112 protein-coding genes and 2 tRNA genes (2 of these 114 only partly in view) are annotated in these 111,830 nt (G+C 67.5%); 67 read left to right on the top strand and 47 right to left on the bottom strand.

Annotation, left to right across the window (positions count from 1 at the left end; all coding sequences use genetic code 11):
* Positions 1-110, top strand: partial view of a Fur family transcriptional regulator gene (locus tag C5B99_RS16010; protein WP_104243879.1) — the final stretch only. Its footprint begins 349 nt before the window's first position; 110 of the gene's 459 nt are visible here — the last part of the coding sequence; its start codon lies off the left edge, out of view; its stop codon occupies positions 108-110.
* Positions 111-153: 43 nt separating this feature from the next.
* On the opposite strand, the gene C5B99_RS16005 is transcribed toward C5B99_RS16010, so the two are convergent.
* On the bottom strand, positions 154-1,134 hold the full coding sequence (locus C5B99_RS16005; protein ID WP_104243877.1) for an aldo/keto reductase: 981 nt from the start codon (positions 1,132-1,134) through the stop codon (positions 154-156).
* Between the two features lie 114 nt (positions 1,135-1,248).
* On the opposite strand from C5B99_RS16005, the gene C5B99_RS16000 reads away from it, so the two are divergent.
* Positions 1,249-1,518 carry a hypothetical protein gene (locus C5B99_RS16000; RefSeq protein WP_146082031.1) on the top strand — a complete coding sequence of 90 codons (270 nt, stop codon included), beginning with the start codon at positions 1,249-1,251 and terminating at the stop codon, positions 1,516-1,518.
* 27 nt (positions 1,519-1,545) lie between these two features.
* Here the strand turns inward: C5B99_RS16000 and C5B99_RS15995 are convergent, their stop codons facing one another.
* A complete protein-coding gene (locus C5B99_RS15995) occupies positions 1,546-2,376 on the bottom strand; it encodes a nitrilase-related carbon-nitrogen hydrolase (protein ID WP_104243873.1) in 831 nt (276 codons plus the stop codon).
* Positions 2,377-2,529: 153 nt separating this feature from the next.
* On the opposite strand from C5B99_RS15995, the gene C5B99_RS19390 reads away from it, so the two are divergent.
* From C5B99_RS19390 to C5B99_RS15975, 5 genes are read left to right on the top strand one after another with little or no spacing between them, the layout of a single operon-like run.
* On the top strand, positions 2,530-2,703 hold the full coding sequence (locus C5B99_RS19390; protein ID WP_181058060.1) for a hypothetical protein: 174 nt from the start codon (positions 2,530-2,532) through the stop codon (positions 2,701-2,703).
* On the top strand, positions 2,700-4,187 hold the full coding sequence (locus C5B99_RS15990; RefSeq protein ID WP_258063426.1) for a cytosine permease: 1,488 nt from the start codon (positions 2,700-2,702) through the stop codon (positions 4,185-4,187). The genes C5B99_RS19390 and C5B99_RS15990 overlap by 4 nt, the downstream gene beginning before the upstream one ends.
* 2 nt (positions 4,188-4,189) lie before the next feature.
* The gene (locus C5B99_RS15985; RefSeq protein ID WP_104243869.1) at positions 4,190-5,281 is read left to right on the top strand and encodes an alcohol dehydrogenase catalytic domain-containing protein; all 1,092 of its coding nucleotides are present in this window, start codon (positions 4,190-4,192) and stop codon (positions 5,279-5,281) included.
* Positions 5,282-5,331: 50 nt separating this feature from the next.
* Positions 5,332-5,985, top strand: coding sequence for a TetR/AcrR family transcriptional regulator C-terminal domain-containing protein (locus C5B99_RS15980; protein WP_104243867.1), 654 nt, complete (start codon positions 5,332-5,334; stop codon positions 5,983-5,985).
* Positions 5,978-6,811, top strand: a complete 834-nt coding sequence (locus C5B99_RS15975; protein WP_104243865.1) for an SDR family NAD(P)-dependent oxidoreductase — start codon at positions 5,978-5,980, stop codon at positions 6,809-6,811. Before C5B99_RS15980 ends, C5B99_RS15975 begins: the two co-directional genes overlap by 8 nt.
* Before the next feature lie 68 nt (positions 6,812-6,879).
* Here the strand turns inward: C5B99_RS15975 and murQ are convergent, their stop codons facing one another.
* The gene (gene murQ / locus C5B99_RS15970; RefSeq protein WP_104244170.1) at positions 6,880-7,800 is read right to left on the bottom strand and encodes an N-acetylmuramic acid 6-phosphate etherase; all 921 of its coding nucleotides are present in this window, start codon (positions 7,798-7,800) and stop codon (positions 6,880-6,882) included.
* A gap of 138 nt (positions 7,801-7,938) precedes the next feature.
* On the opposite strand from murQ, the gene C5B99_RS15965 reads away from it, so the two are divergent.
* Positions 7,939-8,820 (top strand): MurR/RpiR family transcriptional regulator, encoded by an 882-nt coding sequence (locus C5B99_RS15965; RefSeq protein WP_104243863.1) that lies wholly within the window; start codon positions 7,939-7,941, stop codon positions 8,818-8,820.
* A gap of 154 nt (positions 8,821-8,974) precedes the next feature.
* On the top strand, positions 8,975-10,978 hold the full coding sequence (locus tag C5B99_RS15960; RefSeq protein ID WP_219819663.1) for a glucose PTS transporter subunit IIA: 2,004 nt from the start codon (positions 8,975-8,977) through the stop codon (positions 10,976-10,978).
* Between the two features lie 19 nt (positions 10,979-10,997).
* Here the strand turns inward: C5B99_RS15960 and C5B99_RS15955 are convergent, their stop codons facing one another.
* Positions 10,998-11,324, bottom strand: coding sequence for a multidrug efflux SMR transporter (locus C5B99_RS15955; protein WP_104243859.1), 327 nt, complete (start codon positions 11,322-11,324; stop codon positions 10,998-11,000).
* A complete protein-coding gene (locus C5B99_RS15950; RefSeq protein ID WP_104243857.1) occupies positions 11,321-11,701 on the bottom strand; it encodes a multidrug efflux SMR transporter in 381 nt (126 codons plus the stop codon). The genes C5B99_RS15955 and C5B99_RS15950 overlap by 4 nt, the downstream gene beginning before the upstream one ends.
* Positions 11,702-11,826: 125 nt before the next feature.
* Between C5B99_RS15950 and C5B99_RS15945 the strand changes: the two genes are divergently transcribed.
* Positions 11,827-12,099, top strand: a complete 273-nt coding sequence (locus C5B99_RS15945; protein ID WP_104243854.1) for a hypothetical protein — start codon at positions 11,827-11,829, stop codon at positions 12,097-12,099.
* A 184-nt stretch (positions 12,100-12,283) separates the two neighbouring features.
* Here C5B99_RS15945 and C5B99_RS15940 read toward each other — a convergent pair whose 3' ends face one another.
* From C5B99_RS15940 to C5B99_RS15920, 5 genes are all read right to left on the bottom strand, one after another.
* A complete protein-coding gene (locus C5B99_RS15940; protein WP_104243852.1) occupies positions 12,284-12,979 on the bottom strand; it encodes an alpha/beta fold hydrolase in 696 nt (231 codons plus the stop codon).
* 114 nt (positions 12,980-13,093) lie between these two features.
* A complete protein-coding gene (locus C5B99_RS15935) occupies positions 13,094-14,305 on the bottom strand; it encodes an MFS transporter (RefSeq protein ID WP_104243850.1) in 1,212 nt (403 codons plus the stop codon).
* The gene (locus C5B99_RS15930) at positions 14,287-15,822 is read right to left on the bottom strand and encodes an aldehyde dehydrogenase (protein WP_104243848.1); all 1,536 of its coding nucleotides are present in this window, start codon (positions 15,820-15,822) and stop codon (positions 14,287-14,289) included. Before C5B99_RS15930 ends, C5B99_RS15935 begins: the two co-directional genes overlap by 19 nt.
* A gap of 25 nt (positions 15,823-15,847) precedes the next feature.
* Entirely contained in the window at positions 15,848-16,480 is a 633-nt protein-coding gene (locus C5B99_RS15925) for a class II aldolase/adducin family protein (protein WP_104243846.1), read from the bottom strand.
* Positions 16,481-16,514: 34 nt separating this feature from the next.
* Positions 16,515-17,819 carry an MFS transporter gene (locus C5B99_RS15920; protein WP_104243844.1) on the bottom strand — a complete coding sequence of 435 codons (1,305 nt, stop codon included), beginning with the start codon at positions 17,817-17,819 and terminating at the stop codon, positions 16,515-16,517.
* Between the two features lie 161 nt (positions 17,820-17,980).
* Between C5B99_RS15920 and C5B99_RS15915 the strand changes: the two genes are divergently transcribed.
* A complete protein-coding gene (locus C5B99_RS15915) occupies positions 17,981-18,892 on the top strand; it encodes a sugar-binding transcriptional regulator (protein WP_146080611.1) in 912 nt (303 codons plus the stop codon).
* Positions 18,893-18,945: 53 nt separating this feature from the next.
* Here the strand turns inward: C5B99_RS15915 and C5B99_RS15910 are convergent, their stop codons facing one another.
* The 3 genes from C5B99_RS15910 to C5B99_RS15900 form a co-directional block, all read right to left on the bottom strand.
* Positions 18,946-19,959, bottom strand: coding sequence for an NAD(P)-dependent oxidoreductase (locus C5B99_RS15910; protein ID WP_181059545.1), 1,014 nt, complete (start codon positions 19,957-19,959; stop codon positions 18,946-18,948).
* Entirely contained in the window at positions 19,956-21,569 is a 1,614-nt protein-coding gene (locus C5B99_RS15905) for an FGGY family carbohydrate kinase (RefSeq protein ID WP_104243838.1), read from the bottom strand. The genes C5B99_RS15910 and C5B99_RS15905 overlap by 4 nt, the downstream gene beginning before the upstream one ends.
* Before the next feature lie 109 nt (positions 21,570-21,678).
* A complete protein-coding gene (locus C5B99_RS15900) occupies positions 21,679-22,569 on the bottom strand; it encodes a helix-turn-helix transcriptional regulator (protein WP_104244168.1) in 891 nt (296 codons plus the stop codon).
* Positions 22,570-22,671: 102 nt separating this feature from the next.
* On the opposite strand from C5B99_RS15900, the gene C5B99_RS15895 reads away from it, so the two are divergent.
* Both C5B99_RS15895 and C5B99_RS15890 read left to right on the top strand, forming a co-directional pair.
* Entirely contained in the window at positions 22,672-23,649 is a 978-nt protein-coding gene (locus C5B99_RS15895) for an aldo/keto reductase (protein ID WP_104243836.1), read from the top strand.
* A 96-nt stretch (positions 23,650-23,745) separates the two neighbouring features.
* Complete coding sequence (locus C5B99_RS15890; RefSeq protein WP_104243834.1) at positions 23,746-24,774, top strand: S41 family peptidase; 1,029 nt, start codon at positions 23,746-23,748, stop codon at positions 24,772-24,774.
* Here the strand turns inward: C5B99_RS15890 and C5B99_RS15885 are convergent.
* The 3 genes from C5B99_RS15885 to C5B99_RS15875 all read right to left on the bottom strand — a co-directional run bounded on the left by C5B99_RS15885 (position 24,713) and on the right by C5B99_RS15875 (position 27,825).
* Positions 24,713-25,162, bottom strand: a complete 450-nt coding sequence (locus C5B99_RS15885) for a hypothetical protein (RefSeq protein ID WP_104243832.1) — start codon at positions 25,160-25,162, stop codon at positions 24,713-24,715. The two genes, C5B99_RS15890 and C5B99_RS15885, sit on opposite strands and share 62 nt — an antisense overlap.
* 255 nt (positions 25,163-25,417) lie before the next feature.
* Positions 25,418-25,789 carry a DUF2834 domain-containing protein gene (locus tag C5B99_RS15880; RefSeq protein WP_104243830.1) on the bottom strand — a complete coding sequence of 124 codons (372 nt, stop codon included), beginning with the start codon at positions 25,787-25,789 and terminating at the stop codon, positions 25,418-25,420.
* A gap of 521 nt (positions 25,790-26,310) precedes the next feature.
* On the bottom strand, positions 26,311-27,825 hold the full coding sequence (locus tag C5B99_RS15875; RefSeq protein WP_104243828.1) for a dicarboxylate/amino acid:cation symporter: 1,515 nt from the start codon (positions 27,823-27,825) through the stop codon (positions 26,311-26,313).
* 276 nt (positions 27,826-28,101) lie between these two features.
* Here C5B99_RS15875 and C5B99_RS15870 point away from each other — a divergent pair, with 276 nt between their 5' ends.
* The gene (locus tag C5B99_RS15870) at positions 28,102-29,718 is read left to right on the top strand and encodes a DHA2 family efflux MFS transporter permease subunit (RefSeq protein ID WP_104243826.1); all 1,617 of its coding nucleotides are present in this window, start codon (positions 28,102-28,104) and stop codon (positions 29,716-29,718) included.
* On the opposite strand, the gene trmB is transcribed toward C5B99_RS15870, so the two are convergent.
* Complete coding sequence (trmB, locus tag C5B99_RS15865) at positions 29,696-30,436, bottom strand: tRNA (guanosine(46)-N7)-methyltransferase TrmB (RefSeq protein WP_104243824.1); 741 nt, start codon at positions 30,434-30,436, stop codon at positions 29,696-29,698. The two genes, C5B99_RS15870 and trmB, sit on opposite strands and share 23 nt — an antisense overlap.
* 171 nt (positions 30,437-30,607) lie before the next feature.
* On the opposite strand from trmB, the gene C5B99_RS15860 reads away from it, so the two are divergent.
* The gene (locus C5B99_RS15860; RefSeq protein WP_104243822.1) at positions 30,608-30,991 is read left to right on the top strand and encodes a hypothetical protein; all 384 of its coding nucleotides are present in this window, start codon (positions 30,608-30,610) and stop codon (positions 30,989-30,991) included.
* Here C5B99_RS15860 and C5B99_RS15855 read toward each other — a convergent pair.
* The 4 genes from C5B99_RS15855 to C5B99_RS15840 all read right to left on the bottom strand — a co-directional run bounded on the left by C5B99_RS15855 (position 30,988) and on the right by C5B99_RS15840 (position 35,202).
* The gene (locus C5B99_RS15855) at positions 30,988-31,527 is read right to left on the bottom strand and encodes a MarR family winged helix-turn-helix transcriptional regulator (protein WP_258063421.1); all 540 of its coding nucleotides are present in this window, start codon (positions 31,525-31,527) and stop codon (positions 30,988-30,990) included. The two genes, C5B99_RS15860 and C5B99_RS15855, sit on opposite strands and share 4 nt — an antisense overlap.
* 115 nt (positions 31,528-31,642) lie before the next feature.
* Positions 31,643-32,359 carry a response regulator transcription factor gene (locus tag C5B99_RS15850; RefSeq protein WP_104243820.1) on the bottom strand — a complete coding sequence of 239 codons (717 nt, stop codon included), beginning with the start codon at positions 32,357-32,359 and terminating at the stop codon, positions 31,643-31,645.
* Positions 32,353-33,669 (bottom strand): sensor histidine kinase, encoded by a 1,317-nt coding sequence (locus C5B99_RS15845; protein ID WP_104243818.1) that lies wholly within the window; start codon positions 33,667-33,669, stop codon positions 32,353-32,355. Before C5B99_RS15845 ends, C5B99_RS15850 begins: the two co-directional genes overlap by 7 nt.
* 66 nt (positions 33,670-33,735) lie before the next feature.
* A complete protein-coding gene (locus tag C5B99_RS15840; protein ID WP_104243816.1) occupies positions 33,736-35,202 on the bottom strand; it encodes a YdiU family protein in 1,467 nt (488 codons plus the stop codon).
* Between the two features lie 235 nt (positions 35,203-35,437).
* Here C5B99_RS15840 and C5B99_RS15835 point away from each other — a divergent pair, with 235 nt between their 5' ends.
* A complete protein-coding gene (locus tag C5B99_RS15835; protein ID WP_104243814.1) occupies positions 35,438-35,674 on the top strand; it encodes an MbtH family NRPS accessory protein in 237 nt (78 codons plus the stop codon).
* On the opposite strand, the gene C5B99_RS15830 is transcribed toward C5B99_RS15835, so the two are convergent.
* Entirely contained in the window at positions 35,650-36,408 is a 759-nt protein-coding gene (locus C5B99_RS15830; protein ID WP_104243812.1) for a hypothetical protein, read from the bottom strand. The genes C5B99_RS15835 and C5B99_RS15830 overlap by 25 nt on opposite strands.
* 156 nt (positions 36,409-36,564) lie before the next feature.
* Between C5B99_RS15830 and C5B99_RS15825 the strand changes: the two genes are divergently transcribed.
* On the top strand, positions 36,565-36,897 hold the full coding sequence (locus C5B99_RS15825; RefSeq protein ID WP_104243810.1) for a hypothetical protein: 333 nt from the start codon (positions 36,565-36,567) through the stop codon (positions 36,895-36,897).
* Between the two features lie 129 nt (positions 36,898-37,026).
* Here C5B99_RS15825 and C5B99_RS15820 read toward each other — a convergent pair whose 3' ends face one another.
* Entirely contained in the window at positions 37,027-37,542 is a 516-nt protein-coding gene (locus C5B99_RS15820; RefSeq protein WP_146080610.1) for a hypothetical protein, read from the bottom strand.
* Positions 37,543-37,838: 296 nt separating this feature from the next.
* Here C5B99_RS15820 and C5B99_RS15815 point away from each other — a divergent pair, with 296 nt between their 5' ends.
* Positions 37,839-38,567 carry a DUF554 domain-containing protein gene (locus C5B99_RS15815; RefSeq protein ID WP_104243806.1) on the top strand — a complete coding sequence of 243 codons (729 nt, stop codon included), beginning with the start codon at positions 37,839-37,841 and terminating at the stop codon, positions 38,565-38,567.
* 24 nt (positions 38,568-38,591) lie between these two features.
* Here C5B99_RS15815 and C5B99_RS15810 read toward each other — a convergent pair whose 3' ends face one another.
* Entirely contained in the window at positions 38,592-39,947 is a 1,356-nt protein-coding gene (locus C5B99_RS15810; RefSeq protein ID WP_104244164.1) for a carboxylesterase family protein, read from the bottom strand.
* A 195-nt stretch (positions 39,948-40,142) separates the two neighbouring features.
* Between C5B99_RS15810 and rpmB the strand changes: the two genes are divergently transcribed.
* The 13 genes from rpmB (at position 40,143) to rbsK (ending at position 51,621) form a co-directional block, all read left to right on the top strand.
* Positions 40,143-40,379: a 50S ribosomal protein L28 gene (gene rpmB / locus C5B99_RS15805; protein ID WP_068483927.1), complete on the top strand. Its 237-nt coding sequence runs from the start codon at positions 40,143-40,145 to the stop codon at positions 40,377-40,379.
* Positions 40,379-40,549, top strand: a complete 171-nt coding sequence (rpmG, locus tag C5B99_RS15800) for a 50S ribosomal protein L33 (protein WP_068483925.1) — start codon at positions 40,379-40,381, stop codon at positions 40,547-40,549. The genes rpmB and rpmG overlap by 1 nt, the downstream gene beginning before the upstream one ends.
* A 2-nt stretch (positions 40,550-40,551) precedes the next feature.
* Positions 40,552-40,857: a 30S ribosomal protein S14 gene (rpsN, locus tag C5B99_RS15795; protein WP_068483923.1), complete on the top strand. Its 306-nt coding sequence runs from the start codon at positions 40,552-40,554 to the stop codon at positions 40,855-40,857.
* A 450-nt stretch (positions 40,858-41,307) separates the two neighbouring features.
* Positions 41,308-41,931 carry a DUF2975 domain-containing protein gene (locus C5B99_RS15790; protein ID WP_104243804.1) on the top strand — a complete coding sequence of 208 codons (624 nt, stop codon included), beginning with the start codon at positions 41,308-41,310 and terminating at the stop codon, positions 41,929-41,931.
* A complete protein-coding gene (locus C5B99_RS15785) occupies positions 41,931-42,167 on the top strand; it encodes a helix-turn-helix transcriptional regulator (RefSeq protein ID WP_104243802.1) in 237 nt (78 codons plus the stop codon). Before C5B99_RS15790 ends, C5B99_RS15785 begins: the two co-directional genes overlap by 1 nt.
* Positions 42,168-42,934: 767 nt before the next feature.
* The gene (locus C5B99_RS15780) at positions 42,935-44,653 is read left to right on the top strand and encodes an AMP-binding protein (protein WP_104244162.1); all 1,719 of its coding nucleotides are present in this window, start codon (positions 42,935-42,937) and stop codon (positions 44,651-44,653) included.
* 256 nt (positions 44,654-44,909) lie between these two features.
* Entirely contained in the window at positions 44,910-45,197 is a 288-nt protein-coding gene (locus tag C5B99_RS15775) for an HU family DNA-binding protein (RefSeq protein WP_068483913.1), read from the top strand.
* A 125-nt stretch (positions 45,198-45,322) separates the two neighbouring features.
* Positions 45,323-47,476 carry a cytochrome c oxidase assembly protein gene (locus C5B99_RS15770; protein WP_228496663.1) on the top strand — a complete coding sequence of 718 codons (2,154 nt, stop codon included), beginning with the start codon at positions 45,323-45,325 and terminating at the stop codon, positions 47,474-47,476.
* Positions 47,473-48,762, top strand: coding sequence for an ATP-dependent RecD-like DNA helicase (locus C5B99_RS15765; RefSeq protein ID WP_104243800.1), 1,290 nt, complete (start codon positions 47,473-47,475; stop codon positions 48,760-48,762). Before C5B99_RS15770 ends, C5B99_RS15765 begins: the two co-directional genes overlap by 4 nt.
* Before the next feature lie 166 nt (positions 48,763-48,928).
* Entirely contained in the window at positions 48,929-49,486 is a 558-nt protein-coding gene (locus C5B99_RS15760; RefSeq protein WP_104243798.1) for a YceI family protein, read from the top strand.
* A 190-nt stretch (positions 49,487-49,676) separates the two neighbouring features.
* Positions 49,677-50,237, top strand: a complete 561-nt coding sequence (locus C5B99_RS15755; protein WP_104243796.1) for an AAA family ATPase — start codon at positions 49,677-49,679, stop codon at positions 50,235-50,237.
* Between the two features lie 47 nt (positions 50,238-50,284).
* Positions 50,285-50,695, top strand: a complete 411-nt coding sequence (locus tag C5B99_RS15750; protein ID WP_104243794.1) for a DUF6157 family protein — start codon at positions 50,285-50,287, stop codon at positions 50,693-50,695.
* Positions 50,692-51,621, top strand: coding sequence for a ribokinase (gene rbsK / locus C5B99_RS15745; protein ID WP_104243793.1), 930 nt, complete (start codon positions 50,692-50,694; stop codon positions 51,619-51,621). The genes C5B99_RS15750 and rbsK overlap by 4 nt, the downstream gene beginning before the upstream one ends.
* Positions 51,622-51,866: 245 nt before the next feature.
* Here rbsK and C5B99_RS15740 read toward each other — a convergent pair whose 3' ends face one another.
* The 3 genes from C5B99_RS15740 to C5B99_RS15730 all read right to left on the bottom strand — a co-directional run bounded on the left by C5B99_RS15740 (position 51,867) and on the right by C5B99_RS15730 (position 55,479).
* Positions 51,867-53,105, bottom strand: coding sequence for a saccharopine dehydrogenase family protein (locus C5B99_RS15740; protein WP_104243791.1), 1,239 nt, complete (start codon positions 53,103-53,105; stop codon positions 51,867-51,869).
* 126 nt (positions 53,106-53,231) lie between these two features.
* Positions 53,232-54,755 (bottom strand): APC family permease, encoded by a 1,524-nt coding sequence (locus C5B99_RS15735; protein ID WP_104243789.1) that lies wholly within the window; start codon positions 54,753-54,755, stop codon positions 53,232-53,234.
* Positions 54,756-54,936: 181 nt separating this feature from the next.
* Positions 54,937-55,479: a TetR/AcrR family transcriptional regulator gene (locus C5B99_RS15730; RefSeq protein WP_104243787.1), complete on the bottom strand. Its 543-nt coding sequence runs from the start codon at positions 55,477-55,479 to the stop codon at positions 54,937-54,939.
* Between the two features lie 53 nt (positions 55,480-55,532).
* Here C5B99_RS15730 and C5B99_RS15725 point away from each other — a divergent pair, with 53 nt between their 5' ends.
* Positions 55,533-56,708, top strand: a complete 1,176-nt coding sequence (locus C5B99_RS15725; RefSeq protein WP_104243785.1) for an FAD-dependent oxidoreductase — start codon at positions 55,533-55,535, stop codon at positions 56,706-56,708.
* A gap of 197 nt (positions 56,709-56,905) precedes the next feature.
* Here the strand turns inward: C5B99_RS15725 and C5B99_RS15720 are convergent, their stop codons facing one another.
* Positions 56,906-57,763, bottom strand: coding sequence for an SDR family oxidoreductase (locus C5B99_RS15720; RefSeq protein WP_104243783.1), 858 nt, complete (start codon positions 57,761-57,763; stop codon positions 56,906-56,908).
* 258 nt (positions 57,764-58,021) lie between these two features.
* Between C5B99_RS15720 and fdhA the strand changes: the two genes are divergently transcribed.
* Positions 58,022-59,236 carry a formaldehyde dehydrogenase, glutathione-independent gene (fdhA, locus tag C5B99_RS15715; protein WP_104243781.1) on the top strand — a complete coding sequence of 405 codons (1,215 nt, stop codon included), beginning with the start codon at positions 58,022-58,024 and terminating at the stop codon, positions 59,234-59,236.
* Positions 59,237-59,355: 119 nt separating this feature from the next.
* Here the strand turns inward: fdhA and C5B99_RS15710 are convergent, their stop codons facing one another.
* The 5 genes from C5B99_RS15710 to C5B99_RS15690 form a co-directional block, all read right to left on the bottom strand.
* Positions 59,356-60,123, bottom strand: a complete 768-nt coding sequence (locus tag C5B99_RS15710) for an SDR family oxidoreductase (protein WP_104243779.1) — start codon at positions 60,121-60,123, stop codon at positions 59,356-59,358.
* Positions 60,120-60,854: a triose-phosphate isomerase gene (locus tag C5B99_RS15705; RefSeq protein ID WP_104243777.1), complete on the bottom strand. Its 735-nt coding sequence runs from the start codon at positions 60,852-60,854 to the stop codon at positions 60,120-60,122. Before C5B99_RS15705 ends, C5B99_RS15710 begins: the two co-directional genes overlap by 4 nt.
* Positions 60,851-61,657 (bottom strand): sugar phosphate isomerase/epimerase, encoded by an 807-nt coding sequence (locus C5B99_RS15700; RefSeq protein ID WP_104243775.1) that lies wholly within the window; start codon positions 61,655-61,657, stop codon positions 60,851-60,853. The genes C5B99_RS15705 and C5B99_RS15700 overlap by 4 nt, the downstream gene beginning before the upstream one ends.
* A gap of 69 nt (positions 61,658-61,726) precedes the next feature.
* Entirely contained in the window at positions 61,727-63,208 is a 1,482-nt protein-coding gene (locus C5B99_RS15695; protein ID WP_104243773.1) for an L-fuculokinase, read from the bottom strand.
* The gene (locus C5B99_RS15690) at positions 63,205-63,702 is read right to left on the bottom strand and encodes a YjbQ family protein (RefSeq protein WP_104243771.1); all 498 of its coding nucleotides are present in this window, start codon (positions 63,700-63,702) and stop codon (positions 63,205-63,207) included. Before C5B99_RS15690 ends, C5B99_RS15695 begins: the two co-directional genes overlap by 4 nt.
* A 121-nt stretch (positions 63,703-63,823) precedes the next feature.
* Here C5B99_RS15690 and C5B99_RS15685 point away from each other — a divergent pair, with 121 nt between their 5' ends.
* The 6 genes from C5B99_RS15685 (at position 63,824) to C5B99_RS15660 (ending at position 69,604) form a co-directional block, all read left to right on the top strand.
* Positions 63,824-64,732, top strand: a complete 909-nt coding sequence (locus C5B99_RS15685; protein ID WP_104243769.1) for a LysR family transcriptional regulator — start codon at positions 63,824-63,826, stop codon at positions 64,730-64,732.
* Positions 64,733-64,850: 118 nt separating this feature from the next.
* The gene (locus tag C5B99_RS15680) at positions 64,851-66,383 is read left to right on the top strand and encodes an APC family permease (RefSeq protein WP_219819530.1); all 1,533 of its coding nucleotides are present in this window, start codon (positions 64,851-64,853) and stop codon (positions 66,381-66,383) included.
* A gap of 109 nt (positions 66,384-66,492) precedes the next feature.
* Positions 66,493-67,314, top strand: coding sequence for an alpha/beta fold hydrolase (locus C5B99_RS15675; protein WP_104243767.1), 822 nt, complete (start codon positions 66,493-66,495; stop codon positions 67,312-67,314).
* Positions 67,311-67,571, top strand: coding sequence for a DUF3253 domain-containing protein (locus C5B99_RS15670; RefSeq protein WP_104243765.1), 261 nt, complete (start codon positions 67,311-67,313; stop codon positions 67,569-67,571). The genes C5B99_RS15675 and C5B99_RS15670 overlap by 4 nt, the downstream gene beginning before the upstream one ends.
* Before the next feature lie 156 nt (positions 67,572-67,727).
* Entirely contained in the window at positions 67,728-68,363 is a 636-nt protein-coding gene (locus C5B99_RS19075; protein ID WP_146082030.1) for a hypothetical protein, read from the top strand.
* A 269-nt stretch (positions 68,364-68,632) separates the two neighbouring features.
* Positions 68,633-69,604: a helix-turn-helix domain-containing protein gene (locus C5B99_RS15660; protein ID WP_146082029.1), complete on the top strand. Its 972-nt coding sequence runs from the start codon at positions 68,633-68,635 to the stop codon at positions 69,602-69,604.
* A 12-nt stretch (positions 69,605-69,616) separates the two neighbouring features.
* Here the strand turns inward: C5B99_RS15660 and C5B99_RS15655 are convergent, their stop codons facing one another.
* Positions 69,617-71,899: an FdhF/YdeP family oxidoreductase gene (locus tag C5B99_RS15655; RefSeq protein ID WP_104244155.1), complete on the bottom strand. Its 2,283-nt coding sequence runs from the start codon at positions 71,897-71,899 to the stop codon at positions 69,617-69,619.
* 187 nt (positions 71,900-72,086) lie between these two features.
* Between C5B99_RS15655 and C5B99_RS15650 the strand changes: the two genes are divergently transcribed.
* The 7 genes from C5B99_RS15650 to C5B99_RS15620 all read left to right on the top strand — a co-directional run bounded on the left by C5B99_RS15650 (position 72,087) and on the right by C5B99_RS15620 (position 79,970).
* Positions 72,087-72,533, top strand: a complete 447-nt coding sequence (locus tag C5B99_RS15650) for a MarR family winged helix-turn-helix transcriptional regulator (protein WP_104243759.1) — start codon at positions 72,087-72,089, stop codon at positions 72,531-72,533.
* 88 nt (positions 72,534-72,621) lie between these two features.
* A complete protein-coding gene (locus C5B99_RS15645) occupies positions 72,622-74,094 on the top strand; it encodes an MATE family efflux transporter (RefSeq protein WP_104243757.1) in 1,473 nt (490 codons plus the stop codon).
* Positions 74,095-74,210: 116 nt separating this feature from the next.
* Positions 74,211-75,080 carry a MerR family transcriptional regulator gene (locus C5B99_RS15640; protein WP_104243755.1) on the top strand — a complete coding sequence of 290 codons (870 nt, stop codon included), beginning with the start codon at positions 74,211-74,213 and terminating at the stop codon, positions 75,078-75,080.
* A 58-nt stretch (positions 75,081-75,138) separates the two neighbouring features.
* Positions 75,139-75,846 carry a FadR/GntR family transcriptional regulator gene (locus tag C5B99_RS15635; protein ID WP_104243753.1) on the top strand — a complete coding sequence of 236 codons (708 nt, stop codon included), beginning with the start codon at positions 75,139-75,141 and terminating at the stop codon, positions 75,844-75,846.
* Between the two features lie 132 nt (positions 75,847-75,978).
* The gene (locus C5B99_RS15630; protein ID WP_104244153.1) at positions 75,979-77,457 is read left to right on the top strand and encodes a four-carbon acid sugar kinase family protein; all 1,479 of its coding nucleotides are present in this window, start codon (positions 75,979-75,981) and stop codon (positions 77,455-77,457) included.
* 47 nt (positions 77,458-77,504) lie between these two features.
* Positions 77,505-78,407: an NAD(P)-dependent oxidoreductase gene (locus tag C5B99_RS15625; protein ID WP_104243750.1), complete on the top strand. Its 903-nt coding sequence runs from the start codon at positions 77,505-77,507 to the stop codon at positions 78,405-78,407.
* 87 nt (positions 78,408-78,494) lie between these two features.
* Positions 78,495-79,970: a GntP family transporter gene (locus C5B99_RS15620; protein ID WP_104243748.1), complete on the top strand. Its 1,476-nt coding sequence runs from the start codon at positions 78,495-78,497 to the stop codon at positions 79,968-79,970.
* A 113-nt stretch (positions 79,971-80,083) separates the two neighbouring features.
* Here C5B99_RS15620 and C5B99_RS15615 read toward each other — a convergent pair whose 3' ends face one another.
* The 3 genes from C5B99_RS15615 to C5B99_RS15605 form a co-directional block, all read right to left on the bottom strand.
* A complete protein-coding gene (locus C5B99_RS15615) occupies positions 80,084-80,290 on the bottom strand; it encodes a hypothetical protein (RefSeq protein ID WP_104243746.1) in 207 nt (68 codons plus the stop codon).
* 263 nt (positions 80,291-80,553) lie between these two features.
* Positions 80,554-81,750, bottom strand: coding sequence for an MFS transporter (locus C5B99_RS15610; RefSeq protein ID WP_104243744.1), 1,197 nt, complete (start codon positions 81,748-81,750; stop codon positions 80,554-80,556).
* 200 nt (positions 81,751-81,950) lie between these two features.
* Positions 81,951-82,670: a DedA family protein gene (locus C5B99_RS15605; protein WP_104243742.1), complete on the bottom strand. Its 720-nt coding sequence runs from the start codon at positions 82,668-82,670 to the stop codon at positions 81,951-81,953.
* Positions 82,671-83,042: 372 nt separating this feature from the next.
* Here C5B99_RS15605 and C5B99_RS15600 point away from each other — a divergent pair, with 372 nt between their 5' ends.
* Positions 83,043-84,590 (top strand): HNH endonuclease signature motif containing protein, encoded by a 1,548-nt coding sequence (locus C5B99_RS15600; RefSeq protein WP_181065036.1) that lies wholly within the window; start codon positions 83,043-83,045, stop codon positions 84,588-84,590.
* On the top strand, positions 84,587-85,261 hold the full coding sequence (locus tag C5B99_RS15595; protein WP_104243739.1) for a hypothetical protein: 675 nt from the start codon (positions 84,587-84,589) through the stop codon (positions 85,259-85,261). Before C5B99_RS15600 ends, C5B99_RS15595 begins: the two co-directional genes overlap by 4 nt.
* On the opposite strand, the gene C5B99_RS15590 is transcribed toward C5B99_RS15595, so the two are convergent.
* Together C5B99_RS15590 and C5B99_RS15585 are read right to left on the bottom strand one after the other, a co-directional pair.
* Entirely contained in the window at positions 85,258-86,949 is a 1,692-nt protein-coding gene (locus tag C5B99_RS15590; protein ID WP_104243737.1) for an MDR family MFS transporter, read from the bottom strand. The two genes, C5B99_RS15595 and C5B99_RS15590, sit on opposite strands and share 4 nt — an antisense overlap.
* 121 nt (positions 86,950-87,070) lie before the next feature.
* Positions 87,071-87,658 carry a TetR/AcrR family transcriptional regulator gene (locus C5B99_RS15585; RefSeq protein ID WP_104243735.1) on the bottom strand — a complete coding sequence of 196 codons (588 nt, stop codon included), beginning with the start codon at positions 87,656-87,658 and terminating at the stop codon, positions 87,071-87,073.
* A gap of 150 nt (positions 87,659-87,808) precedes the next feature.
* Here C5B99_RS15585 and cls point away from each other — a divergent pair, with 150 nt between their 5' ends.
* The 3 genes from cls to C5B99_RS15570 all read left to right on the top strand — a co-directional run bounded on the left by cls (position 87,809) and on the right by C5B99_RS15570 (position 90,665).
* Positions 87,809-89,287: a cardiolipin synthase gene (cls, locus tag C5B99_RS15580; protein WP_104243733.1), complete on the top strand. Its 1,479-nt coding sequence runs from the start codon at positions 87,809-87,811 to the stop codon at positions 89,285-89,287.
* Positions 89,288-89,412: 125 nt separating this feature from the next.
* The gene (locus C5B99_RS15575) at positions 89,413-90,330 is read left to right on the top strand and encodes a VOC family protein (RefSeq protein WP_104244151.1); all 918 of its coding nucleotides are present in this window, start codon (positions 89,413-89,415) and stop codon (positions 90,328-90,330) included.
* A 98-nt stretch (positions 90,331-90,428) separates the two neighbouring features.
* Positions 90,429-90,665, top strand: a complete 237-nt coding sequence (locus C5B99_RS15570) for a DUF3072 domain-containing protein (RefSeq protein ID WP_104243732.1) — start codon at positions 90,429-90,431, stop codon at positions 90,663-90,665.
* A 59-nt stretch (positions 90,666-90,724) separates the two neighbouring features.
* Here C5B99_RS15570 and C5B99_RS15565 read toward each other — a convergent pair.
* Positions 90,725-90,794: transfer RNA gene (locus C5B99_RS15565), tRNA-Ser, on the bottom strand.
* A gap of 144 nt (positions 90,795-90,938) precedes the next feature.
* On the opposite strand from C5B99_RS15565, the gene C5B99_RS15560 reads away from it, so the two are divergent.
* Entirely contained in the window at positions 90,939-91,193 is a 255-nt protein-coding gene (locus tag C5B99_RS15560) for a helix-turn-helix domain-containing protein (protein ID WP_219819662.1), read from the top strand.
* On the opposite strand, the gene C5B99_RS15555 is transcribed toward C5B99_RS15560, so the two are convergent.
* Positions 91,190-92,380 (bottom strand): site-specific integrase, encoded by a 1,191-nt coding sequence (locus tag C5B99_RS15555; protein WP_104243730.1) that lies wholly within the window; start codon positions 92,378-92,380, stop codon positions 91,190-91,192. The genes C5B99_RS15560 and C5B99_RS15555 overlap by 4 nt on opposite strands.
* A 487-nt stretch (positions 92,381-92,867) precedes the next feature.
* On the opposite strand from C5B99_RS15555, the gene C5B99_RS19070 reads away from it, so the two are divergent.
* The 8 genes from C5B99_RS19070 (at position 92,868) to C5B99_RS15515 (ending at position 99,133) form a co-directional block, all read left to right on the top strand.
* Complete coding sequence (locus C5B99_RS19070; RefSeq protein ID WP_219819661.1) at positions 92,868-93,743, top strand: hypothetical protein; 876 nt, start codon at positions 92,868-92,870, stop codon at positions 93,741-93,743.
* A gap of 275 nt (positions 93,744-94,018) precedes the next feature.
* The gene (locus C5B99_RS15545; protein WP_146082026.1) at positions 94,019-94,498 is read left to right on the top strand and encodes a hypothetical protein; all 480 of its coding nucleotides are present in this window, start codon (positions 94,019-94,021) and stop codon (positions 94,496-94,498) included.
* On the top strand, positions 94,495-94,980 hold the full coding sequence (locus tag C5B99_RS15540) for a hypothetical protein (RefSeq protein ID WP_146082025.1): 486 nt from the start codon (positions 94,495-94,497) through the stop codon (positions 94,978-94,980). The genes C5B99_RS15545 and C5B99_RS15540 overlap by 4 nt, the downstream gene beginning before the upstream one ends.
* Positions 94,977-95,360: a hypothetical protein gene (locus C5B99_RS15535; RefSeq protein ID WP_104243721.1), complete on the top strand. Its 384-nt coding sequence runs from the start codon at positions 94,977-94,979 to the stop codon at positions 95,358-95,360. The genes C5B99_RS15540 and C5B99_RS15535 overlap by 4 nt, the downstream gene beginning before the upstream one ends.
* On the top strand, positions 95,357-95,644 hold the full coding sequence (locus C5B99_RS15530; protein ID WP_104243720.1) for a hypothetical protein: 288 nt from the start codon (positions 95,357-95,359) through the stop codon (positions 95,642-95,644). Before C5B99_RS15535 ends, C5B99_RS15530 begins: the two co-directional genes overlap by 4 nt.
* A 563-nt stretch (positions 95,645-96,207) precedes the next feature.
* Positions 96,208-97,413: a pentapeptide repeat-containing protein gene (locus C5B99_RS15525; RefSeq protein WP_104243718.1), complete on the top strand. Its 1,206-nt coding sequence runs from the start codon at positions 96,208-96,210 to the stop codon at positions 97,411-97,413.
* A gap of 24 nt (positions 97,414-97,437) precedes the next feature.
* Positions 97,438-98,373 (top strand): toll/interleukin-1 receptor domain-containing protein, encoded by a 936-nt coding sequence (locus tag C5B99_RS15520; protein WP_104243716.1) that lies wholly within the window; start codon positions 97,438-97,440, stop codon positions 98,371-98,373.
* Between the two features lie 151 nt (positions 98,374-98,524).
* The gene (locus tag C5B99_RS15515; RefSeq protein ID WP_104243714.1) at positions 98,525-99,133 is read left to right on the top strand and encodes a recombinase family protein; all 609 of its coding nucleotides are present in this window, start codon (positions 98,525-98,527) and stop codon (positions 99,131-99,133) included.
* Between the two features lie 450 nt (positions 99,134-99,583).
* Here C5B99_RS15515 and C5B99_RS15510 read toward each other — a convergent pair.
* Positions 99,584-99,657, bottom strand: a tRNA-Gly gene (locus C5B99_RS15510).
* Positions 99,658-99,870: 213 nt separating this feature from the next.
* Between C5B99_RS15510 and C5B99_RS15505 the strand changes: the two genes are divergently transcribed.
* On the top strand, positions 99,871-100,584 hold the full coding sequence (locus C5B99_RS15505; protein WP_146081401.1) for a hypothetical protein: 714 nt from the start codon (positions 99,871-99,873) through the stop codon (positions 100,582-100,584).
* A gap of 68 nt (positions 100,585-100,652) precedes the next feature.
* On the opposite strand, the gene C5B99_RS19385 is transcribed toward C5B99_RS15505, so the two are convergent.
* Complete coding sequence (locus C5B99_RS19385) at positions 100,653-100,826, bottom strand: hypothetical protein (RefSeq protein ID WP_181058052.1); 174 nt, start codon at positions 100,824-100,826, stop codon at positions 100,653-100,655.
* A 47-nt stretch (positions 100,827-100,873) separates the two neighbouring features.
* On the opposite strand from C5B99_RS19385, the gene dcd reads away from it, so the two are divergent.
* The 3 genes from dcd (at position 100,874) to C5B99_RS15490 (ending at position 103,320) form a co-directional block, all read left to right on the top strand.
* Positions 100,874-101,479: a dCTP deaminase gene (dcd, locus tag C5B99_RS15500; protein WP_104243710.1), complete on the top strand. Its 606-nt coding sequence runs from the start codon at positions 100,874-100,876 to the stop codon at positions 101,477-101,479.
* 156 nt (positions 101,480-101,635) lie between these two features.
* Positions 101,636-102,766, top strand: a complete 1,131-nt coding sequence (locus C5B99_RS15495; RefSeq protein ID WP_104243708.1) for a VIT1/CCC1 transporter family protein — start codon at positions 101,636-101,638, stop codon at positions 102,764-102,766.
* A gap of 5 nt (positions 102,767-102,771) precedes the next feature.
* Positions 102,772-103,320, top strand: coding sequence for an NUDIX domain-containing protein (locus tag C5B99_RS15490; RefSeq protein WP_104243706.1), 549 nt, complete (start codon positions 102,772-102,774; stop codon positions 103,318-103,320).
* Between the two features lie 84 nt (positions 103,321-103,404).
* Here C5B99_RS15490 and C5B99_RS15485 read toward each other — a convergent pair whose 3' ends face one another.
* Genes C5B99_RS15485 through C5B99_RS15475 form a run of 3 tightly spaced genes read right to left on the bottom strand, consistent with a single transcriptional unit; the run spans position 103,405 to position 106,448 of the window.
* A complete protein-coding gene (locus C5B99_RS15485; RefSeq protein WP_104243704.1) occupies positions 103,405-104,412 on the bottom strand; it encodes a DUF4333 domain-containing protein in 1,008 nt (335 codons plus the stop codon).
* Between the two features lie 48 nt (positions 104,413-104,460).
* Positions 104,461-105,366 (bottom strand): hypothetical protein, encoded by a 906-nt coding sequence (locus C5B99_RS15480; protein ID WP_104243702.1) that lies wholly within the window; start codon positions 105,364-105,366, stop codon positions 104,461-104,463.
* A complete protein-coding gene (locus tag C5B99_RS15475) occupies positions 105,366-106,448 on the bottom strand; it encodes a serine protease (protein ID WP_104243700.1) in 1,083 nt (360 codons plus the stop codon). Before C5B99_RS15475 ends, C5B99_RS15480 begins: the two co-directional genes overlap by 1 nt.
* Before the next feature lie 145 nt (positions 106,449-106,593).
* On the opposite strand from C5B99_RS15475, the gene C5B99_RS15470 reads away from it, so the two are divergent.
* Together C5B99_RS15470 and C5B99_RS15465 are read left to right on the top strand one after the other, a co-directional pair.
* A complete protein-coding gene (locus C5B99_RS15470; RefSeq protein WP_258063400.1) occupies positions 106,594-107,679 on the top strand; it encodes an LLM class flavin-dependent oxidoreductase in 1,086 nt (361 codons plus the stop codon).
* A gap of 3 nt (positions 107,680-107,682) precedes the next feature.
* A complete protein-coding gene (locus tag C5B99_RS15465) occupies positions 107,683-109,362 on the top strand; it encodes a methyltransferase (RefSeq protein ID WP_104243698.1) in 1,680 nt (559 codons plus the stop codon).
* Positions 109,363-109,407: 45 nt separating this feature from the next.
* Here C5B99_RS15465 and C5B99_RS15460 read toward each other — a convergent pair whose 3' ends face one another.
* On the bottom strand, positions 109,408-110,349 hold the full coding sequence (locus tag C5B99_RS15460; RefSeq protein WP_104243696.1) for a 2-hydroxyacid dehydrogenase: 942 nt from the start codon (positions 110,347-110,349) through the stop codon (positions 109,408-109,410).
* Between the two features lie 130 nt (positions 110,350-110,479).
* Between C5B99_RS15460 and C5B99_RS15455 the strand changes: the two genes are divergently transcribed.
* Positions 110,480-111,830, top strand: partial view of a GntP family permease gene (locus C5B99_RS15455; protein ID WP_104243694.1) — the 5' portion only. The gene runs 98 nt beyond the window's last position; 1,351 of the gene's 1,449 nt are visible here — the first part of the coding sequence; its start codon is at positions 110,480-110,482; its stop codon lies off the right edge, out of view.

Raw genomic sequence — 111,830 nt, 5'->3', positions numbered from 1 at the left:
AGTGGGCGTCGAGCGTCGCCGCGAAGCACGGCTACACGCAGGCGAGGCACGTCGTCGACATCTTCGGCCTGTGCCCGAAGTGCACGGCTGCAGCTGCGGCGTCCGCCTAAACCGCGCGGGGCGACCCCGCAGTGGAGCCGCCAGCGGGGCCGCTCACCACCGGGCGTGGACCGTCTGGCGGAAGAACCGGTCGTAGATCTCGTGCACGTTCGCGTCGAGATCCGCGGGCAGCTCGAGCGAGGCGGCGGATGCGTTCGACTCCGCCTGCGCTCGGTTGCGTGCGCCGGGGATGACACTCGTCACTCCGTCTTGCGCTGCGACCCAGGCGATGGCCGCCGCGGTGGGGGAGATGCCCTCGGGAAGCGCCGCGGCGAACGCCCGGGCCGCCTCGACGCCGGTGCCGAAGTCGACGCCTGAGAAGGTCTCCCCGACGTCGAAGGCGCTGCCGTCGCGGTTGTAGGTGCGGTGGTCGTCGGCCGAGAAGGTCGTTTCCTTCGTGTACCTGCCGCTCAGGAGGCCGGAGGCGAGGGGCACTCGGGCGATGATGCCGACGCCAGCCTCGCGCGCTGCCGGCAGCACGAGGTCGAGCGGCTTCAGGCGGAACGCGTTGAAGATGATCTGCACGGACGCGGTTCCCGGCCTGGCGATCGCGGCGAGGGCCTCATCCGCGGTCTCGACGCTGACGCCGTAGGCGGCGATCGCACCTTCAGCGACGAGTGTGTCGAGAGCGTCGTAGACGGCATCGTTCGAGAACACGGGGGTGGGCGGGCAATGCAGCTGCACCAGATCCAGGGTGTCGACGCCCAGGTTGCTGCGCGAGCGGTCCGTCCAGGCCCGGAAGTTGTCGAGTGTGAACTCGGCGGGGTCCTGTGGGCCCCTGCGTCCCATCTTCGTGGCGACGAAGACGTCGGCGTTCGGGTTCTCGCGTCGGAACGTTCCGATCAGCGTCTCGCTCCGACCGTCACCGTAGACGTCGGCGGTGTCGAAGAAGGTGACGCCGCTCTCGACGGCGGCGCTGAGGACGTCGAGCGCTGCGTGCTCGTCGACGTCACCCCAATCGGCGCCGAGCTGCCAGGTGCCGAGGCCGACGATGGACACGGGGCGGCCGGTGCGGCCGAGGGTTCGCTGAAGCATCCCCGATGCTAACGCGCCGCACCTGACCTAGGCCCGTATGACCCGTGGCCGCGGACGACACCCGCGGCCGACTCGTCGACGTCGCGTCCAGTTGCCGCTCGTAGGGTTGTGGGCATGAAGCCCGAGCAGGAAGCCGCTCCCCAGCAGGTCGCCGTCTGGTACTTCGTTGCCGCCACCTTCATCTTCGCCGGCCCGGCGCTCATCGCGGATCTTCCCATCTGGGTGCGCATCGCGTCGCTGGTCGTCGGCCTCGTGCTCGTCGTCTTCGGCGGGCGGCAGCTGGGCCGCGAGACGGCGGCCCGCCGACGGTCGAGGGATGCGGCGCGGCCCGACACCCAGGACGGCTCGGCGTCCGAGCCGATCGGGCCGACGAGCGACCGGTAGGCGTGCAGCTGGCAGAACTGTGCGGGGCTAGCGGAAGTCGCGGAGGTCCTTCAGGTACGTGTTGACCTCGCGGGACTTCGCCACCTCCGAGGGCGTGACCTCAGCGCTCAGCAGCTCGGTGTCGTCGCGACCGGCGATGGCGAGAGTGTTGCCGTAGGGGCTCGCGATGCAGCTGAGCCCCGTGAATCCCGGACCCGAGTGGTTCGCGTAGGCGATGTACAGCCCATTCTCGAGGGCCCGCACGGGCACCATGTGCGTCGAGATGACCTCGGCGTTGTACGAGTGCCCTGGCAGGTCGCCCGCGACGTCGCCCGTCGACGGGACGGCCGTCGGGATGAGCAGTGCCTCCGCGCCCGCGACCGCGGCACGTCGAGCGATCTCGGGGAACTCGATGTCGTAGCAGATGGCGAGCGCGACCCTGAGGCCCGCGACCTCGACGACCTCGGCGGCGGCATCCCCGAGGTCGAAGACCCGCTGCTCCTCAGCGCCGAAGAGGTTCGACTTGCGGTAGCGGGTGAGCTCGTTGCCGTCGCTCGCGAAGAGCGAAGCCGAGATGAAGCGGCGCTCGGTCGTGGCGTTGGCGGCGAACCCGGCTGAGCGTTCGATGGTGTGCTCGACCGTGGATGCGACGATCGCGATGCCGGAGTCGGCGGCGATGCGTGCGATCTGCTCGCGGATGGCCGAGCCGTCCTCGCCGGCGACTCGCTCTGGCGCGTAGCCGGTGGCGAAGAGCTCTGGCGTGACGAGGATGTCGGTGCCAGCCTCGGCCGCTCGCCCGGCGAAGGAGCGGAGGAGGTCGAGGTTCTCCTCGACGGCGCCGACGGCGCCCTGTGCCTGCAGTACGGAAATCAGCGCCATTGCCAGCCTCACATCGTCGTCGTGGTCGCTCGGATCTCGAGCCTGCCGTGTCTCTCGAAAAGTAGTTCTTGACATGGCCGGGGGAGCAGCCTCAGGATAGCCGAAACCGAAAGTAATTCGGTTCTTCTGGATTCGACGACGAAGGCTGGACCCATGGACATGCGCGACCCGGAGATCACGGCAGATCTCGCGAGACGACTCGACTCTATCGCGACCGCCGAAGCCGGCGACATCGCGCACGAACCCCTGAGCGGCCGTGACATCGGCCTCTTCGCACTCACCTGCGTGGCCCTCGTGGCCGCTGGCGCCCTCGTGGTGATCCTGTGAGCGGCGGCGCCGGGCGAAAGGTCGAGGGTGCATCCGCCGAACTCGACCAGGCGGCGACGTTCGGCTCGCTGCCGCTCCTCAAGAAGGAGCGCATCTGGTCCGGCTGGGACTACAGCTGGGTGAACCTGAGCCTCGCGATCGCGACCTGGGCGTTCCTCGTCGGCGGTTCGACCGCGCTGCTCGTCGGCTTCCAGGACGGCATCGCCGCGATGGTCATCGGCAACGCGATCGGTCTCGGCATCATGGTGCCGGCCGCCACGGCGGCGAGCGCGCGCTTCGGCGTCGAGCAGTACACGATCCTCCGCCCCGTCTTCGGGCTCATCGGCGTGGGCGTGCTCGTCTTCACGGTCATCCTCGTCACCGAGATGGGCTGGTCGTCGCTCCTCGCCATCATGGTCGGCCGCGCCGTCACGCAGGTCGCCAACGGTGCCGCAGGCACCGACTTCGGCTCTGACAGCCTCCTCGTCACGGTCGTCGGCCTCGTCGCGATCCTCATCGCGTGGCTCATCCTGTCGCGTGGCCCCGTCACGATCGGCAAGCTCAACCGCTTCGTCGCCCCGGGCCTCGTGCTCGTCACGGTCTTCATGCTGTTCTTCCTCGTCTCAAACACGTCCTGGGAGGCGCTCTTCGCAGCCGAGCCCCTCGCGCCGTTCGAGGAATCGCAGCTGAACTTCATGCTCGCGGTCGAGTTCAACGTCGCCGTCGGCTTCTCCTGGTACCCCGTCATGGGCTCCATGGCGCGCATGACCCGCTCGCCCAAGGCCGCGCTCTGGCCGGCGTTCACCGGCCTCATCGTCGGCACGCTCGTCGCCCAGGTCGTCGGCATGGCCGCGGCGCTCACCCTCGGCGACTCCGACCCGACGGTGTGGATGCTCCCGCTCGGCGGTCCGATCCTCGGCGCGTTCATGCTGCTGTTCATCTCGTTCGCCAACATCACGAGCATGTCCTCCATCGTCTACTCGACGGTGCTCGCGATCAGGCAGGCGAGCGGCAACCTCCTCGGGCGCGTGCCCTGGCCGCTGCTCTGCGGCTCGTTCTTCGTGCTCCCAGCGATCCTCACGTTCTTCCCGGACTTCATGTACCAGCAGTTCATGGTGTTCGTCACGATCTCCGGCGCTTTCCTGGCCGCCATGTGCGGGGCGATCCTCGCCGACTACTTTGTGCTCCGACGCCAGTGGGTTCGCCTCCCCGACCTCTACCGGCTCCGAGGCGAGAGCGCTTACCACTTCACGGGCGGCGTCAACTGGGCCGGCATCATCTCGGTCGTCGTCGGTGCGGCGTTCTACCTGTGGATCTACAACCCGGTGACCCTCGAGACGCATCCGCTCTTCCTGATCCTCACCGCCTCGGCCCCAGCCACCGTGCTCTCGGGCGGCGTGTACCTGCTGCTCGCCCAGCTGCTCTACCGGCGCCGCGGCGTCGGCGAGTTCTCGGACACGGAAGCCACGACCACTCACCAGACGACCACCCGGAAAGGGGTCTGACCATGCGCGCACAAGCGGCAGTTCACTTCGAGGGAAGCAACCAGCTCGAGATCCGCGAGATCGAGGTCGCTGAGCCGGGGCCGGGCACCGTGCTCGTGAAGCTCGGCGCGTCCGGCGTCTGCGGCTCCGACCGGCACGTGCTCGACGGCGACTGGCAGCTGCCATCGCCCACCGTCATGGGCCACGAGGGTGCCGGCGAGGTCATCGCCATCGGCGAAGGCGTCGTCGACGTCGAACCGGGCGACCACGTCATCCTCAGCTGGTTCTACCCCTGCCGCCGGTGCACCGCCTGCCTCAGCGGTCGCGCCTACGTGTGCACGGGCAGCCGCAGCGAGGAGTGCCTCCTCCCCGACGGCACGACGCCCCTGTCGCTCGACGGCGAACCCGTGTACCCGTACCTGACGGCCGGCACGATGAGCGAGTACGCGGTGGTGCCGGAGTCGGCGGCCATCAAGGTTCCCCGTGAGGTGCCGTTCGACGTCGCGAGCCTCATCGGCTGCTCGATCGCCACCGGCATCGGCACGGTCGTCAACGACGCCTCCGTCGACGCGGGCGAGTCAGCGGTTGTCATCGGCGCCGGTGGCGTCGGGCAGAGCATCATCATGGGCCTGCACCTCGTGGGAGCGAACCCCATCATCGCCATCGACCTCAACGAGGACAAGCTCGCCGCGGCCCGCGAGCTCGGGGCGACCCACACGATCGTGCCTGGGTCCGATCTCGCCGCCCAGGTGGCTGAGATCACGGGTGGCGGCGCCGAATACGCGTTCGAGGCCATCGGACGCGTGCAGACCATCGAGTCCCTGCCCAGCCTCATCGCGCCGGGCGGCACCGCCGTCATCGTCGGACTCCCGCCGGTCGACGCCCCGGTCTCGATCGACGCCCTGATGCTCGCCGAGACCGGCAAGCGCCTCATCGGCACGAACTACGGCTCCACGGTGCCCGGCCGCGACTTCCCGAAGCTCGCCGCGCTCTACCTCGCCGGGCGCCTGCCCGTCGACAAGCTCATCAGCGAACGCATCCAGCTGAGCGACGTCAACGACGCGTTCGATGCCATGCGGAGAGGCGAGCGCGCGAGAAGCGTCATAGTCTTCTAGACCGATCCATCTCCACGCTCTGCCGTGGATCGAGAACTGGGAGTGTGACCATGGCGCGTCCGCGGGTACCGATTCTGTCGCCCGAGAAGATCTGTCTGGCTGCGCTCGACCAGATCGACCGAAAGGGCGACTTCTCCATCCCGGTCCTCGCGAAGGAACTCGGCGTGAGCGCCTCGTCGATGTACCACCACGTGCACGGACGGGCGGGCATCGTCAACGGCATCCGCAGCCTCATCAGCACGGAGCTGTCGCTCGCGATCGGGCTCGAGGACGCCACCGAGGAGGACCTCGAGGCGCTCGCCGCCATGAGCTGGCAGGACCAGGTTCGGCAATGGTCGAAGGACTACACCTCGGCCCTCGCGAAGCATCCGCTGGCCCTGCCGATCATGGTGCAGGAGCCCGTGAGCGACGAGGAGACGCTCGACGTCTACGAGTCCATCGCGATCACGTTCCGCTCGGTGGGGTTCACCGACGAGCAGGCGCTCGTCGCGATCGCCGTGCTCGAAGGGCTCACCTTCGGGCGGGTCGTGGATGCGGCCTCCCCGCCCATTCCGTGGCCGGCCGACCCCATCGCGCACCCCGTCCTCCACGGCGTGACGACGTCGCTCGAGCCGTCGCGTCGCCTCGAGCTGGCCTTCGACTTCGGACTCGAGGCGATCATCACGCGGCTCGAGAGCGTCTTGGAGGCGAACGCTCGTGGCTGAGGCGCGAACGGTCGTCATCACGGGCGGCTCGGACGGGATCGGAGCCGCGGCGGCGCGGGCCCTCGCAGCCAAGGGGTGGCGCGTGGTCGTCGTCGGGCGCAACGCGGAGAAGACGGCTGCCGTCGCCGAGGAGATCGGGGCGGAGCGCTTCGTCGCCGACTTCTCCCGCCTCGACGAAGTGCGGGAGCTCGCGGCAGGACTCGTCGAGCAGGTCGGCCCGATCGACGTGCTCGCGAACAACGCCGGCGGCATCTTCGGCGACCGAACGCGCACCGTCGACGGTCACGAGCTGACCCTGCAGGTCAACCACCTCGCACCGTTCCTGCTCACGAACCTCCTGCTCGACCAGGTCAGCGTTGGGGCCGTCGTGAACACGGCGAGCATCGCGGCGCGGCTCATGGGTCGCATCGATCTCGACGACCTCAACAACGACGCCCGCTTCAGCGCGAACAAGGCCTACGGCGACGCGAAGCTCGCGAACATCCTCTTCACCAAGGGGCTGCACCGAGGTCTGGCGGGACGGCCCGTCGCGAGCGTCGCCTTCCACCCCGGGGTCGTCGGCACGAATTTCTCCTCCGACTCGACGAGCCTCATGCGCCTGCTCTACCGCACGCCGCTCGCGAAGCTCTTCACGATCAGCGCGGCCAAGGGCGGCGAGACGCTCGAGTGGTTCATCGCCGGGCAACCCGGTGTGACCTGGCAGGCGGGGGAGTACTACGACGAACGGCACCACGCGACCAACGTGAATCCGCAGATCTTCGACGAGGACCTCATCGAGGGCCTGTGGAAGCGCAGCGCGGAGCTGGTGGGCCTCGACGCCCGGTGACGAGCAGGGCCGTCGACCTGTGGGCGGTGTGTCTCAGCTCAGCTCAGCTCAGCTCTCGGTCGCCGGGCTCAGCCTGCGGCGAGCTCGACCGCCTTGCGCACGCTTCCCTCGGCCTCGGTGAGCAGGGCGGCGGCCCGCTGCGCGTCGCAGTCGGCGAGCAGCATGACCACGGCGGTCTTCGCATGATCGCTCGCCGATGCGAGTGCGGCGTCGGAGTCGGCGCGTGACGCCCCCGTCGCCTCGGCGACGATGCGCTGAGCCCGGTCGACCAGCTTGGCGTTGGATGGGCGGACGTCGACCATGAGGTTGCCGTAGGCCTTGCCACCGCGGACCATGCTGGCCGTCGAGAGCATGTTGCACACGAGCTTCTGAGCGGTGCCGGCCTTGAGCCTGGTCGACCCCGTGAGGACCTCCGGCCCGGTCACGACCTCGATCGCGATATCGGCTTCCGCGCTGATGGGCGCGCCCGCGTTGCAGGCGATGGAGATGGTCGCGGCGCCGCGGCGCCTGGCGGCCTTGAGTCCGCCGATGACGTACGGCGTGCGTCCGCTCGCTGCGAGTCCCACGACGACGTCCTCTGCCCGCAGGGCGACTGCGTCGAGTTCCCGCTCAGCTAGTTCGGGGTCGTCCTCGGCGCCCTCGACGGCGCGCACGAACGCTTGCGACCCACCGGCCATGACGCCGAGGACATCCTCGGGTGAGGTGCCGAAGGTCGGAGGGCACTCGACCGCGTCGAGGAGGCCGATGCGGCCGCTGGTGCCAGCGCCGAGGTAGATGAGTCGCCCGCCGGCACGCCGCGCCTCCGCGATGCGATCGGCGGCTCGCGCGATGACGGGGAGCGCGGCGCGGACGGCGCCGGCGACGGTCGCATCCTCGTCGTTCATGAGGCGCAGGATCTGCTCGGTCTCGAGTGTGTCGAGCTCCATGCTGCGCGGATTGCGCCCCTCGGTCGAGAGCGCCGCGAGTGTCGAGATCTCTGTGTCTGGCATGCTCGTCTCCGGTCCTCGGCTCGCCACCGTGCGATCCTGAGTTATGAAAGTACACGAGATGCGGTGGGTAAGTAAATAAACTTCCGCGACGCGGTGTGGTGCTGCCTCGCTACGCTGTCCTCGGAAAGCAGGTGGATCGTGAGCACTCAAGGCACTGAGGCGAACTCTCGCACTGTACTGGTCGAGCTTCGGGCGCTGCTGCCCTCGCTCCGGCCGTCGGAGCGTCGCATCGCCGAGGCGCTCCTCGCCGACCCCGAGGGTTTCGCGTCGAAGTCGATGGCGGAGATCGCGGAGCTCGCCGACACCTCGACGACCACGGTCGTGCGGTTCACGCGACGTGCCGGATACGCGCGCTTCCGCGATCTGCGTCACGACCTCACCGAGCAGAACCTGCGAGAGCGCCTCGCCTCGAGCGGAGGGGTCGCCCCGGCGGCCGACATCTCACCGAGCGATTCGCTCGCCGACGTCGTCGCCAAGATCGCGATGAACGAGACGCTCTCGATCGCGGACACCGCCGAGGTCCTCGATATCGACTCCCTGGCGGCTGCCGTCGCGGCCATCGCAGGCGCCGCCCGTGTCGACATCCACGGGATCGGGGCGAGTTCAGTGGTCGGTGTCGACCTGCAGCGCAAGCTCTCTCGAATCGGGCGAATCGCCCTCGAGTGGCCGGAGGCCCATGCGGCATGGACGGCCGCGGCTGTGCTCGACGATCGGTCTGTCGCGATCGCCATCTCGCACTCAGGCGAGACCGCTGGGGTGGTCGAGTTCCTCCGCATCGCGAAGTCGACCGGAGCGACGACGATCGCGATCACGAACCATGAGCGGTCATCGCTTGCCGGTCTCGCCGACATCGTCCTGCGCACCGCTGCCCGGGAGACCCCGTTGCGTTCCGCGGCGCTCGGCAGTCGAATCGCGCAGCTCATGGTCGTCGACTGCGTCTTCACCGGGGTCGCGCAGGTCGACTACGAGGGTTCTGTCGCGGCCATCGAGAAGACGCATCGGGCGGTCCCGCGGGGCTGAGGTCCTGCGACGGGCGGCCTCGGTGCTGTGCGGCGCCCAGGCGCGCCTTGGTGGGCCCCGCAGTTCGAGCTGGTGGGGAACTTTTTTACCTTTTCCGCGTTCATCCTGGTACTGTTCTTCAAAATTCGAGCAACGTCGCGAGAAGAGGATGCCCATGAGCGCAAACGACGATCTCGCCAGCGAGCTGCTGAAGCTGCTCGGTGGCCCAGGCAACATCGCCGGCGTCGAGAACTGCATGACGCGGATGCGGGTCTCTCTCGTCGACCGCGACCTGGTCGACGACGGCGCGATCACATCGCTCTCCGGCGTGCTGGGCGTTGTCGATGACGACACCTACCAGGTCGTGCTCGGACCAGGCAAGGTCACCAAGGTGACCGACGGGTTCCGTCGAGCGCTCGGTGCCTCAGGTGCTGACGCCGAGGCCCTCGCCGCGCGTGGCGCGGCCATCAAGGCTGGTCAGAAGCAGCGCAACAACACCCCGTTCAAGAACTTCATCCGCAAGATCGCCAATATCTTCGTGCCGCTCATCCCGGCGCTCATCGGAGCCGGCATCGTGGCCGCCGTTCGCGGGCTCCTCGTCAACTGGGTCACGGTCGGGACGGCTCCTGAGTTCGTCGAGGCGGTGGTTCCGGCTCTCACCGTCATCGGCTCGGCGTTCTTCGCGTTCCTGCCGATCTTCGCCGGCATCAACGCCGCCAAGGAGTTCGGCGGCACACCCGCGCTCGGTGGCGCCGTCGCGGCGATCATCGTCTTCGCCGGCATCAGCGACGTGCAGTACAGCCTCCCCGTCCTCGGCGATATCGTGCTCGCACCCGGGCAGGGCGGCGTCATCGGGGCTATCTTCGCCGCCGGGCTCTGCGCCTGGATCGAGCGCAGTCTGCGCGGGAAGATCCCGGATGCCATCGACATCCTCGTCACGCCGACGCTGGCTCTCCTCATCTCCGGACTCGCCACGATCTTCGTGTTTATGTTCGTCGCGGGCAACATTGCGACTGCAATCGGCACGGGCGCGATCTGGCTGCTCGACAACTCCGGTCTCCTTGCCGGGTTCGTGCTCGGCGGGCTCTTCCTGCCGCTCGTGATGCTCGGCCTCCACCAGGCGCTCATCCCCATCCACGCGACGCTCATCGAGCAGGTGGGCTTCACGCCGCTCCTCACGATCCTCGCGATGGCGGGAGCGGGACAGGTCGGCGCCGCGCTCGCGATCTACTTCAGGCTGAACCGGAACAGGTCCCTGCGGACGACGATCAAGGGTGCCCTCCCGGTCGGCATCCTGGGCGTCGGGGAGCCGCTGATCTACGCGGTCACGCTGCCGCTGGGGCGCCCCTTCCTCACCGCCTGCCTCGGCGGTGCAGTCGGCGGTGCAGTCGCTGGGGCCTTCAACCAGTTCGCGGGTGCCTTCGGCGCGACGGCGATCGGCCCCTCTGGGTGGGCGCTGCTGCCGTTGCTGCAGAGCGACAACGGGCAGGGATACGCGATCCTCGCGTATGTCGTCGGGCTCCTCGCCGGGTACATCTCCGGTTTCCTGATCACCTACTTCTGGGGCTTCACGCCGGCGCTCCTCGCCGAGCACAACGCGGATCAGGGCGACGAGGAGAACAAGCTGCTCGGCGACGAGGCCGCGCGGGAGGGCGCTGCGGCCACGGCCGGCGTGACCGGCGGGGCTGCTGGCATTGCAGGCGTTGCGGGCCAGCGCATCGACGTCCTCGCCCCGGTCGAAGGAACGGTGATCCGCCTCTCCGACGTCGAGGACGAGGCGTTCTCCGCGGGCACGATGGGTGACGGCTTCGCGGTCGAGCCGACGTCCGGCGACTTCCGCAGTCCCGTATCCGGAACCATCACGGCGTTGTTCCCGACCGGCCACGCGTTCGGCGTGACGACCCCCGAAGGGCTCGAGGTGCTCGTGCACATCGGCCTCGGCACCGTCGACCTGCACGGCGAGGGGTTCGACCTCAAGCGAGCGGAGGGTGACGTCGTCGAGGCCGGTGACGTGATCGTCAAGGTGGATCTCGACGCCGTGCGTGCCCGGGTCCGCTCGCTCGCCACCCCCGTGGTGGTGCTGAACGGCGCAGCATTCCCGATCGTGGAGCGCCGATCCCAGGGCGGCCCGCCGCTCACCGTCGAAGCGGTTGCCGCCGCCACGTCAGCCCGAAGCTGAAACGTGAGGTGGCCGGTGCTCAGTGCTGGCCACCCACCTCGACGAGCAGCACCCCGGCGCCGATGAGGGCGATGCCGGCCGCCATCATCCACGTGAACGGCTCCTTGAAGATGAAGTGGCTGAGCACGGCGGTGAGTGCGACGCCGACGGCCGCCCAGATGCCGTAGGCGACGCCGAGCGGGACCCCCTGCGCCAAGGTCAGCGACAGCAGTGTGAAGGCGGTCACGTAGCCGACGGCGACGGGCAGGTACCAGAGGCGGCTGCCGTCGACGGTCTTCCGCAGGGAGAGCGTGCCGCCGACCTCGGTGAGGATCGCGCCGGCGAGGAAGAGCCAGCCGAGCGTCACGCGGACACCCCGTCGGCCCTCTGCGTCTGATCCTTCAGTCGTTCGGCGCGGTCGTGCGCGCGCTGCGATCCCAGCTCGACGAGCAGCACGCCGCCGATGATGAGCACGATGCCGAGGCCCATGAGTGCGGTGAGCGGTTCGGCGAAGAGCGCCGCCGACAGCAGGGCGGTCAGGGCGACCCCCAGGGCACCCCAGATGCCGTAGGCGACGCCGAGGGGCAAGCCGGCGCGCAGCACAAGTGCGAGGAACGCGAACGAAGCCAGGTACCCGGTGACGACGACCGCGTACAGAGCGGGGGCATCCAGTGCCCCCTTGAGGGAGAGGGATGCGGTGACCTCGCACGAGATCGCCGCGGCCAGGAGCAGCCATTTGCGCATGCGCGGATTCTCGCAGGTTCGGATGGCGGACAGAAGCGGCAGCTCCCGGGGCTCTCGGACCTGGGCTCGATAGCGTGGGGTGAGGGCGGCAAGTGGTGCGGGCGACGAGGGAGCGGAGGAGCGACATGGGTACTGCAGCGAACGGCAGGTTCGAGCGTCTGCCGGAGCGGGTCGACCCGAGTGACTACTCGATCGACGTTCCTGCGTCCGACCCGGCGAGTGTGACGGAGCAGCTCCCACCGGCCGGGTCACCGGAGCTGATAGCCGCGACGCAGCTCGCGCAGACATCGAGCAGCATCGGCTCGCGGCGACGTCCGCAGATGCGCATCGGTGTCGCCGTGCTCGCGGCTGTCCTGGGCGGAGTCGCGCTGCTCGCCGTCGTCCAGATCCTCTTCTAGCCCCCTGCCCCTTCTCTCCCTCATCTTCTAGCCCCTCTTTCTTTCTATCCCGCTCCTCTCTTGGCCCCTCCGTGTTCGACGCGCTGGCGTTGGTGCGGTGACGTCGGCGCGACAACATCCACCCGGTGATGTCTGCTCGGTGAGGTTGACCCGCCGGTGCTCGGGATACGGCGTCTTGTCGTTCTCAGTCCGTCACGGCGTCGACGACGGCAGCGGCGAGTTCTGCGGGCTTCGTGAGCTGCGGCCAGTGGCCCGTCGGGAGTTCGACGATGCGAACTGAGCGTGCGCGAGCGAGTTCTGCGACGTAGGGGTGGCCGCCCTCCATGAACTGCCGGAGCAGTGGTTCCGGCATGGTGCTGGTGATGACGACAGCTGGCACGTCGTAGCGGCGTTCGTCGCTCAGCTGCTGCTTCTCGGTCGCGACGCCGGCGGGTTCGGGCACGGCGATTGCCTCGAGCCGTTTCCAGACCTCCTCGCTCATGTCGACCAGCTCGGGCTCTCCGAAGGCGCTGCGGTCGGGCAGCGGGAGGGTGGCGCCGGACGCTTCCAGTTCGTCGTTGATGACGCCGCCGTCTGCGAGCGGGCCGGAGTCGACGTACACGACCTTCGCGACGCGCTCGGGTCGCGCATCCACGACGCCGTAGGCCACGGCTCCGCCGCCGCTGTGCCCGACGACCGCGACGTCGCCGTCGAGCGAGTCGACGAGCGCGATGACGGCCTCGATGTGGGTGCGAAGGCCGACGCCGGCTTGGTCCTCACCGGGGCCCTTGCCATGCAGGGTCAGCGGATGCACGGTGTGGCCAGCCGCTTCGAGCGCCTGTGTGACGGGGGCCCAGGAATCGCCCGTGAGCCAGAAGCCGGGAATGAGGATGATGTTCATGGTGCGACGCTAACGGCGACCACCGACAAAGTCGGGTGAGAGTGGATGACGTCAGTCGAGAACCCGGGAGTCAGCTTCCTCGTGCTCGCCGATCCAACCGACGCAGTCGTTCGTTCAGGACTGTGAGCGGGCCGGCTTCCGAAGCGCGACGAAGCTCGCGATCGGCCCGATCGCCAGCACAACAAACGCGTACTGCCAGCCGACGACGCTGGCCAGAGCTGCGACGAGGGCGATCGCACCGATGCTGAGGAAATACCCCAGACCCATTTGCGTGGCGATGGCGCTGCCGACCTGCTGCGGGGGAGCGGCGTCCCCGACCATGGCGGAGTAGAGGGGGGAATCGGCGATCGCGGATGCACTCCAGACGGCGAGGATGACGAGTGCGAATGCGACCGGGAGTGCGACCAGAGCCGGCGTCGCGAGGGCGCAAGTGGCCGAGATCCCAACTGACCAGCGCGCCGTGACTCGCTTGCCGTAGCGGCTCGCGACCACCCCGCCGATGACGCAGCCGACAGTGCCAGCCAGCCCGACGATGCTGAACGCCCAGAGGCCTATCTGCTGTCCGATCCACCCGGGAAGGGTGAGAAGCAGCGCCGGAAGCCAGACCCAGAGTCCGTAGACCTCCCACATGTGGCCGATGTAGGCCAAGGTGATGCGTTGCTGCTGTCGCGAACCGAGCGGCGAGGTTGTGAGGGCGCTCGCTCGCTCGGACCTCTCCGTTGGCACGTCGCCAGCGGATGAGCGCCGAGCTGCGTGGCTTCCCGTCCGCAGGGTGAGGCCGAGGAGCGCTGCAACGGTGGCTGAGGCGCTGCAGGCGACGAGCACACCTCGCCAATCCTCAACCGGCGTTGCCTCAAGCAGATGCGGCGCTGCAGTCCCCAGCGTGAGTGCGGCGACGACACCTGCGACCGCCAGGCCCCGCCAGCGCGGTGTCGACCAGGACACGGTTGCACGCATCCCTGCGGGGTAGACGCAGGAGAGTGTGACGCCGACAAGCACTCGAGAAGCCACAAGCAGCGCGAGGCTCTCGGAAGCGAGCAACGGCAAGAGCGTGACAAGCGCGGTAGCGAGCGAGCCGACAGGGATCAGGAGCTGGGGGTCGAGACGATCGGTGATGCGAGAAAGCCCTACGGCAACCGCGCCCAGCGCGAACCCCGCCTGCACCGCGGCGACCAGCAGCGTCCGCCCCGTCGCATCAAGATCGAACTCGATGGTGAGCGACGGGACGGCGGCGGCTGTAGCGAACCAGCACGAGATCGCCAGGATCTGGACGACGATACCGATCGAGATCTGCCAGAGCGCGATGATCAGTCGAGGCTGGTCCACACCGTCTTCGTTTCGAGGTAGGACTCGAGGTTCGCATGCCCCATGTCGCGGCCGTAGCCGGACATTTTGTACCCGCCGAAAGGGGCGGCCGCGTCGGTGGCGCCGTACATGTTGATGTACACGGTTCCTGCTTGAAGGCGCCGAGCGAGGCGATTCGCTCGGCCGATGTCGCGTGTCCAGATTCCAGCCGCCAATCCATAGGGGGAGTCGTTGGCGCGCCTGGCGATCTCGTCGACGTCGTCGAACGGCTGCGCGACGACGACGGGACCGAAGATCTCTTCCCGAACTGCCGTGAAGGTGTCGTCGACATCCGTCAGGATGGTCGGCCGCACGTAGTAGCCCGCCGAGTCGACGCCGTCGGGAAGCTGCGATCCGCCCGCGGCGGCTGTGGCGCCCTGCTGCAGGGCGCCGTCGATGAATCCGCGGACGCGCTCGTGTTGCGTGCGACTGATCAGCGGACCGAGTTGCGACTGCTCTGCAAGACCGTGACCGACACGCAGCGACGCGGCGATCGTTGCGAGCTCGCCGACGACCTCCTCGAAGATGCCGCGCTGGATGTACAGGCGTGAGCCTGCTGAGCAGGATTGTCCAGCGTTCGAGAAGATCGCCGATGCGGCGCCTCGCGCGGCCTCCGGTACCGGGCTGTCGTCGAAGACGATGTTCGGGCTCTTGCCGCCGAGCTCGAGTGTGACGCGTTTGACCATGGGGGCCGCCCGCTGTGCGATCCGAGTTCCGACTGCCGTTGAGCCGGTGAAAGCGACCTTGTCGACGCCGGGATGATCGACGAGGGCTTCCCCGGCTTCAGCCCCATATCCCGTCAGGATGTTGAGGACGCCCGGCGGAATGCCCGCTTCGAGCGCCAGCTGACCGAAGCGCAGGGCACTCAGCGGAGTGTTCTCGGCTGGCTTGAGGATGATGGTGCACCCGGCGGCCAATGCGGGGGCGATCTTCCACATGGCCATGAGAAGTGGGTAGTTCCACGGCACGATCTGCGCGACGACTCCGACGGGTTCTCGCTCCGTCCTCACCATCGCGTCTGGGATCGATACGGGGATGGTGTTCCCCTCGATCTTGGAGGTCCAGCCGGCGAAGTAGTCGAGATGACGGATGGCGAGCGGGAAGTCGCCGGCTTCCACGTCACGGCGAAGCTTGCCTCCGTCGATGACCTCGAGGTCGATGATCTCTTCGCGGTGTTCCTCGAGAATGCGTGCGAAGCGAGTGATCGCGAGGCCTCGATCCAGCGCGCTCATTCGGCGCCACGGTGAGGTGTCGGCAAAAGCCCGGCGAGCCGCGCGGACTGCACGATCCGCATCCACTGCATCCGCGGCAGCGGCTCGAGCGATCACGCGCCCGGTGCCCGGGTCGACGACGTCCGTCGTCCGAGCAGAGTGCGCTTCCACCATCTCGCCGTCGATCAGCAGGCGAGGGGGTGCAGCGAGGAAGACACGCGTGGCACTGCTCAGGTCGGGGCCAAGCGCGGTTTCGAGGTTCGGGGCCTGCTGGTTGAGGTGCGTCATGAAGTCCTCCAGTTGTCTTGTCCGGTCACGCGTGGTGCAATGCGGCGAATGCGTCGGCCGGCATCGTGGTTGTCGTATCCCCAAGGAGAAGCGCCCTGTACGTCGCGGTCGCTGCCTCCTCGAGGTTCAGCGCACGGCGGTAGGCCATGGAGATGGTCTCCCCTAGCGCAGAGCAGCCGTGGTTGCCCATGACGATGCAGTTGTGGGATTTCGCCTGCTCAGCAGCGGAATCGGCCAGTTCGTCGGAGCCGTTCGGGTAGTACGGCGTGGTGCCGATCGAGCGGACGTAGTACGCGTGGTCGAGTGTGATGAGCCGAATCTCGTGGCCCAGCGCGTCGAGGAGAACAGCGTGCTGGGGATGAACGTGCACGACGGAATTGATGTCCTGGCGCTCCTCGTACGTCCGCTGGTGCAACTTCCATTCGCTGGACGGAGAAGGGTTGCCGGCTACGACTTCTCCGGCGAGGTTCATCACAGTGAAGTCGTCGGGGGTGAGCCGGTCGAGCCAGGTGCCTGACGCGGTGACGACGAAGGTGGTGTCGTCGACGCGTGCCGAGAGGTTGCCTCCGGAAGCGAGGGCCAGGCCCCGCTCGACGACGCCGAGTCCCGTTTCGCTGAGTTCTGCAGTGAGCGCTTCGACGCGCTGTTGTGTGGTCATGTGTCACTCCGAGTTTTGGCGAGATGTGGATGGATCAGGTGGCGATGGGCGCAGGTGTCGATGAGGCGGACGACATCTGGTCCGCCGTGACGCCTGGCTTCGAGGGCTTGAGCATGAACGTCAGGACGAACCCGACGAGGTACAGGCTGGCGATGACCCAGATCGTTCCCTGGATCCCGATCGGGGTCACCAGTCCGGCGATCACTGGGCCGATGAACTGGCTGAGTCCAGCGCCGAGGTTGAGGATGGCGACGGCGGCTGCCTTGTGCATGGGGGCGAGGAGGGGAACGATTGCCGAAAGTGGCACGAACATGCCGAGCGCGAGTCCGTAGGCGATCGCGATGGCGATAGTGACTGCGAAGTTCGGGCCGATTGCGGTCGGCACGTAGTACAGGGCGAGGATCGTCACGAAGCAGCCGATGCCGCCGGCCCAGGCGACGACGTTGACGCGCCCGATCCAGTCAGACAGGTAGCCGGAGATGAGGTTGGCGGCGACGTTGGCGGCGAGCATCGTGCCCCAGATGACCTGCCACTCGGCGACTGCGAACCCGACGTCTCGAACCATGTACGTCGTCAGGAAGACCACGAACGCGTAGAACGAGAGGGTATTGATGAGGCGCACGATGCCGCCGATGCCGATCTTGGGGTTTGTGCCGACGATCGTGATGCTGCTCAGCACACCCCGAACGCTGTTCGCGACCGTGACCTTCTTGCTGACTGGGTTGCGGAGGAGGAGGGCGACCATGAGGCCGCCGACCGTGACGAATGCAAGCGAGAGCCAGAGCGTCGCCAGCTCTCCGATGACCGGGATGATCGCCCCGGCGAAGTAGGAGCTGAGGACGCCGAGGCCGAGGGTGGAGAAGAACCAATACCAGCCGACCGCCTTGCCCATCACGTTCTCCGGCGTTCCCATCGTGACCCACACGAGGAATCCGTACGCGAACATCGGGTAGCCAAGGCCCCTGATGCCGAAGGCCAGCAACATGATGCTGAAGTTCTCGGCCATTACTCCGAAGACGAGGAAGAGCACCTGGAAGACGACCCAGATACCGAAGCCGAGCATCATGACTCGCTTCGGACCCCAGGCTTCAGCCAGCGCACCGCTGAGCCAGGCGGCTGCGGCGACGACGATGCCGTACGTCGCCCAGAGTGCGGTGATCTGTCCGGCGTCGAAGCCCTGCTGATCAAGGTACGGCGAGAGGAAGCCCGCCTCGATGCCGTCGCCGATCATGAAGATCGTCAGCGCGACGAATCCCCACGCGATGGGGCGAGCGATGCCCTGCGTGCGCAGGAGCCGCGCGAACCGACTCTCGGTACTGGAGGGAGAACTGATTGCCATAGGGAGACTCCTCATTGAGTACGTACTGGCTAGTGGTGTACATTTGTTCACAACAGTGAACTTATGCTCCACACATAGTGGGCGTCGAATCCGGCCGTGTCAAGTACTCGATCGAGAACGAGATCGGCGACCGTGGCGGAGCTCCATGGGAGGATTGCGGCATGCTGCTGGGACGCGTTGCACGGATGTACTACGAACACGGCCTCACTCACCAGGAGATCGCGAACGCGCTCGGCCTGTCTCGAATTCGCGTCACCAGGTTGCTCGCAGAGGCGCGCGAATCCGGCCTCGTCGAGATCGTCGTGCACGTTCAGGACTCCCTCTTCGCTGACGAAGAGCGTGACCTGGCGGCACGCTACGACCTTCGCCAGGCGTGGGTCGCACCGAGTGTGGCCGATTCCGCGAAAGCCGACCGGGCCTTCGCGGCCGTCGGCGCCGAAGCGCTCGTCAGCGTCATCGAGAAGGATGCGGTCGTCGCGCTCGGGATCTCGACCGCTGTGGCGCTCGTCGCCGCCCAGGTGCCGGAGCAGGCGCTCGGTGCCAAGTTCGTGCCGATCGCCGGAAGTGGCGGCGGTCTCGTCAATGGCGCGAACCCGCATGAGCTCGCATCGACGCTCGGTCGACGAACCAGTGGACAGGCATTCCACTTGCCCGCCCCGCTCCTTGCGGCGTCAGCTGACGCGGCGAAGAGTGCGTACGCCGACCCCGGCGTGCAAGAGGTGCTGCGTCTTGCGTGCGGGGCGGGTGTGCTGGTCGCGGGTCTCGGTGGAACCGAGGCGAACCAGGGGCTCCTGCTCAAGTCGCTGGATGCTGATGCGAGGGCCGCGCTCACGGCGCAGGGTGCTGTCGGAGACTTGGCTGGTCGATTCTTCGATGCGCAGGGTGAGGCCGTCCTCGGCGCTCTCGATGAGCGCATCGTCGGGCTGACGCTCGAGCAGATGCGCACGATCCCGCGGAGGCTCGTCATGGCGCATGGCGTGACGAAGCTGCCTGCGCTCCGTGCTGCGCTCGGCAGTGGCCTGATCAACATGCTCGTGACCGACTCGGAGACTGCCGCGGCGCTTCTCCGCTGAGTCGGCGAGAAGCGCCCTCCGTTCAGCGTGCGAACGGAGGGCGCACGAGGGTGTCAGGATGCGGTTGCCGTCGTGAGAGCCTTGGCGTTCGCGACGCCGGGGAGCGGCTCTCCGGCGAGCCAGAGCTGCAGAGCGTGGGCCGCGATGCGCGAGTGCTCGGCGATGACATCGTCGGAGGCGCCGGCAATATGAGGTGTCATCGTGACGTTGTCGAGCGCGAAGAGCTCGGAGTCGTAGGGGAGTGGCTCTTGGTAGAAGACATCGAAGCCTGCGCCCGCGATGCGGTGCTCGCGGAGGACCGCCATCAGCGCCTGTTCGTCGATGATCGCCGCACGACCCGCGTTGATGAGGAACGCATCGCTCTTCATCAGCGCAAGCTCCCGCGCGCCGATGAGTCCTTCCGTCTCTGCCATGAGGGGCACGTGGACCGTCACGATGTCCGAGGTCGACATCACCTCGTCGAGGGTGGCGACTACCGCGTCTGAACCGAAGGCGTCAGCTGGGAGGAACGGATCGTAGACCTTGACCTTCATCCCGAACCCGAGTGCACGTCGGAGCATTCTGCGGCCGACTGCTCCGCCGCCGAGAATTCCGAGCGTTCGCCCGCCCAGGCCGATGCTCCTGAAGCGTTCGTAGGGTTCGAAGACATCGCTCTCTGTCCAATTCTTGGCGCGTAGCCAGCGCTCAGACGCTGACACGTGGCGCACAGTCGCCATGAGGAGGGCGAAGCTGAGGTCGGCGGTCACCTCTGCATTGCGGCCGGGTGTGGTGATCACGGGGATTCCCCGGGAAGAGCACGCGTCAAGGTCGACGTTGACGGGTTTCGCCCTGCAGGAGACCACGGCCGCGAGGTTCGGTGCAAGGGCCAGTGTCGCCTCGTCGATGAGGTCGAGCTCTGCGACGATCACCTCCGCGGCCGCGAGCTGCTCGTCGATGCCTCGATGGGCCAGAGAGGTGCCATCCATCGAAGGGGCGATGCTGGTGACCTCGAAGCTGGTCCGCAGCAGCGCCAGCTGGTGCGCGTCAAACGGTGCGGTGATCAAGACGGATGGGCGGGAGTCGGTCACAGGGATCCTCCTTGGTGGACGTGCGTGCTTCTGGTTGGGTGGCTGGGCGCGGGTCGTGGTGGCTCGGATTTCGGATACTCGGTGGACACGGCGAGAGCCGTTGATCGCTCGCGCAACGCGCGCAGCTGGGGCCAGACCGGCCTCAGCGCATCGCGCGTCTCGATGAAGGTCGTGTAGGCGTCTCGGTAGATCTCGGCTCGCTCACGGGAAGGGGTGAAGGTGCTCGAGGCGGGTGCCAACATGTGGACGGCGTCTTCCAGGCTCGATGCGTGTTCCCCCGCGAGAAGCGCCAGGGTGGCGGCGCCCCGGGCTCCGACCTCTGGGGCCTGCTGTCGGACGATGCTGCGACCGCTGACATCGGCCAGGACCGAGCAGAGCAGGTTCGATTCCGACCCACCACCGCAGACGAGAAGATCACCGTCGAGGCCGAGCATGTCGAGACACTCCGTCAGTGCATACGCCAGGCCCTCGTAGACGCTTCGGAGGAGTTGCGCGGGAGTTGTGGTGATGCTCATCCCGAGCCAGCCGGCCGAAGCCGCCGGGTCGAAGAAGGGTGCGCGTTCGCCGCTCGGGGCCCCGTATGGAAGGTAGATGACACCGCCGCTGCCCGGAGGGACGACGTCGGCCTGCAACTCCACGGCCGCCCAGTGCTCGTGGGTGAGTCCCAGCGTGTCTCTGACCCAGTCGAGGTTCGGTGTCCCGGTCATTGGGGCCATCGATTCCAGCACTTGGCCGCCGCGTCCGGTGAAGAGCACGATGCTCTCGCGGGTCCTTACTTCGGTGCGGGACGGGTGGTTCACGCCTATGAACCCGGTTGTTCCCAGGATCGCGTAGCCCTGGCCGTCGCCGATCGCACCGAGTCCGACCCCTGCGGCGGCCGTGTCGACAAGGCCTATGGCGACGGGAATTCCGGCGGGAAGGCCGAGCTGTTCCGCGACCTGGGGGAGGAGCGTCCCACCGACTGATTCTGGCGGTTGCACCGGAGGTAGGGCGTTCCGGAGCCGCTCGTGGCTCAGGGCTCTCAGGAGTTCATCCGAGTAGGCGCCAACGGCTGTGTCGAGGTAGGTGCGGGAAGCTTCGCTGGGGTCGGTGGCGACGATGCCAGTCAGGTTCCAGCGCAGCCAGTCCTTGCAGTTCAGGTGGTACCCGAGGCGGTCGTTGTCGAGTGCACCGGTTTCCTGGAGCTCGTCGACGAGGAGGGGGAGTGCACCGGCGAAGAGGGGGGAGCCGGTGATGTCGTTGACGGTCGCTGCCCGACCGTCCTCGAGCCAGTCGGCGAGGCGTGCGTTCGCCCGTCCATCGAGCCAGAGTGCTGCGGGTCGCATCGGATGGAGGTTGCTGTCTACCAGCCAAGCGCCATCGCCTTGGCCGGTGACGCCGATCGCGATGACGTCGGTGTCTCCGAGCTCGTGGACGACTTCGGTGATGGTCGCGGCCGCGGCCTGCCAGACGAGGGTCATATCGACCTCGGCGCGGCCGTCGTCGTCTCTGTGGATGCGAACACTGGATTTCGCATCGGCAAGGATCGTGCCGTCGAGGGCGAAGGCGACGGTCTTCACTGAGGTGGTTCCCGCGTCGATTCCGAGGATGGCTTGGATGCGTCCTTGCATTCGTAGCTCCGAACATTAGTGCGTCATTGCGATCAGATGTTCAGTATGGACGAAGTCGACATGTCCCGCAACCGCTGTGGCCTCCGGATAGCTCTCGGCGCCCCCCGGTTCAGAGCGCGCGGTTCGCAGCCTCCGCGCTCGCGGGATCCGGATGCGTCGACGCCCAGTTCGACAGCAACTGCAGGCGCTCGTGGGATGCGCTCCCCGGCTCTGCGGAGAACACGAGCATGAGCAGTCCGCGGTCAGAGGCGAGATCCATGCTCTGGTAGGTGAGGTCAAGGTCGCCTACGACGGGGTGGTGCACGCGCTTCAGCCCGTCGCGGTGCTCGCGCACGTCGTGAGCTCCCCAGAGCCTGCGGAAGAGCTCGCTGCGAGTGGAGAGCTCGCCAACGAGGTTGCTGAGGTTGCGGTCGTGCGGGGAGCGGCCAGCCTCGGATCGGAGGAGTGCCACGATCTGACGCGTGTTGCCCTCCCAGTCGCGGTAGAAGTCATGCGAGCGCTCGTCGAGAAAGAGGAACCGGGCCGCGTTGACAGGCGAGCGGGCATCCTCGAACATCGGGGCGAACAGCGCACGACCGAGCGTGTTGGTCGCGATCGCGTCGAGTCTGCCGTTCTGGATGAACACGGGGACCGTCGACATGGCGTCGATGGTCTGCTGCATGGCTGCGCTGAGCTGCTGCTTCTTGGTGCGGCGCTGTCGCTGCGGGCGCGTGCCCTCATTGGCCGCCCTCACCAGTTCGTGCAGTTGCGCATGCTCGGCCTCGTCGAGGTGCAGGGCACGGCTCACGCCGTCGAGCACGGCCTCGGAGACACCGCCGGCGTTGCCTCGCTCGAGTCGCTTGTAGTACTCGGCGCTCATCCCCGCGAGCAGTGCGACCTCCTCGCGGCGAAGCCCAGGAACGCGGCGTCGACCACCGAAGTCGGGCAACCCCGCCTGCGACGGCGTGAGCTTCGCGCGTCGAGAGGTGAGGAACGCGCTCAGGTCGTCATGGATGTCCATGCCAGCGACCATACGCCGCAGCTCGCTGCCCAGAGGGGCCCTGTCAGTGCACCTCACATCAGGGCCGCGCTGTCGTCGATGGATGCGGATTGACTGCTTTCCATGAAGCACATCACTCTCGGAGGCCTCGAGGTCTCCCGCATCGGACTCGGCGCCATGACCATGGCGGGTACCTACACAAGCGAGGGCGCGCTCGACCACTCCGAATCGATCGCGACCATCGACCGAGCGCTCGAACTCGGCGTGACCCACATCGACACGGCAGAGATCTACGGCCCCTTCCTCAGCGAGGAGATCGTCGGCGAGGCGATCAAGGGGCGCCGCGACGAGGTCAAGATCGCGACGAAGTTCGGTCTCTACTCCCACGCCGAGCGGCGGCCGGGTGTCGATAGCAGCCCAGAGAACATCCGTGCCGCCGTCGAAGGCTCGTTGCGCCGACTCGGCACCGACCACATCGACCTCTACTACCAGCACCGCGTCGACCGGAACACTCCCATCGAGGACACGGTGGGTGCCGTCTCCGAGCTGGTCGCCGAAGGCAAGGTCCTGCATTTCGGGCTATCGGAGGCATCCCCCGAGACGATCCGGCGGGCGCACGCCGTGCATCCCGTCACCGCGCTGCAGACCGAGTACTCGCTGTGGACGCGTGACGTGGAGGCTGAGATCCTCCCGCTGCTTCGAGAGCTCGGCATCGGATTCGTGCCGTATTCCCCGCTGGGCCACGGGCTCCTCACCGGTCAGATCCGTTCGGTCGCCGATTTCGCGGACGACGACTGGCGCAAGTCGAACCCGCGATTCACGGGCGAGAACTTCGAGCGCAACCTGCGCATCGTCGACGAGGTCCGTGCGATCGGGGAGGAGATCGGCGCGACGCCAGCCCAGACGGCGCTGGCCTGGATCCTCACGCGCGGCGACGACATCGCCCCCATCCCGGGCACACGCCGCGTGAGCCGCGTCGAGGAGAACACCGCCGCCGACGCGATTGTGCTCACCGAGTCGCAGATCACTCGCCTCGATGCGCTCGAGCCGGCCGCGGGTGCCAGGCACGACGCCGCGAACATGGCGTCCATCGACCAGTGAGTCGTACGCGGTGAGGAGCGGGGTCGTGAGAAGCCGGGCATACGTGGCTCGCCGCGGCCCCGCTGACGCGAATCGACGAGATCGTAGGGTGGAAGCATGAGCAGCGTCGCCCGCGGAGGTCAAGGCACGCGAAGTCTGCGCGCCAGCGTCTCGCTTGCCGTGGTTGCCGCACTCGCGGTGGGGCTCTCCGGGTGCTCCGCAGCTCCGGAGCCGACGCCCAGTCCGCCCTCGCCAGTGAGCCCGGCCGCGCTCGTCGAAGAGGCCGCGCACATCCTGGAAGAGAACGGCCTCTTCTCGGGCGGAGATTGGTCGTTCGAACGGGATGCCCTCATCGCGGCGGGCGCGCAGGCGGAAGACCTCGAGGAGGCGTACGAACTCATCGCGGCAGCTGCCGGCGACGCCGGAGGAAGGCACGCGAGGTTCCTCCCCGCGGACGAGCGGGATGCTCTGTACGCGGAAGCACCGAGCGCCCCGCCGACGGTCAAGGCAACTGACGGACGCACCGTCACGATCACCGTGTCGGCGATCGGACATGAGGGTCAGCTCGCCGAGGAGTATGCGCGCGCCGGTGTCGATGGGCTGGCCGCGCTCGCGGACACGGAGACGTGCGGCTTCGTTGTGGACCTGCGCGGCAACTGGGGCGGCAGCGCATTCCCGATGCTCGGCGCGGTCTCGCCGCTCTTCGACACGAACGACGTCGCGGGATTCGTGGACCGCGACGGCACACACAGCGCGATCACCGTGACCACGGAGAGCGCGACGTCAGACGTCGGTCACGAGCTGCGCTTCGATGCAGAAGTGGACATCGACACGAACGTCTTCGACGGCAAGCCGATCGCCGTCCTGCAGGATTTCTACACCGCGTCGGCCGCTGAGATGGTGCTGACCGCGTTCACCGGGCAGAGCAACGTGACGACCTTCGGGGAGAAGAGCAACGGTCTCGCGACCGGCGTCGACGGCTTCATGCTCGCCGACGGCTCAGAGATCCTCCTCACGACCTCCCGCTACACGGACCGAACCGGCGCGGTCGTGCCAGAGCCCATCCAGCCGGACGTGTCCGCGCTCACGGGTGAGGCCCCGGCGCTGGCCCACGACTGGCTTGCGGGGCAGTGCGCGGCAGTCTGACTGTGTCTCGGTCGCGCCCGGCGACCAGCAGCGCCACCAGCACGATCAGCATCAGGTGCACGACGGAGGCGGTGCCGCCTCTGGTCAGCCAGCCTTCGATCCACGGGGCCGGCCCGGTGTTGAGGTCCAGCACCTCGAAGCGCTGCGAGAGCATGACGAAAGCCGCACCGACCAGGACAGCCGTCGCTACCGCGAAGCCGAGCCGCAGCGCGAAGCGGGCGGCAGGGTCCAGGTTGCGCACGGCTCGGGTGAGGACGAGGAGCGCGCCGCCGCCGACGTGATTGTGCTCACCGAGTCGCAGATCGCCCGTCGCGACGCGCTCCAGCTCACCGCGGGTACCAGGCGCGATGCCGCGAACATGGCCTCCATCGACGAGTGCGGCCTCCATCGACACTTGCCACGACGGCCCGTCCGTGCACTGCGCACGAGAGGCGCTGGGTCCGGTGCCATGAGCCGCTTTTCCAGGGCGGAAGCACCGGTTTGACGTTGCGGAGCCCGAGGGGGAACGAGCCGTGCTCCTGTCCCGTGACGACTGGGCTGCGTCCCAGTGGGAGGTTTCACCTCGTGCTGGGTGCTCGCAACGGTGATGGGTTCTGCGGATGCGCGTGCGGGGTTTCGGCAACCGGTGATGGGTAAAAACCCATCACCGTTGCGAAAAGTCCGCACGGCCGGGCAGACCAGGTGCGCGGCGTCTCGACGCCAGGTGCCGCTCCCGCATCGCGAGGAACAGCGGCAGGGCGAACGCGAACGCCACGCCGAAGCACAGGATGTATACCCACAGGCGCCGCATGCCCTGGCGGCGGCCCTCGACGATGATGAACACGACGCCAACCGTGGCGGCGACGAGCACGTCGATCACGATCGACGTGACGGCGGGACCGCTGCCGAAGTAGTCGCCGATGAAGGCGCTGCCCTCCATGCCGGCGATGACGTTGAAGGTCCACGTCACGGCACCGCCGACGATGGCGAGCAGGAGGTAGACGATCGCGAGGGGAGTCCAGGTGGATGCGCGCATGCGGCAAGAATCGCACGCCCGGCCCCGCGCATCCCGAACCTGTCCCGACCTCATCCCGGGCCTCGATGCGAGTCCCGCGGACGAGGGCTGAGTTGTGGTCGTCAAGACTTGCTGGAAACGACCACAAGTCGGCGCTGGGCGGCGGGTGATGGCCCGGCCTCGCGCATCCCGCGTCCCGTCCCGGCCGCGTATCCCGAACGTGTCCCGAGCCCGCGCACCCCGAACGTGTCCCGACCTCATCTCGGCCCTCGATGCGAGCGCGGCGGCCGAGGGCTGAGTTGTGGTCGTCAAGACTCGCTGGAAGCGACCACAAGTCAGCTCTCGGCGGTGCGGGATGGTGCGGGCAGGCGGCGCGGTGGGGGATGGTGCGGGCAGGCGGCGCGGCGCGGGAGGGCGCGGGCCGGCGTGGGGCGGGCGGCTTGCGCTGCGCGGGCTGGCGGCGCAGACGCAGAACGGGCGCCCGCTCCCGGATGCCCGCTGGGGGTTCCGAGGGCAAGCGCCCGTTGATCGTTGCGGCGCTGCTAGCTGCGGCGTTCCGCGTCCTGCAGCGTCGCGCCTTCGAACTCGTCCTGCTCGCGGTCCGACGTCGAGGCGGTGGAGCGCTTGATGGTCTCCTCCACCTCCTCGTCGGTCTCGTCGGAGAAGGCGACGTCGCCGCGGGGCGCGTTGTAGAGCTTCTCGTTGAGGATGCCCTCGCGCTTCGCGACGATCATCGGCACGAGTGCCTGGCCGGCGACGTTGGTCGCGGTGCGGCCCATGTCGAGGATCGGGTCGATGGCGAGCAGCAGGCCGACGCCCTCGAGGGGCAGGCCGAGCGTCGACAGGGTGAGCGTGAGCATGACGGTCGCACCCGTCGTGCCGGCCGTCGCGGCCGAACCGACGACGGAGACGACCACGATGAGGATGTACTGCATGATCGACAGCTCGATGCCGAAGAACTGGGCGACGAAGATCGCGGCGATGGCCGGGTAGATCGCGGCGCATCCGTCCATCTTCGTGGTCGCGCCGAACGGCACGGCGAAGGATGCGTACTCGCGGGGCACGCCGAGGTTGCGCTCGGTGACGCGCTGCGTGAGGGGGAGCGTGCCGATGGACGAGCGGCTCACGAACGCGAGCTGCACGGCCGGCCACACGCCGGAGAAGAAGCGGCCGACCGAGAGGCCGTGCGCCTTCACGAGGATCGGGTACACGACGAACAGCACGAGGGCGAGGCCCACGTAGATGGCGATCGCGAACCAGGCGAGGCTCGTGAGCTTCTCCCAGCCGTAGTCGACGACGGCGCTCGCGATGAGCCCGAGCGTGCCGAGCGGGGCGATGCGGATGATCCACCACAGGACTTTCTGGATGACCGCGAGGGCAGAGGCCGTGAACTCGAGGAACGGCTCGGCGCGCTTGCCGAGGCGAAGGGCTGCGATGCCGATGACGACAGCGATGACGATGACCTGCAGCACGTTGAACGCGATCGTCGAGGTCACGTCGCCCGTCTCGGCGTCGACGCGCGAGCGCACGCCCATGCCGAGGAAGTTCTGCGGCACGAGGCCGGTGAGGAAGTTCCACCAGGTGCCGACGGAGGAGGGCTCGCCCGTCTCGAGCTGCGACTGGTCGACGCGGTTGCCCGGCTGGATGGTGACGCCGAGCGTGATGCCGATCGTGACGGCGATGAGTGCCGTGATGCCGAACCAGAGCAGCGTCTGGCCCGCGAGCCTCGCTGCGTTGGTCACGAGTCGCAGCTGCGCGATGCTCGAGATGACGGCGGTCAGGATGAGCGGGACGACGGCGGCGGTCAGGATCGTGACGTACGAGCTGCCGATGGTGTCGAGCGTCGCCGCGAGCCCGTTCGGGTTGCCTTCAGCGTCGTCGCCGAGGTTGCGGGCGACGAGTCCGAGGACAACACCCAGAACGAGGGCGGCGAGGATCTGGAATCCGAACGAGGTGAGGAGCTTGCGCGCGCGGCTCTTGGGGCGCGGCGTGTCCTCTGCTCCGGTGGCGTTGGATGCCACCTCGGAGGTGGGGGTGCCTGGGGTGTTGGCCGACATGGAAGATCTCCCGATGCGATTTCTCAGCTCGCGAGATTTCTCACGAACTGAGCGAGGCTACGCCTGGACCATCGGTCTGGCCAGGGTGTGACGCTTCGTGACACGCAACAAATGGTGCGCCGGAGGTTGTCATGAACGGTCAGGGAGGGAATGAAACGCCAACATCACCTGATTCACCTCCGCCCCGAAAGTAGTTAAACAATTGAGCAAAATTCCAGAATCGCGGGCGTAGTCTCACCTCGTCCTCCTCGTTCCACAGCAGAAGAAGTGAGCATCATGGCGGAGTCAGCGCGTCGTCGGTGGGTTGGTCTGGTCTTCATCAGCGTCGCGGTCGCGCTCATCATCGTCGACTCGACGATCGTGAACGTCGCTGTGCCGTCGATCGTGACGGAGCTCGGCATCACGTCGACCGAGGTCCAGTGGGTGCAGGAGGCGTACACGCTGGTGTTCGCGTCGCTGCTGCTCCTGTTCGGCAGCCTCGCCGACCGCGTCGGGCGACGGCGGCTGATGCTGATCGGGGTCGTGATCTTCGCGCTCGCCTCGGTTGCTGCCGCGCTCGCGCCGACCGGCGGGCTGCTCATCCTCGCCCGTCTCGTGCAGGGTGTGGGCGGCGCCATGATCCTGCCGACCACGCTGTCGATCATCAACGCGACCTTCCGCGGCCGGGAGCGGGGCATCGCGTTCGCCGTCTGGGGGTCGACGATCGGCGGCATGGCGGCCGTCGGGCCGCTCCTCGGCGGCTGGCTCACGACAGCGTTCTCGTGGCGGTGGGCGTTCGGCATCAACGTGCCACTCGGCATCATCATCGTCGTCGGTGTCCTGCTCTTCGTGGACGAGTCGCGGGAGCCGACGCAGAAGCGCCTCGACCTCGTCGGCGCGGCCCTCTCCGTGGTCACGTTCGGGGCGCTCGTCTTCGGGCTCATCGAGGGGCGCACCTATGGCTGGTGGGCGGTCGACGAGCCGTTCACGATCGGGTCGTTCGAGTGGCCCCTCCCCATCTCGCCGGTGCCGGTGGCCTTCGCCATCTCGGCCGTGGCGCTCGCCCTCTTCATCGCGCGGGGCGTGTCCCGTTCCCGTCGGGGCGAGTCGACGCTCCTCGAGTTCTCCCTCTTCCGCATCTCGTCGTTCCGCAACGGCAACGTGGCGGCGCTTGTCGTCGCCCTCGGGGAGTTCGGCATCATCCTGTCGCTGCCGTTGTGGCTGCAGTTCGTGCTTGGCTTCGATGCACTGCAGACCGGGTTCGTGCTCCTGGCGCTCGCGGCCGGCTCGTTCGTCGCGAGCGGCTTCGCGGGGGCGAGCAGTGGCAAGGTGAGCGCGGTGGTCATCGTGCGCGTCGGCATCCTCGCGGAGATCGTCGGCATTGCCTGGGCGGGGTTCATCATCGCCCCGGATGCGCAGTGGGGCTGGCTCATCCCCGCCTTGTTCGTGTACGGCTTCGGTGTCGGGCTCGCCACGGCGCAGCTGACGGGTGTCGTGCTGCAGGATGTGCCCGTCGAGCTCTCCGGGCAGGGGTCCGGCACGCAGTCCACGTCCCGGCAGGTGGGCTCGGCGCTCGGCGTCGCCATCCTCGGCACCATCCTGTTCACCACGACGGGCGCCTCCCTTGGCGCTTCGCTCGACGACGCCCAGGTGCCCGCCGAGCAGCGAGATCAGGTGGTCTCGGCGGTCGTCGACTCTGCCGGCGGCGCGATCGCGGGCCTCGGCGAGAACCCAGCAACGGCCGACTTCGCCGACGACGCCAAGGCAGCGCTCTCCGACGGCACCCGCGCGTCAGCGTTCACCGCCGCCGCGTTCCTGGCCCTCGGACTCGCCGCGACGATCCGGCTCGGATCGGGGAAGCGAGAGGACGAGGAGTCGTCGCAGGCGGAAGCTAGCCCGCCGTCACGTAGCTGAGGTCGTGGATGCGCCTCCCGGCCTTCTCCGCCTTGCGCTCGAACACCGTGAGGGTCCTGCCTTCGAAGCGCGGGGCCCAGCTGCCCGGGTGCTCGCTCGTGAACTCGGGAGCCGCATCCAGCACCTCGCGCATCTGGAAGGCGTAGTCCTCCCAGTCCGTCGCGAGCCGCATACGGCCGCCGGCGCGGAGGGACCTTGCCGCGACGGCGCCGAAGCCATCCCGCACCAGCCGACGCTTCGTGTGCTTCGCCTTATGCCACGGGTCGGGGAAGAAGATCCACAGCTCCTCGACACTGCCCGCGGGAAGCATGTGCTCGAGCACCTCGACGGCGTTCGCCTCGACGAGTCGCACGTTCGAGAGCCCCGCGTCCTCGACGCGCCGAAGGGTGCGCGCGAGACCCGCCACGAACACCTCGACCGCCAGGAAGTTCCATTCGGGATGCGCGGCGGCCGCCGCCACAACCGCCTCACCGGTGCCCGAGCCGACCTCGACGACAAGCCGCGCATCCCGGCCGAACAGCTCGGCCGGGTCGACCCGGAAGGTCGGGCTCACGGAGAAGTCCAGCTCCGCGCGCTCGACCTCGACGAGGTACTTCGGGCCGAGCGACTCCCACGACGTCTGCTGGCCGTCGGTGAGGCGGCCGCTGCGTCGCGAGAACGAGAAGATCGGTCGATGCGAGGGATCCTGCGCCGGCTGGGTGGTTGCTTCGTCTGACACCCGACCAACCTAGGCGATGCGGGCGGCGGCCCGAGAGTCGGCGCCTTCGAAGGCTCCCCGACGCGGCAAAGTGTGCCAGCCTCCGCCAGGGGCGGGCGGGAAGGCGGTGAAGACGCCGCGGATGGTGGATGCTGGGGAGCGGAAGAGATCACCCCGGTTCGGAGGTTCAGGATGCCGTATCGCAGCAAGGAAGTGCTCGAGTCATGGGCTCGCGAGTTCGAGGGCCTCGGCTATGTCGAGCCCGGGGTCGTCAACGTCATCGTGCAGGACGGCGATGAAGGGCACGACACCGGCCTCGTCCGGGTGCAGCTGACGCACGTGCCCACTGACGTCTACCTGCAGCCGGGCACGCGGGAGAGCCCGCGCTGGTCGGTCACCATGGAACCGCGCGAGCACACGCTCCACCTGTCTGCCGCCGACGTGCACGCGCTCTCGCAGGAGCTCGCGGTCGTCTCAGCGCTCTGCACCTTCCTGCAGGCGAAGTCGATCGTGCTGGTCGCCGAACTCCACTCGCAGACCGGGCGCACTCCCGTGTCGGCTGAGGCGACCTCCTAGCTCTGGCCAGGTGCGGCGGCGTCTGCGCCGGCATCTGCGCTCGACGCGTTGCCGACGCTGAGGGCGTGTGTCAGCAGCTCCGCCAGGCGCAGGAGCGTCTCTGGCTCGGCCTCGGCCGCGATGGCCGCGGCGAGGTCGCGGTCGAATTCGCCGAGGCGATTCCACGGCTCCGCGTCGAGGTCGACGATGACGGTCAGCAGGCTCGCGCGGCGGTCGCTCGGGTCGATGTCGCGATGGATCGTGCCCCGCTCGATGAGGCGGTCGCACAGGGTGGAGACACCGGCGGACGTGAGCCCGAGGTGCGCGCGAAGGGCGCTGGGCCTGGCGCCCGGGTTCTCCGTGAGGTAGGCGAGGGCACGAGCATCCATCTCGCCGATGCCGAGCGAGCGGCGTGCCCCGCTCTGCGACGCGGATCGTGCTTCGGCATACTCGGTGAGCGCCATGCTCAGCAGCAGCGCCGGGCTCTGCTCGGCCGTCGGGGTGGGGCTCTGGCCGTCGTCCTGGCCGTCGCGCTCGGCGGCAGAGATGTTCGGCATGGCAGCGCTCCCCTTGATCTCCGTGGTGCCGCCCAGAGTACACGCAGGGAGCATGCGGCCACCCGTCACGGTCAGGCGCCGGTCAGCCCCCGGTCAGGCGCCGCCAGCCGGTCGCTCAGACTCTGCCGGCGGCGTCCCACTCCAGGGTGAGCAGCGCGAGTTGGACGCGGTTGGTGACGTGGAGCTTCGAGAACAGGCTCGCGAGGTGCGTCTTGACCGTCGCCTGGCTGACGTAGAGCGCGGTAGCGATCTCCGCGTTGGTCATGCCCTGCGCGACGTAGCGGGCGATCTCCCGCTCTCGGCTCGTGACGCTCGCGAGGACCTCGTCGCCCCGTGCGTCGCGAGCGGGGCGCTGACCTGTGCCGACGCTGTCGCCGTGGTGAGCGCCATCCTTCGAGCCGTTCGCGGCCGCGCGTACGAGCCGGTCGAGGGCGCTCGGCGAGAAGACGGCCTTGCCTCGCGCGGCGTCGAGCACCGCCCCGACGATGTCCTCGGGTGGGGCGTCCTTCAGCAGGAAGGAGACCGCGCCTGCCCGGAGCGCATCCAGGAGGAACTCCTCGGTGTCGAACGCCGTGAGCATGACGACCTTCGCCCTCGAACCGGAGGCGGTGAGTCGCTCGACGGCGTCGATGCCGGTGAGCCCGGGCATCCGAACGTCCATGAGGATCACGTCGGGGTGCTGTTCGGCGGCGAGCGCGAGCGCCTCTTCGCCGTTGGTGCCCTCGCCGACGACACGAATGCCCTCTGCGCCATCGATGAGCAGGCGCAGGCCGAGACGGATGCCCGCCTCGTCGTCGACGATGAGCACGCGGATGCTGTCGGGGTTCACCACGGGAGCCTCACCTCCACCACGAAGTCGCCGTCTGTGCGAGCTCCTGCCTCGAGCGTGCCGCCCACGAGGTGGATGCGCTCCCGAGCGCCGATGAGTCCGTAGCCGGTGCCCGGCGCGGGAGCCTGCCCCTGCTGGACGGCGTTCGCGACCGAGATGGCCATCTCGGTGTCGCCGCCGGCGAGCTCGACGCGCACCTCCGCTCCCGGTGCGTGCTTCCCAGCGTTGACGAACAGCTCGGAGAGGGTGCGGTGGAGCGCGCGGATGCGCTCCTCGGAGAGCTTCGAGAGGTCTCCTGGCCCGACGGTGAGCCAGGTCATCTGAGGCGGCGCGTGTGCGGGGATGCCGTCGACGAGGAGGGACGCGAGCCCGTCCAGGTCGGGGAGCGGCGTGTCGTCTCGCCCGGTCTCGCTCGGCTCGCGCATGCCCTGCAGCACCTCCCGGAGTTGCGTGTTCGCTCGCGCAGCGGACTCGCGAACCGTGGCGGCCGTCTCCCTGACCAGCTCGGGTGACAGATCGCTGCGGTAGGCGAGCGCGCCGGCCTGCGTGGCGACGACCGCGAGGTCGTGGGAGATGGAGTCGTGCATGTCGCGGGCGATGGCGGCGCGCTCCTCGGCGCGTGCGCGCTCGATGTCGGAGGCGCGGCTCTGGGCCAGGGCCGCGCGTTCGCGCTCAGCCGAGGCGGCCTGGGCCCGCAGCGACGTGATGAGCGCGGCTCGCGTGCCCCGTGACCGGCCGAAGAGCAGGGCGATGATCGTCGAGAGCGCGACGACGACGATGTAGAAGATCGGTGCGTCCATGGGCGCGCGGCCGGAGATGCTCGATTCGAACCAGTCCCAGAGGATGCCGCCGACCACGACGATCGCGACGACCGAGACATCCATGGGCAGCGAACGCCTGGCTCCGAGGCGCATGACAGCGACGAGCCAGGCCGCGAAAGCGAGCGAGCTCGCCATGCCGACGGCGACGATCCACAGGTTTCCAGCGCGCGACCCGCGAACCGGGCCGATGGCGATGCAGGCCGCGAGGCCGACGACCACGTTGACGATCAGGAACCCGATGAATGCGCCGGATTCCGAATCTGTTGCGGGATCCTCCACCTGGAGCGCGAGCGTGAGCACGAACAGGAGCGCCCCGCCGAGGAACGAGCCGAGCGAGATGGTCACCGCGCGCATCCACGGCTTCCAGCGTCGGTTCTCCACCGGAGTTTCAGCCGACCGCAGGTCGCTCTGCGTCAGCCCACCAGCCGTCTCCACGCCGTCGAGGGCCAGTTCGTCCACGAGGGGCGGAGCTTTCGGCAGCGGAACGGTCATGCAGCGAGTCTAGGAACCACCACCGACATGCGGATCGGCCGTTCGGTTGAACTCGGGCAGCCCGACTCAGGTGCCGCAGAAGGTGCGGTAGGCGCCGAAGTCCGCCGGCGCCCCGGCCGCGTAGCGCTCGCGGCCCGCTCGAATGTCGTAGGGACTGGTCACGACCTCGAGGAGATCGGCGAGCGGCTGGAGGTCGTCGGCGTCTGCGGCGGCGAGGGCCTCCTCGACAAGATGATTGCGGGGGATGTACACGGGGTTGACCTGGTCCATCGCGCCCGCGCTCGGCGCGAGCGCCAGCCAGGCCTGAGCCCAGGTGCGGAACGAGGGGGCAGCCTCACCGAACGCGGCGAGAGCGGGTGCGCGGTCGCCGCGCGCGTACGCGCTGAGCGCACGGAAGGTGGAGGTGGAGTCTGCCCCGCTCTTCTGCAGCAGCGCGAGCAGCTCGGCCACGAGACGATCGCTCGCCTCCGAGTCGACGTCGTCGCCCAGGCCGAGCTTGCGCCGCATCCCTGCGTTCCAGGCGCCCTCGTAGGCAGGGCCGAACGCCGACACGCTGCGCTCAGCAAGAGCGATGGCCTCGGCCTCGTCCTCGGCGAAGAGCGGCAGGAGGGCCTCAGCGAACCTCGCGAGGTTCCAGGCAGCGGCGGGCGGCTGGTTCCGGAAGGCGTACCGCCCGCGGTGATCGATGGAGCTGAAGACCGCCTCTGGATCGAACGTGTCGATGAACGCGCACGGCCCGTAGTCGATCGTCTCGCCCGAGATCGTCATGTTGTCCGTGTTCATGACCCCGTGCACGAAGCCGACGAGCATCCACTGCGCGACGAGCTTCGCCTGTGCGGCCACCACCTGCTCGAAGAACTCGAGATAGGGGGCCTCGGCGCCCGCCACGGACGGGTAATGCCGGGCGATGGCGTGGTCGGCGAGGCGACGCAGCAGCTGCAGGTCGTCGGTGGCCCGCGCGTACTGGAACGAGCCCACGCGCAGGTGGCTGCTGGCCACCCTCGTGAGCACCGCGCCAGGCTCGATGTCGTCGCGCTGGACGTGGCGTCCCGTCGCGGTCACCGCGAGCGCGCGGGTCGTCGGGATGCCGAGGGCGTGCATCGCCTCGCTCACGAGGTACTCGCGCAGCATGGGACCGAGCACGGCGCGCCCATCGCCGCCGCGAGAGAACGGGGTGCGGCCGGAGCCCTTGAGGTGGATGTCGTGCAGCCGTCCGCGCACATCCGTCACCTCTCCCAGGAGCAGCGCACGGCCGTCGCCGAGGCGCGGCGAGTACTGCCCGAACTGGTGGCCCGCGTAGGCCTGCGCGACCGGGGTGGCCCCTTCGGGAACGGAGGTGCCGAGCAGGATCGCGACGCCGTCCTCCGAGCTGAGGAACGCCGGCTCGAAGCCGAGCTCCCCGGCGAGGTCCTCGTTGAGGAGCAGCAATCGCGGTGCAGGGGCTGGTTCGGCCTCCCAGGGAAGGGCGAGCTCGGGGAACTCGCGCGCGAAGCGATTCCCGAAGAGGAGGCCCTCGTGCGTTGTCGCAGTCATGCGGGACACAGTAGGCGCAGCGGCGGGGTGCTGCGTGGGAGCGCGCGGCTGGGTGGCGCTGAGAGCTGCGATCGGCAGGCCGCCTCGAGGGTAGCCCGCCTGCCTACTTCACACCCCACTCATTGGCTCCGGGCGTACGGTCGCGCTCCCCTGCGCAGCCCCCGCTGCGGCACAGTGCCACGCTCCGTCTCGGAGCACGAGTGAACGCTGAACCGAGGTCCGGAATGCACGATCGATGCGACGTCCGCCACTCCTGCACGTCCCTCCGCGCGTGGTGAGCGCCTGGGAGGACTCGGGCGAGCAGGTGTTCGTGGTCAGGAACGAGCACCGGCAGCACTCGCTCTGGCCGGACTTCGCCCAGACCCCCACCGGGTGGGTCCGCGTCTTCGGCCCGGCGACCGCGGAGGACTGCCGCGCCTACGTGGCGAGACAACCGCCGGGTCGCGACTACCGGACCTCTTCGAACTCGTAGATGCCAGCAGGCCCAAGGGCAAGCAGCTCCTGTCGGTACTCGTCCGAGAAGAGCTCAGGCTCGATGCCGAGGATGTTGCGATTCAGCTCGACGTCCATGCGGGCGGAGACGAGCCCCTTGTCGTTCTCCATCCAGACGGACAGGATCGCCAGGTTCGACGTGCAGAGCTCCGCGTAGGAGTACTCGACGAGCTCCGGTGCGAAGGATGCGCCCTCCGCTTCGATGCCGGCCGCGGCGGCCTCCACTTCCGGTGATGCGTCGCGCAGCGCCGTCCATGCGGCCGCAGCCTCGTCGCCGGCCTCCGCGGATCCGACGACGAAGACGGTGACCGTGCCGCGCGGGCTGGGGTCGGCCGCGACGTCCACGTTGTCGAAGCCGCCGACCGCATCGGGCAGGAGGAAGAGCAGCTCCTGCTCATACGCCGAGATGCGCGTGTACAGGTCAGGCGACGTCGTGCCCGCGGGAAGGTCGATCCACTTCGCGTGCTGCGTGAGGCACTGCGTCATCTGCATGGACACCGGCTGCTGGGTCATCTCCTGCATCGGGATGCCCTCGAGCGACGCCTGGGAGGGTGCCGTCTCCGAGGGCGCCGACTCGACACTGGCGCTCGCGGTCTGCGCCGGGGTGGATGCGGAACCCACGACGCTCGGGGCGCCCGCGGGCGCGCATCCGACGAGCAGCACCGCGAGCGCGGCGCAGACGATCGTCGCTGGAGTGAGACGGCGAGAAGGCATGAACCGACCCTACGAACCCGGCGGCCCGCATCCGGTCACGGAACCGTATCGACCCTCATCGCGAGCATCACGATTCGGAATCGGCGCATGGCGCCCCTCGCGCATCGAGGGCTACATTCGGAGCACCGAGCCAGCACGCCCACCGGGGAGAGCACCGTGATCCTGACGTTCCAGTTCCAACCCGTCGACGACCTCGAAGCCGCCGTGCAGCACTACCTCGACCTCGGCTGGGAGGAGGCGTGGCGCGAGGGCGAGCACACGGTGTCGCTGCAGATGCCGGAGCTCGAGATCGAGCTGATGCTCGACGACGAGCCCGGTTGGGGAGCAGCGGGCCCCATGTACTTCGTCGACGACGTGGCTGCGTGGCGAGCCGAGCATCCGACGGTTGTGACGGGCGAGCCACGCGACATCCCGGGCGGGAGGGTCATCGAGGTCTCGGCGCCCGGCCACACCTACTACGTGTTCTCGGTGATCGAGCCCGGGCCATGACCCCGGCCGCAGCGATCCGCCCAGGTGTCAGCTGACTCAGACCGTCCCGACGGGCCGCACCGTCGCAGTGAAGCCCGCCATAGGAGCGCCCACCGGCAAGCTGAAGGGCAGAAGTCCCCTCTCCCTGGATCAGACGTCGTCTTCCGCAGTGCACTGCAGCCAGTAATTGGCGACACAGGTGAACGGGTCGTCGCCCCGCAACCAGACCTTCCCGGTGTACAGGCACAACGGTGCGTTGGAGGGCATGTCGATGCTGCCGCCGAGGATGAGCTCTGCTCCCGGCGGCAGATCCAGCGTGTACAGGCCGATACCGGTCTCGATGGCGATCGTCTCGAAGCTGACGCACGCACCACTGGCGAAGGCATGGCTCCACGATGCCGTCTCCGGCAGGAACGGAGTGAACTCCGTGAGCTCGCCGAACGTGTCCCTGACGGTGAAGGTGACCGGCTCGCTTGACGAGTAGTGCCGCAGCTCGACGCGTTGTCCAACGTCGGTGAGATTCCGAATGCCGATCTCGTTGATGCCAGGCGGGTCGGTGACGAACGCGAAATCGACGTTGCACACTCCCGTGCTGAAGTCGTTGCAGCCGCCACCGGTGCCGGCACTTGCCGCCGCTTGCGGCGCCGCCGCCGCGACGGCGAGCACCGGGACGCCCCACGCTCCGGCGTGCAGCACGGCGCGACGATCTGAAGCCGCATCGGTCATGAGAATCCCCCCGAATTCGCGAACCCCCCGTCGATGCGTCGGCGTCGAGGCCCCGACGCCGAGTCTGTCAGGATTCTCAACAGCGAGTGAGCCCAGCCGGAGTTAACGAATATTCTTCGATCTGTTGAGGAATATTCCTCTTTCGCTGGATCACTTTCCGCACAGCGGCAGCCGCTCCAGCTGGGTCAAGGGGCTCGCGATTCGGAAACGGCGCACGGCATCGCGATAATCGGACCGTGATCATCGGGTCCGGGACGCTCTTGAACGTCGCACTCATCCTCGTCGGCGGCCTGCTCGGCATCCTCCTCGGCGACCGCCTCAAGGACCGGACGAAGGCGACCGTCACCGCCGTCCTCGGGCTGTTCGTGATCGTCCTCGGAGGGATGAGCGTCGCCGACATGGGCTCTCAGGCGCTCGCGGACGCGGCTGGTCCGTTCGCGATGATCGTCATCCTGCTGTCGCTCGTGTTCGGGGCGCTCTTCGGCTCCTGGCTGCGCATCGAGGACCGGCTCGAAGGCGTCGCCGGCTGGGTGCGACGCCGCCTCACCTCGGACGCGAACGGCGACGGTCGCTTCGTCGACGGGATGGTGACCGCGACGCTGCTCTTCTGCGTCGGCCCGCTCTCCATCCTCGGACCCATCTCCGACGGTCTGGGACTCGGCGCCGACCAGCTCTACGTGAAGGCCGTGCTCGACGGCTTCGCTGCGATGGCCTTCGCCTCGACCTTCGGGAAGGGCGTGCTCTTCGCCGCCATCCCGGTCGCGATCCTGCAGGGCGCGTTCACGCTCGTGGGATTCCTCGCGGGCGACGTCTTCAGCGACGCCCAGATCGACGGGCTTTCGGCGGTGGGTGGCCTCATCCTGATCGCGCTCGGCGTCCGCCTGGTCCCCCTGAAGCCGATCCCCGTCGGCGACCTGCTGCCAGCGCTGGTCATCGCCCCCGTGGCCCTGGCCTTCCTCTCCTAGCGGTGCGCGCCCCGTGGGCTGCGGTCAGCGCCCGCGGGTCGCGAGGCGCCGGAAGGTCGCAACCCCGGGAATGCTGTCGGTGCCGGTCGGCAGGGTTCCGCGGGCGAAGTCGCCCCAGACGGCGCGCAGCCGCTTGCCCTCGCGATCGATCTCCGCCCAGCTCGCGCCGCGCACGAGCGGTGCCCGATGCCACGTCTTCTCGCTGCCGAAGAGCAGCGGCAGCTCGATCATGTGGCAGGCACCCCACACGTTGTGCGGCGCCTTCCAGCTCACGACGTACGTCGATGCTCGGCCGCCTGCGCGCACGTGCCGCTTCGCGAACGTCGCCGCGTCGCGCCGGTAGACGAGCCACGTGAGCGCGCCGACAACGGCCCTCGCGAGCGGCTTCCCGACGATCGGCAGCTCGCTCAGGCGCTTGGTGGCCGGGATGCGCGGCACGAAGAGGAGTGCCTCCTCCGCGGTGAAGCCGATGAGCAGGTCGATCGCCGCAGCGTTCGCGTCCCGCCCGGCGAGCACGCCGGCATCGTCGGGCAGCGGATGCTGACCGTGCTGCGGGCTGAACGACATCGCCCCCTGCAATCCGTACGCGGACGAGGCACGCAGCGCGGCTGCTTGCGCCCGCACCACCTCGCTGACGGGGCTCGCGGTCGTGAGGTCGTCCGTCGCGTCGAGCATCCTGCCCTGCATCTCCTCCCGCCCGCCCGCCACGTTGAGGGGCGCGCTCTGGATGATGGCCCGCCGGAACAGGCTCGCCGCCTCCGGCAGCGCCATCAGCTGCACGATCGCGTGCGCGCCGGCCGACTGCCCGTAGGCGGTCACCTGACGCGGATCGCCGCCGAACGCCGCGATGTTGCGCTGCACCCAGCGGAACGCCTCGAGGATGTCGAGCAGCCCCAGGTTCGCGGGGCGCGCATCCGTGCCCCCGAGGAACCCGAACAGGCCGAGTCGGAACGTGACGTTGACGGCGACCACACGCTGCTCGGCGACGATCGGTGCCGGGTCCATCGCCGCAGCGTCGCCGGCGGCAGAGACATACGAGCCGCCGTGGATCCACACCATCACGGGCAGCTGCTCCCCGGGCCCCACCTCATCGGGCAGCGTGATCGACAGCCGCTGGCAGTCCTCGTCGACGCCGAGCTCGTCGATGCCGCTCCCCAGCACCTCCTCGAGCACGGGCATGGGCGCCTGCGGGCACGCGGGCGCCCAGCTCGTCGCAGCGAAGGTCTCGCCGTGGTCGGGTTCTGGCCGCGGGGCCCCGAACCTGTCGGCCCTCGCGTAGCGGATGCCCGTTGCCCGCACGATCTGCCGGCCACCGGGCCAGTCCTCCGTCCAGCCGGTGATCGGGCCGCAGGGAGGGGAGAAGCCGGGGGAGGAGACCATGCTCGAGTCTTGCATCCCGTCGCAGCGCTTCTCCCGATGCAGGCTTGCGCTTCCCCGGGCGTGTCGCCTAAGCTCGACCCTTGGTGCGCCGGGGTTCCCCTCTGGCGCGACCGTGTTGGTGTGCAACCGCCATCGACGCAGACAAGAGATCTTGGGCGGGGCCTTCTGGTTCCCGCGGTATCTACGGAGGAAACAATGGCAGCAGTGTGCCAGGTGACCGGGGCGGTTCCCGGATTCGGTCACAACATCTCGCACTCGCACCGACGGACCAACCGTCGGTTCGACCCGAACATCCAGAAGAAGAAGTACTTCGTGCCTTCCATGAAGCGCACGATCACGCTGACGCTTTCGGCTAAGGGCATCAAGGTCATCGACGCACGCGGCATCGAGTCCGTCGTCGCTGAGCTTCGTGCGAAGGGAGTCAAGTTCTAATGGCGAAGAAGAGCCAGGACGTACGTCCGATCATCAAGCTCCGCTCCACCGCTGGAACGGGCTACACCTACGTGACGAAGAAGAACCGTCGCAACACGCCTGACCGCCTCGTGCTGAAGAAGTACGACCCGGTCATCCGCAAGCACGTCGAATTCCGAGAGGAGCGCTAAACATGGCCAAGAAGAGCAAGATCGCCAAGAACGAGCAGCGCAAGGTCATCGTCGAGCGCTACGCGGAACGCCGCGCAGAGCTGAAGAAGGCGCTTGTCGACCCGAACGGCACCGACGAGTCGCGCGAGGCAGCTCGCGTCGGCCTCCAGAAGCTTCCCCGCAACGCTTCGCCGGTCCGCGTTCGCAACCGCGACAGCATCGACGGACGCCCCCGCGGCCACGTCTCGAAGTTCGGCATCTCGCGTGTCCGCTTCCGCGACATGGCACACCGTGGCGAGCTGCCAGGAATCACGAAGTCGAGCTGGTAACCACCGGCCCGCCAGCAATGGCGTAGTGCTTTCCGAAACCCCCGAGCGTCTTCGCTCGGGGGTTTCGTGCGTGCGGGGGATCGGGTCGCTGGAGTTTCGTGCGTGCTGGTTTTGCGTGCTTGGGCGCGGAACGGCGGCCCGGTGGCGTTTTTCGGTCTCGTGCCCGGGGCTCTCGCATCCTGGCCTGGGCAACTCTCGGGCCCCCTCCCGCCACTTGCGATCCCTCGCGGGCTCACGCACGTTCCCTGTCGGGCTCACGCACGTTCCCTGTCGGGCTCACGCAGCCCTCCGGCGCACTCTCGCTCTCGAGATGGCTTGCGCGCCTCCGGATGGGTTGCAATGCATCCGGAAGTGTGGAGGGCATCCCGAAACGAGCTACGAGGCCGGGGTTGCGCATCCAGCCATATCGTTTATCGTTATGCATATCGAGAAACGATATGGAGGAAGATCATGAACGCACGACAGAACGCGACAGGTTCGGACCGCGAAGCGAAGGAACTCGGCTACCTGTGGCCGCTCGGCATCGCCGCCGCCGGACTCGTCGTCCTCAAGCCGCTCGAGAACGTCATCGGCTTCCTCGTCGACGGCCAGGTGCGTGTCAACGCATCGTTCGAGGGAGCGGCAGTTTCGCTCCCCACTCCTGTCGGTGCCGACGTCCCGCTTGACGGGGCCTCGACGATCCTCGTCGCGAGCGACCTCATCCCCACCGGCGCCCTCGTGCTGCTGCTCATCGGCCAGGTCATCGGTGCGCTCCTGAGCCTCGCCGCCGTGTGGATGCTCCTCCTCTTCGCCAGGAACCTCGCGAAGGGCGACTTCTTCGGCGGCAAGAGCATCCGCCTCCTCGACTGGTCGTCGGGGCTCGTCATCGCGGCCCTCGCCGCACCGGGGTTCTTCGAACTCCTCGGCACGAACTGGACGATTGCGAAGCTCGGCTGGGACGGACGAGACGCCCCGGAGCCGACGGTCCTCGACCAGACGTGGACGTTCCTGCTCATCCTCGTGATCGTGCTCGTCGTGAACCTCATCATGCGCCGCGGCGCTCGCCTGCAGCAGGACCAGGAAGGGCTCGTCTGATGGTGCCGGACCCCTTCGAGGAGCCGAACCACATCGTGTGCCACCTCGGGGAGATCATGGCGAGGCGCGGGATCACGCTCGTGGAGCTCTCGGAACGTGTGGGGATCAGCGTGGTCAATCTGTCAGTCCTCAAGAACAACCGCGCCAAGGCGGTGCGCTTCGAGACGCTCGCGAGGCTCTGCGCGGTCCTCGAGTGCAAGCCGGGCGAGCTGCTCGACTTCCTCCCGCCAAGCTGAGCCTCCGCCGCGCGCCTCCCACCGCATCCGGTCCGTGAGTAGGGCAGTTTCCTCCCGTCGTGGCGTCATGGATGGGGGGGAACTGCCCTATCCCGCGCCGCGCCTCCCGCGGTCCGTGCTCCCGCCGCGTCGGGTCCGTGAATGGGGCGGTTTCCTCCCGTCACGGGCACGTGGATGGGGCGAAGCTGCCCTATCCCGGCCCGTCCTGCCCCGCCCGGTCCGTGAGTGGGGCGGTTTCCTCCCGTTTCGGGCGCGGGGATGGGGCGAAGCTGCCCTATCCCGGCCCGTCCTGCCCCGCCCGGTCCGTGAGTGGGGCAGTTTCCTCCCGTTTCGGGCGCGGGGATGGGGCGAAGCTGCCCTATCCCGGCCCGTCCTGCCCCGCCCGGTCCGTGAGTAGGGCAGTTTCCTCCCGTCCTGGGGGCGTGGATGGGAGGAAGCTGCCCTATCCGCGCCCCGCCCCGCCCCGCCGCGCCCGGCGCCTCCCGCTGCGTCCGCCACGCGAATGGGGCAGTTTCCTCCCGTCTTGGCCGCGGGGATGGGGCGAAGTTGCCCTATTCCGGCCCGTCCTGCCCCGCCCGGTCCGTGAGTAGGGCAGTTTCCTCCCGTCTCGGCGTCATGGATGGGGGGAAGCTGCCCCATCCCGGCCTGTCCTGCCCCGCCCGGTCCGCGAATGGGGCAGTTTCCTCCCGTTTCGGCCGCGGGGATGGGAGAAAACTGCCCTATCAGAGCGAAGGTCTTTGTCGGCGGGGTGCGTGAGAATGGCACGCATGTCAGAAGTTCGAGGCGCAGACGCCTTCCGCAGCGCACGTGACCAGCTGCTCGCCCTCCGCACAGACGCTGGGCGCGCGAGCCGGGAGTTCGAATGGCCCGAAGTCGGAGACAGCTTCAACTGGGCGCTCGACTGGTTCGACCAGATCGCCGAGGGCAACGACCGCACCGCGCTCTGGATCGTGGAGGACGACGGCAGCGAGGCGAAGTACAGCTTCGACGACCTGCGCCGGCGATCCAACCGGGTCGCGAACTGGCTCGAGGCGCAGGGCATCCGCCGCGGTGACGTCGTCATGCTCATGCTCGGCAATCGCCGCGAGCTCTGGGAGGCGATGCTCGGCGCGCTCAAGCTCGGCGCCGTCATCCTCCCCACGTCCGTGGTGCTCGGCCCGCACGACCTCGACGACCGCGTCGAACGTGCCAGGGTGCGTCTCGTCATCGCCGAGGAGGCCGACGCGGTGAAGTTCGACAACGTCCTCGGCAGCTACCGCATCGCGCAGGTGGGCGCTGGCCTCGAGGGGGCCGCGCGGGAGGCGTGGCTCGACTTCAACGACATCTACGACACGTCGGATGCGCCGATCGAGAAGCGGACGGCAAGCGACGACGCCGCCCTCATCTACTTCACCTCCGGTACGACGAGCCACCCGAAGATCGTGGTCCATTCGCACCGCTCCTACCCCGTCGGGCACCTCTCGACGATGTACTGGATCGGCGTCGAGCCGGGCGGCGTGCACCTCGCGATCAGTGCGGCGGGCTGGGGCAAGCACGCATGGAGCAGCTTCTTCGCGCCCTGGAACGCCGAGGCGACGGTCTTCGTCGTCAACTACCAGCGCTTCGACGCGGCCCTCCTGCTCGACCAGCTCGACAAGGCGGGCGCAACCTCGTTCTGTGCCCCGCCGACGGTGTGGCGCATCCTGGTGCAGCACGGCAAGTCAGCGAAGCCCCGGGCGATGCGGGAGCTGCTCTCAGCCGGTGAGCCACTGAACCCCGAGGTCATCGCGCGCATCCACGCCTGGTGGGGGCTCGAGATCCGCGACGGCTACGGCCAGACCGAGACGACCGCCCTCATCGCGAATGCACCGGGCGATGTCATCAAGCCGGGTGCCATGGGGCATCCGCTGCCCGGGATGAACGTGGTGCTCCTCGACCCGGTGACGGGCGTCGAAGGCGACGAGGGGGAGATCTGCCTCGACATGCGTGGTGAGCGCCCCGTGAACCTCATGACCGAGTACCTCGGCTCACCCGCGGCGACCGACAACGCGGTGCGCGACGGCTTCTTCCATACCGGTGACGTCGCGGTGCGCGATGAGAACGGATGCATCACCTTCGTCGGGCGCACCGACGACGTGTTCAAGTCGTCCGACTTCAAGGTGTCGCCGTTCGAGGTCGAGAGCCTCCTCCTGGAGCACGATGCCGTCGCGGAGGCGGGCGTCGTCGGGGCGCCGGACGCGACGAAGCTCAACATCACGAAGGCCTACGTGACGCTCGCGGCTGGCTGGGAGTCGAACCGGCAGACCGCGCTCGAGGTGCTCCGGCATGCCCGCGCGGTCATGCCGCCGTACATGCGGGTTCGGCGTCTCGAGTTCTTCGAGCTGCCGAAGACGGCGTCCGGCAAGATCCGTCGCGTCGAACTCCGCAATCGCGAGATCGAGGCCGATGGCACCCGTCTCGCCGAGGAGTGGCGCGACGACGACTTCCCGGAGATCAAGCGGCGCTGAGTGGTCTCCGTCGCTGCTGGGGCGACGCCACTACTTGGGCCCATCAAGCGCCGATACGGGCATCGATCCGGTCCAGAACGGCCACGAACCGGTGAATTCCGTGGCAAGACGCGGCGTGTCAGGCGAATCTGCAAGCGAGAGGCCCTGGTTTTGGTAGGTTGACGAAGGTCCTGCCGCGGAATCCCGCGGAACTGCAGGACTTCTGAACCCAACATGCTGCACTCGCAAGGGCGGGGCTGCGTCCTAAGGAGGACATATGGCAGACAAGACTGTGAACAAGACCGAACTCGTTGCCGCGATCGCGACCGAGACCGGCCAGAGCCAGGCTGTTGTTGGAAGCGTCCTCGACGCACTCTTCAGCGAACTCGCCTCGAACGTTGCCAAGGGCACGAAGGTCACGATCCCGGGCTGGCTCTCCGTTGAGCAGACCGCTCGTGCCGCGCGCACCGGCCGCAACCCTCAGACGGGTGAAGCCATCCAGATCGCCGCCTCGAAGGGCGTCAAGATCTCGGCTGGCTCGAAGCTCAAGGCCGCAGCTAAGTAGTCTTCGCGCCTGAATGCACGCGGGGTCGCTTCCACTCGGAAGCGGCCCCGCGTTCTTGTCCCAGCCGGTCGCTTCCCCTGTGGATGACAAGCCCGAGCGCCAGCGACGATCTACACTTGATGATCATGCCTACGCCCCTCGATTCCGGTTCCACGATCGAGGCGGCGGCAACTGCGGATAGGGGCGGCAGCAAGGCCGAGCGCAATCGCGCGAGCGCCGACTCCTGGTCGCTGCACACGAAGCGCATGATCGTGCTCGGGCCGGCGATCTTCCTCCTCGCGGCCCTCGTGGCGGTCATCTGGGGGCTCGCCTACGGTGGCGGAGCGACCCCGCTCATCGTCTCCGACCCTGGACCCATCGTCATGTGGGGTGTGCCGGTTGCGCGTCTCGCGCTGAACCTGTCGGCCTCGGTCACGATCGGCGCCCTGGTGCTGGCGGCGTGGGCGGCGAGTCGCAAGCAGCCCGAGTTCGAGCGGGCCATGACGATCGCCTCGTCCGGTGCCGCGGCCTGGGTGGTGTCCACGGCGGCTGCGGCCTTCCTCACCTACCTGCAGATCTCCAACGCCGCGTTCTCGCTCGACGCCGCCTTCGGGCAGGGACTGCTCTTCTTCTTCACCTCGCTCGAGCTCGGCCAGGCGTGGGTGCTGGCGCTCGGCATGGTGCTGCTGCTGTCGGTTGTGGTGTTCGCGAGCCGCAGCCCGTGGATGGTCGGGCTCTCGGCCGCGTTCTCGCTCTTCTGCCTGTGGCCGCTCGGGGCGCAGGGCCACGCCGCGGGCGCCGCGAACCACGAGACCGTCGTGGGTGGCATCACCCTGCACTACATGGGCGCCGCGCTCTGGCTCGGTGGCCTCCTCGTCGTCGCGATCCTCGCGCCGCGCATGCCGGACGTCCGCCGCCTCGCAGTGATCGAGCGCTACTCGTCGCTCGCCCTCGTCGCGTTCATCGTGGTCGCCGCATCCGGTGTCGTCGCGAGCGTCGCCAACATCGGCTCGTTCGCCGAGCTCGCCTCGCCATACGGGGTCATCGTCATCGTGAAGGCGGTTGTGCTCGTGGTGCTCGGCTTCATCGGCTGGGCGCAGCGGCGGGGACTCATCAACCGGATGCGCGCTGCCGTCGAGCAGGGAGCATCCACCCGCAAGCCCATGGTGTGGCTCATCTCGCTCGAACTCGCCTTCATGGGCATCGCGTCCGGTGCCGCAGCGGCGCTCGGTCGTACCCCGTCGCCCGTCACGGAGGTCACGGCCGACCAGCTCGCGGCCCCGACGCCGGCGCAGCTGCTCACGGGCGAGCTGCTGCCTCCTGAGTTCGAGCCGTTCCGTCTGCTCACCGAGTGGCGTCTCGACCCGATGTGGACAACGCTGTGTCTCTTCGGCCTGTTCTTCTACATCGCCGGGGTCCTGCGCCTGCGTCGCCGCGGCGACGAGTGGCCGCTTGGTCGCACGATCTCATTTGTCCTCGGCATCGTGATCCTGCTGTACCTCGTCAACGGCTCGCTCATCGTCTACGGCAAGTTCGTCTTCAGCTTCCACATGACGCAGCACATGTTCCTCACCATGCTGGTTCCGATCATGTTCGTGCTGTCGGCCCCCATGACGCTCCTCCTGCGCAGCGTGCACGCGCGCCACGACGGCAGCCTCGGCACGCGCGAGTGGGCGCTCAAGTTCGTGCACTCGAGGTGGGCGAAGTTCTTCTCGCACCCCATCGTGTCCGCCGTCGTCTTCGCTGGCTCGCTGCTCGTCTTCTACTACACTCCGCTGTTCCGCTGGGCGGTGACCGACCACGTCGGGCACATGTGGATGATCGCCGACTTCCTCATCGTCGGCTACCTCTTCGCCAACGCGCTCATCGGCATCGACCCGATCGGCACCCGCGCCCCCTACCCGATGCGCCTCATCGCCCTCGTGCTGGTCATGACGTTCCACGCCTTCTTCGGCCTCAGCATCATGAGTGGCACGGGCCTGCTGCTCGCCGACTGGTATGGCGCGATGGGCAGGCCGTGGGGAGCTGATGCCATCACCGACCAGCAGATCGGCGGTGCCATAGCGTGGGGTGTCGGCGAGGTGCCGACGGTGCTCCTCGCGATGCTCGTCGCCTACTCGTGGTCCCGGTCCGACGACCGGGAGGCGAAGCGGCGCGACCGGAAGGCCGACCGTGACGGCGACGCGGAGCTCGAGGCGTACAACGCGCAGCTCAAGGTGATGGCCGACCGCACGGAGGCGCTGGAGAAGCGCAAGCAGGAGCGGCTCCAGCGCGAGCAGCAGCAGGAGTCCACCAAGTGACGATCGTCCTCACCCCGGAGCAGCAGGGTGTGTTCGACGCCATCGAGCACACGCGCGAGCACCTGTTCGTGACGGGGCGCGCCGGCACGGGCAAGTCGACGCTCCTCAACCACCTCGCGTGGCACACGTCGAAGCAGCTCGTCATCGCGGCACCCACGGGAGTCGCGGCCCTCAACGTGGGCGGGCAGACCATCCACTCGCTCTTCAAGCTGCCGATCGGCGTCATCGGGGATGCGCCCATCGAGCAGAACGGGGATGTGCGGAAGCTGCTCAACAAGATCGACACGCTCGTCATCGACGAGGTGTCGATGGTGAGCGCCGACCTCATGGACGCCATCGACCGCTCGCTGCGGCAGGCGCGCCAGCGGAAGAACGAGGCGTTCGGCGGCGTGCAGCTCGTGATGTTCGGCGACCCGTTCCAGCTGGCGCCGGTGCCGCCGTCGGACCCCGATGAGCGCGCGTACTTCCGCGACCACTACCGTTCGCTGTGGTTCTTCGACGCGAGGGTGTGGCAGGAGGCGGAGCTGCGCATCCACGCCCTGCGCGAGATCCACCGGCAGCACGAGGACGAGTTCAAGAACATCCTCACGGCCGTCAGGTACGGGCAGGTCACGGCCGACATGGCGAACCGCCTCAATACGGTCGGCGCGAGGCCCGCCCCGGCCGACGGCACGATCACGCTCGCGTCGCGCAACGCGCAGGTCTCTCGCATCAACGCGCAGAACCTTGAGCGCCTGCCCGGGGCGTCGATGACCGCGAACGCCGACATCTCGGGGGAGTTCGGCGGCCGCAACTTCCCCGCGGATGAACGCCTCGATCTGAAGGTCGGCGCGCAGGTGATGTTCCTGCGCAACGACTCTGACGGGCGCTGGGTGAACGGCTCGATCGGTGAGGTCACGCGCATCGACAAGACCGTCTACGTCGAGATCGATGGCGACGAGCACGAGGTGGAGCCCCTCGTGTGGGAGAAGCTGAAGTACTCGTACTCGCCGGATACGCGGGAGCTGTCGCGCGACGTCGTGGGGGAGTTCACGCAGTTCCCGCTGCGGCTCGCGTGGGCGGTGACCATCCACAAGTCCCAGGGGAAGACCTACGATCGCGCCGTCGTCGACCTCGGGGCGAGGGCCTTCTCGCCCGGGCAGACCTACGTGGCCCTGTCGCGCATCCGGGCGCTCGATGGGCTGCATCTGTCGCGGCCGCTGCAGCCGAACGACATCTTCGTGGATGACAATGTGCTGCGGTTCATGAAGTCGGTCAGCGACGCCGCGAAGCAGCAGCAGGGCTAGCTCAGACGGCTGGCCGCCGAGGCTGTCGTCCCGTTTCCCAAAGATTTCCCTGGTCGTCGGAATACCGTCACAGTTCTATGCGTTTGAATAACTTGTATCCGCAACAATGTGTTACGTTGTCCAGGACTTGACCGAGACAGCACCCAACGACCCTTCAGGAGAAGACATGAGCATCAGCGCAGCAGACATCAACGGCTGGACCGCCGGCACCTGGAACATCGACCCCACGCACACCGAGGTCGGCTTCGTCGTTCGCCACCTCGCGATCAGCAAGGTCCGTGGCGGCTTCGAGACCTTCTCGGGCACCATCACGACGGGTGAGACGATCGAGGAGTCCACGGTCAACGCCGAGGTCGAGGTCGCATCGGTCAACACGAAGCAGCCTGCTCGTGACCAGCACCTCGCGACCTCCGACTTCTTCCTTGCCGAGGAGTTCCCGACCTTCACGTTCGCCTCCTCCGCCACGCGCGTCGAGGGCGACTCGGTCAAGGTCGACGGCGAGCTCACGCTCCGCGGCGTCACCAAGCCCGTCACGTTCGATGTCGAGTTCGGTGGCATCACGACCGACGGCTACGGCCAGAAGAAGCTCGGCTTCGAGGCTGTCACGAAGATCAACCGCAAGGACTTCGGCGTCAACTGGAACGCACCGACCGAGGCCGGCGGCCTCACGCTCGGTGACACCGTCACGATCAACCTCGACGTGCAGGCGACGCTCGCCGTCTAAGGACGAACCAGGTCGCTTCGGCGGCCGAGGCGCGATCCCCCGATCGTGTTGCGCGTCTCCCCTGAACGCGCACAAGATGGCCGGACACCGTGTGTCCGGCCATCTTCGTGTCTCCGTCGCCGACCACCCCGCGGCGAGCTCGGGCTGCAGCAGGCCGGCGAGTGCCGGAAGGTGACCGTAGGGTTGCAGAGTGTCAGCTCCTGCAGGTTCCCCGGAATCCGCCCCTCGGCGCGTGCTGATCGCGGGTGCCGCCGGCGTCGGGAAGACGGCGGTTGCGCGCCAGGTGGAACGCAACGCGAACCTTCCGCACACTGAGATCGACGCCCTGTTCCATGGCCCGGGATGGACGGTGCAGCGCGGGTTCCTCGAGTCCGTCGACGCGTTCACCAGCGAGGAGCGCTGGGTCACGGAGTGGCAGTACGCGACTCAGCTCGGTGACCTGCTCACGAGCCGGGCCGACACGCTCGTGTTCCTCGACTACTCGGTCTGGACGCACATGTCGCGGCTCGTGCGGCGCACGCTCCGCAGAAGACTGCGGCGCGTCGAACTGTGGAACGGCAACATCGAGCCTCCCCTGCACACGATCCTCGTCGACCCGGAGCACATCGTCCGGTGGGGGTGGAAGGGGCGCGCCAAGATTCGCCGGAGAGTGGACGCGGCCGAGCGGGCCCGGCCGAACCTCCGCGTGATCCGTCTCCGGTCGCAGGCCGAGGCCGACGACTGGCTTCGGAGCCTGCGCCCGCATCGCTGACGTGACGAGCCCCGCGTGTTGCGATGCACGCCCCGTAGGCTCTGCCCATGGGAACGACGAACTACGCGAGCACGTTCATCCAGATCGCCGACGACTGCCCCGTCGACGAGGCTGAGGCGCCGCCCGAGTCGGCGAAGGGGCCGACCATCGCGAGCCTCCAGCACGCCCTCATCGCCGCGCACCCGTACGAGTACACGTCCGACGATGTGCTCTTCGAGACCTACGCCGTGCGCAACGCGGTACCGGCTGAGGAGCGGGACGCGGCCAGGGCCGCCTTCTTCGCCAAAGACCAGGCGTGCCTTCGCGCGTCTCCCCTCGGGAAGCGCTGGGGGTGGGGCATCCACTCCGACGATGAGGCGCGAGTCGCGCTCGTGCCGCTCGGCTCGGACGAGTACGAGGAGAAGGCGGGCGACGCGTCGCTCACGCAGCTCAAGGCGATGCGCTCGAAGCGCGCATGAGCGGCACGAACCGAAGCGGCGTGCTTGTCGTCGGGAGCGTCTCCGCCGACCTCACCGCCTTCTCCGCCCGGCCGCCGGAACCCGGCGAGACGCTGCGGGGCGACAGCTTCAGCCTGGCCCTCGGGGGGAAAGGGGCGAACCAGGCCGTCGCGGCCGCCCGCGCTGGCGCATCCACCTCGTTCATCGCGTGCGTCGGCGACGACACGTTCGGCACGATGGTCACGCGCGAGCTCGTCGACGCCGGCGTGGGTGTCGACAGGCTGCGGACGGTGTCAGGGGAGACGGGTATCGCGCACATCCGCGTGGATGCGAGCGGCGAGAACTCCATCGTCATCGTGCCGGGAGCGAACGACGCGCTCGATGAGGCGACCGTCGTGCAGGGCATCCGCGACTCCGCGGCCACGAGCTCGGTGCTGCTCACCCAGCTCGAGACTCCCGCGCGGCTGACCGCGAGCATCCTGCGCACGGCGCGGGATGCCGGGATCACGACGATCCTCGACCCGGCGCCCGCCGCACCTCTCGACGAGGAGGTGTGGCGCCTCGTCGACCTCGTCACCCCCAACGAAACGGAGGCGCGGATGCTCACGGGCATCGTCGTCGACTCGGAGGCGAGCGCCGTCGAGGCCGGACGGTGGTTCCTCGACCGCGGCGTCGGGGCGGTGCTCGTCACGCGCGGCGGGGACGGGACGACGCTCGTGACGCCCGAACGCGCGGAGACGTTCCCCGTGATCGAGGTCGACGCCGTCGATACGACGGCGGCCGGCGACGCCTTCGCCGGTGCGCTCGGGGCTGCGCTCGCTGGCGGGGGATCGCTGGAAGCGGCGATCCGGTTCGGGGCGGCCGCTGGTGCTCTCGCCGTCTCGAAGCGCGGGGCCTCGCCGAGCATCCCGACGGCCGCCGAGATCGAGGAGTTGCTCGCCAGCTGATGCGGCCAACTTGCGTGATGGATCGGCGCTCGCCGCGTTGAGAGTAGCGTCTTGGCCTCGTTGATCACGGAAGTTGGCCGCCGGGCGGCGCGCGCGGCAGGGTGTGGAGCGGAGCCCACCGGCTGCCGTCGAGCGCCCCGGCTGCGCAGTCGCTGTCCAACTTCAGTGCAATATCGGGCCGAGCGGCGCCAAAACAGCGCTTTCGGCCCGAAATCGCACTGAAGTTGGTCAGCGGACCCCTGCGCTTACGCGGACAGCGCCGCGCTTCGGTCCTGCACGTGCCACGGCGAACCGTAGCCGGCGGGCTCCGCCGAGCCGAGCAGCTCCAGGAACGGCTTCGCGTCGAACGCCTCGGGCGCGAGCACGCCGGCACCAGACCAGACGCCCGTCGCGAGCAGCTCGAGGGCGATGACCGGGTTGATAGCGGTCTGCCAGACGACGGCCTGCGAATTGTCCTTCGCCATCGTCTGCTCGTTGTCGGCCACGTGGTACAGGTACACCTGCTTCGGCTCGCCGTCCTTGCCCTTGCCGGTCACGAGGAGGCCCGCGCAGGTCTTGCCGCGCATCCGGTCGCCCAGCTTCGCTGGGTCCGGCAGCACCGCGGCGACGACATCGCGAGGCGACACCTGCTGGCCCTTGACGCTGACCGGGTCGGTGCTGTCGAGGCCGAGCATGTGCAGCGTCTTGAGCACGTCGATGAACTCCTGGCCGAGTCCGTACTTGAACGTGACGCGCTTCGCGTCGGTCCACCGCGGCATGAGGAGCACCTCCTCGTGCTCGACGTTGACGCACTCGACGGGGCCGATGCCCTCGGGGAAGTCGAACACCTCAGCTTCGCTGAAGGGCGGCGTCGTGTACCAGCCGCGCTCGCGCTCGAAGATGACGGGCGGGTTGAGGCATTCCTCGATGGTCGTCCAGATCGAGAAGGACGGGGCGAAGTCGTAGCCCTCGACGGTGAGGTTGGCGCCGTCGCGCACGCCGAGCTCGTCGATCTCCGAGAACAGCTCATCTTCCGCATAGCGGGCGAACACGTCCGAGAGGCCTGGCTCGACGCCGATGCCGCACAGCGCCAGGACGCCGCGCTCCTTCAGTGCCGCATCGTGCTCGAACTGCTCGTCGCCGAGCTTCACGCCGGTCTGCTCGTGCGGATGCTCGGGGTGCGGCTTCGAGAGGCTCATCGCCATGTCGAGATAGGTCGCGCCGGCACCGGTGACGCCGGTGAAGATGGGCATCACGAAGCGGGGGTCGACCGCGTTGAGGACGTGGGTGATGCCGTTGTCGCGCACGAGCGCCTCGACGGCGCCGGGGTCGGACGCATCCACCTGGGCCGCGCGGAATCGGTCGTCGCCGAGTTCGGCGACGAGATCCTGCGGGCGGGAGGGGTCGTAGTCGGCGATGAGGCAGGAGTCGAAGAAGCTGCGTCGCTTCGCGATGCGGGCAGCGGCTGCGCCGACGCCTCCGGCACCGATGATGAGGATATGCACGAAAGGCCTTTCTCTGATCACGTGCGGTGGATGTGCTGCCCGGTCCACGGTGTGAACCTTGCGGTTGGTAGGTCATGCGGTGCGGCTCGAGTGCCCAGCCGAGAGGCGGGACGCCCTGGCCGCGGGTCAGTCTTCCGGGGCGAGGATCGCCGAGTGGCGGTTGATGGTGCGCTTCTCGAAGTAGTCCTTCGAGCCGGGCATCGCGGCCCAGACGAACATGAGGATGAAGCCGATGACAAACGAGCCGATGCCGATGACGAACGCGCTGCCGAGGCCGAAGAAGGTCGTGTATCCGTATTCGGGGTTGGCCATGTCGATCGCCGACTGGAAGAACGCCCACACCATGAACACGCCGCCGAGCAGCGGGAACAGGAACCGGTAGAGGAAGTTGCGGGTCGACGTGAAGAGGCTCGTGCGGAAGTACCAGATGCAGGCGAAGCTCGCGATGCCGTAGAAGAACGCGATGGCGAGGCCGATCGAGAGGATCGAGTCCTGCAGCACGCTGTTCGACACGAAGCTCATGCCGACGTAGTAGACGATCGCGACGATGCCCATGAGGAGCGTCGAGAACGTCGGGGTCTTCGACTTCTCGCTCACCACGGCGAAGCGCTTCGGGAGCGCCTTGTACACGCCCATCGCGAAGGTGCCGCGGGCGGTGGGCAGGATCGTGGTCTGCGATGACGACAGCGAAGAGACGGCGACGGCGAGCACGAGGAACCAGCCCCACGGGCCCATCGCGAGGTCGGTGAGCACCGAGAAGACGTCGTCCGCGTTCTCCTCGTTGGCGAGGCCCGTGCCGGTCTCGCCGAGGCCGGCGTACATCATGACGACGATCGTGATGCCGACGTACGTGATGAGCAGCAGCACGGTCGAGAGCACGGCTGCGCGGCCCGGGGTCTTCTTCGGGTCCTTCGTCTCCTCGGTCAGGGCGAGGCAGGTGTCCCAGCCCCAGTAGATGAAGAGAGCGAGGATGATCGCCTGCACCATGCCGGTGCCGTCCGCGAGGAACGGGTTGAACCAGTCGATGCTGACGGGCGTCGGGTCGGGCGCCGTGCCGTTGAAGTAGCCGACGAGGCAGCCGACGACAAACGCCGCCATGGCCGCGTACTGGATGACGAGCAGGACGACCTGCATCTTCTCGCCCAGCTCGATGCCGCGCATGGAGATCCACGTCATGACGGCGATGATGACGGCGCCGAAGAGCGTCACGACGACCCGGTTCTCGGCGAGCGATCCGTCTCCGACGAGCAGCAGGATGTAGACGGAGGCGATCTCCGCGAGGTTCGCCATGACCAGGATCCCGGCGACCGCGAGGGCCCAGCCCGACATCCAGCCGGTGCGAGGGCCGAAGGCCTTGGCCGCCCAGGTGAAGACGGTGCCGCAGTCGTTGAGCTCGTTGTTGAGCTCGCGGTACGCGAAGGCCGTGAACATCATCGGGATGAACGCGAGGATGAACGCGATGGGAGCCTGCTCGCCGACGGCGATCACGACGAAGCCGAGGGTCGCGGCGAGGGAGAAGAGGGGCGCCGTCGAGGCGAGGCCGATGACGGTCGACCCCCAGATGCCGAGTCGTGCTGGGGCGAGCCCCTTGCCGATGGGCGTCTGGGTGGCGAGGGCCTCGGTAATGGGGCCAGGCTGTGCGTTGGTCATCGTTGTCTCCCGCATCAAAGGGCCTGCCGCGTTCGCGGAGTGAGCACGAACTTACCATTTGGTCGGTGATGCGCCGAGAGTTTTCCCGCATCCCGTCGTAACGGTTGTGTTTCCGCGCAGGCGCTGCAGTCGGCGTGAGCGAGGGACCCGACCCGCCCCGCAGGCTGCGCTGCTGCTGGCCCTAGGCGCGCAGCTGCGCGATCGCGTCCATGATCTCGGCTGTCGACTCCGCGTTGATGAACTTCTCGTTCTCCGAGCCCACGCTGAGCAGCGCGTTGTGGTTCATGCCGTCACCGACGAACAGCACGAGCCGAGCGACCGAGGCGTCGCCGATAGCCCGAACCAGGGCGTCGAACCAGCCCGCGCGGCACTGGCGGAGCACGTCGAGCGCGTCCTTGTCACCGGTCTGCGCGAGGCGGTACACCGCTTCCACGAGCCGTTCGAGGAGGCTGTCCCGATCCTGCGACGAGACGATGTAGTACGAGACGGCGTTGTCGAGGTCGGCGAGCATGTTGTCGGCGTCGACGCGTGCCTGCCCCCGCAGCTCTTCGAGGAGCGCATCCCCGAGCGCCTGCTTCGACGAGAAATGGTGCAGCACCCCGGCCTTGGAGAGCTTGCAGGTGGTGCCAACGGCCTCGAGAGTCGTCCCGCGCACGCCGGAGTCGACGAGCAGGTTCATATACGCGGTGAGGATCTTCTCCCGCTGACCGGAGACGGTGAGCATTCCGCCATGGTACCGAGGAAAGCGCCCGAGTTGAGTGCGGGTAGCGTGGGGTCATGACTGACGTTGACGTGCTCATCATCGGCGGCGGCGCGATGGGCCTGTCGACCGCGTGGCAGCTGGCGAGGCGCGGCAGGCGCGTGCGCCTGCTCGAGCAGTTCCAGCCCGGTCACCACATGGGCGCATCCCACGGGGCGACCCGCAACTTCAACACGTCGTACACGCAGCCGGATCTCGTCGCGATGCTGCACGAGTCTCGGGCGCTGTGGGGCGAGCTCGAGCTCGACTCGGGCCGCCAGATCCTCGACCTCGTTGGTCTCGTGAACCACGGACCGGGGGCGGCGAGCCCCGAGGTGCACGGCGCGATCTCCGCGAGCGGCGAACCGGCCGAGCTGCTCTCGACGCAGGATGCGGGCGAACGGTGGCCTGGCATCCGCTTCGACACCGAGGTGCTGCACCTCCCGAGGGCGGGACGCGTGCGGGCCGCGGATGCGCTCACGAGCATGGCCGAGCTGGCCGCTGCGAGCGGCGCGGAGCTGAGCTGGGGCATGCGAGCAGTGAACGTCGTCGAGCAGGCCGAACACGTGGTCGTCGAGGCGCACTCCTGGGGTGAGGAGGCAGAGCATCGCGGTCACGCGCGCGAGACGATCACGGCGAAGGTCGTCGTCTCTGCGGTGAACGCGTGGACCCGCACGCTGCTCGGCGGGGCCGTCGAGCTGCCGCGCCTGCGCGTCACGCAGGAGGCGCCCGTGCACTTCCGCGAGTTCAACGGGTACGTCGACTGGCCGAGCTTCAACCACCTGCCGGCGCTCGGGAGGCCCGGCTACGAGGGGTGGCTCTCGCCCGTGTATGGGATGCTCACCCCCGGCGAGGGGATCAAGGCGGGATGGCACGGGGTCGGGCCAGTCGTCGATCCGGACTCGCGGGACTTCCTGCCGGTGTCCGCGCAGCTCGACGGCATCAGGCAGTACGCGCGGGACTGGCTGCCCGGCGTCGACGCGGACAGCGCCGACCCGATCAGCTGCACCTACACGACGACCGACGACGCCAGGTTCGTGATCGACCGGGTCGGCCGCATCGTGGTGCTCGCTGGCTTCGCGGGGGAGGGGTTCAAGTTCGTTCCCTCGATCGGCCGCCTCGGGGCCGACCTCGCCGAGAACGGTGCCGGTGCAGCTCCCGAGCTGTTCTCGATCAGCCGACCGCGCTCGCTCGCCCCGCAGCCGCTCCGGTAGCGACCGTGCGCATCCGTCGCGGGGCGTCGGACCCGCAACCCGCAACCGTCTCCGGGTGGGTTTCGCGCCTGCGGATGCTCTGCAAGCCATCCGCAGGCGCGAAACCCATCCCGAAAGCGAGGGTCGTCGTGGCGTGAGCCGGACCGTCGGTCAGACCGTCGGCCATGCCGCGGGTGAAGCTGCTCAGGTGGCGCCGCCTACGCGGTGAGGGTGCGGAGCGTCTCGGCGAGCGTCGTCGTGGGGCGTCCGGACACTCGGGAGAGGTCGCCGGTGGTCAGGGCGAGCCCTCCGTCGCGGATGTTCGCGTCGAGGCCCGTGATGAAGCCGATGGTGCCTTCGTCGAGCCCGTTCGAGGTGAGGGCGGCCTTGTGCTCCTCCGTGGTGAGGGCGCGGTACTCGACGTCGCGGCCGATCGCGTCGGCGAGGGTCTTCGCGAACTCCTCGAAGTCCCAGGCCTTGTCGCCGGAGAACTCGTAGACCTTGCCTTCGTGGCCGTCTTCGAGCGCGATCGCGGCGATGCCGGCGGCGTAGTCGGCGCGGGAGGCGCTGGCGACGCGGCCCTTGCCTGCGCTGTTGACGATGACCCCCGTCGTCTCGCCCTGGGCGATGTCGGCGACGTAGTTCTCCGTGTACCAGCCGTTGCGCGCGATGGTGGAGGGAAGGCCGGATTCGCGGATGAGCGACTCGGTCGCGACGTGCTCAGGCGCGAGGATGAGGGCATCCGGGTCGCCGCCGAGGACGCTCGTGTAGACGATGCGGGCCGCGCCCTTGGCCTTCGCCGCGTCGATGACCGCTTCGTGCTGCGCGACGCGGGTGCCCACTTCACTGCTGGAGATGAGCACGACGGTGTCGCCTTCGTTGATGGCGGCGGTCGCGGTGTCGGGCTGCGAGTAGTCGATGGTGGCGGTGCGAACGCCCTTCGCTGCGAGCTGCGCGAGTCGCTCGGCGTTGCGGCCGCCGGCGACGATCTCGGTGGGGGTCGCGCCGCGCTCGAGGAGGCTGTCGATGACGAGGGTTCCGAGCTGTCCGGTCGCGCCGGTGATGACGATTGCCATGCTTGCTGTTCCTTCCGAGAAGTGGATGCTTGCAGCTACAACAACCGATGGGGTATCCGGCGTATTCCGAACGCGCTGGGAAGTCGACGGAGCAGATCACCCGGGCCTGAGTCTGTGCATCCGCTGGTCATCTGCCCCGAATCCTGGCGTGCCCTGAGGGCGGCCAATAGCCTCGAAACACTGCGTAACAGAGACGTTCGCAGGGTTGCACCGTCGTGTGCACCGCATGCAGAACCCGCTCAACTCAAAGGAGAGATCATGGCGAGTAACAGAGCCGTCGCGTACAAGGGGCCGAACGAGGTCGAGGTCATCGACATCCCGTATCCCGAGTTCGAGCTGAAGGATGGACCGGGCGTGAACCCGGCGAACGTGGGTCGCCAGGTGCGGCACGGGGCCATCCTGCGCACCGTGACGACGAACATCTGCGGGTCCGACCAGCACATGGTGCGCGGTCGCACGACCGCTCCGGTCGACCTCGTGCTCGGTCACGAGATCACGGGTGAGGTTATCGAGGTCGGCCCGGACGTCGAGTTCATCAAGGTCGGCGACATCGTGTCGGTTCCGTTCAACATCGCGTGCGGGCGGTGTCGCAACTGCAAGTCGGGCAAGACGGGCATCTGCCTCAACGTGAACCCGGACCGCCCCGGCAGCGCGTACGGCTACGTCGACATGGGCGGCTGGGTCGGCGGGCAGGCGGAGTACGTGCTGGTGCCGTACGCCGACTGGAACCTCCTGAAGTTCCCGGACCGTGACCAGGCACTCGAGAAGATCCTCGATCTGACGATGCTCTCCGACATCTTCCCGACGGGCTTCCACGGTGCCTACACCGCAGGGGTCGGCCCAGGGTCGACGGTCTACATCGCCGGCGCCGGTCCGGTGGGACTCGCTGCGGCAGTCAGCGCGCAGCTGCTCGGCGCCGCGTGCGTCATCGTCGGCGACCTCAACGAAGAGCGCCTCGCGCAGGCGCGGTCGTTCGGCTGCGAGACGGTGGATGTCTCGAAGGGCGACCCCGGTGAGCAGATCGAGCAGATCCTCGGCGTGCCGGAGGTCGAATGCGGTGTGGACGCTGTGGGCTTCGAGGCTCGCGGGCACGGTTCCGATGCGGGGCACGAGGCGCCGGCGACGGTGCTGAACTCGCTCATGACGGTGACGGAGGCTGGTGGTGCCCTCGGTATTCCCGGCCTGTATGTGACGGGTGACCCGGGCGGAGTGGACGAGGCGGCGAAGGTCGGCTCGCTGTCGATCCGGCTCGGCCTCGGCTGGGCCAAGTCGCTGTCGTTCACGACCGGACAGTGCCCGGTCATGAAGTACAACCGGCAGCTCATGCAGGCGATCCTCTTCGACAAGGTGAAGATCGCCGACGCCGTGCAGGCGACGCCGATCACGCTCGACGAGGCTCCGAAGGGCTACGCCGACTTCGATGCGGGCGCGCCGAAGAAGTACGTGCTCAACCCCAACGGCTACGTGAAGTAGCCCGGCGCGGGGGTACATCAGACCGCGACAGAGCGTGGAGGGCGGCGGGCCCCATGCTGCAGGGAGGACTGCAGCGTGGGGCCCGCCGTGTGCGTGGGGTTGCCAGCACACGAGATCGGTCAGATCGCCGTGTACCCGCCGTCGATGACGATCTGCTGCGCGGTGAGGTAGCTCGACGCGTCCGAGGCAAGGAAGCGAACGAGGCCGGTGAGGTCTGCGGGGGTGGCCATGCGGCCGAGCGGGATGCGGGAGACCCAGTCCTCGAGGAGTTCCGGCTCGCGGTCGATGATCTGCTGGGTGAGGTCGGTGAGGACGTAGCCGGGCGCGATCGAGTTGACGCGGATGCCTGCACTGGCCCATTCGACAGCCAGGGATTTTCCGAGATGGGCGACTGCTGCCTTCGACGAGTTGTAGGAGGCGGCCCACTGCGGCACGTTGACGATGGAGCCCGACATGGATGCGATGAGGACGGCGCTCCCCGGAAGCCCTGACTTCAGGAGACCCGCGCCGAAGGCCTGCGCGGAGAAGAACGTCCCCGTCAGGTTCACATCGATGACCTTCCGCCACTGGGCTGCGGTGACGTCGATCGAGTCGCCGTTGATCTCGATGCCGGCCGCTGTGAGGAGGATCTGCGGGGTGCCCAGCAGTTCCGTGATCTCCGCGAAGACGGCCGCTGTCGCGTCCTGATCGACGACATCGAGTCTCCGCCCGACGGCCTTGACACCGAACTCGTCTGCGAGCTGTGCTGCGGTGTCCTCGACGCTGTCGAGAAGATCGAGGAGCGCGACGTCGGCGCCGTTCTCGGCAAGTGAACGGGCGACGGTGAGCCCGATCCCTCGGCCGCCACCCGTGACGACTGCGGTCCTGCCTGCAAGTTCTCTGCTCATGTTCTGTCTCCTTCGTTGTGGTGGACGTGCTGGGGAGAGGCGAGTGCCTCGTCGAACCCCTGTCTGGTGGATGCGATGAACGTGCGAGCTGCGTCCGACCGGTCGTGCGCACCGAGCACGCCACTCGTCGATCCCGTGCCGTCCGCGCCGGCGGCCATGATGTGCCTGGCGATGGTGGGGGAGGCGACGCCTCCCGCGTGCATCATGAGAACTGCCCCGCCGGTGTCGCGGACCGCCGTATTCGCTTCGGGGATCCAGGAGCGGCTGACAGCACCCGAGGTCCCGATGAGTGCGGGCGGTTCGAAGAGGATCGCCGTCGGGTTCAGGAGCGACAAGCGAACGGCATCGCCGATCGTGCCAGCGCAGACGATGGTGAGCAGCCCAACCTCGTGAGCACGGGACACGGTTTCGGCGAGTGTTCCTGGGTCGAGTTGGCGGCTCTCGTGATTGAGCATGACGCCGTCGGCGCCCGCGTCGACGAGCGCCTCCGCGGTCGTGGAACCGAAGGTGGCGCCGATCGTGTCCGCGTCCATGGCCTGCGCGAAGACGAGCACGCCTGAATCGAGCTCTGCGGTTCGCGTGACGAGTGCGTTCGGGACGGTCAGGACGACGTCGACGTCGTGTTCGGCCCCCGCCGCTCCCGCTGCGACGGCCAGCGCCTCGATCTCGGTCTGACGCAGCAGGTTCTTCGGTCCGATCTCGAAGAACGGCGGAGTGAGGAGCCTGTTCATGCGTCGATCAGTGCCCGCAGGAAGCGGGCTGTCTCCGGCAGGCTCCGCTCCGGATCACCGTGAGTGGAGCATTCGAGATTCAGCGAGCCCGTGTATCCGATGTCTCGGAGGGCTCCGATGATCGAGGGCCAGTCGAGTGAGCCATGACCTGGAAGGAGTCGGTTGTTCTCCCCGAGGTGCACCTGCTTGACGTGGCCACCGCACTGACGCAGCGTCGCGGCGATGTCCGCTTCCTCGATCGACATGTGGAACGTGTCCGGGAGGAGGCCGGCGCTCGGATGGTCGATCATCTCGAGGAGGTGGATGTTGTCAGAGGCGCGGTTGAGGTACCGGCTCTCGTACCGGTTGAGCGGTTCGAGGAGCACGCGCCCGGCGGTCCCGTCAACGACGTCGAGCATCTGGGCGTAGAAGTTCAGGAAGCCCTCCTGCTGGCGGGAGTCGAGCTGCAGGAACGGGTCGAAGAGGGGCAAGGGATTCTGGGCGCCGTACTCGAACTCGATCTCGGTGACGAGGCCAAGCTCAGCGCAGACCGATGCCGCCTCTAGGTACATCCCTCGGCATCGGTCCCGGAGATCCGCGTCTGGGGACATGGCGTTGCCGTAGACGTCGTCGGTGAGCACGAACTCGACTGGACGTACCCCGGTTCGCGACTCGAGCTCGCCGAGCTCCGACCGGACGCCGTCGTTCCAATCGGCGAACGGCTGGAAGACCGCGATCGTGTCGTACCCCCAGGCCGAGAGGCGTTCCGCCTTCTCCGTGAGAGTCGCGCCGGGAACCATCGGCGACGAGCAGCACAGTTTCATCTTCACTCCATTTTTCTCGACCTCGTGTGAGGTGGTTTTCAGGTCGTCGTCTGCACGCTGGTGCAGGTGTCAGGTCGCGTAGAGGCGCTGCAGGGAGTCTTCGAACAGCGCGTAGCGCTCGGCACGGTTGACGAGTTCGGTCCTGGACCGCCCGTGAGACGGCTGGTAGCGCGCGGTCAGCGGTGGGTTGAGTTTCGCCGCGTCGTGGATGCTCGCGAGCTCTCCTGCCGCGACGAGGGCGAGCACCGCGGCGCCTCTGCAGGTCGCCTCCCGCTCGTTGGGGACGACGACGTCCACCTCGCAGACGTCCGCCTTGAGCTGGTTCCTGAAGGTCGATGCAGTGCCACCGCCGGTGGACACGATCTGCTGCGCACGCGCTCCAGTGAAAGAGTCGATGTTGCGTTTCAACAGGTGGGCGAGGCCTTCTTCGACCGCGTAGGCGAGGTCGAAGCGGTCATGGCTGAGAGAGATGCCCACGAAAGCTCCGCGAGCATCCGGAAGGTAATCGGGCGGATTCAGGCCTGTCAGGTAGGGCAGGAAGACGGGCACGCCCAACGCCGATCGGGAGGTGAGCTCGCGTTCGAGCTCTGCATGGGAGAGGTTCTGGAGACCTTCCCTTCTGAACCACTCGAGAACAACCCCTCCGCTGTCTGCGCCGTTGAAGAGGACGATGTCGTCGGGGTGGAGCCCGGTGTGGAACGAGATCCTGCGGCTGGGATCGAAGCGCCAGTCGCTCGCGAGCATCGAGAGCGAGAGCACCGTTCCGGCTGATTCGCTGATGGTGCCAGCCCGGTAGGAGCCGGTTCCTGCCATCGCACAGAAGTGGTCGAGCGCCCCCACGTTCACCCGATACGCGACAGCTTCCGGCAGCTGAGCGACGACATCCGGCATGACTGGGCCGACGTCGGAGCCGGCAGCGGCGACCTCCGGCAGCTGGTCCGAGGTGATGCCGCAGAACTCGAGCATCTCTGCCCAGTACTCGGATCGTCGGACATCCCACAGGTACGTGAAACCACGTGTCGAGACCTCGCCGACGCTGCGACCAGTGAAGCAGCGGATGAGATAGTCCTTCACCATCAGCACCTCGTGGGTTCCCGCCATCGTCTCCGGCTCGTGCGCTCGGAGCCAGCGCAGTTTGGCCGCGGGCCAGGCAGCTGACGCGAATGGCTGCCCGCTGGTCTCGAACGCGGCGTCAGCTGAGAACGACGCAGCCATGAGCTCGGCCTCGACACCGGCTCTGCTATCCAGCCAGGAGAGGGCTGGACGTACGGGACGACCGGAGGCATCCACGAGAACCAGCGACTCCGCCTGTCCCGTGAACGCGAGTACTGCGTCGTGCTCACGAGTCGTCACCGCCGCGCGCCGCGCGCAATCCGCCACGAGCGCCAGGATGGTCTGGAACAGCGCTTCGGCATCGAACTCGACGCGGTCGCCTGACCTTTCGTAGCTCACGGGCCCGGATGCGCTCGCAAGAACCGCGAGCCGCTCGTCATAGAGCACGACCTTGAGGTTGGTGGTGCCGACGTCGATGGCGTAGACGAGCATCGTCATTCACCCATGAACTGGAAGTGCACGACGCGTGTGCGCGGGCGCACACCGTCGAGATCGCCGAAGTAGATGCGTCCGAACCCACCGAGTACGGCCGCGCCATCGACGACGGGAATGACCTCGGAACGGCCGAGGATCGACGAGATGATGTGACCGTCGGTGTTGAGGCCCCATTCGGGCAGCTCATCCCGCAGCGCGGCGGCGTTCTCGATGTGGATTGGCCCCGGATGCAGGTACTGGCCCTCATGGCGAGTAGGGGGAGCGATCTTCGCGAGGACGTTGAGTGTGTCCTGCAGAATCAGCTGCGTGCCGTAATACGTCACGTCTTCGGACTCCTCCTGGAGGAAGACCGTGCAGCTCGTATGCGCCGTGTAGGCGGTGAGGAGTCCATTTCTGGCACCGAGCTCGGCGAGGAACGTCTGCGCCTCGTCGGTGATGTCGAAGAACTCCTGCCGCGCGGGTGTGTCGATCGAATGCGACCCGCTGTGAACGCCCATGTTCTGCTCCTCAAATGAAGTCGTGTGAGTGACTTCATCCTGATCTCGAATCTCTCCGAGCGGAAAGACGAAGCTACGATGAGTTCATAAGCTGCATCTATCACTGACTCTTGGAGGAGCGATGACCGGAGACGTGACCCTGCGGCAGCTTCGCTACGTCAACGCGGTCGCAGCGGACCTGAACTATCGGCGAGCTGCCGAGAAGCTCTTCATCACCCAGCCCGCCCTCTCCTCCGCCATCCGTCAACTGGAGGAGCAGCTGGGCGCGAAGGTCTTCGACCGCGACACCCGGTCCGTCACGCTGACCGCATTCGGACGCGAGTGGCTCCCCCATGTGCGTGCGGCGCTGCGCGCTGTGGACGAGACCCTCGACATCGCCTCGACGCTCATCGATCACGCCGAAGTGCGCATCGGGTACCTCATCGGGACGGGAGCGGATCTCCTCTTCACCCTGCTCGAAGACGTGGAGCGGGACCTGCCGGGCATCACGATCGAGATGACGGAATACGACTTCGCCGACCCGACGGCCGGGCTCGCGAGTGGGAAGTCCGACATCGCGCTCATCCGCCCTCCTGTCGGGGCGTTCGGGCTGGAGATCGCAGTGGTGGAGGAGGAGACCTGGGTGGCCTGTCTGCCGAGGGCGCACCGGCTCGCGGGCAAGAGCGAGCTGCGGATCGAGGAGCTCCTCGACGAGCCGCTGATCGTCGCCCCCGAGTCGGCAGGAGACTGGCGCGACTACTGGATGGCTGCCGACGCGCGACACGGCAAGCCGGCGCTCATCGCCGGTGAGGCTGCGACCTACGAGACCGAGACGACGATGGTCTCCCGCGGCATCGGCGTGAGCTTCACGACCTCGTCGATGACCAGGCTCTACGACCGGCCGGGCATCACGTTCGTTCCCATCGTGGACAGGCCCGTCAGCTACTCCGCGCTCGCTTGGCACCCCGACCGGGTGTCACCCTCCGCGCGAAGACTCGTCCAGCGCATGCTCGACCGGGCGCAGGTGCGGCAATCGGACTCGGACCGATAGACCAGAGTTATCAATCCATAAGAGGACCGGACTTCCAGAGTGCTGGGCCACTGGGTTCACTGTCTCCAAGGACACGGCCGGATCATGGTCGTTCCACGCAAAGAGGCGAGGAGATGCAGTGATAAATCCACTGAAAAGGTCCAGGCGTGATCCTCTGCCTGAACCATCGAGTTCAGGCACGGACGAGGATGCGCGGCTCGCGGAATTCGGGTATGACCAGAAACTCGATAGATCTGTTGGGAAGATCGCATCCTTCGCAATCGGATTCTCGACGATCAGCGCGACCACGGCGGTCTTCTCCGGATTCGCGGCCGGCTATTCGAATGCGGGAGCTCCATTCATCTGGACCCTGTTCATCGCGATCCCGGTATTCCTGCTCTGGACGCTCATCGCGGCTGACATCTCGGCCAAGATCCCCCTCGCCGGCTACGCCTACCAGTGGACAAGCCGACTGAACGGGCCGGTATTCGGCTGGTTCACCGGCTTCGCGGCGCTCATCGGCTGGACCAGCGGCATGACCAGCCTCGGCTACGTGTTCGCCGGCTATCTCGGCAGCGTCTTCGGCTGGGAGCTCTCGCAGCCCAACCAGATCTTCCTCGCCATCGCGGTCGTCGTCGTATGCGTGCTCATCAACGCCTACCGAGTCCGGCTCGCGACGCTCATCAACAACATCGGGGTGGGCCTGGAGTTCGTCGTCACCATCGGCGTCACACTCGTGATCGCGTTCGTGGCCTTCGTCATCCCTGGCAACGCGCAGCCGTTCTCGTCGCTGTTCGAGGGCAACAGCCCCGATGACGCGACTCCGTACCTGCTGGCATGGCTCGCCGCATCCCTCGGGCCGTTCTTCGGACTCGTCGGGGTGGAAGCGGTCGCCGACGTGGCGGAGGAGACGAAGGACGCGCGCCGCGTCATCCCCCGCACCATGTTCTACGCGTTCGCGGCGTCCTGCATCATCGAGTTCGCCATGTACCTCGTGTACACGCTCGCGATCAAGGACCCTGCGGGAGTGCTCGCCTCCTCGGCGCCCATCGACGAGATCATCTCGCAGCAGCTCGGCCCCGTCGTCTCGAAGATCGTCATCGCCATCGCGCTCACCAACATCCTCGTGTGCCTGCTCGCCAACGTCTTGGTCGGCACCCGGCTGCTCTACTCGATGTCGCGGGACAACATGATGCCGTTCTCGAAAGCGCTCCGCCACGTCAGCCCCACCCGCAAGACCCCATCCACAGCAGTGCTCACGCTCGGGGTGGTCTCGGTGCTCCTGCTCCTGTCTGCGCTCGTCAGTCCCGCCGCCTTCAACTACTTCCTCGGCATCGCGACGCTTGCGTTCTTCAGCACCTACGTCCTGCAGACGATCGGTCTGCTGATCGCGTCGTACAAGGGCCGTATCCCGGCGCCAGAACCGGGCACCTTCGATCTCGGGCGCGCCAGGCGACCGCTGCTCATCATCAGTCTCGTGGTGTTCCTGATCGTCGAGATCGCACTGCTGTTCCTCCCCGCGTTCGCTGGCAACGGCTTCGTGTTCGCAGGAGCTCTCGGGCTGGCATTCCTCTGGTGGCTGCTGGTGCTCAGGAAGCGGTTGAGCACGGGCCACGCTGGTTCCAACTACGCGCGTGAGCACCCAGACGAGGAACTGGCTGCCGCTCGGTAACGAGGCGAGGAGGAAACGCCTCAGACGGGCCGCGAGGGTGCAGACTTGCCTCGCGGCCCGCATTCGCTGGAGGGCCGACGGCAGCGCTCAAGGGTGAGGGAGCAGGAACATGGTCGCAGCAGAAGAGCCGGGCACGGGCGGGGTTCGCGTCGATCGCGAGACGGTCCTGTCGGCGGATGGAACGCGCATCGCCTACGAGATCCGCGGCTCGGGGCCCGTGGTGCTCATCGTGAACGGTGCGTTCTCGACGGCGCGAGACGTGACGGAGTTCGCGCTGGCACTCGTCAGGGCCGGTTTCGCGGCCGTCGCCTATGATCGTCGCGCCCGCGGCGACAGCGGTGATACGAAGCCGTCGGCGCCAGAGCGTGAAGCAGAAGATCTGGCGGCCGTCATCGGCGCGGTCGGCGGCCAGGTGAGCGTCGTCGGGCATTCCTCCGGGGCCGTGCTCGCGCTCTTCGCCGCCTCCCTCGGCGTTCCCGTGCAGCACCTGTTCCTGTCGGAGCCTCCGTTCCGGTTCGGGCAGCACGAGCCGGCGCCCGACCTCGCCGAGCGCCTACAGCGGCTCGTCGATGAGGGCGAGGCGGCTACCGCGGTCTCGACGTTCCAGCTCGAGGGGGTTGGACTCGACCCTGCCCTCGTCGAGCAGATTCGGCAGAGCCCGATCTTCCCCGGCCTCATGCCGCTCGCGCAGTCGACGGTCTACGACGCGCAGCTCGTGCGGCAGGTGTCGACGCCGACGGCGGCGATGGTCGACGTGCAGGTGCCCGTGACGATCGTCGTGGGCGGCGACACGTTCCCGTTCCTCGCGAGCGCCGCGAGGCGGCTGGCTGAGACGCTGCCGGGGTCGGAGCTCGTCGAGGTCGCCGAGTCGGTCGGGCACCGCGTGCATCCCGAGGCGACGGCGAAGGTCCTCGCGGAGCGGCTGCTGTGACCCCGGCCTCGCAGCGCGATCAGCAGCTCGAGCGTGTGATCCTCGAGCTGCTCGCCAAGCGGGCCGAAGGGGCCACCATCTGTCCGTCCGAGGCGGCGCGAGCCGTCGGGGGAGACGAGTGGCGCGGCGAGATGGACGCGGCGAGGGCAGCCGCGCTGCGCCTCGTGGCGGCCGGCGACGTCGACATCACCCAGGGCGGCGAAGTCGTCGACGGCGCCTCGGCGAAGGGGCCGATCCGCATCCGCCGCCGAGCCTGAGGCCCTCACCGCCCAGGGGGGAAGTGGCCACGATGCGGTGGCATTCCCTCGTGCTGTTGGTACCCGTTCGGGGATAATCGGCACAATTTCGGCCAGGTGTCGCGCAATCTCAGCCAGGACGACATGAGCGACTGACCGGAACAGCATGATGTGAAGGTGAAATCTCTCCCTAAGAACACGCTCGATAAGCATGGCCAGTCGATTTCCCGCGGCGGTGCGGGCGAAAGCGACCGTGTCTCCCGGCGGAAGATCGTGCAAGGTGCCGCCTGGACGGTGCCGGTGCTCGCACTCGCGGTACAGGCTCCCAGTGCGAGCGCGTCGGTGAACTGCAGCCAAGTGCGCGGTGGAAGCACGGGAATCCGCTTGCAGCAGACAAGCAATCCTCGAAGGTACACGGTGAGTGCCACCAACACCCAGACCGGAGGAGTAGGTGGAGGTGGCGTCACGCCCGGCGACGTCAAGAGCTTCTCGATCATCTACTGGTGGACCGTGCCGGGTCTGACCTTCACGAACACCGGCAGTTCCAGCTGGACCAACCTCCAGCCGACGGGCGAGACTCGGGTCATCGGGGGGCAGCTCTACTACGCCTTCAAAACCACCTTCACCGGGACTTTTGTGTCGTCCGGCGGTCGGATCTACCCGAGCCAGGGGCATGAGTTCCAGGTGAACAACTATCAGCAGTACAACGGCGTCCAGATCTGCTGGGCGGGTGAGAACGACTTCGTCGCCGGTCAGTGCGCACAGCGAAGCGGTGTCTTCGCCACCTCGTGCACCACCATGACAACGAACTAGCGCTGGGGGCGAGCCTCGAGGGTCGTTCGCGGACGCAGACGCGGACTCGGACTCGGACTCGGAAAGGCTATGGAGGGCGTGGGTTGGTCCTGGCGTGCCCACGGCAGGCTCGATGAGGTTGTTCCTCTGGGTCGTCCGAGCAGTCCTGCAGCCGAGTGGCGGCAACCCTGTTCGCTCTCTGTCGAGCGGTCAGTTCACCGCCGACTCTGGTCGGAGCGAGATGGTGGGTCGAGGGTTTCCACGGCTCTCTTCATGTGAGTAAAGATTCGGTGACCGTGAACGTCAATTCCTCTCGACGAGACGCACGCCAGGACGTGGAACATCCGTCAGGGTACAAGAGGAGCGTCCTTCGGTTCAGGGGTTCGCCGCAGACGTGGGGCCTCGAGTCGATCGGTGTGGAAATCGTTCGGTACTCGGCCCCTCTGATCTCTGACGTGCAGCTTCTGACCATGGAGAACTACTTCGCTGCAGAGGTCACCACGACTGCATTCGCTGCCTCCTGGACAAGGGCGCGGGCGTCTGCTCGGAGGCGAGTGCTGATGATCTTCCCTCGATCGGGCGTGCTGAACGTGGAATCGGGCCCCTCGAACACGCTGAAGATACAAGATCGAGTCTGGCTCGTGCTCCCGGGCAGCACTCCAGTGCTCATGAGCAGCGACAACCACTTCGAGGGAATCTTCTTCGCCTTCGATGCTCGCGAGGTGCTGCCCTCTCTGGCGGCCTCCATCCGGCCGGGGAAGAGGGAGCTTGGGTCGCCGATCCTCGACATGATGCGGCCGATGCTCGAGTCCTTCGTTCGGTACCCGCGCGTGGACGATGTCCTGACGATCCACAACATGCGGAGTCTCCTCCGATCGATGGCGCGGTCGCTCGTGTTGGAGCTCCTCGAGACTGGCAACCACGTCTCCAGGGACCTGGCCGGCGAGATTCGTGCGATCGTGCGTCTCCGGCATCAGGATCCCGCGCTCACTCCACACTCGATAGCCCTGGGGTTGAGCATTTCGCGGAGAACGGCTGACCGGGTGATGTCGGACTCCGGCGATGTGAGCCTTGCGCAGCTCATCCGTTCGGAGCGTGCGCACACGGCGAAGACTCTCCTGCAGACGCAACGCCAGCTGTCGATCGAAGAGGTCTGGGTGACCAGTGGCTTCCCGTCGAAGGAGACGATGAGACGCGCCCTCCGCGACATCTTCAACCGCTCGCCTCGGGAAATCCGCACTGCGCCCAGGGTCAAGCGCTGAGAGCCAGTTTCCTCAGCGCGTTTCGGCCGCAGCTCGCTCCAGTCGAACGACGATCGACTTCGAGGTCGGCGTGTTGCTGATATCGGCGGTCGAGTCGAGCGGCACGAGCACGTTCGTCTCCGGGTAGTACGCGGCGACGCAGCCGCGCGGGGTGGAGTAGACGACGATGCGGTGGCGCTCGCTGCGGCGCTCTTCGAGCGAGCCGTCGCGGCCGGGCCACTCCGACACGATGTCGACGTGGTCGCCGTCGACGAGGCCGCGGTCCCGTGCATCCGCCTCGTTGACGAAGACGACCCTTCTGGCGCTCTTCACGCCCCGGTACCGGTCGTCCTTGCCGTAGATGGTGGTGTTGAACTGGTCGTGCGAGCGCAGCGTCTGCAGCAGCAGGCGCCCCTCGGGGACCTTCGGGTACTCGAGCTCGTTGGCCGTGAACTTCGCGGTGCCGCCGATGCTCGAGAAGTCGCGGCCGTCGCGCGGCCCGTTCGGCAGGACGAACCCGCCGGGCTCGTCGATCTTCGCCTCGAAGTCCTCGAACCCGGGAATGACCCGGGAGATGGATGCGCGCACGTTCGCGTAGTCGGCGCGCAGCTCGGCCCAGTTCACCTGCGGCACGTTCGAGCGCGAACGGGTGAGGACCCGCTCGGCGAGCATCGTGACGATGGCGACCTCGCTGAGCAGTTCATCGCTTGCCGGCTCGAGCCGCCCGTGGGAGGCATGCACGGCGCTCATGGAGTCCTCGACGGTCACGCGCTGCGTGCCGCCCGCCTGCCGGTCGCGTTCCGTGCGGCCGAGGGTGGGGAGGATGAGCGCTCGGCGTCCCGTTGCGACGTGCGAGCGGTTCAGCTTCGTCGATACCTGCACCGTGAGGGCAAGCGACTCCATGGCCGCCTCCGTCACTGCCGTGTCGGGTGTCGCCCTGGAGAAGTTGCCGCCCATGGCCATGAAGACGCGGGCCTTGCCGTCGCGCATGGCGCGGATCGCCTCGACCGTGTCGTAGCCGTGCTCGCGGGGAGACGCGAATGAGAACTCGGCGTCGAGCTTGTCGTGGAACGACTCCGGCATCCGCTCGAAGATGCCCATCGTGCGGTCGCCCTGCACGTTCGAGTGCCCGCGCACGGGGCAGACGCCCGCGCCGGGCTTGCCGATGTTGCCCTGCAGGAGCAGCAGGTTGACGCAGTCGCGCAGTGTCGGCACGGAGTGCTTGTGCTGGGTGAGGCCCATCGCCCAGCAGACGATCGTCGATTTCGAGGCGAGCAGCAGCTCACCGGCCTCGCGGATCTCCGCCTCGCCCAGGCCGGTCGCGGTCTCGACCTCGGCCCAGTCGAGCGTGCGGAGGGACTCGAGGTACGCATCCACGCCCGACGTCTTCGCGGCGATGAAGTCGTGGTCGAAGACGGTGCCGGGGTTCGCCTCCTCTGCGTCGAGCAGGATGCGGCCCAGAGCCTGGAAGAGCGCCTGGTCGCCGCCCAGCTTGATCTGCAGGAACAGGTCGTTGAGGGCGGTGCCGCCGAGCACCATGCCGCGCACGGTCTGCGGGTTCTCGTACCGCATGAGCGCCGCCTCGGGCAGCGGGTTCACGGCGATGATCTTGCCCCCGTTGAGCTTCGCCTTCTCGAGCGCGGTGAGCATGCGCGGGTGGTTGGTGCCGGGGTTCTGGCCGGCGATGATGATGAGGTCGGCCTCGTGGAGGTCCTCGAGGCTCACCGAGCCCTTGCCGATGCCGAGCGTCTCGCCGAGTGCGGAACCGCTCGACTCGTGGCACATGTTGGAGCAGTCGGGGAGGTTGTTCGTGCCGAGGCCGCGCACGAACAGCTGGTACACGAACGCCGCCTCGTTCGAGGTGCGGCCGGAGGTGTAGAAGATCGCCTCGTCTGGGCTCGACATCTGCGCGAACTCGTCGGCGATGATGTCGAACGCGTCGTCCCAGCTCACGGCCCGGTAGTGCGTGCCGCCCTCCTCGAGGAGCATCGGATGCGTGAGGCGGCCCTGCTGGCCGAGCGAGTAGTCGTCCCAGGTACGCAGCTCCTCGATGGAGTGCTTGGCGAAGAAGCTCGGGGGAACGCGCCGTTTCGTGGCCTCCTCGGCGACGGCCTTCGCGCCGTTCTCGCAGAACTCGGCCGGGCTGCGGTGCTTGCCCTCCGGCCACGCGCATCCGGGGCAGTCGAAGCCGTCCTTCTGGTTGATGCGCAGCAGGGTGCGGGCTGTGCGGGCTGGGCCCATCTGCGCCGTCGTCACCTTGAGCGAGTTGAGCACTGCGGGGATGCCGACTGCGGTGATCTTCGGCTCGGAGAACATGGCCGCGGTCTCGTCGATGTTCTCGACGATGCGCGCCACGCCGGCTTCCGGCTTCGCGCGCTTCTCTGGATGCTTCGGTTCGGGCATCGTTGCTCCTCCCGGTGAATCCGCCCAGTCTACGCGTGCGGCGCGGGGCACGGGCTGGGCCATCTTGACAGTTAGAACTCTAACTGTCATAGTTCTAACTATGTCGGATACAGCCCCAGCCCCACGCACGCCCCTCGAGTTCGTCCGATGGATCAGCTGGGCGCAGATGAAGGCCGGGGAAGACTGGACACGTGAGCGCGAGCTCACCCGGCCGCAGAGCTTCGTGCTCGGCTACCTCGTGCAGAGCCCAGGGGCGAGCCAATCGGAGCTCGCTCGAATGAGTCGCACAACCCCGGCGAGCGTCTCGAGTCTGCTCCGCGGCCTCGAGGGGCGAGGGCTCATCGAACGCCGAACCGAGGGCGGCGACGAGCGCACCAAGCGCGTCTACGCCACGCCCGCCGGGGCCGAGCTCATCGCGGGCTTCGAGGAGGCCATGATCGCCGCAGACGAGACGATCCTCGCGCCGCTCGATGCCGATGAACGAGTCGCGTTCCAGGCGCTCCTCGCCAAGATCACGGCTCAGCTCCCGCAGCCAGTGCGCGACTAGCCCTCCGAGGCGCGCGACCGAGTCGCGCATCCCCTCACGTGCCGACGAGTGTCGGCGCGCGCTCCGTCCTGCCCAGAAAGAAGCAACCATGAGCACACCACCAGAAACACAAGCCACGGCCGATCTGTCGACAGCCCGTGAGGCCGCCCCGGATGCGGTGCACACGAACCGCTGGTACCTCTCGTCGGCACCGATCGTCAGTGCACTCCTGCACCTCTGCGTGCCCATGGCGGCCGCGATGATCGTCGGAGCGATCTACAACCTCACCAATGCGGGGTTCATCGGCTCGCTCGGGGACACGGCCCTGCTGGCCGCCATCACCCTGGGCTCGCCGGTCCTCATCCTCGTCATGGGGGTCGGGAACGTCTTCGGGGTCGGGGGAGGGGCGCTCGTGTCGCGCCTCCTCGGCGGGGCCGAACGCGACCCCTCGAAGGCGGCGACCATCAAGCGGGTCGCGTCCTACTCGCTCTGGGGCTCGGTGGTCGTGGGGGCCGTGGTCGCCGCCATCGGGCTCGTGTTCCTCTCGCCGCTCGTCTCGCTGCTCGGCGCCGACGCATCCGTCGCGGCGCCTACGGCTGCCTTCGTCGGGGTACTGCTCGGCTTCGTGCCCGTCCTCGCCGCGGCGGTCTGCCTCGAGCAGCTCGTCCGGGCGGAAGGCGCGGCGAAGCAGGTCATGGTCGCGCTCGTGCTCTCCGCCGTCGTGAACCTGGCTCTCGACGCCCTGTTCATCCTGGTGCTCAACTGGGGCGTGGCGGGGGCGGCCGTGGCGACGGGGCTCGCGAACCTCGTCGTCGTCGCGTACTTCGTTCTCTGGCTCACGCGCAACAGCGAGCACGTGAGTCTCTCTCCTCGCTGGTTCACCCTCGCGGGCTCCGTGCAGAAGCCGGTCCTCGGCGTCGGCATCGGCACGCTGCTGCAGTCGGCGTTCCTCATCGTCACGGCGCTGGTGCTCAACAACCTCGCCGCAGCCTACGGTGAGGGGCCGCTCGCGGCGATGGGCGTCGCCGTGCGTATCGCCCAGGTGCCCGAGTTCCTCATCATGGGTGTCACCCTCGGCGTGCTGCCGCTCCTGGCCTACTCGTACGGCAAGGGCGACGGCGCACGCTTCGGGTCGGCGCTGCGAGCATCCGCCATCACGGTCGGCGCGGTCGCCGCGCTCGCGGCCATCCTCCTGCTGTGCTTCCGAGAGCAGGTGTTCGCGCTCTTCGTGGCCGACGCATCCGTGCTCGCGATCGGCGTCGTGGTGCTCGCGGCGCAGCTCATCGCGATGATCGCGAACGGCTTCACCGGCCTCATCACGTCGCTGTTCCAGGCAACCGGCCGTGCCCTTCCCGCGACCATCATGTCGGCCGCCCAAGGGGTGCTGTTCATCCCCGTGGTGATCGCGGGGAGCATCTGGTTCGGCCTGCCCGGCATCATCTGGGCGCTCACCGTGACCGAGGTCGCGGTGCTCGCTGTCGGGGTGGTCCTGTGTGTCGCGTTGGCTCCGGCCCTCAAGCGCGGCCTCGCGGAGGGCAGCGCGGAGCGTGCGGAGGAGGCGCTCGAGATGGCGGCGGCCTGATCGGGCCTCGCGCCTCGAGGCGCATGCCGGCGAGCTCGAGGCGTCTGGTCCAACTGGGCAGATCTGCGGAGTGCCCCGCTTGACTCTCCTCCTACGGGAGGCGGCAGGCTTGAGGCATGCTCACCATCGGGGAATTCGCGAACACGACCGGCATCAGCGTGAAGGCGCTGCGTCACTACGACGAGACGAAGGCGCTCGTCCCGTACGAGGTGGATGCGGTGACCGGGTACCGCAGGTACGCCGAGTCGCAGGTGCGCGACGGCGCCCTCCTGCAGGCGCTGCGGGCGGCCGGCGTGCCGCTGCCCTCCGCCGCGAGGGCGCTCCGAGACGGAGACGCAGCCGACGTGCTGCGTCACCACCGTGCCGAAGTGGTGCGGAAACGTGACGCCGAGGATGCGGCCATGACGGCTGCGGACACCGTGCTCACCGCATTCGCGCGCCCGGTTCTCGTCGAGGAGCGGCGACTCGGGGCCACGCCGTTCGTCGCGCGCGTCATCCCGCTGCCCGCTGACCTCGATGCGGCCGGTGGGGGCGTCGCCCGCGGGACCGGTGCCGGTGCGGCGCCGAGCGATGAGGACGCGAACCGGGAATTCGCCGAACTGCATCGGCGCGGCGTCGAGGCTGGGCTCGAGCCGGGGCCCGGGTTCTGGACGTCCTTCCGGGAGGCCCCCGGCAGCACGGCACGAGCATCCGAGCTGCAGATGCTCTTCTGCTGGCCGGTCGCGCGCCTCCCGGAAGCCGACGACGAGTCGTGGCACGACGGGCGCATCCTCGCGGATGAGCTGCCGCCGCGAACCGACCTCGTGGCCGTGTGGCGCCCGCACGGTGCCGATCTGCCGGAGGGCTCCGTGCATCCGGCCGTCGTGGCCCTCTTCGACGCGCTCGCGGAGCGCGGCGTGGCGCTCACATCGCCCGAGGTGCGCCAGCGTGTCATCGGAGAGGATGCGGACGACGTCGTCGTGGAGGTCGCCGTCACGCTGCGGTGACGCTCGCGTGAGCCGGTGTCCGGACGCGCCCACTAGCATTGCGAGTTCGGAGGTCACCATGGCGAGAGCGTCGCTTGTTCAGTCGGTCAGCGACCGGCTCCTCGATGACATCATCTCGGGGGCGCTGCCCCAGGGGGCGTCGCTGCCGCGTGAGATCGACCTCGCCGAGCGGCTCGGCGTGAACCGCCTCACGCTGCGCGAGGCCCTCAAGACGCTGCAGGCGCAGGGAGTCGTTCAGCCGGTTCCCGGGACTCGCGGTCGCGTGCTTCCCATGGAGGACTGGACCGGCATCGAGCCGCTCCTGCGCGCCGCGACGTCGACCGGCGGCAAGGCGCAGGCCTCGGTGCAGCTCGTCCAGCTTCGACGGATGATCGAGACGGGTGCCTGCGAGCTCGCTGCCCCGCTGCGCACCGCCGACGACCTCGAGAAGCTCGAGGGGTACCTCGAGGAGATGCGCGCGGCGAGCGCCGCGAACGACGTGCACACCTTCGTCACCGCCGACATCGCGTTCCACGATGTCGTGCTGCGGGCGAGCGGCAACCCGTTCCTCCGCGTGCTGCTCGAGCCGCTCGGGAAGTTCATGTACGAGCGCCGCTACGAGACCTCCGCGGTGCCGCAGGTGCAGGTGAATGCCATCCGCGAGCATGCGGGGATCCTCGAGGCGCTGCGCTCCGGCGATGGCCCAGCCGCGCGCGCGGCGATGGAGTCGCACATGCAGCAGACGGCGGACGACCTGCAGGAGTACGTGCTCACGCCTCGAGCCTGATCGCCGCACTTCCTTCCGGCGGCGGTGCGTCGCAGGCGTCACCCGGTTCCTTCCCTTGAGATATCAGATATCTCCTTGACAACCCCCTTCGGCGGGCGCAAGATATCTGATATCCGATTACAAGGGAGTTCTCTGATGGATGAAAGCCGACTGCTCGAGCAGTACCCCGCCCCGGTGCGCGTCGACGCTGCGGAGGTCGCCGACCGGGTCCGCGAATCCGGAGTGACCCTCATCGTGCTCGACGACGATCCCACCGGGACGCAGTCCGTCGCCGATCTTCCCGTCCTCACCCGCTGGGAGCAGGACGACCTCGTCTGGGCCCTCGAACAGGGCCGCGACGCCGTGTACGTCCTCACGAACACGCGCAGCCTCGACGCCGAATCCGCCGCCGCACGCAACCGCGAGATCGTGACGGCAGCCCTCGCCGCGGCGGAGCGCCTCGAGCGCCGAATCGCCTTCGTGAGCCGCGGCGACAGCACGCTGCGCGGCCACTTCCCCCTCGAGACCGACGTCATCGCGGCAACCCTCGCCGAGCTCGGCGGCCCGGTGCCGGACGGCGTCCTCATCGTTCCCGCCTTCCCCGACGCTGGCAGGGTCACGATCGGGGGCATCCACTACTACCGCCAGAGCGGCGAGCTCGTGCCGGTCGCCGAGACGGAGTTCGCGAAGGACGCGACGTTCGGCTTCCGCAGCTCCGCGCTCCCCGAATGGGTCGAGGAGAAGACGAAGGGCCGCTGGGCCGCCGCGGACGTGACGGTGCTCTCGCTCGACATCATCCGTCGCGGCCCAGAAGCGGTCGCGAGCGTGCTGCAGGATGCGCGCGACGGTCAGCCGATCGTCGTCGACGTGGTCATCGAGGACGACATCCGCATCGTCGCCCTCGGGCTCGAGCTCGCGGAGGCCGACGGCAAGCAGTTCCTCTACCGCGTCGGGCCGCCGTTCGTGCGAGCCCGCATCGGGCAGGAGATCGCCTCCCCACTCGCCCCGGCGCAGCTGGCGCGCGACGGGGTGGCCCAGTCCGCTGCCGGCGGCCTGATCGTCGTCGGCTCGCACGTCGACCTCACGACACGGCAGCTCGCAGCCCTCCGGACCGAGCATCCCCACCTGCCGACCGTCGAGCTCTCCGTCTCGGCGATCATCGACGCGGACGCCCGAGACGCGCACATCGGCGAGGCGAAGGCTCGCGTCGTCGAAGCGCTCGCGAGCGGCGACGTGATCCTCCACACGAGCCGCGAGCTCGTGAAGACCGACGACGCGGACGCTTCCCTCGCGATCTCCAGAGACGTCTCTGCCGCCGTCTGCGAGGTCGTCGCGCACGCGCTCCGCGTGACGCCGCCGAGCTTCGTCATCGCCAAGGGCGGGATCACCTCGAGCGACGTCGCCACGAACGGCCTCGAGATCCGTCACGCCGTCGTCCGCGGCCCCATGCTGCCCGGCATCGTCTCACTCTGGCAGGCGGTCGGGGGACCGGCCGACGGCATCCCCTACGTCGTGTTCGCCGGCAACGTCGGCGACGAGGACTCGCTCGCGCGGGTCGTCGAGAAGTTCCACGCGAGCGCCGCTGTCGGCGTCGACGCACCTGCATCCGCACCCATTCCCGCATCCAACTGATCAGCAACAGCGCTGAGATCTCCACACGCACCGAGAAACGAGCAACCATGACCTCCTCCACCTACTCCGTCGCCGTCCTCGGGCTCGGCGCGATGGGCCTGCCGATGGCGACCCGCCTCAGCAGCCAGCTCACGGTCAACGGCTTCGACATCGCGCAGCCGCGCCTCGACCTCGCGGCCGCCGCGGGCATCGTGCCGCACGCCTCCGCGGCCAGCGCGGTCGCCGGCGTCGACGCGGTCCTCCTCGCCGTCCGCAACGGCGAGCAGCTGCATGAAGTGCTGTTCGGAGAGAACGGCATCGCCGACAAGCTCGACGAGGGCGCAGTCGTGATCCTCACGAGCACCGTCGGAACCGACGGCATCGCCGACGTCGTCGCTCGCCTCGAGCAGCACTCGGTCGAGCTCGTGGATGCGCCCCTCTCCGGCGGCCCCGTCCGCGCGGGCGAGGGCGACCTGCTCATCGTCGTCGGTGCGACGCCGGCAGCGCGAGAGAAGGCGCAGCCCGTGCTCGGCCTCCTCGCATCCACCCTCACCGTGGTCGGCGACCGCCCCGGCGACGGTCAGGCGCTGAAGACCGTCAACCAGCTGCTCTGCGGCGTGCACATCGCGGCCGCAGCGGAGGCGCTCGCGCTCGCCGAGCGCCTCGGGCTCGACCCGGCCAAGACGCTCGAGACGCTCGGCGCCGGAGCAGCGGGCTCGTTCATGCTCGCGAACCGCGGCCCCCGCATCCTCGAGGCGTACGACGAGGACGGCGCCGAGGTGCTCAGCCGCCTCGATATCTTCGTGAAGGACATGGGCATCGTCGGCAAGGCGAGCCGCGCAGTCGGACTCCCGACACCGGTCGCCGCCGCCGCCGAGCAGCTGTATCTCCTTGGCCAGGCACAGGGGCTCGGTGCGTCCGACGACTCAGCCGTCATCCTCGCCCTCGCCCCGAAGACCACCGACTCGTAAGCAAGAGCCCCCGCTCACACCCGAACAACGCGCTCGTCAGCGTCCTCGTCAGCGCTCTCGTCGGCGCCCTCGTCAAAGGAGACGGACTTGTCCACATTTCTACTGCTCGCGATCGCAGCTGGAGGCATCGGCCTCCTCCTGCTGCTGATCATCAAACTCAAGGTGCACGCCTTCCTGGCGCTGCTCATCGTGAGCGTCCTCGTCGGCCTCGCGACGGGACTGCCGCTCGTGACGGTTCCCGAGACGGAACTCGAACCGGCACGCGTCGGCATCATCGAGTCGATCATCGCCGGAATGGGCGGTGTGCTCGGGTCGGTCGCGATCCTCGTCGCGCTCGGCGCGATGCTCGGGAAGATCATCGAGATCTCCGGCGGTGCCTCCAGCCTCGCCGGGCGCTTCACGAAGCTGCTCGGGCCGAAGCGCGTCGCCGGTGCCCTCACAGCCGCCGCCCTCGTGCTCGCGATCCCCGTGTTCTTCGACGTCGGGTTCATCATCCTCGTGCCAATCATCTACGGCTTCTGCAAGGCGGCAGGCGTCGACCCGGTGAAGTTCGGGCTACCCGTCGGCGGCATCATGCTCGCCGTGCACGTCGCGATGCCCCCGCACCCCGGAATCGTCGGAGGCGCCGGAATCCTCGGCGCCGACCTCGGCTGGGTGACCATGATCGGCCTCCCCGTCTGCCTCGTCCTCGCCGTCGTCTCGCACTTCTTCTCGAAGTGGCTCAACCGCAAGAACTTCACGATGCTCTCGACCACGGCGAAGTCGTTCGCCGAGTTCGGCACGGAGAAGGCGGATGCGATCGTCGCCGACGCCGACGCCGAAGGCGCGTCCGGCTCGGAGGGCGGCGCGTCCGGCACCGCCACCAAGGCGCGCACGGTCGCGCCGCCGAGCGCAGGCATGGTCATGACGCTCATCGTCACGCCGCTCATCATGATCGCCCTCGGCACGGTCGGCGCCACGCTGCTGCCGGCCGGCGACCCCATCCGCAATGTGCTCGCGTTCATCGGCGCCCCGCTGTTCGCGCTCCTCGTGACGGTCCTCCTCGCGAGCTTCTTCCTCGGCATCCGCCGCGGCTGGAGCGCATCGCAGCTCGGCGACGTCGTCGAAGCGGCGCTCCCACCGGTCGCGGTCGTCATCCTCGTCACGGGCGGAGGCGGCGCGTTCGCCCGCGTCCTCACCGAGAGCGGAATCGGCGCGGCACTCAGCGAGACGCTGCTCGCCACCGGCATGCCGCTCATGATCATGGCGTACCTCATCTCGCTCGCCCTCCGCGCGGCGCAGGGGTCGGCCACGGTCGCGATCCTCACGACGGCTGGCCTCCTCAGCGCGTCGATCCTCGGCGGCGGGTACTCGACGATCCAGGTCGCGCTGCTCGCCCTCGCCATCGCGTTTGGCGCACTCGGCCTGTCACACGTCAACGACTCCGGCTTCTGGGTCGTCACCCGGTACCTCGGCCTCGGCGTCGCGGACGGCCTCCGCACGTGGACCGTCCTCACGACGGTGCTTGGCCTCGTCGGCTTCCTGCTCTGCTTCGTCGTCTGGCTGCTCGTGGGCGTCGCCTAGCGACGGCTTCCGCAGCCCCACCGCGATCGCTGCCAGCCGATGTGCCCTTCACCGAGTTCGGGAAGGGGCACATCGGCTGGCAGCGTTTGGCGTCCGCGCTGAGGTCTCTCGCGTCAGTAGCTCGAGTTGTTGCCGTGATCGAAGCGGATGCTCGTCGGCGCCGGACCCGGGTTCTCGGCTCGTCGGCGCCGTTCGTCTGGGGAGAGCTCGGAGTCGCGCGGTGGGCGAGGGGCCGCGTGCAGCATCCACACCAGGAGGAACGTGACCGCCGCGAAGCCCAGCGCGATGACGGCAACCACCAGGGCGGGGTTCTCGGTCATAGGATGCTCCGCTCGCTCAGGCGCCGCACGCGCGTCTTCCGGGGAGTCTCCCACGCCGGCCGGGGAAGCGCTCGCTGCTCGCTCCTCGCTCATCCTCGCTGGCCCGTGGCGGCCAAGCGGTCGTCAGGGCCTGGGTGCCAACGCTGCCAGCCAAGTGCCCCTTCCACCGGGCGTGTTGCTGGCCACTTGGCTGGCAGCGTTTGCCTGCGCGGACGTGGCATCGGACTCGCCTCAGGTGGCGGCGGTTGGCCTGCTGGCCCGCGCTACGGCGCCTGCGGGCCCTTCTGCACGGGGATGATGCCCGTGCGCGCCGGCGGGTTCGGGAAGAACCAGAGGATGGAGCCGGAGAGGATCCAGATGATGGCCATCCCGGCGATCAGCGAGCCTGCGTCGAAGCCCGCGATGAGCCCGGCGATGGCCGCGCCGACGGCGGCCGCCGTGACCCGCAGGCCGGCGCCGATCGTGAAGACCTGCGAGCGCACGTTCGGCTTGCTCTCCTTGTCGCGGAGCAGCATCATGGCGGCGTTTGCCGGTGCCGCGAAGAGACCCGAGATGAGGACAGCGGCGAACGCGAACCCGATCGGGAGCGCCGGCACCGCGATGAGCAGGAAGACGCCCGTCGCGACGAAGCCCATCCCCATGACCCAGACCGGGCCTCGGGTGGTCCAGGTCCTGACCGCCATGAAGAGGGCGCCGGCGAGGCCGCCGATCGCGTAGGCGGTGACGAGCCAGGCGGCGGACGCCTCGGAGCCGGTCCGCTCCAGGGAGATGGCGATGGCGGCGATGCCGAGCGCGCCACCGGCGACCTGGCTGACGGTGCCGGCGATCGTGACGATCGCGATCGGCTTGTGCTTGACGAGGTACGTCATGCCGCGAGCGATCGTCCGCCCGAGGCCTTCCACCGGGCCGCTCTTCGCGTGCATCCGGATGCCGAACCCGGCCACCGCCCCGATGAGGGCGAGGCTCGCGAGGAGCACCATCGCGAGTCGTGCTGAGCCCGCCAGTGGGATCGCGAGCGCCGCCAGCGCCGGACCACCCACCGAGGCGATCGTGTAGGAGAGCGCGTCCTGCGCGTAGGCCTTCCTGGCCGGCTCGATGTTGTCGGTCGCGAAACTCGAGAGGCCGCCCATGTAGGCGGGAGTCACGAACCCGGCGACCGCGAGGATGACGGCGATGACGCCGATCGGCAGTGTGCCCAGCTGTGAGGCGAAGAGGTAGGCGGCCGCCGTGATCGTGCCCCCGATGATGAGGAGCAGCTTCGGGCGGCGCATCCGGTCGAGGAGGGCGCCAACGAGCGGTGCCGCGATGACGCTCGGGAAGAGGGCGACGGCGACGAGGAAACCGCCGACGGCGACGTCCCCGAGCTGCTCGACGGCAAGCAGGGGAAGGGCGACAACTGCTCCGGCGTTCGCCAGTCGGAGGGGGATCGAGGTCGACTGGTACCGCCAGATGCCGCTCATCCGTGAACCGAACTCCTCACTGCAACGCCGTCGAGAGACGCGGCAGAGCATGCCGCGCAGGCAAGCCTACGTCGCGTTCGAGGCGCCCGTCAGCGCCCGGAATCGAGTCTCGCGGGAGGGTGGCATGCCTTGTTACCGGCGGTTCGCGGGGCGGCGGAGTCCACACTGCGCCGGGGCAGCTGGCGCCGCGATCCCGACGCTCAGTCGCCGAGCTTCTGGTCGAAGTCCTTCGGTGCAAGCGAGAGGTTCTTCGCTTCATCGCGGCTGCGCTGCTCCGCCTCGCGGCGGGACTTCCGCGAGTTCAGGAGGTAGTGGATGCTCGTGGGCACCACGGTCGCGAGCACCGCGACGATCAGGATCACGTCGATGTACTCGCGGATGAAGTCGCCGAGTACCGGCACATAGCCGAGGAGGTAGCCGGCGAAGGTGAGGCCGGCGCCCCAGATGAGCGCGCCGATGAGGTTGTAGATCGTGTACTTGCGGTAGTCCATCTTGCCGACGCCCGCGGCCACCGGAGCGAAGGTGCGCACGACAGGAACGAAGCGGGCGATGATGACCGCGAGGCCGCCGAAGCGCTCGAAGAACGCGTTGGTCCGTTCGACGTTCTTCACGCTGAAGAGGCCGCTCTCCTTGCGCTCGAAGATCCTCGGCCCCGCTTTTCGCCCTATCAGGTAGCCGACCTCGCCGCCGAGGAACGCGGCGAATCCGATGGCGAGGCACACCCACCAGATGTCGAAGCCGATGCCCGGGTAGAAGGCGAGCAGGCCCGTGATGAGCAACAGTGTGTCGCCGGGCAGCAGGAAGCCGACGAGGAGCCCGGTCTCCGAGAACACGATGAGGCACACGACAAGAAGCGCCCAGGGGCCCGCACCGTGAATGATCGTTTCAGGGTCGAGCCAGGGGAAGAGTGTGGGAGCCACGGAAGGATGCGTCCAGTCGCTGAGATGCAGGGGCGGTAAGTGAAGCAGAGGTGATCGAAAGAGTATCCCGCGCGCGCCCTGGGAGGAACACAGCTTGGACGGGGTACCCGCGGGGTGCTCTCGCCCGCCGAATGTCGGCGGCCAGAAGTAGCGTCGAAGGTGTGCTGGGAGGCGCGCGGGCTCGCCTGCGTGGCTGGTGATTTCAGCGTCCAGTTACTGTTCTGTGACGTGGGATTTCTTCACAGGGCTCGAATATACATTCGATGCACGATAGGCTGGGACTGGCTTCGGGGGAAGCCAGCTCGGCACGTGAATCCGCAGGCAGAAATGCCTTGGGTGGAGGGTGCCGGGACAATGAGGGGGGGGGGTTCGATGGGCGACGACGAACACGCATTGGGTGGAGTAGCTGGTGCTGGTGCTGGTGCAGGGGCTGGAGTCCTCGCGGGTCTACCGGCGAGCGTTGCTGCTGTCGAGCGAGAGTCCGGCATCGCAGCCACGGCCGTCGTCACGGCGCTGGTCGACGGGCGACAGCCCGTCTCGTCGGTGCTCGACGCCGAGTTCTTCGCCGCGTTCGAAGAGCTGGCCGCTCGCAAGCGGATGCTCGACGCGACGATCTTGGAGATGACGGCCGAGCTGCTCGGGCGAGACGAGATCACGCCGGTGGCCTTCTCTGGTTCTCTGGTGCGTCGGGGTGGGTACCGGTCCGTGCACGAGGCCGTGCGGCAGACCTTCGGCCTTCGCCGAGCCGAGGCGGCCAAGCTTCGCGAGGTCGCCGAGGCGACGCGCGAGCGCATCAGCATGACGGGCGAGGCGCTTCGGCCCACACGGAGCCAGGTCGCAGTCGCGGTCGCGGAAGGGCGGGTGACGCTCTCGCAGGCGTCGGCGATCGTCGCAGGGCAGCGCGAAGCGGGCGGCAGCGTCGATATCGGCGACCTCGATCGCGCAGAGTACGAGCTCGTCCAGGCCGCGTGCGGGCTCACCCAGGAGGACGACGAGCCGGCGTCGCCGGAGCGTCTGGCCAAGCAGGCCGCCGTGTGGGTGGCCTTCCTCGACCCAGACGGCGCGGAGCCCAACGCGGAACGTCAAGCCGCGAAGCGAGGACTCTCCTTCACCCGTCGCGCTGACGGCATGGTGCAGGGCAGGCTCCTCGCGACCCCGGAGCAGGGCGAGACCATCATGCGCGTCCTCGACGCGTATCTCTCGCCGCGGCGCGACCACGCGTGCGAAGCAGGCGACGAGCCCAGCGGCACCCTCGCTCCTCAGGAGGAGCCGCAGATCCGGGACGATCGCAGCTTCTCTCAGCGACGCATCGACGCGCTCGTCTCGGTCTTCGCTCAGCATGCCGAGTCCCCACGCGCGCCCCGGACCGGCGGCGAAGCGCCCACCCTGGTCATGACCGTCACGCGGGCCGGTCTCGCGGGAGCCGCCGAGACGCTGGCGGACATCTCGCGGCTCGAGCACAGCGGCGAGGCTGTCCCGGTCGAGGCGGCCCTGCGCATCCTCTGCGATGGCATCATCCGGGTTGCGCTCGTCGACGACGACGGCGAAGTCCTCAAGCTCGGCCGCAAGCGAAGACTCTTCAGCCCGGCTCAACGGAGAGCGGTCTTCGCCCGGGACGGTGGGTGCAGAGCGCCCGCGTGCGAGCTCCCTTTCGACACCGTCGAGATCCACCATGTCACCCCGTGGTCGAGAGGCGGACGCACCGACACGAGCAACGGCATCGCGCTCTGCACCTTCCATCACCACGAAGTGCACCTGGGTCGGCTCACCATCTCGCCCGCGCAGAGCCGGACGTGGAAGGTCGAACCCGCAACCGGACCCAGGGTGGCTCGCATGCGCATCCGCGAGACACCGCGCGCGGTCCAGTTCCAAGCAACACCCAGCAGCGCCGAGGAGGTGCTTGGAAAGATGAGCGCATGACAGCATTCCGAACTCGGCAGTTCCCCACCATCGAGGTAATCAGGGGGCGTTGGGCGCTCGCTGCGGCCATCGAGACCGCGATCCTCGGCGAGGGTGGCGACAACTCCCGCGCCGACGAGCACGGCTGGTTCTACTCCGACGGGGGTGGCAGCTGGGCTCGGCTCACCCCGCTCCCCGACGGCCGGGCCGTCCTTGCTGGCATCGACCGCGACCACTCCGAGACGTACAGGCGGGGCTTCGACCTCATCACCGGCATGCCCGAGTGGGGAGTGGCGCACGCCGAAGCCGCCGTCACCTCAGAATCGGGACGCCGCTGGGTGGCAGGCGGGGAGCAGCCCTGGCTCGGATTCGTCTACTGGCGCGAGAACGCGGGGGACGCCTGGCGCGCCGTTGACCACGGCGTCGCCGACGGACTCGACCGGCATCTGCTTCCCGTGCTCAGTGAGGAGCAGATGCTCGCCGCCGCCGCCGACTGGTTCGAGGGTGCCGTCATGGACCTCGACGACCCGGAATCAGCCCCCGAGCAGGTCGACGCGGAAGCCGTCCGGCGAGGCGCCGAGCTGGGCCCGGACCTCACCGCAGAGGCGCTCACTGCGGTCCTCCCCTTCGAGGGGATGCACGTCGAGGCGGCCCTCCGCGCGGCGCGCGCGTTCTCGACGGCACCCCGCTAGTCGCGGCTCCTCGGCCCGTTTGAGCTGAGCCGGGTCGAATCCACGCTCGGGGTGGCACCATCGCCCGCCTCGTGGCTCTCCCGACTCTCCCGAGCCGCCGCGTCGAGCTGTTCCGCCTCTTCCCCGCCGACCGCCTCGCCACGAGCCACAAGCCCGGCAACATCAGAGAGGGGGATCTGCTTCAGGAAGAGCGAGAGCAGGAACGCGAGTGCGATGAACGGCACCAGGTACCAGAAGACGGGAGCCAGAGCGTCGGCGTAGGCCGTGACGATCCCGTCCCGTACCTCGTCCGGCAGCTGCGAGAGCGTCTGCGGGTCGATCGTCGAGGTCGCCGTCGCCGCGTCAGCCGGGCTGGCGCCGCTCGCCGTGAAGACCGAGGTGAGGTTCTCCGTCAGTCGCGTCGTGAAGATCGCGCCGAACACCGCCGTGCCGAGTGCTGCCCCAACCTCACGGAAGTAGTTGTTCGTACTCGTCGCCGTGCCGATCTCGGCCGCTGGTACCGCGTTCTGAACGACCAAGACGACAACCTGCATGATGAGCCCGAGCCCAGCCCCGAAGAAGAACAGGAACACGCAGATGAGCCAGATGGGCGTATCCGCCGTCAACGTGGTCATCGCAACCATCGCGAGACCGGTCAGCACCGTGCCCACGATCGGGTAGATGCGGTACCGCCCCGTCTTCGAGATGAGGATTCCCGAAGCGATGGACGTGCCCATGAGGCCCGCCATCATCGGCAGCATGAGCAGTCCAGAGGCTGCGGCCGACGTGCCAGACGACATCTGCAAGAACGTCGGGACGAAGCCGATCGCCGCGAACATGCCGATGCCGAGCGTCAGGCCGATGGCCGTCGCGTTCACGAAGATCGGGTTCTTGAAGAGACCCAGCGGGATGATCGGATCCTCCGCGCGCGACTCGACGAAGACGAACATCGCCGCCGCCACGAGGAGGCCGAGGCCCCACGCCCACGTGACCATCGACGCCCACCCGTGCTGCGCATCCGCACCGAAGTCGGTGAAGAAGATGAGACAGGTCGTCGCAGCAGACAAGAAGAGCACGCCGAGGTAGTCGATGCGCTTCGTCGCCTTCTTGCTCGGCAGCTTCAGCGCCACCACGGCGATGACAAACGCCGCGATGCCGACCGGGATGTTGATGTAGAAGGCCCACTGCCACGTCAGGTGGTCGACGAAGTAGCCACCCAGCAGTGGGCCACCGACGGCCGAGAGCCCGAAGACCGCGCCGAGCGGGCCCAGGTACTTGCCGCGTTCGCTGGCCGGCACGATGTCGGCGATGATCGCCTGCGACAGGATGATGAGCCCGCCGCCGCCGAGGCCCTGGATGGCGCGGAACACCACGAACGCCCAGAAGCTGTCCGCGAAGGCGCAGCCCACCGACGCGAGCGTGAAGATCGCGATCGCGATGAGGAAGAGGTTCCGTCGCCCGAGCACGTCACCGAACTTGCCGTAGATCGGCATGACGATGGTCGTCGCGAGGAGGTAGGCAGTCGTTATCCACACCTGGTGGTCGACCCCGCCGAGCTCGCCCACGATCGTCGGCATCGCCGTCGAGACGATCGTCTGGTCGAGGCTCGAGAGGAGCATGCCGGCGATGAGGGCGCCGAAGATGGTCCAGATCCTGCGCTTCGTGAGCAGGAACTGCGGCGCAGCTGGCGCCGGTGCACTGGTGGTCATGCGTGGGTCCGTTCGAGGAGTGCGGTGCGGGAAGAAGAGGGGAGGGAGAGAAGGGTGGGGGAGAGAGGAAGGCTGGGGAGCGGGAGGAGGCGTGGCCGAGACGAGGGGGCAGGCGCCGCCCTCAGCGCTGCACTACGGCGCGAATGGCGGCGACGCGTCTGGAGACGACCGTCTCCATGTCGTCGGTGTTGTCGGTCGTGAAGAACTCGAAGGCACTCGCCCGCATGATGGACATGAGGAGCTGCACGGCTGCGGAGGCGCGAAGGTCCCCGGTCGGGAGCCCCTCTCGACGCTCGACGAGGGCGACGTCTCGCTTCTCGTCGCTCGACATGTGCTCGAGCACCCGCTTGAAGAGCTTCGGCTCCTGGTCGATGACGGCCATGACTTCGCGGATGTCGCCCGAGTTCGGCTCCGGGTCGGACTCGCGCCACCGCTCGAGTGCCAGGTGTGTCAGCGCTTCGAGGAGGTCAGGGCTCAGCTGCTCGCTCCCGGGGTCGCCGCCGGCCACGAAGCGCTCGTCGAGGTGGGTCGTGTCTCGTCGGGCCGAGATGCCGAGAACGGCGTCTTCCTTCGAGGCGAAGTAGTTGAAGAACGTCCTTCGGGAGATGCCGACCTGCTCGCAGAGCTCCTCGATCGTGAAGCCGGGAAGGCCGACATCGAGGGCGCGGCGTCGGGCCATCGACGAGATGTCGCGGCTCGTCCGCGCCATTTTGCGAGCCCGTAGATTCGTTGCACTATCAGTCACTAGTGCAGTATTGCACTAATCGCGGAAAGTGCAACAAGTTCTGGGCGTGGATGCACGTCCCGCTCACGCGCATCCCTTGGCCTACGCTGTCCCCTAGTACCCCGAGGAGACCCGATGGCCGAGATCCCGCACATCACGATCAGCGCTGGCTTCATCTTCGCGATCATCGACCTGATCATCCGAGTCATCGCGATCATCGTCGTGCCACGCAATCGGAAGCCGAGCGTCGGCATCGCCTGGCTCATGGCGATCTTCCTCATCCCGTACGTCGGCGTCATCGCGTTCCTGCTCCTCGGCAGCTTCCGTCTCCCCACGAAGCGCATGGAGCGCCAGCAGGAGGTCACGACCTTCATCAACATGGCCGTCGGGAGCGTCGAGGTCGAGCCGACCAAGCACAGCGACCCGGCCTGGTTCGACTCCGTCGTCGCCCTCAACCGCACGTACACGGCCATCCCCCTCATCAGCGACAACGAGGTCGTCCTGCAGGGCGACTACGAGGAGACCATCGTCGCGATGGCCGCCGAGATCGATACGGCAGAGAAGTGGGTGCATGTCGAGTTCTACATCCTCGCCTGCGACCACACCACGCTGCCGATCTTCGATGCTCTCGACCGAGCGGTCGCCCGAGGCGTGAGCGTTCGCATCCTGCTCGACCACATCGCCTCCATCCGCGTGCCCGGCTACCGCAAGCACACGCTGTCGCGGCTCAAGGCCCTCGAGCGGGCCGGCGCCGAGTGGCACTACATGCTCCCCGTCCGCCCCTGGCGCGGCGAGTACCAGCGGCCAGACCTGCGAAACCACCGCAAGCTACTCATCGTCGACGGCAACTCCGCCTACCTCGGCTCGCAGAATGTCGTCGACTCGACGTACAACAAACGCGGCAACATCCGCCGCGGCCTCCACTGGCACGACCTCATGGTCCGCCTCGAGGGGCCGGCCGTGCACGCCGTCAGCGCCGTCTTCATCACCGACTGGTACTCGGAGTCGGGAACGATCATCCCGGAAGACCTCACCGACGTCGAGACGATGCCGCAGGAAGCGCGGATGGACTGCCAGATCGTGCCGAGCGGCCCCGGGTATCCCAGCGAGAACAACCTCCGCCTCTTCCTCAACCTCCTCTACGTCGCCCAGAAGTCGATCATCATCACGAGCCCCTACTTTGTTCCGGACGAGTCGATGCTGTACGCCATCACGACCGCGACGGCACGCGGGGTGGTCGTCGAGCTGTTCGTCTCGGAGATCGGCGACCAGGCCATGGTCTACCACGCGCAGCGCTCCTACTACGAGGCCCTGCTGCTCGCGGGGGTGCGCATCTGGATGTACAAGTCGCCGACCATCCTGCACGCCAAGCACTTCACGATCGACGACGAGGTTGCCGTCATCGGGTCGTCCAATATGGACATGCGCTCCTTCTCGCTGAACTTCGAGGTGTCGCTCATGGTGCGCAGCTCGGACTTCGTGGAGGACCTCCGAGAGGTGCAGCAGGACTACCGCGAGCAGTCACGAGAGCTGACGATGTTCGAGTGGCGGAAGCAGCCGCTGCGCTCGACCGTCCTCGACAATCTTGCGAGACTCACCGCGGGTCTGCAGTAGCCGAACCCTGGGTGTTCGCTCCCACTCGAGCACGAGGCTCGCCGCCGTTGTCGGGGGTCGGGAGTAATTTTGCGAGTGGGCCCGACCGGGCTCAGATCGACCGACGCGTGCAGGAGCAGCGAGTCATGCAGAAGATCATCCCGAACCTTTGGTTCAACAAGAATGCCGAAGAGGCCGGCGAGTTCTACGCTTCCAGCTTCCCCAAGACGACGACGTCCGTGGAAGCCCGATACCCCGAGACCGACCTCCTCGACTTCCAGAAGGACTTCGCGGGCCTGCCGCTCGTCGTGGGCGTGGAGATCGACGAGTACCGGTTCACGCTCATCAACGCCGGCGACCAGTTCAGGCCGAACCCGTCGGTCTCGTTCATGCTCAACTTCGACCCGCGCGTGCTCGGCGGCGACGCGGCGTCGGTGCGAGCGAGCCTCGACAAGCTCTGGACTGCGCTCAGCGATGGCGGCAAGGTGCTCATGCCGCTGCAGGAGTACCCCTTCAGCCCGCACTACGGCTGGGTCGAGGACCGCTACGGCGTGAGCTGGCAGCTCATGTTCGTCGATCCCGCCGGGCTGAGCACGGCCGACGAGGCCCGGCCGTTCATCGTGCCGAGTCTGCTCTTCGGCGGAGCGGCGCAGAACAGGGCGCGCGAGGCCATCGACTTCTACGTCTCCCTGTTCCCGGATGCGCGCATCGGCACGATCGCCGAGTACCCGGCGCCTTCGGGTCCCGCTCCGGCGGGTGCCGTCATGTACGCCGACTTCCAGCTCGCCGGGCAGTGGTTCGTCGCGATGGACAACGGGGCCGGCCAGGAGTTCGGCTTCGACTGCGGCGTCTCACTCGAGGTCGACTGCGCCGACCAGGCGGAGATCGACCACTACTGGAGCGCGATGAGCGCCGTCCCGGAAGCCGAGCAATGCGGCTGGCTGGTGGACAGGTTCGGAGTGAGCTGGCAGATCGTGCCCACGAACATGGGGGAGCTCATGGCGAAACCGGATGGCTACGAGCACATGATGCAGATGAAGAAGCTGGTCATCGCCGACTTCTGATACCTACCACCGTGTGGCATCGAGGGCGCTCGGGTTCGAACACATCTTCCCAGGATTCGTCGGGTCGCCAGCCAGGCGAGCCGCCTACTCTCGCCGGTATGGCAGAGACACACGAAGGTGAAATGCTCGGAGCAACCGAGCCCGATGAGAACGGCACGGAGAAGGACCCCTCGAACTGGGTCACCGGCGACGAGCCGATGACCGGCGCGCAGCGCAGCTACCTCGACACGCTCGCCCGCGAGGCTGGCGAAGAGATCCCTGCGGACATCACAAAAGCCGAGGCGTCGGAGCATATCGACCGCCTCCAGCAGAAGACGGGTCGCGGCGAGAGCTGACCGCGGCAAGAGAAAAGGCCAGGCCAGGTCGCGTCCAGCGACCGGCCTGGCCTTTTTCGTGGAGCGGATGACGGGAATCGAACCCGCGCTATCAGCTTGGGAAGCTGAATCCGACACCAACTATCCCGCACCTGTCTACTATTTTTCTTGCTATCTCTGCTCTCTAGTGTTCAAGAGTGATCACAGTGTGTTCAGCGCTTAGGGCATGACTAGGGCACGAAACTGCGCTTAGGGCACGGAGAGGGCACGGAATCTGAGCTAGCATGAACACTTATGAGCACTGCCGAAGATCGCGCCCGAGCCCGCCTGCTAGTTCGAGAGCAGCGCCTCATGCAGCTCGGAGTATGGGGAAACCTGCTCACCGTGCAGCAGGCGGCCGAGTACCTGAATGTGTCTGTATCGACGGTGCGGCGGCTCCGGGCTCAGGGGCAGCTCGCCTTCGTGAAGCTCGGTAGCTCGGTGCGCTTCACGCCCGACGACCTCGATGACCTCGTGACTCAGAACCATGTGAAGCGCTCGCGGGACTAGCTCCCAGATCGTATGGCGGCGAGCACCTTCGCGTAGTCGCCTAGAACCTCCTCGGCCTTCTCCTCCACGATGTGCTGGTAGATGTCGGCGGCGCGTGATGTCGAGTGTCGCCCCTGCCGCATCACGAGCTTCCTGGGTGCCCCCGTCGCCGTCAGGAGAGTCAGGCCGGTGTGTCGCATGTCGTGGATGCGGAACTCCTCATGGCCGGCTTCCTCCCGCGCCTTCTTCCACGCGCGTTGCAGCGCGTAGCGGCTGATCGGGGTGCCATTGGCGCGAGTCAAGACGGGCCCCGTCCTCGTCTCGCCTTGCATCTCTCCCAGCAGGGCCACCATCTCCGAGGCGAGTGTCAACGTCGAGCGATCATCAGTCTTGGTCGTCGTGACCTTGCCGTCCTTGGTCACTTGCTTGTCGATCAATATGGTGCCCGCGTCCAGGTCCACATCGGCCCAGGTCAACGCCGACAATTCGCCTAGGCGAAGGTGCGTGCCGAGAGCGAGGTAGAACGCGGGCTGCATGTCCTCGGGCATCTTCGCGACGACTTCACCGAAGACTTGCACGGACATGAAGGGGCGTTCCTTCGTCTTCGGGCTCCCGGCCTTCGGAATCAGGCACGGATTCTGGTGCACTGCACCAGCTCGCACGGCAGATGACATGATGCCCCGCAGCAGCCGGTAAGCCTGGGCCTGTCTGGTGGTGCCGGTCGCCTTGCGTGGGCTCGTGTCTTTCGCATTCTTCCTTGGTGCCGCCGCAGCCTTGCTCAGTTCCTTGCCGAGCTTCGAGTACCACTCGGTGACCGTCTCAGGGTCAATGCTGGCAATGGGCCGCTTCCCGATGGTCGGGTCAATGTGTCGGCGTAATAGGTCGGCGTACAGGGCGCGGGTGCTGTCTTTCAGCTCTCCACGAGTGCCGCCGTTTGCCAACCACTTAGCGGCGTATGTGCTGAGCGATTGCTTCCCTTTGGTTGAGCTGAACCATGAGCCCTGCGACATCTCGGTTCGACGCTGAGCGAGCCAAGCGTCAGCCTCGGCCTTGGTCGGGAACGTCTCCGGTGCAGGGCTCCGCCCGTCCTGGGCAGTGCTCGACGGGTCGGGGTATCGAGCCTGCCACCGTCCGCTGGACATCTTGCGCGACGTGCCGAAGGTGCTTCCTCGTGCGCGTCGCTTCTTCTTGGGCTTCTCGTCCGTCATGTTCACACCCTAGGGCATGCCCTGACAAGCTGAGAGCGCATGGCGTACTGCCAACAAAAACCAGCGAGCACCTTCCATCCGGCACCAGAACCCGCTGGGCAGGGGTTGGGTCGAGTTTCGTAAGCTGTTTCCAGTGTTGGACCTGTCCAGAATTGGCAGCAGCTAAATTGACTCCAAGTCAAAGTGCCTATATCACAGTAACGAACAGATTACAACGAAACGCCGTGTATCCGTGGTAGAATATTCATGAGCGGTCAAACTCACGCCGTCGGGTCGATCATCCAATCCCGACCCGACGGCATCGCCGCTCTTCCAAGAATTTATTACGAGGCTCGAACAAGTTTGACCGCTGGTTGTCCTCAACGACGAGGACAATATGACAAAACGACGTACCCGCTTCCGATGGGCGACCGCACCAGGCCGCAACTCTCCCGACACCTTAAGTCGCCGTCTCTACGTGCTGACACTGAGGGTTGCCGGTGCTCTCGTGCGCCAGGACGAAACTCTCCTAGGCGACCGTGACCGGTGGGTCGACGAACTCACAGACGAAATGCACCGCATCGGTGGCGACCACATCATGACCGAGTATGACCACGAGACAGGCGGGCGTCCTTCGTCGCGAGCGGTGCAGGATACTCCGTATGTCACTACCTCCGACCTCGAACGCAAGGTGAGCGACGCTATCGAGCGCGTGACGATGTTTCATGTACCCAACGCGGAGCACTCGACCGTCATGGCGGAGCGCGGCGGCCGCGGCGGCAAGGTATCCAAGACACCAAAGCGTTTCACGCAGACCGACTTCTACCCTGTGGCACATCTCACGAAGGCGGAGCAGATGGAGGCCCTACGGTGTAGCGAAAGCACCGTCAAGCGGCTCCGACGTGAGTACAAGGAGAGCATCGGGGAGCTTCCTACAGGGGGGTCACGCAAGCCTAGTATTCCCCCAGGAATACTAGATTCATCTACAGGGTCAACAGAGCAACAGGAAGCTACAGCAGCAGTAGCAACCCATCCACCTGTAGACACTCCTCCACCCTCGACAGCAGCAGTAGCTACAGCACTACCTGTAGACACTCCTGCATCAGAGCTTGTACAGCACTATGAGCACGAAGACCTTCCTCCACTCCTCGACTTCATGGTGAGCTACGACTACCTGCCAGGCTTCGGGCGCAAGCTCGCGAAGATGGCGGACCCTCAGCGGCGCTGGTATGCACAGGGCACGGAGATGAATGACCTTCATCCCGTGGCAGGCATGTACTGGGAACGGTATGAGGAAGAGCGCCTGTCGGCCCTCTATGAACCCGAGCGTGAGCAAGAGCTACGGGAAGAATGCCGAGCAATCGCGCTCGAAGCGCTGACCTGACGCCGCACCCTGCACGGGCCTCGACACGCCGAATATTCCAACGGGCGAGTTCAGCGACGCTACGGAAAATTTCTGACAAGCCGGTACCGTACAGGAATGCCCACAGGCCAGTAATTCACTGGCAACCAGGGACATGGTGAGCCCTCGCTGAAGTCCCTCAAACAATTGCCGATAGTAGAGATAGAACACAAACTTCTATCGAAAGACTTGACACTATGGCAATCTCATGCAGGGTATGCACCTCCCAACATCAGGGCGCTATCGATGCTGCCCTCTTGACTGGCGAGACGGTGGCGAGCGTGCAGCGTGCCTTCCCGGCCTTCACGGATAGCAGCATCCGGCGTCACCACAAAAATCACGTACAGGCGAAGCTCGTGGCGAAGCTCGGCACGATGCCGACAATGAATTCCGCAGACCTCTCGATTCGGCTCGTGGCGCTGGCCGACGATGTTCAGGCCGTGCGAAACCGGGCTGTTGTGCAGAACAACAGCAGCGCCACGCTTCGAGCAGCCAACTCGGAGCTGACGGTCCTAAGGGAACTCATCTCGACGTTGGGAATCTCAGACACGGACGCGACCGCGCTCATGGCTGAGGCATCCGCGCTGGCGCAGGCAGTGGGCCAAGTTGCCCGAGATTATCCCGACTTCGGGCGCATCCTCGCCGCCGAGCTGGCATCCGATGCCCCCGAACTTTCATCAACAATACTCGCCATTAGTGCGAATCGAACTTCACTTAATGACAAGGAAACCCCATGACAAACTCAACACTGAAGCCTCAACTCGTAGACTTCCTCAAATCAAAGCATGTTCCAGAAGAACTCTACGAACTCGCTAACACCAAGTGGCATGTGCTCACTCAGAAGCGCATCCTCCTCAAGGGCAAGTCGTACACGCGCGGTGACGAACTCACGATCACACCGGAGATGCTGGCAAGCTCCGTTGATCGCTTCGGAGAATCTCTCTTTACGAACTTTCTTAACGATGCCGCACAGCTCGCAGCCTGGGGAGAGGTCCGCTTCGCCACGGGACCACGCCCAGACGATTTCATTCGTCTCGTACCAGGCTCGCAAGCCTGGAAGCTCGCGAAGCAAGCCGCTCTCAACAAGGCGGGCAAGTATCCGTATGGCACCGAACTACGGGACGAAGCAATGCGCCGAGTCGAGGAGCAGTACGGCCCCGGCGACCTCAGCACAGGCGGCTCAACTTGGACGCATGCCCACAACGGCGGCGAGTCATGACGGCGGCGAGCCGAGCGAATCGGCATCGTGGCGAGCAGTTCCGCACCCGAGTTGGCAACTTTTTCAAGCTCGGCCTCCTCGCGGTCGCCCAGAAGAAGCCCGTCACATCTCTCGCGGCAGCGCTCGCAGACGCGGACCGCCCTCAGATCAGTCACCTTCACGTGGGCGAGCACTTCGCGATCAACGTCTCGACCGGCTTCCCGCTGGACGCATCCGGCAACCTCGACCGGGCAGAGGCAGCGGCGAAGACCGATCACCGCCCTTACGCGGTCGCGGTGATCGAACGGCAAAGACGTGACGGCATCGAAGAGTCGTATGCGGTCATGAGCCTCGCGACTCTGCGCGACCTCGCGGAACAGGTCGAGGGGCGTGCATCATGACCGAGCCCACGAAGCGAGGACGCGGGCGACTCCCAGGCCCAGCAGGCCTGAAGGCGAAGACCATCGTCGTGCTGCATGAAGGCAGCCTCTGGGAGTTCGCACCGGGCACCCGCGTCCGCCGTGTAATTCTCGCGGGCAAGAAGTGGCTCGTGATTGCCCCCGCGACCTCCGCCCCGCCGTTTCTCATAGACAACACGGGAACGAAGCGAACAGTACAGCCGGATCTGCATGATGTCCTGGTCAAGCTAGCCACGGCGGAGATGACCGTCGATGACCTCGGCTGAGTTCGAAGACCTCTCGGATCACAGAACGTGTTTCACGGCAAGGCCCGGTACCGGTTCTCAGCGGGTACCTACGTCCACCGCTTCATGCGGGACGGGCAAGCATGGCTCAGAGTGAAGCCAGCGCGACGTGACTGGTACCTGATCGACGCAAGTCACCGCATGCATGACGACGCCACCAAGCAAGAATTTTGAGACTGAGTGACCGAAGGGCAGGCTAGGCCCCGATCACTCTCTAAGCTCGCCTCTCCATTTTCCTGAAGGGCGAGCATGTCGGGGCCGTTGACCTCTTCATCCAGCGGCCTCGACACCCAACCAACATTGCGCATGAAGACTCGCGTCAGGCAGGGGTGTCTGGTGTGACGCGGGACAAGCCGACCCATTCAATCGGCCCCCGCATCGAGCACATCCGCGTAGTCCTTTCCATTTCTGTGAGCTACGCGGCTCGCTCCGACCAACCCCGCTCAGTAACTCATCGGGCACGCTGAGCGGGGTTTGTTGTATCCCTGCGCGGTGCGCCGAGCCGTGTCTGCGCGGCGCACCCTGGGAGCTACTACGATCTGCCCATGCCGTTTGAGATCAAGCCACAACAGCGAACCTCCACCAAGACTTGGGCGCTCATCCTCAGTGTGTACCTCGTGGTGTCCATTGCGGTGTTGTGGCTCGTGCCGGGATGGATCAGTGATGTGTCGCTCTCTGGCTTGGACGCACCCGCAACCACGACAGCGGTAGTGGCTGCGCGCACGTCTGCGTTCCAGTCGACACTTCTCGGTCTCGGTGGATTTCTGGCGGTAATCACTCTTCTCATCACAGTCCAGCGGGACAACACGAACAGGCAGCGTCTTGATCATGAGAGGCAGAAGCATGACGCAGATGTGAAGGCGCAACGAGATCAGCTGAATCACCTCAAGAAGACTCAGGCGCTAGAAGCGAGGAAGGCGGACAACGACCGCGATGCCACGGTGACCGGGCGGTTTACTCAGGCGATCGCTCAGCTTGGAGACGAGACATCGATCGCGGTTCGTCTCGGGGGTATCTACTCCCTGCAGCGACTCGCGAACGATTCGGCCAAGGACTTGGAGACGGTCGTCCTGGTTCTCGCAGCTTTCCTCAGGGAGAGCGCACCCGAGCGCGAAACCGGGAAGCCGACATTTGGTGCCCCTCCACTCGCGACAGACCTCGATGCGGCAGGTGCGGTTCTCGGGCATCTCTCGCACCAGCGCGACGAGGATGCTCTCGGCTTGAACTTGCGCGGAGTGGACTTGCACGGCTCGGATCTAGACGGTGTCAATTTCAAGAAGGCAACGCTCGCGACGGCGAACCTTTCGAAGACGGATCTCACCGACGCGAACATGTGGCTAGCGAGAATTCACGACGCCAACCTCAGGCTTTGCTTCCTGGACGGGGCACAGATGGAGAACGTTCGAGGGGAGAGAGTCGACCTGAGCTTCACCTACATGCGAGGCGTCAAGCTATCCGGGGGGCAACTGGTGCGTGCGAACTTGCGGTCTGCGACTCTTACCAATTCTCAACTGAAGAGGACAGACTTTGAAGGGTCCGATCTTCGTAGGGCTGAGTTCTGGGGATCTGACCTGACTAAGGCTAACTTCAGAAATACTCGGCTTGAGGGTGCTCAGTTCGAAAATCGAGGCCGGTCCGCTACGGGGTGGACCGTCGAGCAGCTAGCCGCAGCAGGCTCCTGGGATGAGGCGACTGCGTGGCCGGAAGGGTACAGTCCCGGTGAGCCGGTCAAGAAGTACGTAGGAAAGTAGCTGGGCGCTCCTAGGATCATTGCCATGACCTCACCGGAACTCGCCCCCGACTCGCAACCGAGAGTGTTCATGTCCTACACGTGGGAGAACGAAGCCCACAAAGATTGGGTGCGCCGACTGGCCGAGCGTCTTTTGTCTAACGGTGTCGACGTGATCCTCGACCAGTGGGACGCGCGCCTGGGAAACGACCTGGCCCATTTCATGGAAGCAGGAGTGACGGGCGCGGATCGAATCGTCGTCGTCAGCTCGGACAACTACATAGTGAAGGCCAACGGGGGCAAGGCAGGTGTCGGCTACGAGAAGAAGATCATGACGACAGACCTTGTCAAGGACGCCATGTCCTCTCGGATCGTCCCGGTGCTGCGTCAGGTGTCCGGTGACAAGGTGGTGCCCACGTTCCTGGGCTCGTCAAAATACGTCGACTTCCGCGACGACGGCAAGTGGGACGCGAGCTATCGAGAACTCCTGTATGACCTCTATGGGCGATCCCTTATTCCCAAGCCAGCCCTCGGGTCCAACCCGTTTGCGGCGGGCACCAGTGCGGCCGCTGGGCAGAAGATCAAGTTCGACTCGACCAAGTACACGTTCGCGGCGTGGGAGGGGGACGCAATTGTTGAGTACGAGAACAACAGCGGAGTCTTCGTGCTGGGAAGCGGCGTGCACTCGTTCACCATCCACACGAGTACCGCGGGACATGGCGGCATCTACTTCATGAACGATGCTCCAGACATCTCGACCGTGGCTCTCGCTCGCGAAACGTCCCTTGAGCGAGTCCAGGGGCCGGACGCGTATGACGGATCGTCCAGGGTGCGCATGGCACAAATTGGGGATTCTGTCGTTGTTGTGAACACCTCAGGACGGGTGGCCGCATTGGAGATTCAGGAGGTCACGATCAGAGCGACCTCCCCTGACGGTGAGCCTCGCCTCAAGTTCAGGTACAGGATCGACAACAGTCTGTAGTTCCGTCCGCGTCCGCAAACGATCGATTTACGTTACACTTGAGAATTATTCTCAACAGGTCGAAGGCGGCTCGATTCGTGTCTCAAAACTCGTGTAGAAAACTTCCCGAAAGTACTGGCTTTCGTTACACGAGTTCCGTTACACTCGGGGCATGACAGCGACAGCCACCACCACTGCGACCCGTCTCCTGGGATACGCGCGTGTCTCGACCGGCGACCAAAGCACAGACACTCAGCTTTACGACCTCGCACAGGCAGGCGTGCCAGCCCGAGACACATTCGCAGATCACGGGGTATCCGGTGCCAAGACTTCGCGCCCCGGCCTCGACTCACTCCTCGACTACGCAGAGAGCGGCGATGTGATTGTCGTGACCAAGCTGGACAGACTCGGCAGATCGACGGCGCACGTAATCACGCTCCTCGATCAACTGGCTGCGCGAGGCGTGTATGTCCGTGTGCTCGATTCTGGACTCGACAACTCCACGATTACAGGCAAGGCCATGCTTCAGATGCTCTCCGTCTTCGCTGACATGGAGAGGGAGTTCATTCGTGAACGCACACGGGCGGGCCTTGCTACAGCCAAGCGAGAGGGCCGCGTAGGTGGGCGACCGCCGAAGGTGGACACGAAGCGCGCGGCCCTCATTCAGCGTATGCATGATGAAGGCACGAGCGTTACAGAGATAGCGGCGACGCTGAGCATCGCACGGCCTACGGTCTACAGGTACCTGACGCCAAAGGCTGAGGCCACGCCGACGCCGTAGCGCCAAGCTCCGAGCCCGTGCCCCAACAGGTGCGGGCTCTTCCGTTTACCAGCCCGAGCCCGCGCGTCGGCGGCGTCAAATCGAATCGACCCCTAGTCAAGTTCGCCAGTCGCGCCGGGGTGCCTCCGGTCGAGACTCGCGCCGATCCAGCGTTTTTCGTCGAATGATCCAATCTGAACCTGTCTAACTCTTGGAACAGCTTGATCAACTCGAAGGCGACCCCCTCCCAGGCACTTGAGTGTGCAATCGCCGTGATGGGCCGCAGATCGCAAGCTGGCGGGACTCCAAGCATCGCTAAAAATTCTTGCCGAGCTGGCGAGGTTCCGTCGCCTACTCCTCGTGCCCTTCGCGGTCCCGCTAGGGCACAGGTAGGGCACGAGCGCCTGGATTCTGACCGGTTCGGGTTTCTGCTGGCTTGAGAAAACCCCCGGCGAACCAGGGGTTTTCTCGTGGAGCGGATGACGGGAATCGAACCCGCGCTATCAGCTTGGGAAGCTGAAGTTCTGCCATTGAACTACATCCGCGTATTCAGCACCCCGGGGCGATGAACTCCACCATCGTACAACGAAGCCACCTGGGGGTGGTGGCGGCGCGGCCGTGAGGGCCTGCCTGAGGTGCCCACCCAACTCCCCGGAATGTTGCGGTCCAATTTCAGATCTGTCATTGTGGACCGCACGCTGCAGTGGGACCGACGTGGGGGAATCTCGGTTCACTGCTTGACACTTCCAGGGGGAAACATGAGCGATATTCTGCGCGCCGAAAAACAGGGGCCGAGTCGACGGGCGGTCGCATCCGCGGCGGCGTGGGCGCTGCCGACGATCGCCATCGCGGTCTCCGCTCCAGCCCAGGCGAGCTCAGAGATACCGGCGCAGCCGCCGGGTCTGAACGGGTGGATCGCCTTCGGCCTACCGGGCTCCGGTATAGAGCAATACACCATCACGGGAAACCCTGGTAGGGATCACGAGTACGGGGCGTACGGGCTCTGGGTGACGCACACAACAAGCAGTTCTGTCATCACGGGCACGCGAATCGTGGTGCACTATCTTCCCGGTCCGAGCTCATGGTCGCCGGGCATCTCCTCATCCTGGAGCAATCTCGACCCGATCGGCACACACGACTTCCCTGAGGGCAGGCACGTGAGCTACCAGATGACCTACCTGCGCACCATCGTGCCGACGGAGGGTGTCACGAACCTCGTCAGCGACATGTACTTCAGCGGCTTCGCTCAGCTCGACGGCCGGGCGCCCTCCCTCTACGTCGACAGATACGTGACGGTGGATGGCGTCGAGCTCGCGTTCCGGCGGAAGATCGGCACGAACGTGTACACGCCGCTCAACGACAACACCCCACCGAACATGCCGAACACTCCCACCAATCCTCGCGAGCGTCGCGCGTTCACCGCGCCTGACGGGGCGGCCGAGGAACTCGAGGCGAACGTCATCCCCGCCTGAGGCTGCGCTCCTGAGGGGGAGTGACCGAACCGAACCTCTGAACCCGGCCGGCACCGCGCCGGTCGGGTTCAGTCGCGTTTGGCGACGAGCGCGCGGATGACGAAGAACACGATGACGGCAACCACGGCGACGATGCTCAGTCGAGCCACCATCCAGGCCAAGTGGAAGAGCACGTCGACGAGCCACCACGCGATCACGACGGCCACGATGACGCCGATGACGGTCCACACGTTTCTGCTCACGTCATCAGCCTAGCCTCGCGCATCCGCCGACCAACTAGGCTGACGACGTGCTTCTCAGCGATCGCGACATCAAGCAGGGCGTCGAAGCGGGCCGTATCGGCCTCGAGCCGTACGAGCCCGGGCTCGTGCAGCCCTCGAGCATCGACGTGCGCCTCGACAGGTACTTCCGGCTGTTCGACAACCACAGGTACCCGTTCATCGACCCGGCAGAGGAGCAGCCGGAGCTGACGAGGCTGGTCACGTCGAAGCCAGACGAGCCGTTCGTGCTGCACCCAGGCGAGTTCGTGCTCGCCTCCACGTTCGAACGCGTCACCCTCGGCGACGATATCGCTGCTCGGCTCGAAGGCAAGAGCTCGCTCGGCAGGCTCGGGCTGCTCACGCACTCGACAGCCGGATTCATCGACCCCGGCTTCACGGGGCACGTCACGTTGGAGCTGTCGAACGTCGCGACGCTCCCCATCAAGCTCTGGCCCGGCATGAAGATCGGCCAGCTCTGCTTCTTCCAGCTCTCGAGTGCCGCGGAGCACCCCTACGGCTCCGCGATCTACAGCTCCCGCTACCTCGGGCAGCGCGGCCCGACCGCTTCGAGGTCGTTCATGAACTTCACCCGTGCCGACGTCTCGGTCACCGAGGCGGGCGCGGCCGGCGAGTAGCTCGAGAAAGGCGGCGAGGCGCTCCGCTCCGGTGCGCCGAACTTCTCTGCGAGGTTGCGGAAACCGGGGCGTGCGCACGTAGCGTTGGGGCAACGTTGTCAACGATGCCCGTGCTCCATTCGGGCTCGAGGCGTCCCCACGAAGGATGCATGGCCCATGCCGCAGACACCACCCCCGCAGCCGCAGCGCGGGCCCGGAACCGGGGATCTCTCCCGCGAGCCGAGCGCTGCCGACATTCGCCGCTGGCGCCGCTACCTCGCCGATGAGCGCGCCGAAGGGTCCGTGTACCGAGACCTCGCGGCGAAGCGCGAGGGCGAGGAGCGTGAGATCCTGCTGGGTCTCGCGAGCGCCGAGGTGCGGCACGAGGAGCACTGGCTGAGCCTCCTCGGCCCGGCGGGCGACGGCGGGGTGCGCGCACAACTCGGCACGCGCCTCTTCGGCTGGTTCGCGCGCCGCTTCGGCTCTCTCTTCGTGCTGGCGCTCATCCAGCGAGCAGAGTCACGTTCGCCGTACGAGCGCGAAGCGGACGCGACCCCCGAGATGGCGGCAGACGAGCGCATCCACGAGGAGGTCGTGCGGGGCCTGGCAATGCGCAGCCGCTCCCGCATGTCTGGCGGTTTCCGGGCGGCGGTGTTCGGCGCCAACGACGGGCTCGTCTCGAACCTCGCCCTCGTGCTCGGCATCGGCGCGACCGGTGCGCCCACGGTGATCATCCTCGCGACGGGCCTCTCCGGGCTCCTCGCCGGAGCGTTGTCGATGGCGGCGGGCGAGTACGTGTCCGTCCGTTCGCAGCGTGAGCTCCTTGAGGCGTCGACGCCAAGCCCGGATACTCCCCAGACCATCCAGCGGCTCGACGTGAACGCGAACGAGCTGGAGCTCGTCTACCGTGCCCGCGGCATGGGCGAGGACGAGGCCCGCAGCTACGCGCACCGCGTGTTCGCGCTGCAGGGGGCCGACCCGGAATCCGGCCCGATCTCACTGCAGTCCGCCGAGGAAGAGCACGAGGAGCTCGGTACCGCGTGGACCGCGGCCCTCTCCAGCTTCTGCTTCTTCGCCGGCGGCGCGCTCCTCCCGGTGCTTCCCTACATCTTCGGAATGAGCGGGATCTCCGCCGTGGTGGTGTCCGCGGCGGTCGTCGGAGTCGCGCTTCTCTCGACGGGCGCCATCGTCGGCGTGCTGTCTGGCGGTCCGCCGTGGCGTCGCGCCGGACGCCAGCTGCTCATCGGCTTCGGGGCCGCGGCCGTGACGTACGTGCTCGGCCTCGTCTTCGGAGTTGCGGTTGGATAGGGCCCATGCCCATTCCTGAGTTCGTCGCCGAGCTGCGCGCCAAGATCGGGCCGGAGCATCCGCTCTGGCTTGCTGGTTCGACTGCCGTCATCATCCGCCCCGCGATGGCACCCGCTGGTGTGTCCGCTGCCAGCGGTGAGGAGGTGCTGCTCGTGCGGCGTTCCGACAATGGGGTGTGGAGCCCGGTGACGGGCATCGTCGACCCGGGCGAGCATCCGGCGACGGCTGCCGTGCGGGAGAGCCTCGAGGAGGCGATGGTCGAAGTCCGCGTCGAGCGGCTCGTGCGCCTCAGCGTCTCGCCGAAGATCGTGCACGCGACGGGTGACCGCGCCCAGTACTGCGACCTGGTCTTCCGCTGCTCCTGGGTGTCCGGGGAGGCGGCGGTCGGCGACGACGAGTCGGTGGATGTCGCCTGGTTCCCCGTGGATGCCCTGCCCGAGATGCCCGAGCATCTCGCCTCCCGTGTGGCCGTCGCCGTCGCGGACCGGCCCGAGTGCGAGCTGCTCGTGGACGGGGTGCCGCTGCCGATCGTCGGACCCGGAGGCTCTCGGTAGGCGTGCTGGCACCGGTCGCCGGTGCTCGTCCTGGCGCGCGCGTCCGTGTGAGTGCGGGGTGCGGGTGGAGTTTCCCCTCCCGGGCTACTCCGGGGCGCCGACGACGACCTGGCCGTCGGCTGACGAGACGGTGACGGTCACGGACTGCTCCTGCTCGGCGTACGTGAACGTGCATTGGAACTCGGCGCCTTGATCGGCCTTGACCTGCTCTGGGCAGACGACGTCGGTCACCTCGACGAGACCGAAGTCGTCTTGCAGCACGCGCGTGACCTCAGCCTGCAGCGGCTCCGCGGCGAGCACGCTGCCGTTGCTCTGTCCGATGAAGTAGCCACCGAGACCTGCGATGAGCGCCGCCGCGGGAATCGCGAGGATCAGGAGCAGACGAGAGTTGCGCTTCGGCCTGCCTGCCGGAGCCAGCCCTGACCCTGGCCCGAACTGCTGGCCCTGGACGCCGGGCCCTTGGGTGCCTGGTCCTTGGGTGCCTGAGCCTGGGTAGCCAACCGGCGGCTGCTGGTAGCCGAAGCCCTGCTGTGTCGAGGATGCGGGAGCTGGCGCCCCGTAGGTGGCGCTCGGAACACCGTAGGCGGCGTTCGGGGTCGCATACCCGGAGCCATACCCGGAGTCGTACCCGGAGCCGGCTCCAGGCCCGAAGTCGGACGCCGATGCCGCGTGAGCGCCGGGACCGTACGCGCTGGGGGTTGACCTCGCGCCTGACGCCGTCCCGAACTGGCTGGTCTGGCTGGTCTGGCCGGCCTGACCGGCGTTACTCGCACCTGGCGTCGCCGATGCGGCCGGGTACCCGGGCTGGGGGAACGGCTGGCCGTACTGGGAAGGCTGCTGATGCTGTGCCGGCTGCTGGCCCTGACCCTGCTGGCCCTGACCCTGCTGACCCTGCTGGCGCGGCGCATATTGCTGGTTCTGGTTCTGGCCCTGGCCCTGGCCCTGGTTCTGACCGTAGTGCTGTTCCGGCCCCGACCCCTGGCCGGGCCCGTGCGGTCGATGAGCCTGCTGCTCCTGCCGCCCCTGCTGCGGATCGCGCGGATCGTTGGGGTCGCGCGGCCTCTGCGGGCCGCCCTGCGGTGGGAAGGTCATCGTGGTTCCTCCAGCTTGCTTGCTGCGACGTGCATGAGCGGGCCCGGCCTAGCCGGTTCTCGCGTTCCCGATCGCATCCCAGAACGCGCTCGCCTGATCTGCAGTCACATTGGTCACGTACTGGGGCGCGAGCGACGCGGGGTCATCCGGCAGATCGTCGGCAGTCGGCGTGCCCGTGATCTCGAATCCGAACTGCACCTCGACATCGAGCGATGCCGCATCCATCGTGCCGTTCACCTCGATCTTCTGCACGATGCCATCCGTGCCGACCCACACGTGCAGGGGAAGCAGCGTGCCGAGCTCATCGTCGCTGAGCTGCGAGCGGAGATCGTCGCCCAGCGTGTACAGACCGGCCTCCTCGAGCGAGTCGAACGTGACCGCCGACGTGAAGTGCCTGCTGCCATCTGCCGAGACCTCGAGCTTCTCGGGAAGCTCCTCGCCGTTGCTCTCCTTCGACAGCTGCCATGCCTTCACCAGATTGCACATGTAGATGACGGTGCCGAGGATGCACGTGCGCTGCGGGTCGTTCGCGCGGTCGAGGTCGCCCATCGGCAGGCGTGCCCACGGGGTCGAGACGACCGTCGTGTACGCGCTGCCGAAGAGGTAGTAGGTGTAGTCGCTGCCAGCGATGTGGACCTCGTCGATGGAGGTTCCCGCCTCGGCGGTCGACTCCTTCGTGACGTAGGACGCGCCGACCACGCTCGTCTCGTGCTGTGTGCTGAGCGTTGCCCCGGTCGAGGCCTTGCCGTGCGTGTAGGCGGTGGCGGAGAAGTTCTCGACCTTGGCGAGGCCCTCGACGAGGGAGTCGCCGAGCAGCTCCGCGCCGGTGTCGGCGTGGTACTCGAGCTTCGCCTCGTGGTTCGCGACCGCTGTCGGGGTCGTCGTCGCGCATCCGGAGAGCACGAGCCCGACGAGCAGCGCGGTCGTACCTGCGATGAGGCGTTGGGTGCGCATCAGGACCCCCCGAGCTCGTTGTACAGCGACAGCGCGGTCTGGCCGAGCACCGAGCCCTCCCACCGGAACGGCGGGTTCGCCGACGAGAGGACGGTCGACGAGGTTGCGGCGACGTAGCCGGCCCCGATCGCCGTGTCGTAGTAGACGAGCCAGGCCCCACCCGAGCCTCCGGGCGTCATGCTGCACATGTGGGTGTATCCGCCTGCAGAGCCCTCCCGCCACTGGCTGGAGGCGCACATGTACTCCTCAGAGCCGTCGTAGGGGCTTGCACTCGGATAGCCGACCTGCGTGATCGCCTTGGCCGGGACCCCAAAGGCGATGCCCTGCCCGCCCGTCACGTCCTGGATGCGCTTGCCGTCTTTCTCCTCCATCACGAGGAACGCGAAGTCGTTGTTCCAGCCCTCCCCGTACACGCCCTGGTCGCCGTAGTTGGCGTTGTCGAGGAAGTGCTGCGGGATGCTGTAGTCGGTGGCTGCCCAGCGACCGTACGGCTGCTCGGCCCCGTCGCCGCGGTCGCCAGGGATGAAGACGACGTTGCTCGCGATGGCCTTGTTGCTCTCGAAGTCGACGAGGCAGTGCGCCGCCGTGACGACGATGTTGCGCTCGCCGGAGTTCACGACCGTCGCCGAGCACACCGCGAGACCGCTCGCGAACGACATGTACAGGCGACCGAAGGTGGATGCGCCGAGCCCGGCACGGTCGTAGGGCACCGCCTCCGAGACATCTCCGTAGCCGTTCGCCGACTCGGCAGCGGGCACCGGGGTGGTCGGCGGGACGAACGCGCCGGTCGCCGGGTCGCCGACGCCGACCGTGATGCCGTTGTCTGGTGCCGTGTAGTCGAAGCCCTCGGCGTTCTTGAACATGTCGGGGTCTGACCAGAAGTCGTGCGATTCCTGCGCCGAGGACTCGAACGAGTCGCGCAGGCTGACCGTGCCGCCCTCGATGGGCGCGTCGACGGCGTCGTACCCGTTTGCCGAGGGAGTCGCCGTCGCGCTCACCGAGCACCCCGCGAGCAAGGCGACCGCAGCGAGCGCGCCGATGCTCGCGAGCAGAGCCCGTGGTCGGCGACGGTGTCGGGTCATGGGGTCTCCTTCGGCACGCTGGGTATGCCGTTCGTTGTCATGCTACGCAGAGCCACCGACACTCAGGCCGCGAACCTGCCGAAAACCCCGGTGGTGGGGACTTCTCCCCGTGAGGCTGCCGAGGCCATCCAGGAATAGCGGCGGGATGGTGCGCGTTGCCCCGACCATGCCAGGAACGCCCACGATCTCCGTGCTCGACCTCATCCCCGTCGCCGAAGGGCAGTCGAGTGCCGACGCCGTGGCCGCATCCGCCCGCCTGGTGCGGCGAGCCGACGAGCTCGGGTACCACCGCTACTGGGTCGCCGAGCACCACAACACCGAACTCGTCGCCTCGACGACACCGCCCGTGCTGCTCGCGGCTCTCGGCGCGGGAACGCAGCGTATCCGCCTCGGCTCGGGCGGCGTCATGCTGCCGAACCACGCACCCTTCGTCATCGCCGAGCAGTTCGCGACCCTCGAGTCGCTCTACCCCGGGCGCATCGACCTCGGACTGGGCCGCGCGCCCGGCACCGACCCGTTCACCGCCGCCGCGATGCGTCGCGATCTCTCCCGTGATCGCGTCGACGAGTTCCCCAACGACGTGCTCGAGCTCATGGGCTACCTGGGCGATGTGAGGGCGGAGCACGACCGCGAGGTGCTCAATCGCCTCCGAGTCAGCCCGGGGGCGAAGACGAATCCCCAGATCTGGCTCCTCGGCTCGAGCCTCTACGGGGCAGAGCTGGCCGCCGCCTTCGGCCTGCCGTACACCTTCGCGCACCACTTCGCGATGCACGCTGACCCCAAGGCCGCCGCCGACCACTACCGCGACCATTTCGTGCCGTCGCCCGTGCTCGCCGAACCGCACTTCATGGTGTCGGTCTCCGCGATCGCCGCGGAGACGGTCGATGAGGCCACCCGCCTCGCGCTCCCCAGCAGGGCGGCCATGCACCAGATCCGGTTCGGCCGCCCTACGAGGGTCCTCTCGCCAGAGGGCGCCGCCGCGTACGCGGACCGGATGCAGGACCGCTCCCTCTACGACGCGACGACCGGCACGCAGCTCGTCGGGACCCCCGAGATGGTCGCCGACGGCATCGACCGCCTCATCGAGCGCACGGGGGCCGACGAGGTGATCCTCGCCGCCACGACGCACGACGTGGAGGTGCGCATCCGCACGATCGAGGCGCTCGCGGAGCTGCGCGACCCGGCAGCCTCGGAGCCGCGCGCGACTGTCGGTGCACATCCGCATAATTGACGGGTGACTTCCCACGCGCGCCATGCCTCTTCCGCCTCCACTCCTGACGACTTCACGTTCGACGACCCGAGCGACGCCCCCGACAGCACCGACGAGGCGCTGCTCCGCGCGCTCGCGGTGACGTTCGCCGGCGCTGGCTTCACCGTCGACGGGGTCGAGTCGCGTCTGGGGGCCGAAGCGGCGGATGCGCTGCACCGTGACCTGCTCGAGCCCGCGTCGTTCGCCCTCTCGCGTGAGCCGGACGACGCGCTCTCCGCGCTCATCCGCCTGTTCGTGCTCGCGGAGACCGTCGAGGCGGGCGACGTCCCGGCACTCGACGAGTTGCTCGCGGCCCGCCTCGTTGCTCGCGTCCCGCGCCTGAGCCCCACGGAATCGGCTCAGGAGGCCAGCGCCGAGGAGCTCGCGGACGAGCTCGTGGTCGCACTCGTCGACGTGCGCCCGTACGCGAGCGAGGGCGTCAACGGCAGCGTCGAGATGTGGGTCGCCTCCGACCTCGGCGGTGTGCAGCTCGGCCGCGACCAGCCGCTGCGCCGCGACCACGTCGTCGGCATCGGGCCGGCGACGACGCTGCTCGCCCAGCTCACCCCGCGGGAACCCGTCGCCCGCGCGCTTGACCTCGGCGTCGGCATGGGCGTGCAGACCATGCACCTGCTCGCCCACACCAGGCACGTCGTCGCGACCGACATCTCGGAGCGCGCCCTCGCGTTCGCGAAGTTCAACCTGCTGCTCAACGCCGAGGCGCTCGGCATCGCCCCCGGTGGCCTCGAGGACCGCGTGAGCCTCCGCCTCGGAAACATGCTCGAGCCCGTCGCCGGCGAGCACTTCGACCTGTTCGTGTCGAATCCGCCGTTTGTCATCACGCCCCGACGCGAGGGCGAAGGCGGAAGCGACCAGTACACGTACCGTGACGGTGGCAAGCCGGGTGACAGCATCGTCGAGGGGCTCGTGCGCGACCTCGGCACGGTGCTCGCCTCGGGCGGCGTCGCCTGCATGCTCGGCAACTGGGAGGTGCGGGAGGGCGACGCCAACTGGCACTCGCGCCTCGAGACTTGGCCCGCGAACGATGTCGACCTGTGGGTCGTGCAGCGCGAGGACGCGACACCGGTGGAGTACGCCGACATGTGGTTGAAGGATGCGGCTGAGAACGCCGAGCTCTCGAGCTGGCAGCACGCATTCCGCCGCTACCTGCAGGACTTCGCGAGCCGCGATGTCGAGCGCATCGGCATGGGCATGTTCTTCCTCCGCCGCACCCACGAGGGCGCCGTCGGCGGTCCGCTGCGCCGCTTCGAGCACCTCACGCACGCGCTCGGCCACCCGCTCGCCGCGCACATCCGCGACGGCTTCGAGGCCATCACCTGGCTGCGCGGGGTCGACGACGACGAGCTCTTCGACGAGCCGCTCGTCGTGGCCGCCGACGTGACCGAGGAGCGCCACTCGCGGCCAGGCGACGAGGACCCGAGCATCATCATGCTCCGCCAGGGCGCGGGGTTCCGCCGCACCATGTCGATGTCGACGGAACTCACCGGCTTCGTGTCGGTGTGCGACGGGGAGCTCGTCGGGTCGCAGATCGTCACCGCCATCGCATCGCTCGTCGATGTCGAGGAAGAGGCCCTGCGCGCGAGCCTCGTGCCCGACGTGCGCGAGCTCGTGGCGCTCGGCTTCCTCGAGCCGCGCTGGCGATAGGAGGTCAGCCGGGCCGGCGACGCCGAGCGTGCTCGCTTCCCGCCGTCATGGGTGCGCCACGACGTTCTCCGGCGCCTCGCCGGCCAGAAGCGCGCGCAGCTGGCGGTCGATGAGTGCGACCATGCGCGGATGCATCGCCGAGGAAGCGCCCCCGACGTGCGGGGTGATGAGTGCGCCGTCGAGATCCCAGAGCCGGTGCCCCGGCGGCAGCGGCTCGGGGTCGGTGACGTCGAGGGCGGCCCGGATGCGGCCGGCCTCGAGCGCGGCGATGAGCGCCTCCGTGTCGATGACTGGTCCGCGCGCGACGTTCACGAGGAGCGACCCCTGTCGCATCGCGGCGAGGAAGCTCGCATCGACGAGGTGTCTGGTCTCGTCGGTCAGCGGCACCGTGAGGATCACCACGTCGATCCCGGGGAGCAGCGCCTCGAGGCTCGAGATGGGGTGCACGCGGTCGGGCCCGCCATCGGCTGCGCGGGCGGAGCGCGCGAACCGGAGCACGTTCGCCTCGAAGCCGCTCAGTCGATGCTCGATGGCCTTGCCGACGCCGCCGTATCCGACGATGGCCACCGTGCGGTCGGCGAGGCTCTGGCCGGGCTGCTGGTGCCACACGTGCCGCTGCCCCGCCGTCGTGTACTCGGGGATGCGGCGGAGCGACGCGAGCGTGAGCCCGAGTGCGAGCTCGGCCGTCGAGGCCTCGTGCACGGAGCGCGCGTTGGCAACCGTGTGACCAGCGGGCAGGTGGGCGAGCACGTCCTCGTACCCGATCGTCTGGGCCTGGACGAGTCGCGTCGTCGTGCGCCCGAGGCTCGCGGTGAGGCTCGGGTCCTGCTGATAGGGGAGCACGACGAGGTCGATGTGCGGGGCGGGTGACGGCGTCGTCAGATCCCAGGTGATGCACTCGAGGCTGGCGGCGATCTCGAGCTGCGTGATCGAGGCCGCGAGGGCGGGGGTCGGCACCGAGACGAGGAGCTGTTCGCTGCGGGTCACGATACGGGCTCTTGCTTACATAATGAGTTCATGCACATAATGTAAGCCAGACGCGGTCCCAGGCCAAGCAACTCCTGTTCTCCCCCAGCGAGGCCGAGACCGCGCGAGACCCCACCTCGATTGGACGACAATGACGTCAGAGATCATCACGATCATCCACACGGCGATCGCCATCCTCGGCGTCGTCGTGCTCATCACGCGCTTCCGGCTGAACCCCGCCGTCGCCCTCGTGATCGGCTCCCTCTACCTGGGACTCGCCACGGGGCATCCGCCGACCGAGACCATCGGCACGATCACCGGCGGCTTCGGGGAGATCATGGCCGAGGTCGGCCTCCTCATCACCTTCGGCGTGCTGCTCGGCTCGATGCTCAGCGAGATGAACGCCATCCAGCGACTCGTCTCGCACCTGCTGCGCATCTTCGGCCCCAAGGGGCTGCCGTACGCGATGGGGCTCACGATCGGCACCGTGCTCCAGTCGATCTTCCTCGACGTGCTCCTCGTGATCTCCGCGCCGCTCGCTCGCAAGATGGCGCCGCTCATCGGCAAGCACGGCACGCCACGCATCGCGACGGCCCTCGCCATCGGCCTCGAATGCGGGATCGTCTTCATGGTGCCCGGCGTCGCAGCCCTCGCGCTCGCGGGCGTGCTCGGCGTTCCCCTCGGACAGATGCTGCTCTTCGGCCTCATCGTGATCGTGCCGACCATCGTCATCTCGATCTTCATCATGACGCTGCTGTTCCGCATCGGCTTCTGGAAGGAGAAGCTGGACGAGACGCAGCCCGTCGAAGGTGAGGACGGAGCGGACGACAGCATCGACGCCTCCCCAGAGCCCGTCGAGCCCCTCAAGACCGAGAGCATCCCAGTCGGCGACCGACTCAGCAAGGTCGGCGGCGTCCCCCGCGGCGTCGCCGTCGCCGAGCGCACCACGACCTCCGAGCCGAAGCTCATCCTGCTCTTCGCGCCGCTCCTGCTCTGCCTCGGCCTCATCGCGACGGGCGCGATCCTGCAGATCGTCGGCGTCGAGATCGACGCGCTTGTCCTCGTGACCGACCCCGTCTTCGCGCTGCTCCTCGCCGTGCTCGGCACGAGCATCATCGGCAGGCTCACGGTCGGCGGCAAGGCGGTCGAGAAGTCGGTTGTCGCGGGCTTCCGCGAAAGCGGTCAGATCCTCATCCTCACGGGTGTGGGCGGTTCGCTCGCGGCGACCGTCGCGGCGACCGGCCTCGGCGACATCCTCGGGCAGGCGTTCAGCGCCAACAGCTTCGCGCCGCTCCTCATCGTCTGGGCCATCGCGGCCGTACTGCACATCGCCGTCGGCTCCGTCACGATCTCGGCGATCACCGCCGCAGGCATCCTCGCGCCCATCGCGTCCGTCATCGGCCTCGACCCGATCCTCATCGCCCTCGCGGCGGGAGCCGGCTCGCTCTTCGCGGTGCACGTCACCAGCAACACGTTCTGGCTCCTGCAGTCGTTGCTCGGAC

The organism is Pseudoclavibacter sp. Z016 (assembly GCF_002931215.1).
GTDB lineage: Bacteria > Actinomycetota > Actinomycetes > Actinomycetales > Microbacteriaceae > Pseudoclavibacter.
Note: the sequence above shows the minus strand (reverse complement) of the source record. Positions and strands in the feature narration are given on the sequence as shown.

Coding starts and splice junctions, on each gene's coding strand:
- C5B99_RS16005 (WP_104243877.1), bottom strand. CDS start 1,134: ATGCTTCAGCGAACCCTCGGCCGCACCGGCCGCCCCGTGTCCATCGTC.
- C5B99_RS16000 (WP_146082031.1), top strand. CDS start 1,249: ATGAAGCCCGAGCAGGAAGCCGCTCCCCAGCAGGTCGCCGTCTGGTAC.
- C5B99_RS15995 (WP_104243873.1), bottom strand. CDS start 2,376: ATGGCGCTGATTTCCGTACTGCAGGCACAGGGCGCCGTCGGCGCCGTC.
- C5B99_RS19390 (WP_181058060.1), top strand. CDS start 2,530: ATGGACATGCGCGACCCGGAGATCACGGCAGATCTCGCGAGACGACTC.
- C5B99_RS15985 (WP_104243869.1), top strand. CDS start 4,190: ATGCGCGCACAAGCGGCAGTTCACTTCGAGGGAAGCAACCAGCTCGAG.
- C5B99_RS15980 (WP_104243867.1), top strand. CDS start 5,332: ATGGCGCGTCCGCGGGTACCGATTCTGTCGCCCGAGAAGATCTGTCTG.
- murQ (WP_104244170.1), bottom strand. CDS start 7,800: ATGCCAGACACAGAGATCTCGACACTCGCGGCGCTCTCGACCGAGGGG.
- C5B99_RS15960 (WP_219819663.1), top strand. CDS start 8,975: ATGAGCGCAAACGACGATCTCGCCAGCGAGCTGCTGAAGCTGCTCGGT.
- C5B99_RS15950 (WP_104243857.1), bottom strand. CDS start 11,701: ATGCGCAAATGGCTGCTCCTGGCCGCGGCGATCTCGTGCGAGGTCACC.
- C5B99_RS15945 (WP_104243854.1), top strand. CDS start 11,827: ATGGGTACTGCAGCGAACGGCAGGTTCGAGCGTCTGCCGGAGCGGGTC.
- C5B99_RS15940 (WP_104243852.1), bottom strand. CDS start 12,979: ATGAACATCATCCTCATTCCCGGCTTCTGGCTCACGGGCGATTCCTGG.
- C5B99_RS15930 (WP_104243848.1), bottom strand. CDS start 15,822: ATGACGCACCTCAACCAGCAGGCCCCGAACCTCGAAACCGCGCTTGGC.
- C5B99_RS15925 (WP_104243846.1), bottom strand. CDS start 16,480: ATGACCACACAACAGCGCGTCGAAGCGCTCACTGCAGAACTCAGCGAA.
- C5B99_RS15920 (WP_104243844.1), bottom strand. CDS start 17,819: ATGGCAATCAGTTCTCCCTCCAGTACCGAGAGTCGGTTCGCGCGGCTC.
- C5B99_RS15915 (WP_146080611.1), top strand. CDS start 17,981: ATGCTGCTGGGACGCGTTGCACGGATGTACTACGAACACGGCCTCACT.
- C5B99_RS15905 (WP_104243838.1), bottom strand. CDS start 21,569: ATGCAAGGACGCATCCAAGCCATCCTCGGAATCGACGCGGGAACCACC.
- C5B99_RS15900 (WP_104244168.1), bottom strand. CDS start 22,569: ATGGACATCCATGACGACCTGAGCGCGTTCCTCACCTCTCGACGCGCG.
- C5B99_RS15895 (WP_104243836.1), top strand. CDS start 22,672: ATGAAGCACATCACTCTCGGAGGCCTCGAGGTCTCCCGCATCGGACTC.
- C5B99_RS15890 (WP_104243834.1), top strand. CDS start 23,746: ATGAGCAGCGTCGCCCGCGGAGGTCAAGGCACGCGAAGTCTGCGCGCC.
- C5B99_RS15885 (WP_104243832.1), bottom strand. CDS start 25,162: ATGGAGGCCGCACTCGTCGATGGAGGCCATGTTCGCGGCATCGCGCCT.
- C5B99_RS15880 (WP_104243830.1), bottom strand. CDS start 25,789: ATGCGCGCATCCACCTGGACTCCCCTCGCGATCGTCTACCTCCTGCTC.
- C5B99_RS15875 (WP_104243828.1), bottom strand. CDS start 27,825: ATGTCGGCCAACACCCCAGGCACCCCCACCTCCGAGGTGGCATCCAAC.
- C5B99_RS15870 (WP_104243826.1), top strand. CDS start 28,102: ATGGCGGAGTCAGCGCGTCGTCGGTGGGTTGGTCTGGTCTTCATCAGC.
- C5B99_RS15860 (WP_104243822.1), top strand. CDS start 30,608: ATGCCGTATCGCAGCAAGGAAGTGCTCGAGTCATGGGCTCGCGAGTTC.
- C5B99_RS15855 (WP_258063421.1), bottom strand. CDS start 31,527: ATGCCGAACATCTCTGCCGCCGAGCGCGACGGCCAGGACGACGGCCAG.
- C5B99_RS15845 (WP_104243818.1), bottom strand. CDS start 33,669: ATGACCGTTCCGCTGCCGAAAGCTCCGCCCCTCGTGGACGAACTGGCC.
- C5B99_RS15840 (WP_104243816.1), bottom strand. CDS start 35,202: ATGACTGCGACAACGCACGAGGGCCTCCTCTTCGGGAATCGCTTCGCG.
- C5B99_RS15835 (WP_104243814.1), top strand. CDS start 35,438: ATGCGACGTCCGCCACTCCTGCACGTCCCTCCGCGCGTGGTGAGCGCC.
- C5B99_RS15830 (WP_104243812.1), bottom strand. CDS start 36,408: ATGCCTTCTCGCCGTCTCACTCCAGCGACGATCGTCTGCGCCGCGCTC.
- C5B99_RS15810 (WP_104244164.1), bottom strand. CDS start 39,947: ATGGTCTCCTCCCCCGGCTTCTCCCCTCCCTGCGGCCCGATCACCGGC.
- rpmB (WP_068483927.1), top strand. CDS start 40,143: ATGGCAGCAGTGTGCCAGGTGACCGGGGCGGTTCCCGGATTCGGTCAC.
- rpmG (WP_068483925.1), top strand. CDS start 40,379: ATGGCGAAGAAGAGCCAGGACGTACGTCCGATCATCAAGCTCCGCTCC.
- rpsN (WP_068483923.1), top strand. CDS start 40,552: ATGGCCAAGAAGAGCAAGATCGCCAAGAACGAGCAGCGCAAGGTCATC.
- C5B99_RS15790 (WP_104243804.1), top strand. CDS start 41,308: ATGAACGCACGACAGAACGCGACAGGTTCGGACCGCGAAGCGAAGGAA.
- C5B99_RS15785 (WP_104243802.1), top strand. CDS start 41,931: ATGGTGCCGGACCCCTTCGAGGAGCCGAACCACATCGTGTGCCACCTC.
- C5B99_RS15780 (WP_104244162.1), top strand. CDS start 42,935: ATGTCAGAAGTTCGAGGCGCAGACGCCTTCCGCAGCGCACGTGACCAG.
- C5B99_RS15775 (WP_068483913.1), top strand. CDS start 44,910: ATGGCAGACAAGACTGTGAACAAGACCGAACTCGTTGCCGCGATCGCG.
- C5B99_RS15770 (WP_228496663.1), top strand. CDS start 45,323: ATGCCTACGCCCCTCGATTCCGGTTCCACGATCGAGGCGGCGGCAACT.
- C5B99_RS15760 (WP_104243798.1), top strand. CDS start 48,929: ATGAGCATCAGCGCAGCAGACATCAACGGCTGGACCGCCGGCACCTGG.
- C5B99_RS15750 (WP_104243794.1), top strand. CDS start 50,285: ATGGGAACGACGAACTACGCGAGCACGTTCATCCAGATCGCCGACGAC.
- rbsK (WP_104243793.1), top strand. CDS start 50,692: ATGAGCGGCACGAACCGAAGCGGCGTGCTTGTCGTCGGGAGCGTCTCC.
- C5B99_RS15735 (WP_104243789.1), bottom strand. CDS start 54,755: ATGACCAACGCACAGCCTGGCCCCATTACCGAGGCCCTCGCCACCCAG.
- C5B99_RS15730 (WP_104243787.1), bottom strand. CDS start 55,479: ATGCTCACCGTCTCCGGTCAGCGGGAGAAGATCCTCACCGCGTATATG.
- C5B99_RS15725 (WP_104243785.1), top strand. CDS start 55,533: ATGACTGACGTTGACGTGCTCATCATCGGCGGCGGCGCGATGGGCCTG.
- C5B99_RS15720 (WP_104243783.1), bottom strand. CDS start 57,763: ATGGCAATCGTCATCACCGGCGCGACCGGACAGCTCGGAACCCTCGTC.
- fdhA (WP_104243781.1), top strand. CDS start 58,022: ATGGCGAGTAACAGAGCCGTCGCGTACAAGGGGCCGAACGAGGTCGAG.
- C5B99_RS15710 (WP_104243779.1), bottom strand. CDS start 60,123: ATGAGCAGAGAACTTGCAGGCAGGACCGCAGTCGTCACGGGTGGCGGC.
- C5B99_RS15705 (WP_104243777.1), bottom strand. CDS start 60,854: ATGAACAGGCTCCTCACTCCGCCGTTCTTCGAGATCGGACCGAAGAAC.
- C5B99_RS15700 (WP_104243775.1), bottom strand. CDS start 61,657: ATGAAACTGTGCTGCTCGTCGCCGATGGTTCCCGGCGCGACTCTCACG.
- C5B99_RS15695 (WP_104243773.1), bottom strand. CDS start 63,208: ATGACGATGCTCGTCTACGCCATCGACGTCGGCACCACCAACCTCAAG.
- C5B99_RS15690 (WP_104243771.1), bottom strand. CDS start 63,702: ATGGGCGTTCACAGCGGGTCGCATTCGATCGACACACCCGCGCGGCAG.
- C5B99_RS15685 (WP_104243769.1), top strand. CDS start 63,824: ATGACCGGAGACGTGACCCTGCGGCAGCTTCGCTACGTCAACGCGGTC.
- C5B99_RS15675 (WP_104243767.1), top strand. CDS start 66,493: ATGGTCGCAGCAGAAGAGCCGGGCACGGGCGGGGTTCGCGTCGATCGC.
- C5B99_RS15655 (WP_104244155.1), bottom strand. CDS start 71,899: ATGTTCTCCGAGCCGAAGATCACCGCAGTCGGCATCCCCGCAGTGCTC.
- C5B99_RS15650 (WP_104243759.1), top strand. CDS start 72,087: ATGTCGGATACAGCCCCAGCCCCACGCACGCCCCTCGAGTTCGTCCGA.
- C5B99_RS15645 (WP_104243757.1), top strand. CDS start 72,622: ATGAGCACACCACCAGAAACACAAGCCACGGCCGATCTGTCGACAGCC.
- C5B99_RS15640 (WP_104243755.1), top strand. CDS start 74,211: ATGCTCACCATCGGGGAATTCGCGAACACGACCGGCATCAGCGTGAAG.
- C5B99_RS15635 (WP_104243753.1), top strand. CDS start 75,139: ATGGCGAGAGCGTCGCTTGTTCAGTCGGTCAGCGACCGGCTCCTCGAT.
- C5B99_RS15625 (WP_104243750.1), top strand. CDS start 77,505: ATGACCTCCTCCACCTACTCCGTCGCCGTCCTCGGGCTCGGCGCGATG.
- C5B99_RS15615 (WP_104243746.1), bottom strand. CDS start 80,290: ATGACCGAGAACCCCGCCCTGGTGGTTGCCGTCATCGCGCTGGGCTTC.
- C5B99_RS15610 (WP_104243744.1), bottom strand. CDS start 81,750: ATGAGCGGCATCTGGCGGTACCAGTCGACCTCGATCCCCCTCCGACTG.
- C5B99_RS15600 (WP_181065036.1), top strand. CDS start 83,043: ATGGGCGACGACGAACACGCATTGGGTGGAGTAGCTGGTGCTGGTGCT.
- C5B99_RS15595 (WP_104243739.1), top strand. CDS start 84,587: ATGACAGCATTCCGAACTCGGCAGTTCCCCACCATCGAGGTAATCAGG.
- C5B99_RS15590 (WP_104243737.1), bottom strand. CDS start 86,949: ATGACCACCAGTGCACCGGCGCCAGCTGCGCCGCAGTTCCTGCTCACG.
- C5B99_RS15585 (WP_104243735.1), bottom strand. CDS start 87,658: ATGGCGCGGACGAGCCGCGACATCTCGTCGATGGCCCGACGCCGCGCC.
- cls (WP_104243733.1), top strand. CDS start 87,809: ATGGCCGAGATCCCGCACATCACGATCAGCGCTGGCTTCATCTTCGCG.
- C5B99_RS15575 (WP_104244151.1), top strand. CDS start 89,413: ATGCAGAAGATCATCCCGAACCTTTGGTTCAACAAGAATGCCGAAGAG.
- C5B99_RS15570 (WP_104243732.1), top strand. CDS start 90,429: ATGGCAGAGACACACGAAGGTGAAATGCTCGGAGCAACCGAGCCCGAT.
- C5B99_RS15560 (WP_219819662.1), top strand. CDS start 90,939: ATGAGCACTGCCGAAGATCGCGCCCGAGCCCGCCTGCTAGTTCGAGAG.
- C5B99_RS15555 (WP_104243730.1), bottom strand. CDS start 92,380: ATGACGGACGAGAAGCCCAAGAAGAAGCGACGCGCACGAGGAAGCACC.
- C5B99_RS15540 (WP_146082025.1), top strand. CDS start 94,495: ATGACAAACTCAACACTGAAGCCTCAACTCGTAGACTTCCTCAAATCA.
- C5B99_RS15535 (WP_104243721.1), top strand. CDS start 94,977: ATGACGGCGGCGAGCCGAGCGAATCGGCATCGTGGCGAGCAGTTCCGC.
- C5B99_RS15530 (WP_104243720.1), top strand. CDS start 95,357: ATGACCGAGCCCACGAAGCGAGGACGCGGGCGACTCCCAGGCCCAGCA.
- C5B99_RS15525 (WP_104243718.1), top strand. CDS start 96,208: ATGCCGTTTGAGATCAAGCCACAACAGCGAACCTCCACCAAGACTTGG.
- C5B99_RS15520 (WP_104243716.1), top strand. CDS start 97,438: ATGACCTCACCGGAACTCGCCCCCGACTCGCAACCGAGAGTGTTCATG.
- C5B99_RS15515 (WP_104243714.1), top strand. CDS start 98,525: ATGACAGCGACAGCCACCACCACTGCGACCCGTCTCCTGGGATACGCG.
- C5B99_RS15505 (WP_146081401.1), top strand. CDS start 99,871: ATGAGCGATATTCTGCGCGCCGAAAAACAGGGGCCGAGTCGACGGGCG.
- C5B99_RS15495 (WP_104243708.1), top strand. CDS start 101,636: ATGCCGCAGACACCACCCCCGCAGCCGCAGCGCGGGCCCGGAACCGGG.
- C5B99_RS15490 (WP_104243706.1), top strand. CDS start 102,772: ATGCCCATTCCTGAGTTCGTCGCCGAGCTGCGCGCCAAGATCGGGCCG.
- C5B99_RS15485 (WP_104243704.1), bottom strand. CDS start 104,412: ATGACCTTCCCACCGCAGGGCGGCCCGCAGAGGCCGCGCGACCCCAAC.
- C5B99_RS15480 (WP_104243702.1), bottom strand. CDS start 105,366: ATGCGCACCCAACGCCTCATCGCAGGTACGACCGCGCTGCTCGTCGGG.
- C5B99_RS15475 (WP_104243700.1), bottom strand. CDS start 106,448: ATGACCCGACACCGTCGCCGACCACGGGCTCTGCTCGCGAGCATCGGC.
- C5B99_RS15470 (WP_258063400.1), top strand. CDS start 106,594: ATGGTGCGCGTTGCCCCGACCATGCCAGGAACGCCCACGATCTCCGTG.